The sequence below is a fragment of the Algibacter marinivivus genome (assembly GCF_003143755.1).
GTDB classification, from domain to species: Bacteria; Bacteroidota; Bacteroidia; order Flavobacteriales; family Flavobacteriaceae; genus Algibacter_B; species Algibacter_B marinivivus.
Genome location: NZ_QFRI01000001.1, coordinates 403,700 through 519,042 on the forward strand (window position 1 = coordinate 403,700; position 115,343 = coordinate 519,042).

At 32.4% G+C, this 115,343-nt stretch carries 118 protein-coding genes (2 of these 118 running past the window's edge); 56 read left to right on the forward strand and 62 right to left on the reverse strand.

Annotated elements, in window-relative coordinates:
- The 3 genes from DIS18_RS01935 to gyrB all read right to left on the reverse strand — a co-directional run.
- Positions 1-223, reverse strand: the beginning of a protein-coding gene (locus DIS18_RS01935; RefSeq protein ID WP_109351359.1) for a malate dehydrogenase. 704 nt of this gene lie to the left of the window's left edge; the window shows 223 of its 927 coding nt (coding positions 1-223); it begins with the start codon at positions 221-223; its stop codon lies beyond the left edge, outside the window.
- Between the two features lie 257 nt (positions 224-480).
- On the reverse strand, positions 481-1,497 hold the full coding sequence (locus DIS18_RS01940) for a DUF6588 family protein (RefSeq protein WP_109352554.1): 1,017 nt from the start codon (positions 1,495-1,497) through the stop codon (positions 481-483).
- Between the two features lie 162 nt (positions 1,498-1,659).
- Positions 1,660-3,609 (reverse strand): DNA topoisomerase (ATP-hydrolyzing) subunit B, encoded by a 1,950-nt coding sequence (gene gyrB / locus DIS18_RS01945; RefSeq protein ID WP_109351360.1) that lies wholly within the window; start codon positions 3,607-3,609, stop codon positions 1,660-1,662.
- A gap of 617 nt (positions 3,610-4,226) precedes the next feature.
- Between gyrB and DIS18_RS01950 the strand changes: the two genes are divergently transcribed.
- The 3 genes from DIS18_RS01950 to gatB/aspS are packed head-to-tail and all read left to right on the forward strand — an operon-like array spanning position 4,227 to position 9,234.
- A complete protein-coding gene (locus DIS18_RS01950) occupies positions 4,227-4,493 on the forward strand; it encodes an Asp-tRNA(Asn)/Glu-tRNA(Gln) amidotransferase subunit GatC (RefSeq protein WP_181363973.1) in 267 nt (88 codons plus the stop codon).
- A gap of 2 nt (positions 4,494-4,495) precedes the next feature.
- On the forward strand, positions 4,496-5,896 hold the full coding sequence (locus DIS18_RS01955) for an amidase family protein (RefSeq protein WP_109351361.1): 1,401 nt from the start codon (positions 4,496-4,498) through the stop codon (positions 5,894-5,896).
- Complete coding sequence (gene gatB/aspS, locus DIS18_RS01960) at positions 5,896-9,234, forward strand: bifunctional amidotransferase subunit GatB/aspartate--tRNA ligase AspS (RefSeq protein ID WP_109351362.1); 3,339 nt, start codon at positions 5,896-5,898, stop codon at positions 9,232-9,234. The genes DIS18_RS01955 and gatB/aspS overlap by 1 nt, the downstream gene beginning before the upstream one ends.
- A gap of 38 nt (positions 9,235-9,272) precedes the next feature.
- Here the strand turns inward: gatB/aspS and DIS18_RS01965 are convergent, their stop codons facing one another.
- A complete protein-coding gene (locus DIS18_RS01965; protein WP_109351363.1) occupies positions 9,273-9,902 on the reverse strand; it encodes a 7-carboxy-7-deazaguanine synthase QueE in 630 nt (209 codons plus the stop codon).
- Between the two features lie 220 nt (positions 9,903-10,122).
- On the opposite strand from DIS18_RS01965, the gene DIS18_RS01970 reads away from it, so the two are divergent.
- The 11 genes from DIS18_RS01970 to DIS18_RS02020 all read left to right on the forward strand — a co-directional run bounded on the left by DIS18_RS01970 (position 10,123) and on the right by DIS18_RS02020 (position 18,898).
- A complete protein-coding gene (locus DIS18_RS01970) occupies positions 10,123-10,749 on the forward strand; it encodes a hypothetical protein (protein ID WP_146191782.1) in 627 nt (208 codons plus the stop codon).
- Positions 10,750-10,869: 120 nt separating this feature from the next.
- Positions 10,870-11,619: a hypothetical protein gene (locus DIS18_RS01975; protein ID WP_109351365.1), complete on the forward strand. Its 750-nt coding sequence runs from the start codon at positions 10,870-10,872 to the stop codon at positions 11,617-11,619.
- A gap of 96 nt (positions 11,620-11,715) precedes the next feature.
- Positions 11,716-13,260, forward strand: coding sequence for a helicase HerA-like domain-containing protein (locus tag DIS18_RS01980; RefSeq protein ID WP_109351366.1), 1,545 nt, complete (start codon positions 11,716-11,718; stop codon positions 13,258-13,260).
- A gap of 66 nt (positions 13,261-13,326) precedes the next feature.
- Positions 13,327-13,884, forward strand: coding sequence for a hypothetical protein (locus DIS18_RS01985; protein ID WP_109351367.1), 558 nt, complete (start codon positions 13,327-13,329; stop codon positions 13,882-13,884).
- 12 nt (positions 13,885-13,896) lie between these two features.
- Positions 13,897-14,877 (forward strand): YitT family protein, encoded by a 981-nt coding sequence (locus DIS18_RS01990; RefSeq protein WP_109351368.1) that lies wholly within the window; start codon positions 13,897-13,899, stop codon positions 14,875-14,877.
- A gap of 11 nt (positions 14,878-14,888) precedes the next feature.
- Entirely contained in the window at positions 14,889-15,257 is a 369-nt protein-coding gene (locus tag DIS18_RS01995) for a cupin domain-containing protein (protein ID WP_109351369.1), read from the forward strand.
- Complete coding sequence (locus tag DIS18_RS02000; protein ID WP_109351370.1) at positions 15,258-16,085, forward strand: alpha/beta hydrolase; 828 nt, start codon at positions 15,258-15,260, stop codon at positions 16,083-16,085.
- 20 nt (positions 16,086-16,105) lie between these two features.
- On the forward strand, positions 16,106-16,870 hold the full coding sequence (gene rluF, locus DIS18_RS02005; protein WP_109351371.1) for a 23S rRNA pseudouridine(2604) synthase RluF: 765 nt from the start codon (positions 16,106-16,108) through the stop codon (positions 16,868-16,870).
- A 2-nt stretch (positions 16,871-16,872) separates the two neighbouring features.
- Positions 16,873-17,736, forward strand: coding sequence for a LytR/AlgR family response regulator transcription factor (locus tag DIS18_RS02010; RefSeq protein WP_109351372.1), 864 nt, complete (start codon positions 16,873-16,875; stop codon positions 17,734-17,736).
- A 111-nt stretch (positions 17,737-17,847) separates the two neighbouring features.
- Positions 17,848-18,420 carry a hypothetical protein gene (locus DIS18_RS02015; RefSeq protein WP_109351373.1) on the forward strand — a complete coding sequence of 191 codons (573 nt, stop codon included), beginning with the start codon at positions 17,848-17,850 and terminating at the stop codon, positions 18,418-18,420.
- 46 nt (positions 18,421-18,466) lie between these two features.
- Entirely contained in the window at positions 18,467-18,898 is a 432-nt protein-coding gene (locus DIS18_RS02020) for a VOC family protein (protein WP_109351374.1), read from the forward strand.
- Positions 18,899-18,901: 3 nt separating this feature from the next.
- Here DIS18_RS02020 and DIS18_RS02025 read toward each other — a convergent pair whose 3' ends face one another.
- The 3 genes from DIS18_RS02025 to ffh all read right to left on the reverse strand — a co-directional run bounded on the left by DIS18_RS02025 (position 18,902) and on the right by ffh (position 21,936).
- Positions 18,902-19,630, reverse strand: a complete 729-nt coding sequence (locus DIS18_RS02025) for a YwaF family protein (protein ID WP_109351375.1) — start codon at positions 19,628-19,630, stop codon at positions 18,902-18,904.
- 28 nt (positions 19,631-19,658) lie between these two features.
- Entirely contained in the window at positions 19,659-20,537 is an 879-nt protein-coding gene (gene folD / locus DIS18_RS02030) for a bifunctional methylenetetrahydrofolate dehydrogenase/methenyltetrahydrofolate cyclohydrolase FolD (RefSeq protein ID WP_109351376.1), read from the reverse strand.
- Positions 20,538-20,607: 70 nt separating this feature from the next.
- Complete coding sequence (gene ffh, locus DIS18_RS02035; RefSeq protein WP_109351377.1) at positions 20,608-21,936, reverse strand: signal recognition particle protein; 1,329 nt, start codon at positions 21,934-21,936, stop codon at positions 20,608-20,610.
- A 300-nt stretch (positions 21,937-22,236) separates the two neighbouring features.
- Here ffh and DIS18_RS02040 point away from each other — a divergent pair, with 300 nt between their 5' ends.
- Both DIS18_RS02040 and DIS18_RS02045 read left to right on the forward strand, forming a co-directional pair.
- Positions 22,237-22,617, forward strand: coding sequence for a hypothetical protein (locus DIS18_RS02040; protein WP_109351378.1), 381 nt, complete (start codon positions 22,237-22,239; stop codon positions 22,615-22,617).
- A 3-nt stretch (positions 22,618-22,620) separates the two neighbouring features.
- Positions 22,621-22,875, forward strand: a complete 255-nt coding sequence (locus DIS18_RS02045; RefSeq protein ID WP_109351379.1) for a hypothetical protein — start codon at positions 22,621-22,623, stop codon at positions 22,873-22,875.
- Positions 22,876-23,258: 383 nt separating this feature from the next.
- Here DIS18_RS02045 and DIS18_RS02050 read toward each other — a convergent pair whose 3' ends face one another.
- Complete coding sequence (locus DIS18_RS02050) at positions 23,259-25,007, reverse strand: hypothetical protein (protein WP_146191783.1); 1,749 nt, start codon at positions 25,005-25,007, stop codon at positions 23,259-23,261.
- A 148-nt stretch (positions 25,008-25,155) separates the two neighbouring features.
- On the opposite strand from DIS18_RS02050, the gene DIS18_RS02055 reads away from it, so the two are divergent.
- The 8 genes from DIS18_RS02055 (at position 25,156) to DIS18_RS02090 (ending at position 33,646) form a co-directional block, all read left to right on the forward strand.
- Positions 25,156-25,671: an RNA polymerase sigma factor gene (locus DIS18_RS02055; protein ID WP_181363974.1), complete on the forward strand. Its 516-nt coding sequence runs from the start codon at positions 25,156-25,158 to the stop codon at positions 25,669-25,671.
- Between the two features lies 1 nt (position 25,672).
- Complete coding sequence (locus DIS18_RS02060) at positions 25,673-26,311, forward strand: hypothetical protein (protein WP_109351381.1); 639 nt, start codon at positions 25,673-25,675, stop codon at positions 26,309-26,311.
- 46 nt (positions 26,312-26,357) lie between these two features.
- Positions 26,358-27,257, forward strand: a complete 900-nt coding sequence (locus tag DIS18_RS02065; RefSeq protein ID WP_109351382.1) for a FecR family protein — start codon at positions 26,358-26,360, stop codon at positions 27,255-27,257.
- Between the two features lie 37 nt (positions 27,258-27,294).
- Entirely contained in the window at positions 27,295-29,604 is a 2,310-nt protein-coding gene (locus DIS18_RS02070) for a TonB-dependent receptor plug domain-containing protein (RefSeq protein ID WP_109351383.1), read from the forward strand.
- Positions 29,605-29,706: 102 nt separating this feature from the next.
- Positions 29,707-31,350, forward strand: a complete 1,644-nt coding sequence (locus DIS18_RS02075; protein ID WP_109351384.1) for a DUF1800 family protein — start codon at positions 29,707-29,709, stop codon at positions 31,348-31,350.
- A gap of 8 nt (positions 31,351-31,358) precedes the next feature.
- Complete coding sequence (locus tag DIS18_RS02080) at positions 31,359-32,993, forward strand: T9SS type A sorting domain-containing protein (RefSeq protein ID WP_109351385.1); 1,635 nt, start codon at positions 31,359-31,361, stop codon at positions 32,991-32,993.
- A 1-nt stretch (position 32,994) separates the two neighbouring features.
- A complete protein-coding gene (locus DIS18_RS02085; RefSeq protein ID WP_109351386.1) occupies positions 32,995-33,378 on the forward strand; it encodes a hypothetical protein in 384 nt (127 codons plus the stop codon).
- Positions 33,379-33,466: 88 nt separating this feature from the next.
- A complete protein-coding gene (locus DIS18_RS02090) occupies positions 33,467-33,646 on the forward strand; it encodes a hypothetical protein (RefSeq protein WP_109351387.1) in 180 nt (59 codons plus the stop codon).
- A gap of 100 nt (positions 33,647-33,746) precedes the next feature.
- On the opposite strand, the gene argS is transcribed toward DIS18_RS02090, so the two are convergent.
- The gene (argS, locus tag DIS18_RS02095) at positions 33,747-35,519 is read right to left on the reverse strand and encodes an arginine--tRNA ligase (protein WP_109351388.1); all 1,773 of its coding nucleotides are present in this window, start codon (positions 35,517-35,519) and stop codon (positions 33,747-33,749) included.
- Between the two features lie 420 nt (positions 35,520-35,939).
- Here argS and DIS18_RS02100 point away from each other — a divergent pair, with 420 nt between their 5' ends.
- A complete protein-coding gene (locus DIS18_RS02100) occupies positions 35,940-38,009 on the forward strand; it encodes a tetratricopeptide repeat-containing sensor histidine kinase (RefSeq protein WP_245925559.1) in 2,070 nt (689 codons plus the stop codon).
- A 102-nt stretch (positions 38,010-38,111) separates the two neighbouring features.
- Here DIS18_RS02100 and ctlX read toward each other — a convergent pair whose 3' ends face one another.
- On the reverse strand, positions 38,112-39,047 hold the full coding sequence (gene ctlX, locus DIS18_RS02105) for a citrulline utilization hydrolase CtlX (protein ID WP_109351389.1): 936 nt from the start codon (positions 39,045-39,047) through the stop codon (positions 38,112-38,114).
- Positions 39,048-39,131: 84 nt separating this feature from the next.
- Between ctlX and DIS18_RS02110 the strand changes: the two genes are divergently transcribed.
- A complete protein-coding gene (locus DIS18_RS02110) occupies positions 39,132-40,493 on the forward strand; it encodes a Kelch repeat-containing protein (RefSeq protein ID WP_109351390.1) in 1,362 nt (453 codons plus the stop codon).
- Here DIS18_RS02110 and DIS18_RS02115 read toward each other — a convergent pair.
- The 36 genes from DIS18_RS02115 to rpsL all read right to left on the reverse strand — a co-directional run bounded on the left by DIS18_RS02115 (position 40,479) and on the right by rpsL (position 63,002).
- Complete coding sequence (locus tag DIS18_RS02115) at positions 40,479-41,393, reverse strand: dimethylarginine dimethylaminohydrolase family protein (RefSeq protein WP_109351391.1); 915 nt, start codon at positions 41,391-41,393, stop codon at positions 40,479-40,481. The genes DIS18_RS02110 and DIS18_RS02115 overlap by 15 nt on opposite strands.
- A 149-nt stretch (positions 41,394-41,542) precedes the next feature.
- Positions 41,543-42,832, reverse strand: a complete 1,290-nt coding sequence (locus DIS18_RS02120) for a citrate synthase (RefSeq protein WP_109351392.1) — start codon at positions 42,830-42,832, stop codon at positions 41,543-41,545.
- 173 nt (positions 42,833-43,005) lie between these two features.
- The gene (gene eno / locus DIS18_RS02125) at positions 43,006-44,298 is read right to left on the reverse strand and encodes a phosphopyruvate hydratase (RefSeq protein WP_109351393.1); all 1,293 of its coding nucleotides are present in this window, start codon (positions 44,296-44,298) and stop codon (positions 43,006-43,008) included.
- Between the two features lie 156 nt (positions 44,299-44,454).
- Positions 44,455-45,558, reverse strand: coding sequence for a glutamine-hydrolyzing carbamoyl-phosphate synthase small subunit (gene carA, locus DIS18_RS02130; RefSeq protein ID WP_109351394.1), 1,104 nt, complete (start codon positions 45,556-45,558; stop codon positions 44,455-44,457).
- Positions 45,559-45,669: 111 nt separating this feature from the next.
- Positions 45,670-46,140: a 50S ribosomal protein L17 gene (gene rplQ, locus DIS18_RS02135; RefSeq protein WP_109351395.1), complete on the reverse strand. Its 471-nt coding sequence runs from the start codon at positions 46,138-46,140 to the stop codon at positions 45,670-45,672.
- 59 nt (positions 46,141-46,199) lie between these two features.
- The gene (locus tag DIS18_RS02140) at positions 46,200-47,192 is read right to left on the reverse strand and encodes a DNA-directed RNA polymerase subunit alpha (protein WP_109352558.1); all 993 of its coding nucleotides are present in this window, start codon (positions 47,190-47,192) and stop codon (positions 46,200-46,202) included.
- A gap of 95 nt (positions 47,193-47,287) precedes the next feature.
- On the reverse strand, positions 47,288-47,893 hold the full coding sequence (rpsD, locus tag DIS18_RS02145) for a 30S ribosomal protein S4 (protein ID WP_109351396.1): 606 nt from the start codon (positions 47,891-47,893) through the stop codon (positions 47,288-47,290).
- Between the two features lie 191 nt (positions 47,894-48,084).
- Positions 48,085-48,468 (reverse strand): 30S ribosomal protein S11, encoded by a 384-nt coding sequence (gene rpsK / locus DIS18_RS02150; protein WP_109351397.1) that lies wholly within the window; start codon positions 48,466-48,468, stop codon positions 48,085-48,087.
- Positions 48,469-48,572: 104 nt separating this feature from the next.
- Positions 48,573-48,941, reverse strand: coding sequence for a 30S ribosomal protein S13 (gene rpsM / locus DIS18_RS02155; RefSeq protein WP_109351398.1), 369 nt, complete (start codon positions 48,939-48,941; stop codon positions 48,573-48,575).
- Between the two features lie 3 nt (positions 48,942-48,944).
- Positions 48,945-49,061 (reverse strand): type B 50S ribosomal protein L36, encoded by a 117-nt coding sequence (gene ykgO / locus DIS18_RS02160; protein ID WP_013305171.1) that lies wholly within the window; start codon positions 49,059-49,061, stop codon positions 48,945-48,947.
- A 4-nt stretch (positions 49,062-49,065) separates the two neighbouring features.
- Complete coding sequence (gene infA, locus DIS18_RS02165) at positions 49,066-49,281, reverse strand: translation initiation factor IF-1 (protein WP_007094967.1); 216 nt, start codon at positions 49,279-49,281, stop codon at positions 49,066-49,068.
- 10 nt (positions 49,282-49,291) lie between these two features.
- Positions 49,292-50,647: a preprotein translocase subunit SecY gene (secY, locus tag DIS18_RS02170; protein WP_109351399.1), complete on the reverse strand. Its 1,356-nt coding sequence runs from the start codon at positions 50,645-50,647 to the stop codon at positions 49,292-49,294.
- Between the two features lie 14 nt (positions 50,648-50,661).
- A complete protein-coding gene (rplO, locus tag DIS18_RS02175; RefSeq protein ID WP_109351400.1) occupies positions 50,662-51,114 on the reverse strand; it encodes a 50S ribosomal protein L15 in 453 nt (150 codons plus the stop codon).
- Between the two features lie 14 nt (positions 51,115-51,128).
- Complete coding sequence (gene rpmD, locus DIS18_RS02180; RefSeq protein WP_019386285.1) at positions 51,129-51,308, reverse strand: 50S ribosomal protein L30; 180 nt, start codon at positions 51,306-51,308, stop codon at positions 51,129-51,131.
- A gap of 11 nt (positions 51,309-51,319) precedes the next feature.
- Positions 51,320-51,844: a 30S ribosomal protein S5 gene (gene rpsE, locus DIS18_RS02185; RefSeq protein WP_109351401.1), complete on the reverse strand. Its 525-nt coding sequence runs from the start codon at positions 51,842-51,844 to the stop codon at positions 51,320-51,322.
- A 6-nt stretch (positions 51,845-51,850) separates the two neighbouring features.
- On the reverse strand, positions 51,851-52,207 hold the full coding sequence (rplR, locus tag DIS18_RS02190; RefSeq protein WP_109351402.1) for a 50S ribosomal protein L18: 357 nt from the start codon (positions 52,205-52,207) through the stop codon (positions 51,851-51,853).
- 10 nt (positions 52,208-52,217) lie between these two features.
- A complete protein-coding gene (rplF, locus tag DIS18_RS02195) occupies positions 52,218-52,760 on the reverse strand; it encodes a 50S ribosomal protein L6 (protein WP_109351403.1) in 543 nt (180 codons plus the stop codon).
- A gap of 18 nt (positions 52,761-52,778) precedes the next feature.
- Positions 52,779-53,177, reverse strand: coding sequence for a 30S ribosomal protein S8 (rpsH, locus tag DIS18_RS02200; RefSeq protein ID WP_109351404.1), 399 nt, complete (start codon positions 53,175-53,177; stop codon positions 52,779-52,781).
- 68 nt (positions 53,178-53,245) lie between these two features.
- On the reverse strand, positions 53,246-53,515 hold the full coding sequence (rpsN, locus tag DIS18_RS02205; protein ID WP_092579393.1) for a 30S ribosomal protein S14: 270 nt from the start codon (positions 53,513-53,515) through the stop codon (positions 53,246-53,248).
- Positions 53,516-53,518: 3 nt separating this feature from the next.
- Positions 53,519-54,070: a 50S ribosomal protein L5 gene (rplE, locus tag DIS18_RS02210; RefSeq protein ID WP_109351405.1), complete on the reverse strand. Its 552-nt coding sequence runs from the start codon at positions 54,068-54,070 to the stop codon at positions 53,519-53,521.
- Positions 54,071-54,072: 2 nt separating this feature from the next.
- The gene (gene rplX, locus DIS18_RS02215; protein ID WP_109351406.1) at positions 54,073-54,384 is read right to left on the reverse strand and encodes a 50S ribosomal protein L24; all 312 of its coding nucleotides are present in this window, start codon (positions 54,382-54,384) and stop codon (positions 54,073-54,075) included.
- 13 nt (positions 54,385-54,397) lie between these two features.
- Entirely contained in the window at positions 54,398-54,766 is a 369-nt protein-coding gene (gene rplN, locus DIS18_RS02220; protein WP_069831953.1) for a 50S ribosomal protein L14, read from the reverse strand.
- 2 nt (positions 54,767-54,768) lie between these two features.
- The gene (gene rpsQ / locus DIS18_RS02225; RefSeq protein WP_019386276.1) at positions 54,769-55,026 is read right to left on the reverse strand and encodes a 30S ribosomal protein S17; all 258 of its coding nucleotides are present in this window, start codon (positions 55,024-55,026) and stop codon (positions 54,769-54,771) included.
- Between the two features lie 12 nt (positions 55,027-55,038).
- Positions 55,039-55,230, reverse strand: a complete 192-nt coding sequence (rpmC, locus tag DIS18_RS02230; RefSeq protein WP_034043309.1) for a 50S ribosomal protein L29 — start codon at positions 55,228-55,230, stop codon at positions 55,039-55,041.
- A gap of 12 nt (positions 55,231-55,242) precedes the next feature.
- A complete protein-coding gene (rplP, locus tag DIS18_RS02235) occupies positions 55,243-55,662 on the reverse strand; it encodes a 50S ribosomal protein L16 (protein ID WP_109351407.1) in 420 nt (139 codons plus the stop codon).
- 21 nt (positions 55,663-55,683) lie between these two features.
- Entirely contained in the window at positions 55,684-56,400 is a 717-nt protein-coding gene (gene rpsC / locus DIS18_RS02240; protein ID WP_109351408.1) for a 30S ribosomal protein S3, read from the reverse strand.
- A 7-nt stretch (positions 56,401-56,407) separates the two neighbouring features.
- The gene (gene rplV / locus DIS18_RS02245) at positions 56,408-56,815 is read right to left on the reverse strand and encodes a 50S ribosomal protein L22 (RefSeq protein WP_109351409.1); all 408 of its coding nucleotides are present in this window, start codon (positions 56,813-56,815) and stop codon (positions 56,408-56,410) included.
- A gap of 6 nt (positions 56,816-56,821) precedes the next feature.
- Positions 56,822-57,100, reverse strand: a complete 279-nt coding sequence (rpsS, locus tag DIS18_RS02250) for a 30S ribosomal protein S19 (protein ID WP_027880209.1) — start codon at positions 57,098-57,100, stop codon at positions 56,822-56,824.
- A 3-nt stretch (positions 57,101-57,103) separates the two neighbouring features.
- On the reverse strand, positions 57,104-57,931 hold the full coding sequence (rplB, locus tag DIS18_RS02255) for a 50S ribosomal protein L2 (RefSeq protein ID WP_109351410.1): 828 nt from the start codon (positions 57,929-57,931) through the stop codon (positions 57,104-57,106).
- A 10-nt stretch (positions 57,932-57,941) separates the two neighbouring features.
- On the reverse strand, positions 57,942-58,232 hold the full coding sequence (rplW, locus tag DIS18_RS02260; protein ID WP_109351411.1) for a 50S ribosomal protein L23: 291 nt from the start codon (positions 58,230-58,232) through the stop codon (positions 57,942-57,944).
- A gap of 7 nt (positions 58,233-58,239) precedes the next feature.
- Positions 58,240-58,869: a 50S ribosomal protein L4 gene (gene rplD / locus DIS18_RS02265; RefSeq protein ID WP_109351412.1), complete on the reverse strand. Its 630-nt coding sequence runs from the start codon at positions 58,867-58,869 to the stop codon at positions 58,240-58,242.
- Complete coding sequence (rplC, locus tag DIS18_RS02270; protein WP_109351413.1) at positions 58,869-59,486, reverse strand: 50S ribosomal protein L3; 618 nt, start codon at positions 59,484-59,486, stop codon at positions 58,869-58,871. Before rplC ends, rplD begins: the two co-directional genes overlap by 1 nt.
- Positions 59,487-59,682: 196 nt before the next feature.
- The gene (rpsJ, locus tag DIS18_RS02275) at positions 59,683-59,988 is read right to left on the reverse strand and encodes a 30S ribosomal protein S10 (protein ID WP_007650482.1); all 306 of its coding nucleotides are present in this window, start codon (positions 59,986-59,988) and stop codon (positions 59,683-59,685) included.
- Positions 59,989-59,999: 11 nt separating this feature from the next.
- Complete coding sequence (gene fusA / locus DIS18_RS02280) at positions 60,000-62,126, reverse strand: elongation factor G (RefSeq protein WP_109351414.1); 2,127 nt, start codon at positions 62,124-62,126, stop codon at positions 60,000-60,002.
- A 3-nt stretch (positions 62,127-62,129) separates the two neighbouring features.
- On the reverse strand, positions 62,130-62,606 hold the full coding sequence (rpsG, locus tag DIS18_RS02285; RefSeq protein WP_109351415.1) for a 30S ribosomal protein S7: 477 nt from the start codon (positions 62,604-62,606) through the stop codon (positions 62,130-62,132).
- Between the two features lie 21 nt (positions 62,607-62,627).
- Positions 62,628-63,002, reverse strand: a complete 375-nt coding sequence (rpsL, locus tag DIS18_RS02290; RefSeq protein WP_019386263.1) for a 30S ribosomal protein S12 — start codon at positions 63,000-63,002, stop codon at positions 62,628-62,630.
- 178 nt (positions 63,003-63,180) lie between these two features.
- On the opposite strand from rpsL, the gene DIS18_RS02295 reads away from it, so the two are divergent.
- The 6 genes from DIS18_RS02295 (at position 63,181) to rlmB (ending at position 72,213) form a co-directional block, all read left to right on the forward strand.
- Positions 63,181-64,878, forward strand: a complete 1,698-nt coding sequence (locus tag DIS18_RS02295) for a POTRA domain-containing protein (protein WP_109351416.1) — start codon at positions 63,181-63,183, stop codon at positions 64,876-64,878.
- Between the two features lie 117 nt (positions 64,879-64,995).
- A complete protein-coding gene (locus tag DIS18_RS02300) occupies positions 64,996-68,118 on the forward strand; it encodes a SusC/RagA family TonB-linked outer membrane protein (protein WP_109351417.1) in 3,123 nt (1,040 codons plus the stop codon).
- A 14-nt stretch (positions 68,119-68,132) separates the two neighbouring features.
- The gene (locus tag DIS18_RS02305; RefSeq protein ID WP_109351418.1) at positions 68,133-69,581 is read left to right on the forward strand and encodes a SusD/RagB family nutrient-binding outer membrane lipoprotein; all 1,449 of its coding nucleotides are present in this window, start codon (positions 68,133-68,135) and stop codon (positions 69,579-69,581) included.
- Between the two features lie 11 nt (positions 69,582-69,592).
- The gene (locus tag DIS18_RS02310) at positions 69,593-70,447 is read left to right on the forward strand and encodes a hypothetical protein (RefSeq protein ID WP_109351419.1); all 855 of its coding nucleotides are present in this window, start codon (positions 69,593-69,595) and stop codon (positions 70,445-70,447) included.
- 28 nt (positions 70,448-70,475) lie between these two features.
- Positions 70,476-71,396 carry a hypothetical protein gene (locus DIS18_RS02315; protein WP_109351420.1) on the forward strand — a complete coding sequence of 307 codons (921 nt, stop codon included), beginning with the start codon at positions 70,476-70,478 and terminating at the stop codon, positions 71,394-71,396.
- Positions 71,397-71,472: 76 nt separating this feature from the next.
- Complete coding sequence (gene rlmB, locus DIS18_RS02320) at positions 71,473-72,213, forward strand: 23S rRNA (guanosine(2251)-2'-O)-methyltransferase RlmB (protein WP_109351421.1); 741 nt, start codon at positions 71,473-71,475, stop codon at positions 72,211-72,213.
- Between the two features lie 56 nt (positions 72,214-72,269).
- Here the strand turns inward: rlmB and DIS18_RS02325 are convergent, their stop codons facing one another.
- On the reverse strand, positions 72,270-73,004 hold the full coding sequence (locus DIS18_RS02325; protein ID WP_109351422.1) for a rhomboid family intramembrane serine protease: 735 nt from the start codon (positions 73,002-73,004) through the stop codon (positions 72,270-72,272).
- Positions 73,005-73,290: 286 nt separating this feature from the next.
- Here DIS18_RS02325 and DIS18_RS02330 point away from each other — a divergent pair, with 286 nt between their 5' ends.
- Positions 73,291-74,568 carry a replication-associated recombination protein A gene (locus DIS18_RS02330; protein WP_109352559.1) on the forward strand — a complete coding sequence of 426 codons (1,278 nt, stop codon included), beginning with the start codon at positions 73,291-73,293 and terminating at the stop codon, positions 74,566-74,568.
- Positions 74,569-74,687: 119 nt separating this feature from the next.
- Here the strand turns inward: DIS18_RS02330 and DIS18_RS02335 are convergent, their stop codons facing one another.
- From DIS18_RS02335 to radC, 4 genes are all read right to left on the reverse strand, one after another.
- Positions 74,688-75,560, reverse strand: coding sequence for a hypothetical protein (locus DIS18_RS02335; protein ID WP_109351423.1), 873 nt, complete (start codon positions 75,558-75,560; stop codon positions 74,688-74,690).
- 61 nt (positions 75,561-75,621) lie between these two features.
- Positions 75,622-76,311 carry a YjjG family noncanonical pyrimidine nucleotidase gene (locus DIS18_RS02340; RefSeq protein WP_109351424.1) on the reverse strand — a complete coding sequence of 230 codons (690 nt, stop codon included), beginning with the start codon at positions 76,309-76,311 and terminating at the stop codon, positions 75,622-75,624.
- Positions 76,301-77,602 (reverse strand): polysaccharide deacetylase family protein, encoded by a 1,302-nt coding sequence (locus DIS18_RS02345; protein ID WP_109351425.1) that lies wholly within the window; start codon positions 77,600-77,602, stop codon positions 76,301-76,303. The genes DIS18_RS02340 and DIS18_RS02345 overlap by 11 nt, the downstream gene beginning before the upstream one ends.
- A complete protein-coding gene (gene radC, locus DIS18_RS02350) occupies positions 77,602-78,300 on the reverse strand; it encodes a RadC family protein (RefSeq protein WP_109351426.1) in 699 nt (232 codons plus the stop codon). Before radC ends, DIS18_RS02345 begins: the two co-directional genes overlap by 1 nt.
- A gap of 86 nt (positions 78,301-78,386) precedes the next feature.
- On the opposite strand from radC, the gene DIS18_RS02355 reads away from it, so the two are divergent.
- Both DIS18_RS02355 and DIS18_RS02360 read left to right on the forward strand, forming a co-directional pair.
- A complete protein-coding gene (locus tag DIS18_RS02355) occupies positions 78,387-78,986 on the forward strand; it encodes an FMN-binding negative transcriptional regulator (RefSeq protein ID WP_109351427.1) in 600 nt (199 codons plus the stop codon).
- Positions 78,987-78,999: 13 nt separating this feature from the next.
- Positions 79,000-79,461: a hypothetical protein gene (locus DIS18_RS02360; RefSeq protein ID WP_146191784.1), complete on the forward strand. Its 462-nt coding sequence runs from the start codon at positions 79,000-79,002 to the stop codon at positions 79,459-79,461.
- A gap of 28 nt (positions 79,462-79,489) precedes the next feature.
- On the opposite strand, the gene DIS18_RS02365 is transcribed toward DIS18_RS02360, so the two are convergent.
- Entirely contained in the window at positions 79,490-80,845 is a 1,356-nt protein-coding gene (locus tag DIS18_RS02365) for a UDP-N-acetylmuramate--L-alanine ligase (protein WP_109351429.1), read from the reverse strand.
- 207 nt (positions 80,846-81,052) lie between these two features.
- On the reverse strand, positions 81,053-82,003 hold the full coding sequence (locus DIS18_RS02370; protein ID WP_109351430.1) for a tetratricopeptide repeat protein: 951 nt from the start codon (positions 82,001-82,003) through the stop codon (positions 81,053-81,055).
- A 218-nt stretch (positions 82,004-82,221) separates the two neighbouring features.
- On the opposite strand from DIS18_RS02370, the gene DIS18_RS02375 reads away from it, so the two are divergent.
- The 4 genes from DIS18_RS02375 (at position 82,222) to DIS18_RS02390 (ending at position 91,044) form a co-directional block, all read left to right on the forward strand.
- Positions 82,222-88,602 (forward strand): alpha-2-macroglobulin family protein, encoded by a 6,381-nt coding sequence (locus DIS18_RS02375; RefSeq protein ID WP_245925560.1) that lies wholly within the window; start codon positions 82,222-82,224, stop codon positions 88,600-88,602.
- 98 nt (positions 88,603-88,700) lie between these two features.
- Positions 88,701-89,072 (forward strand): DoxX family membrane protein, encoded by a 372-nt coding sequence (locus DIS18_RS02380; protein WP_109351431.1) that lies wholly within the window; start codon positions 88,701-88,703, stop codon positions 89,070-89,072.
- A 140-nt stretch (positions 89,073-89,212) separates the two neighbouring features.
- Positions 89,213-89,647, forward strand: a complete 435-nt coding sequence (locus DIS18_RS02385) for a hypothetical protein (protein WP_109351432.1) — start codon at positions 89,213-89,215, stop codon at positions 89,645-89,647.
- Between the two features lie 2 nt (positions 89,648-89,649).
- The gene (locus DIS18_RS02390) at positions 89,650-91,044 is read left to right on the forward strand and encodes a T9SS type A sorting domain-containing protein (protein WP_109351433.1); all 1,395 of its coding nucleotides are present in this window, start codon (positions 89,650-89,652) and stop codon (positions 91,042-91,044) included.
- A gap of 2 nt (positions 91,045-91,046) precedes the next feature.
- Here DIS18_RS02390 and DIS18_RS02395 read toward each other — a convergent pair whose 3' ends face one another.
- A complete protein-coding gene (locus DIS18_RS02395; protein ID WP_109351434.1) occupies positions 91,047-91,460 on the reverse strand; it encodes a hypothetical protein in 414 nt (137 codons plus the stop codon).
- A gap of 1 nt (position 91,461) precedes the next feature.
- Positions 91,462-91,983, reverse strand: a complete 522-nt coding sequence (locus tag DIS18_RS02400) for a DUF4136 domain-containing protein (protein ID WP_109351435.1) — start codon at positions 91,981-91,983, stop codon at positions 91,462-91,464.
- A 251-nt stretch (positions 91,984-92,234) separates the two neighbouring features.
- On the opposite strand from DIS18_RS02400, the gene DIS18_RS02405 reads away from it, so the two are divergent.
- Both DIS18_RS02405 and DIS18_RS02410 read left to right on the forward strand, forming a co-directional pair.
- Entirely contained in the window at positions 92,235-92,489 is a 255-nt protein-coding gene (locus DIS18_RS02405) for an autorepressor SdpR family transcription factor (RefSeq protein WP_109351436.1), read from the forward strand.
- 4 nt (positions 92,490-92,493) lie between these two features.
- Positions 92,494-93,135, forward strand: coding sequence for an SdpI family protein (locus tag DIS18_RS02410; protein ID WP_109351437.1), 642 nt, complete (start codon positions 92,494-92,496; stop codon positions 93,133-93,135).
- A gap of 30 nt (positions 93,136-93,165) precedes the next feature.
- Here the strand turns inward: DIS18_RS02410 and obgE are convergent, their stop codons facing one another.
- Both obgE and DIS18_RS02420 read right to left on the reverse strand, forming a co-directional pair.
- A complete protein-coding gene (obgE, locus tag DIS18_RS02415) occupies positions 93,166-94,164 on the reverse strand; it encodes a GTPase ObgE (RefSeq protein WP_109351438.1) in 999 nt (332 codons plus the stop codon).
- 106 nt (positions 94,165-94,270) lie between these two features.
- Positions 94,271-95,380 (reverse strand): adenylate kinase, encoded by a 1,110-nt coding sequence (locus tag DIS18_RS02420; RefSeq protein WP_109351439.1) that lies wholly within the window; start codon positions 95,378-95,380, stop codon positions 94,271-94,273.
- A gap of 137 nt (positions 95,381-95,517) precedes the next feature.
- Between DIS18_RS02420 and DIS18_RS02425 the strand changes: the two genes are divergently transcribed.
- The 9 genes from DIS18_RS02425 (at position 95,518) to DIS18_RS02465 (ending at position 102,663) form a co-directional block, all read left to right on the forward strand.
- Positions 95,518-96,672 (forward strand): 5-(carboxyamino)imidazole ribonucleotide synthase, encoded by a 1,155-nt coding sequence (locus DIS18_RS02425; RefSeq protein WP_109351440.1) that lies wholly within the window; start codon positions 95,518-95,520, stop codon positions 96,670-96,672.
- 2 nt (positions 96,673-96,674) lie between these two features.
- Entirely contained in the window at positions 96,675-97,154 is a 480-nt protein-coding gene (gene purE, locus DIS18_RS02430; RefSeq protein WP_109351441.1) for a 5-(carboxyamino)imidazole ribonucleotide mutase, read from the forward strand.
- Positions 97,155-97,304: 150 nt separating this feature from the next.
- Positions 97,305-99,350 (forward strand): M3 family metallopeptidase, encoded by a 2,046-nt coding sequence (locus DIS18_RS02435; RefSeq protein WP_109351442.1) that lies wholly within the window; start codon positions 97,305-97,307, stop codon positions 99,348-99,350.
- Between the two features lie 95 nt (positions 99,351-99,445).
- Positions 99,446-99,949, forward strand: a complete 504-nt coding sequence (locus tag DIS18_RS02440; protein WP_109351443.1) for a GbsR/MarR family transcriptional regulator — start codon at positions 99,446-99,448, stop codon at positions 99,947-99,949.
- Positions 99,950-99,999: 50 nt separating this feature from the next.
- Positions 100,000-100,350 (forward strand): hypothetical protein, encoded by a 351-nt coding sequence (locus DIS18_RS02445; RefSeq protein ID WP_146191785.1) that lies wholly within the window; start codon positions 100,000-100,002, stop codon positions 100,348-100,350.
- Between the two features lie 3 nt (positions 100,351-100,353).
- A complete protein-coding gene (locus DIS18_RS02450) occupies positions 100,354-100,740 on the forward strand; it encodes a hypothetical protein (protein ID WP_109351445.1) in 387 nt (128 codons plus the stop codon).
- 15 nt (positions 100,741-100,755) lie between these two features.
- Complete coding sequence (locus DIS18_RS02455) at positions 100,756-101,631, forward strand: SAM-dependent methyltransferase (RefSeq protein ID WP_109351446.1); 876 nt, start codon at positions 100,756-100,758, stop codon at positions 101,629-101,631.
- A 223-nt stretch (positions 101,632-101,854) separates the two neighbouring features.
- Positions 101,855-102,406, forward strand: a complete 552-nt coding sequence (locus DIS18_RS02460) for a sigma-70 family RNA polymerase sigma factor (RefSeq protein ID WP_109351447.1) — start codon at positions 101,855-101,857, stop codon at positions 102,404-102,406.
- A gap of 2 nt (positions 102,407-102,408) precedes the next feature.
- Entirely contained in the window at positions 102,409-102,663 is a 255-nt protein-coding gene (locus DIS18_RS02465; protein WP_109351448.1) for a hypothetical protein, read from the forward strand.
- Here the strand turns inward: DIS18_RS02465 and DIS18_RS02470 are convergent.
- Complete coding sequence (locus DIS18_RS02470; RefSeq protein ID WP_245925561.1) at positions 102,656-103,549, reverse strand: UbiA prenyltransferase family protein; 894 nt, start codon at positions 103,547-103,549, stop codon at positions 102,656-102,658. The genes DIS18_RS02465 and DIS18_RS02470 overlap by 8 nt on opposite strands.
- A gap of 44 nt (positions 103,550-103,593) precedes the next feature.
- On the opposite strand from DIS18_RS02470, the gene gcvP reads away from it, so the two are divergent.
- The 4 genes from gcvP to DIS18_RS02490 all read left to right on the forward strand — a co-directional run bounded on the left by gcvP (position 103,594) and on the right by DIS18_RS02490 (position 109,005).
- A complete protein-coding gene (gcvP, locus tag DIS18_RS02475) occupies positions 103,594-106,443 on the forward strand; it encodes an aminomethyl-transferring glycine dehydrogenase (RefSeq protein ID WP_109351449.1) in 2,850 nt (949 codons plus the stop codon).
- Between the two features lie 103 nt (positions 106,444-106,546).
- Positions 106,547-107,605, forward strand: a complete 1,059-nt coding sequence (locus tag DIS18_RS02480; protein WP_109351450.1) for a 3-oxoacyl-ACP synthase III family protein — start codon at positions 106,547-106,549, stop codon at positions 107,603-107,605.
- A gap of 2 nt (positions 107,606-107,607) precedes the next feature.
- Entirely contained in the window at positions 107,608-108,129 is a 522-nt protein-coding gene (locus DIS18_RS02485; protein WP_109351451.1) for a methyltransferase, read from the forward strand.
- Positions 108,130-108,153: 24 nt separating this feature from the next.
- The gene (locus DIS18_RS02490; protein WP_109351452.1) at positions 108,154-109,005 is read left to right on the forward strand and encodes a glycosyltransferase family 2 protein; all 852 of its coding nucleotides are present in this window, start codon (positions 108,154-108,156) and stop codon (positions 109,003-109,005) included.
- Positions 109,006-109,044: 39 nt separating this feature from the next.
- Here the strand turns inward: DIS18_RS02490 and DIS18_RS02495 are convergent, their stop codons facing one another.
- Together DIS18_RS02495 and pafA are read right to left on the reverse strand one after the other, a co-directional pair.
- On the reverse strand, positions 109,045-109,854 hold the full coding sequence (locus tag DIS18_RS02495) for a DNA/RNA non-specific endonuclease (RefSeq protein WP_109351453.1): 810 nt from the start codon (positions 109,852-109,854) through the stop codon (positions 109,045-109,047).
- Positions 109,854-111,476, reverse strand: a complete 1,623-nt coding sequence (gene pafA, locus DIS18_RS02500; protein ID WP_109351454.1) for an alkaline phosphatase PafA — start codon at positions 111,474-111,476, stop codon at positions 109,854-109,856. Before pafA ends, DIS18_RS02495 begins: the two co-directional genes overlap by 1 nt.
- A gap of 111 nt (positions 111,477-111,587) precedes the next feature.
- On the opposite strand from pafA, the gene DIS18_RS02505 reads away from it, so the two are divergent.
- Both DIS18_RS02505 and DIS18_RS02510 read left to right on the forward strand, forming a co-directional pair.
- A complete protein-coding gene (locus tag DIS18_RS02505; RefSeq protein ID WP_109351455.1) occupies positions 111,588-112,325 on the forward strand; it encodes an MlaE family ABC transporter permease in 738 nt (245 codons plus the stop codon).
- Positions 112,325-113,092, forward strand: coding sequence for an ABC transporter ATP-binding protein (locus tag DIS18_RS02510; RefSeq protein ID WP_109351456.1), 768 nt, complete (start codon positions 112,325-112,327; stop codon positions 113,090-113,092). Before DIS18_RS02505 ends, DIS18_RS02510 begins: the two co-directional genes overlap by 1 nt.
- 20 nt (positions 113,093-113,112) lie before the next feature.
- On the opposite strand, the gene DIS18_RS02515 is transcribed toward DIS18_RS02510, so the two are convergent.
- Together DIS18_RS02515 and DIS18_RS02520 are read right to left on the reverse strand one after the other, a co-directional pair.
- Entirely contained in the window at positions 113,113-114,594 is a 1,482-nt protein-coding gene (locus DIS18_RS02515) for a DUF389 domain-containing protein (RefSeq protein ID WP_109351457.1), read from the reverse strand.
- 2 nt (positions 114,595-114,596) lie between these two features.
- Positions 114,597-115,343, reverse strand: partial view of a mannose-1-phosphate guanylyltransferase gene (locus DIS18_RS02520; RefSeq protein ID WP_109351458.1) — the 3' portion only. It continues 333 nt past the right edge of the window; only the last 747 of its 1,080 coding nucleotides appear in the window; the start codon falls outside the window, past its right edge — the gene reads right to left on this strand; the stop codon is at positions 114,597-114,599.

Consider the following 115,343-nt stretch of genomic DNA (forward strand, 5'->3'; position numbering starts at 1 on the left):
CGCAAATATCACTATTTGCTGTTTTGCTATAATCATTTGTTACACCTGTAATTTTAGTGTCAAAACCGTTTAATGATGCACATTGCATTAAATCCATAGCTTTCCCTTCAGCATAACCTTCTTTAATGTCTAACAAGACCACTTCTGAAGCGAAGTTTTTAATAGCAATATACTCTGCACAACTTGCACCAACTGCTCCAGCACCTACAACTGTTACTTTCATTTTTTTATTGTTTTTTTATTAGTATTAAATTTGTTTTAATTTACTATGTAAAATTCATAATAAAACCAAATAGATAATATGATTTTAATCATGAACTTTAATTATTTCATCAAAAAACAAGATGAAATTTAACTCCAGCAAAATTACGAATTAAAATGCTGTAAATGAAAAAAGCACAGGATTTTATCCTGTGCTTTTTAAAACAAAAATTAAATATAACTAACTAAAACTAAACAATTAATTTCTTTATAAATCTATTATCTAAAACCAAAGTTAATCCCTAATGAATAAGCATTAAACTCTGACATATGATATTCTCCGTTAAGTCTGAAAAAACCTAATTTTAATTTAAATCCAACAGTTCCTCTTACTGATGCTACTTCGCTAGATACAGAAAACGGATCCACAATTGGTTGAGAAGTCAAAACTCCATCAGTAATTCTGTAAGTTCCAAGTAAATCAGATTCAGATTTTCCTTTAATATATCCTAAACCACCATAAAAATTAATTACCGGTAATTTAGTTGAAGCTATTAGTTGTAATAACCAAGTATTAGTTGAATTTTCAATACGTTGATTTTCGCCTTGAATCCCAGAAGATTCTGTTAAATCGTACTCACCATCTAAATATGTATAAGCCACTAAACCAGATATAGCAACGGGTAGAACTTTGTCAGCAGGCAACCACTTGGTAAACTCTACTTGTAAGCCAGCACCGTACATACTTAATGAAACATCATCTGTTTCAATTTTAGGTACAAAACGTGCTTTAACTTCTATGCCTTTACTTAACCCTAAAGCACCTTGTATAAATGCTGTAGGTAATAAATTAGCGGTTCCTTCACCTATACCTGTTGGTAACTCTATAGTCTCTGTTTGATTACCGAAAATCGGATCATCATACTCAACTTCTACAAAAATAGCTGGGTCATTTTCTCCTAGAACAGAGGCAACCATTTTTGAAGGTGAATTATCTGGAAAAGATATATTGTTATAATCTGCTACATTTAAATCAAATGCTTTACTATCGTCTTTTATTGAAGCAGCATTAACTATAACTGAAATTTCAAAACCACCAAGAGGTTTAGCTTTTGCTGAATTAAACCAATTGGCATTCATACTATGCATTAAACCATTTGTTCCAGGCGCTAAATAATCATTTGCAAAACGTTCTGCATCTTCAACACCAGCAGCAAGTAATGCATCAATATCACTCTGCGCTTTTGAAATCGTTGTTACTAAACAAAGTAACATAAATAAGGTTAACTTTTTCATTCCTATAAGTAAATTTGGTTTTACAAACATAGGAAAAAAATCACACAAAACAACATTTTATCGAAAAAAAATGCTTTTAAACGATATTAAAGTTGTTTTTAACGATAAAAAAAGCTCAAACAAATACATGTTAGAGCTTTTATAATAGACTTAAATTTTTACCTAAGCATCAATATTTGCATATATAGCATTCTTCTCAATAAAATCTCTACGAGGTGGAACTTCATCTCCCATTAACATAGAAAAAATTCTATCTGCCTCAGTACCATTATCTATTTGCACTAAACGCATGGTTCTAAACTCAGGATTCATTGTAGTATCCCAAAGTTGTTCAGCATTCATTTCACCTAGACCTTTATAACGTTGTATTTTAGATCCATCTCCAAATTCACCAACAATCTCATCACGTTCAGCATCACTCCATGCATAACGCTTTTTAGCACCACGCTTTACTAAGTATAATGGTGGCGTAGCAATGTAAATATGTCCGTTTTCAATCAACTCCTTCATATATCTAAAGAAGAACGTCAAAATTAATGTGGCAATATGGCTACCATCGATATCGGCATCACACATAATTACCACTTTATGATATCTTAGTTTTGAGAGATTTAAAGCTTTACTATCCTCTTCCGTTCCAATTGTAACTCCAAGTGCAGTAAATATATTTTTAATCTCTTCGTTTTCAAAAACTTTATGTGTCATCGCTTTTTCAACGTTCAATATTTTACCTCGTAAAGGCAAAATAGCTTGAAATGCTCTATCTCTCCCCTGTTTAGCAGTTCCACCTGCCGAATCTCCCTCAACAAGGAATACTTCACATTTTGCAGGATCTTGCTCAGAACAATCTGATAATTTCCCTGGTAAACCACCAATACTCATTACTGTTTTACGCTGAACCATTTCACGAGCTTTTTGAGCTGCATGACGTGCTTGTGCAGCTAAAATCACTTTCTGTACAATAGTCTTAGCATCATCTGGGTGTTCTTCTAAATAATCCGTTAACATTTCAGAAACCGCTTGACTTACAGAAGCAGAAACCTCACGGTTACCTAATTTTGTTTTTGTTTGTCCTTCAAATTGTGGTTCTTGAACTTTTACTGAAACAATAGCTGTTAAACCCTCACGAAAATCATCTCCTGAAATATCAAACTTCAATTTATCTAACATTCCAGAATTATCTGCAAACTTTTTAAGCGTATGTGTTAGCCCTCTACGGAAACCAGATAAATGCGTACCACCTTCGTGAGTATTGATATTATTCACATAAGAATGTAAATTCTCAGCATAAGAGGTATTATAAATCATAGCAACCTCAACTGGCACGCCATTTTTTTCACCTTCAAAAGCAATCACATTTTTCATTAAAGGTTCACGCGTTGCATCTAAATATTGAATAAACTCTTTTAAACCTTCCTTTGAGTGAAAAGTTTCACCTTCAAACTCACCATCTTCTTTAACTGCTCTTTTATCAACTAAATGTACCGTAATTCCTTTATTTAAGTAAGCTAACTCACGTAAACGGCTTGCTAATGTATCGTAGCTATACTCTAAAGTTTGTGTAAAAATGGTTGGGTCTGGTTTAAAAGTAACTGTAGTTCCTCTTTTATCAGTAGAACCTGTCTTTTTAACAGGATATAATGCTTTTCCACGCTCATACTCTTGTTCCCAAACTTCACCTTCTCTATAAACAGTCGCTTTTAAACTTTCTGATAACGCATTAACACAACTTACACCAACACCGTGCAATCCACCAGAAACCTTATAAGAATCTTTATCAAACTTACCACCGGCACCAATCTTCGTCATTACTACCTCAAGCGCAGACACTCCTTCTTTTTTATGTAATCCTACTGGAATACCACGACCATCATCTTCAGTAGTAATAGAGTTATCCTCATTTATAATAACAGTAATATTATTACAATGTCCTGCTAAAGCCTCATCAATCGAGTTATCTACAACCTCATAAACTAAGTGATGTAAACCTCTTGTACCTACATCCCCAATATACATTGATGGTCGCATACGCACATGCTCCATACCTTCTAAAGCCTGAATACTATCAGCCGAATAATTATGCTTATTAAATTCTTCTTTTGCTTCGCTCATATTCTATATTTTATCTTAATTTGAGTTTAATTTATATCATAAAAAAAGACGCTTAATAGCATCCTTCTGAATACAAACAAATATACGAAATTCCACTCCTTTTTAAAAGCTTTTTAATGCCTAAAAACAATAATTATCAACAATTGTTAATTACTTAAAAGTTGCTTAAATCGCCTAAAAAGTACTTTAAAATCGATTTCACTGTTTTTTATTCTTTTACAAAAACAAACTAAACACAAACTGTCTTAAATGTCATTTTTTAGCTTCGTTTGTAAAGGATTTTGTTCTTAAAAAGGGCATCTATCTTCATTAAAAACGTCTATTAACTTTAAAACGCATTAAACATAAATAAGCAATACCTATAATTAAGCTAAGAACCTTTCAAATTTACTTTAGCTTTTTTAATAATTTCACAATAGAGTACAGTATATGAGGAAAAATAGTGCTTACTCTATTTATTCTATATATATTTGAACACGTTAAAATAGCAATGACAAACAATAACAATAATAATAATTTCAATAATCCTAATTTTTAGGGTTCGGAAGGTTATTGTTTAAAAATATATAAAGCCTTCCGATATCGGAAGGCTTTTTTTTAATCTAAATTTTAGAAACATGAGTAAAATTATGACAGTCGACGTGTTGTCGAGCATTAAAGGAGCACAGCCATCAGAAGCTGTAAACAAGTTATTTGAGGTCATTAAAAATGCCAACACAACAAATAATAATGCTTTTAATAATCATAATAATGCGTTGTCTTTAAACGATTTAAGAGAGGATTTGGTTGTAGATAGCTCAGAAATAGAAAAGCAAATCATCATCGAAAACTTCCCAAAAGAAAAAAACGGCTATTTAGTTGTTTCTAAAGTTATAGAAGAATAATTATGAGTTCGCAGATACATCACATTCATCAGCAATTGATGAACAAAGAAATCACTTGCACTTCACTGGTTCAAGAGAAATTAGATGGCTTAAAACAAAACACTAACAACACCGTAAACACCTTGTTGGACACTATGGCGCTAGATTTAGCAGCCAAAGTAGATGCTAAAATAGCCAACGGAGAAACTATTGGTTTACTTGAAGGTATTCCTTTTGGAATTAAAGATGTGTACATGCTACAAGGCACATATACTACAGCAAGTTCAGATTTACTTAAAAACTATAAATCGGCATACACCGCAACAGCTATTCAAAAATTATTGGATGCTGGTGCTATTCCATTAGTAAAAGAAAACTGCGATAGTTTTGGTCATGGATCTTCTTCCGAAAACACCATTTTTGGCGCTGTTAAAAACGCCATAAACCCCGATTTAGTTGGTGGCGGTTCTAGTGGAGGTTCTGCGGTTAACGTTGCTAAAGATTATACGGTGTTTTCCATTGGGGGTGATACAGGAGGTTCTGTACGTCAGCCTGCTGGCTACAATAATGTATATGGTTTAAAACCTACTTACGGACGTATTTCGCGTTACGGATTAATGGCTTACGCATCATCAACAGATTGTGTGGGTCCCATTGCAAAATCAATCGAAGATATTCGCATTGTATTGAATGTGATGAGCGGAAAAGATATTAAAGACCAGACGTCTTACGCTTGCGCGGAAATATCTCAAGAAGCTATTTCATCTTCTGAGACTATAAAAACCGTTGGATATTTTAAGAACTTTATTGAAACCGATGCGATTGACACAAAAATCAAATCTGATTTTTTAGAAACAATAGAAAAAATAAAAGCCAAAGGCATTCAAGTAAAAGCTTTAGATTTCTTTGAATCTGAAACATTAGTATCAACATACTATACGCTGGCCATGGCAGAAACCGCCTCTAACCTATCAAGATTAGATGGTACAAACTATGGTAACCGTATTGAATCGGATAATTTAAAAGAAACTTACGCAGTAACACGTTCTGAGAATTTCTCTGAAGAGACAAAACGCAGAATTGTTGGTGGAAACCAAGTGTTATCTCAAGGATTTTCAGATGAAATCTACTTAAAAGGATTAGCTTTAAGAGACAATATTTCTGAAAATTTTGAAAACGATTTTAACGAAGTCGATATCATCATATCGCCTGTTACTCCAAGTACACCACCAAAAATTGGAGATAGTTTAAAAAATCCGCACGCCATGTATTTATCTGATGCGTATACGGTTGGTTTTAGTTTAGGACAACTACCTACACTAACAATTCCTCAAGGGACTACAACAGGTTTACAAATTACGGCTGCAAAACATAATGACGAACTCGTTTTGAAGTTTGCTAACTTCTTAAAAGATACGATATAATGGAACTAGAACAATTAAACGACCTGCTTAAAAAACACGAATTAGAGTTAGTAATCGGTCTGGAAACACACGTTCGATTAAATACAAAAACCAAATTATTTTGCTCTTGTGCAAATCAAGAAATAGAAAAGCCTAATCAAAATATCTGTTCGGTTTGTACAGGACAAATGGGGGTTTTACCAGCTATAAATAAAGAAGCAATTACTAAGGCTATTTATTTTGGAAAAGCAGTAAAATCTACTTTTGAAAACGAAGTGATTTCTTGGGACAGAAAGCATTATGAGTATCCGGATAATCCAAAAAATATTCAGATTACGCAGTTTCACAACCCTGTGATTCCTGATGGTTCAGTATCTTGCTTCCGAAATGATGGATCGCAGTTTACTGTAAACTTAACGCAAGTTCATATTGAAGAAGATGCGGCTAAATTGATGCACGAAAAGAAGGTATCGTTAGTTGATTTTAACAAAGCTGGCGTACCACTTATTGAGATTGTTACCGAACCTTGTATCCGTCATATCGAAGATGCTTCAACCTATGCGCAATACATTCAGCGTATTGTTCAGAATCTTGGAATCTCTGAAGCTAACCTTGAAAAAGGCGAGTTTAAATCGGATGTTTCGGTGTCACTTCGTAAAAAACACGATTATAATTTAAATCCACGTACCGAAATAAAAAACTTAAACTCCTTCAAGTTTATGGTGGAGGCTTTAAAAGAAGAAGTTGAAAAACAACTCAACTATTTCTTAGAAAACAAGGCATTTAGACCAGACCAAACTACAGTGTTATGGGATGCTGAATTGAAGCAAACCAAAACCATGCGTAAAAAGGAATTTGAAGCAGATTACCGTTTTATTTCTGAGCCCGATTTACCTTTTGTAAGCATAAAAGAAGTGGTTGAATCTATTGATGTCGATTTAAGCACACTACCATTTGCAGTAGAACGCATCCTTATTAAAGGTGGTGTTTTACCTCAAGATGCTAAGTTTTTTACAGCTGATTCATTACGTTCTGAAACGTTTGTAGCGATTAACAACGTTATTAAAGACCCTTCATTTGTTGCCAAAACATTAGTGAATAATATTGATGCTGAAGCTTATGGTGATATTCATAGAATCGAACATTTAATCGAAATTTTTCAATTATTTAAAGATGAAAAAATCACTTCGGTTTTAGTTCAAAATGCAATAACATCTTATTTAAAAGATAGAGAATTCAACTATAACCAGTATTTTGAAGATAATACCATTTCAGAATCTCAAATAGAAGATGCTATTGCAAAGGTTATTTCAAACAATGGAGCTATTGCAAACGATATCCGTTCTGGAAACCAAGGAAAAGCAGGTATTCTAGTTGGAAAAGTGATTGGTATTATTGGTAAAGGTGCTTCTGGAAAAGTAATCCGTGAAGGCATTTTGAAAGCGCTGGCTGGGAATAATAACGAAAGACAGAAGACAGAAGACGGAAGTACAACTCAACAACAAACGCCTCAACAACAAACAACAAAAAAGGAAGAAGAAGTACTCCCTGAAATTCCAATTATCATCAAAGATGAATACAGAACCCATGTTATTTCTGATATTTCAGATGAGAGCATTAACGAAAAAGTAACACTTTCTGGATGGGTATCTAGTGTGCGTGACCATGGTGAGTTAATCTTTATCGATTTACGTGATTCAAGTACGCAAGTATTTCAAGTGCGTTTGAGTAGAGAATCGTTTGCGAATTTAGATGAATTAGTAAAATTAAAACCTGAAACTGTTATTACCGTTTCTGGAACGATTCTGCAACGTAAAGAAGATGATTATAACGCTGCATTAAGAACTGGTAAGATTGAACTAGAAGCCAAAGATTTAGAAATCCTAAACCTTTCTAAAACATTACCTTTTGAAATAAAACGCGCGACTAAAACGAACGAAAATGTACGTTTTCAATATAAATATTTAGACCATAGAAATAATGATGTACGCAGAGTAATTGTTAACCGCCACAAGGTTATCAAAATGATGCGTGATATTTTAGACGAGCAAGATTTCCTAGAAATTGAAACGCCTATTTTAAGTGCAGGAACTGATGAAGGCGCACGTGAGTTTATTGTACCAACACGAAAACAAGCAGGTTCGTTTTATACCTTACCACAGGCACCTCAGCAATTCAAGCAAATGTTGATGGTTTCTGGTTACGAGAAGTATTTCCAAATTGCACGTTGTTTTAGAGATGAAGATTCTCGTGGCGATCGTCAACCAGAATTTACACAGTTAGATATTGAAATGGCGTATGCCAGCATGCAACAAATCATTGATTTGAACACAAACATGTTCAATGGTATTGTTGAGAAAATATATGGCAAAAAATGGATCTTACGTCCGTTTGAGGTGTTAACCTATAAACAAGCCATGGACGATTATGGCTGTGATAGACCAGATTTGCGTTTCGGTTTAAAACTGCAAGACATTACCAACATTGTAAAAGACACTACCTTTCAAGTATTTAGTAAACCTATTGACGAAGGCGGTATTGTAAAGTGTATTAAAGTTTCTGCAGAAGAACAGGGCAACAAGCGTTTATCTAAAGGACAAATTGAAAAATTAACCGCATTGGCGCAAAGTCATGGTTTAGGAGGTTTAGCATACATCATCGTAAACGAAAACGATTTGCAATCGCCAATTATTAAATTTTTAGGCGAAGATATTGCTACTGGAATTATAAAAACAACAGATGCTAAAGTGGGTGATATTGTATTCTTTTCTGCTGCAGATTATGCAACTGCTAATAAAGCTTTAGATGCAGTGCGACAAGAATTAGGTAACATGCTACGTTTAATCAATCCTAAGGAATTAAGACCTGCTTGGGTAATTGATTTTCCGATGTTTGAAAAAACAGATGAAGGCCGTTGGACGTTTACCCACAACCCATTCTCAATGCCTGCTATTTATGATATTGACAAACACATGCATGGTAAAGAAGATGAAATTGGAAGCATCATTGCGCAACAATACGATCTTATCTTAAACGGTTACGAAATTGGTGGTGGTTCTGTGCGTGCCCACAAACCAGAAATCTTAGAAGCTACATACAAAAACATGGGCTACAATAAGGACGAGATGATGAAGAGTGTGGGCACTATGTATAAAGCCTTTCATTATGGTGCACCACCACACGGTGGTATTGCCTGGGGTGTAGATAGATTGATGATGATTTTAGAGAAAAAAGCATCCATTAGAGAAGTAATGGCTTTTCCAAAAACAGGAACTAGTGAAGATTTACTTTTTGGAGCGCCTTCTCAGTTATCTGATAAAAAGGTTGAGGAAATGAATGTGAAGGTGATTAGAAAATAGAAACAAAAAAGCGAGACAATTAATTGTCTCGCTTTTCTTTAAGGAATATTTAAATATTTGTGAGTTTGAAGTGATACTTTCCATTTGGGATTAGCCATAACATAGTCTACAATTTCCGGTACTACTTTATCACGCTTGCTCCACTCTGGTTGTAAATACAAAATACAATTATCATTTACCTTAGTGGCTTGCTCTTCAGCAAAACGAAAATCATCTTTATTGTAAACAATTACTTTTAATTCATCAGCTTTTTCATAAACTTCCTGAGTTGGCAGCTTCATTTTTTTAGGAGATAAACATATCCAATCCCAAATACCTGTTAATTTATATGCACCAGAAGTCTCAATATGCACTTGAAGTCCTTCTGCTTTTAATCCCTTAGTTAATGGCGTCATATCCCAGGTTAATGGCTCGCCTCCAGTAACTACAATGGTATCACTATACTTTTTCGCGTTTTCTACAATTTGTGATGTTTTTGTAGGTGGATGTAAATTGGCATTCCAACTTTCTTTTACATCGCACCAATGGCAACCTACATCGCAACCGCCTATGCGCACAAAATAAGCTGCTGTACCTTTATAAAAGCCTTCACCTTGTATGGTATAAAACTCTTCCATTAATGGGAGCATTTCACCTTTATCAACCAATGATTGTATCTCTTTATCCATAAGCCTGCAAAGATATGCATTCACTTTTGATTTTTTTAAGGTTGTTATATCCTTATTATAGATCTATTAAAATTTCTGTTTTCATTTTTTTCAAGACTGTAATTTAATTGCCTACAAATCAATAAAATAAATCGCATTTTATCGTTTTATCTTGGAGTTTCATCGTTCTTTTATTAGATTTGGTAAAAAATTAATAGCAAAAGTCTCTCACACGCTCTCAATGAAAAAGAATATTTTCACTGTTTTATTACTGTGTTTATCTTACTATTACAGCTTTTCTCAGGTTGGAATTGGTACTACAACGCCAACTGCCGAATTAGAAATTCAAACATCAGATGTTGGTGATCCACTCTTGGACATTCCTGCTTTAGAAATAAATCCTCAAACAACAAATGTACCTACTGGTTCTACTACTGGTCAAATTTCTGTAATTGGTGATAAGCTTTATATGTACGATGGCACAAGAAATAAGTGGTTAAGTATAGAAACCACTAAACTTCATTACGGAAGAGGAGGCAACAGGAATAATGAAGTATTAAGATACGTAGGGGATTTTGGAAACCAAAATTCAAGTGCTTTAATGCCATTTGATGGTACCATAGTTCACATAACTGCTAGAGCTAGAGGTGGTCTTGCTAATAAAGATTTTTCAGTTGAAATAAGAAATGGAAATGCAATTGTAGGAACAGCAACCACTTATAGTTTAGCTTCAAGCGAATTTATAGACACTACTACAAATACAAACTTTAGCGCTGGAGATTATATTATTTCAAGAATAGCTAATACACCAACAACAGCTACAGTACAAGATCTTATTGTTACTATTTGGGTAAAATGGAGACAATAATTAGCGCTTCTTATTCCAAACAAAATCAAAAAAAGCAAACAATATTTTGCATTTTATCGGATTTTTATATCTTTACGTCGATAATTTGACCCCTAAGTCGTTTTATTTACCTCTCAATAAATGAAAAAAATAGCCTATTTGCTGTTGGTAATAATTATAAACAGCACTAATTGTTTCGCCCAAGTTGGTATTGGAACTACAACGCCTCATAGCTCAACTATTTTACATATTGAAAGCTCAGACAAAGGTTTTTTACCTCCGCATGTTAGCTTAACAGGTGTAACAGATACTTCTACAATAACATCTCCAGCTGAAGGTTTAATGGTATATAGCCCTTTAAGTAATGACTGTAATCTAGAACCTGGTATTTATGTATTTAATGGCACTCTCTGGAAAAAAATTAGTGGTGGAACATCATATTCCAGATTAATTAGAGACCATATAGGTGTTGGTAACGTCACTTTTACAGCATATAGTTCAACTAATTCTTATGCACCTTACAGTAGCTTATTTGATAATGTTGATAATACAGGAGCTGCAACATTTCATTCTCAACGAAGTGGATCTCCAACTGGAGACTGGGGTTTTGGTATAACACTGCCAAATAAATATACTATTACACAACTTATTCTTGATGGAAGAAACGATTGTTGTACTGCCAGAATAGTAAATTTAGTAGCCAGATTCTATAGTTGTGGTAATTTAGTATACTCTACAAGTGCTATTAGTAGTGCAGTTACTGGAGATAATATAATTTCTATCCCTAACGTTTATGCAGATGAAATCAGACTTGTTGTACCTAATGGAGCCAGTACAGGCTCTGGAGCTGTGATTAATTTTTCCGAATTGGATGTTATTGGTTCAAATTAATTCTCTTTTAGTTTAAAAAGCAACTGACTATAAATAAATTAGTTTCTAAACTTATTTTTCTTCTAATTTCCTGTATTTTTATGCAAAATACTAAGCATGAGTACAAAGGAAACTTTTTTCAATTACATTACAGAAGGTAATAAAACTAAAGGTGATTATATCCCAGTAGGCGCAGCGATGTTAGATGGTGAAACCGTAACAGGAGCACATGTAAAAATTCCATTAAAAACTATGAATCGTCATGGTTTAATTGCTGGAGCTACGGGTACTGGCAAAACAAAATCTTTACAAGTTTTAGCTGAAAATCTTAGTGATAAAGGTATTCCAGTCTTACTCATGGATATTAAAGGTGATTTAAGTGGTTTGGCACAACCAAGTCCTGGGCACCCAAAAATAGATGAGCGTCATGAAAAAATTGGATTACCTTTTGAAGCCAAAGCTTTCCCTGTAGAAGTCTTAACACTTTCTGAACAAGATGGTGTAAGATTAAGAGCAACTGTTAGTGAATTTGGACCCGTTTTATTATCTAGAATTTTAGATTTAACTGAAACGCAATCGGGAATAGTTGCTGTTATTTTTCAATACTGTGATGATAACAAACTACCGCTTCTTGATTTAAAAGATTTTAAAAAGATTTTACAATACGCCACTCAAGAAGGTAAAGCTGAATTCACTGAATCTTATGGAAGAATATCCACTGCATCAACGGGTGCTATTTTAAGAAAGATAGTTGAATTAGAACAACAAGGTGCAGATTTGTTTTTTGGAGAGACTTCTTTTGAAGTTGATGATTTATTACGAGTTGATGAAGATGGACGTGGTTATATTAACATATTAAGATTAACAGATATTCAGGACAGACCAAAATTATTTTCAACCTTTATGCTGAGTTTATTAGCTGAAATCTATTCTACATTTCCTGAGCAAGGTGATAGTGATAGACCCGAACTTATTATGTTTATAGACGAAGCGCATTTAATATTCAATGAAGCTTCAAAGGCTCTTTTAAATCAAATTGAAAGTATAGTAAAGCTTATAAGAAGTAAAGGCGTTGGGTTATATTTTGTAACTCAAAATCCTACTGATGTTCCTGAAGCTGTTTTAGGGCAATTAGGTTTAAAAATTCAACATGCTTTACGTGCTTTTACAGCAAAAGACAGAAAAGCAATAAAACTTACGGCTCAAAATTATCCAGATTCGGAATATTACGAAACTACTGAAGTATTAACATCATTAGGAATTGGAGAAGCTCTTGTATCTGCTTTAGATGAAAAAGGTCGTCCTACGCCACTAGCTGCAACTATGATGCGTGCACCAATGAGTCGAATGGATGTTTTAACAGACCTTGAGCTTAGTAAGCTGCTTTCAAAATCTAAAATGGTTAAAAAATATAATGAAACTGTTGATAGAGAAAGCGCCTATGAATTATTAAACAAAAAAATAGAAAAAGCTGAAGCTGAAGAAGCCAAAGAGAAAGCTAAAAAAGAAAAAGAGGCTCTTAAAAAAGCAGAATCTAAAAGAAAAACCTCAACAAGAACACGTCGTAAAAGCACCCGTGTAAATCCCATTGTTAAAGTGCTAACTAGTGCAACGTTTATTCGCAGTGTATTTGGTATTTTGACTAAAGTGATGAAAAAATAGATTGACTATTAATCTATTTTTTATTCAGATTTAAAAAAATATTTAGCCCTAAAATTAACTCCATTTATGTACAAATCAATCTTTAGTGTCATCATAATAACGTTTCTTTTTACAAGTTGTAACAAGGAACAAAACCCATTTGAAATTAGTAAACATCATATTGGTTTATTAACAGATTCTACGCAAGTTAAAGATCTTAAAGTAATTTATCCAAACGATTCTTTAGTAAAATTTATTAGTGGAGACGAGTTTACTGGAAATATCAACAACATTGAGGTTTTCGAAAAAGGTGGGAAGAAATTATTAACACTTACGCCAAAACAAGCCTTAGATTCCACCTCAACTATTGGAAGTATTCGTATTCTTGACGAACGCTATAAAACAGATAAAAACATTACAATTGTTAGTACTTTTAAGGATATACAAAACAACTATAAAGTATCAAGAATTAGTAATTTAATCAATTCTATTGTAATTGCTGTAGATGAGATAAACGCTAATTTCACTATTGATAAAAAAGAACTTCCTGCGAATCTTAGGTTTGATATGGATTTAAAATTTGAACCCACACACATTCCAGATGGTGCTAAAGTAAAGTACTTTTTCATTAATTGGAGTCATTAATATATAAATTAAATGAATCCATTCTTATCAAAAATTTTAGTTGATGTTGCTCGTAAAAAGCTTGAAAAAAAACAATTAGATAAGCCAGTAACAAAAAAACAAATAGAACCTTTGGTGAGAAAATATGAGGTAGAAGTATCTCATGCTATTCGAGAATATATATTTATAATAATTGGTGTGTTTTCTGCTGGATTTGGACTAAAAGGCTTTCTACTACCTAATAATTTTATTGATGGTGGGGCAACTGGAATTTCTTTACTTTTAGAAAATATTACGTCATTAAACTTAGGAATTCTTCTAATTCTTGTAAACCTTCCTTTTATATTTCTTGCTTCAAAAATAATAAGCAAAAAATTTGCTATTAAAAGTATTATTGGAATTACACTTCTAGCCATTGTAGTGCATTTTGTTAACTACCCTATTATTACTGAAGACAAACTATTAATAGCCGTTTTTGGAGGTTTCTTTTTAGGTTCAGGTATTGGTTTATCTATGAGAGGAGGTAGTGTTATAGATGGTACTGAAGTATTAGCTATTTATTTAAGTAGAAGACTATCTTTAACTATAGGAGACGTATTATTCTTAATTAATATTTTAATTTTTTCTGCTGGTGCTTACGTATTATCTATAGAAACATCCTTATATGCTATGCTTACTTACTTAGCAGCAGCTAGAACTGTAGATTTTGTAGTTGATGGTGTTGAAGAATATGTAGGTGTTACCATTATATCAAATAAACATGAAGAATTACGATTGATGTTGATTCAAAAACTTAGAAGAGCTTGCACTATTTATGCTGGAAAAGGTGGTTATGGTTCAACTGGTGAGAGTTATGATAAAGATATTATTTATACTGTAGTTACAAGATTAGAACTAGCTAGACTCCAAACTGAAATTGATAAAATTGACAAAAAGGCATTCATTATTATGGGTGTTGTAAAAGATTTAAAAGGCGGCATGATAAAGAAAAAACCGCTAAAAGAAGACCATTAGATTTATTATATATGTCTCAAAAAAAATATACTATTCAAGATAATCCGTTTGTTGTTCCAACTACAGATGGAAAAATTATAAAAGAGCACTTTGGAAATACTACGGATGGAAATTCTGAAATAAGTATTGCACACATGAAAGCACCCGCGGGTTGGAGCGAGCCTTTTCAAACTCCTGAATTTGATGAGTTTACTTTTATAATACGTGGTAAAAAACAGTTTATTATTGAAGGGGAAACTGTGGTTTTAGAAGCTGGTCAATCTATAAAAATTGAAAGAAATACCAGAGTTCAGTATTCTAATCCATTTACTGAAGTTTGTGAGTACATTGCTATTTGCACACCCGCTTTTTCTATGGATTTAGTAAATAGAGAAGGCTAAATGAATAACTATATTCCAAAAATTTTAGGTGCTATTATAAATTTTGTTAGCTACTTTTCATCTCGTTTTGCAGCAAAACTTGCTATTGATTTATTTTCTATGCCGAAGAAAGGCAAAATTCAAGCTGAAGAAGGTGAATATCTAAAGTCTGCTATTCAAGAAGATTTATATTATGATAAACTTTCAATAAAAACCTACCATTGGAAAGGCTCTAAGGAAACTATTTTACTTACTCATGGATGGGAAAGTAATTCGTTTAGATGGAAAGATTTAATTCAACTTTTAAAAAAAGAAGACTATAATATTATTTCGATAGATGCTCCAGCTCATGGCGCTTCAGGAGGGAAACTTTTTAACGCCCTACTCTATTCTGAATGCATTAATGTTGTTGTAAAAAGATTTAACGTTCATACTATAATTGGGCATTCTGTAGGCGGAATGGCAACTGTTTTTTTTCAGCATAAATATCAATTAAAGTCAATTGAAAGATTGATTTTGTTAGGAGCTCCTGCCGATTTTATTGGTGTTTTTAGTCGTTATGAATCTATGATGGGTTACAATAAACGCGTTTCTAAAGCCCTTAAGAACTATGTTTTAAAATATTACAACCATTTACCTGAGTATTTCTCGCCTGCAGTTTTCTCTAAAGAAATAACAGCCAAAGGACTTATCATCCATGATAAGAAAGACAGAATTATTCCTTATAAAGACGGATTAAAATTCAAACAGAACTACAGTAATGCTACTTTTATTGCCACTAAAGGCTTTGGACATGGACTTAAATCAGAGCTTGTATATCAACATATTTTAGACTTTTTAAACGAATAAGTTTATTGTATTTTTGCCCCATGGCAGAAGTTACATTAAAGCGTATAAATAAGTTTTTAAGTGAAGTTGGATATTGCTCTAGAAGAGAAGCTGATAAACTTATAGATGCAGGTAGAGTTACCATAAATGGTGTAGTTCCAGAGATGGGAACTAAAATTGCTCCAAATGATGTGGTTGCTGTTGATGGTGAAGAAATTAAAAATACTAAAACTTCGTTTGTTTACTTAGCTTTTAATAAGCCTGTTGGTATTGTTTGTACCACAGACACTTCAGTTGAAAAAGACAATATTATTGACTTTATAAATTACCCAAAACGTATTTTCCCGATTGGAAGACTTGACAAACCAAGTGAAGGCCTAATCCTTTTAACCGATGATGGCGATATTGTAAACAAGATTCTTCGTGCTAGCAACAATCACGAAAAAGAATATATAGTTACGGTTGATAAACCTATTTCTCAAACCTTTGTTGAACGTATGGCTGGTGGTATTTATATAGAAGATTTAGGGAAACGCACAAAAAAATGTAAAGTACAAAAACTAGGAACTTATAAATTCAAAATTATTTTAACACAAGGGTTAAACAGACAAATTAGGCGAATGTCAGAGTATTTAAACTACGAAGTACAAACCTTGAAGCGTGTTAGGATAATGAATATTAAATTAGACATACCTATTGGCGAATATCGCGAACTCACTAAAGAAGAATTTATAGAATTGAATACACTTATTAGCAACTCTACTAAAGAATATATTGTCTCTACTGAAAAAAGGGAAAAGCCATAAATATGATTGCTTTTTTTTCAAAAATATCATCAAAAAAAATTCATATCGCTATCATTATTGGTGTGTTTCTTTTAGCCATTTTATTTGAAACCCTACAACAGCTTTACTATATAAAACGTTTTAACATTGGTCAAAACGTTCAATTTATTGAGCTTTTAAAAACACAATCTTATAAGTGGTTTGTCTGGTTAGTACTTTCCATATTACTTATTCGGTTTGTTAAAAAACAAGCTTCAAAAAAAACAAATTATTTAAAGTATACCTTTTTTATTTTACTTCTCGTATTCTTGTGCGTGATTATTATATCAATAATCCAATTTTTTATCTATAATGATCCTTTTTCATTTTCTACTTTTTTTAATGAGTATGTTACTTTTTTCACCTTTCAAAAGGCTCCTATTTATACTTTAGGCTACATAGCTATTGCCATTATTACTCATTTTTACTTTACAAATGAACAATTGCAAATAGAAGTTGAAGCACTTTCGGAATTAAAAACAACTAATACTAAACTTTATCAAGAACTAAGTAAATATATAGAAGATAAAGCATCGGTGCTTAATATTAAAATAGGTAACAAACGAAAAATAATTCCAGTAAAAGATATTACCTGGATTGAAGCCGATGATTATTGTGTGATTGTGCACACCAAAAAAGACCATGCTTATACCATGCGTAGTACACTAAAAGCTTTAGAAAACAAATTGGCTAACAATTTTTTAAGAGTACATAGAAAAGCTATTGTAAACATGGATTTAGCAAAAGAATTAAATCTTTCCAATACACCTAAATTAGTCCTTGAAAACAACTTTGAGGTCCCTGTTTCAAAAAGCAATCTTAAAACCGTTAAGGATTTTATTGATTGATTTTATAAAATTCTTAACTAAGCTTACTGCAAATAAACATAAGCTCTCTGCATTTTTAGTTTTTCTTATTTTCTTTTTATGTTGATTTGATTAATCAAAAACAATAACATCATGAAAAAACTGAACAGTATCATTTTTATCTTATTTATATCACTAACTGCTTTTGCTCAATATGATTATGACACTTCAGACAAATATCCATTTGGAAGACCTAACCCAGAAGCTCCTGAACAAATTAAAGATTATGAAGCCATGATTGGTGAATGTAATTGTAAATCGAGTACAAGAAAGCAAGATGGCACTTGGAATGAAGAAATTGATTTAATATGGCGATGGAAATACATTTTAAATGGTATGTCAGTACAAGACGAAACTTTAAAAGCAGATGGCGGACACTCAGGAAGCATAAGACAATTTGTTGCTGATAGTAGCAGATGGTATGTGCATTGGTTTTCATCAAAAACACCATCAACTAAATTTCCGGTTTGGGAAGGCAATAAAAAGGATGACAAAATTGTGTTATACAAAGAACAAAAAGCGCCTAATGGAACTGATGGTTTTTTCAGACTTACTTTTTATGATATGTCTGAAACAGGATATAAATGGATTGGTGAATGGGTTGACAAAACTGAAAGTGTTGTATTCCCAACATGGAAAATTAATTGCATTAGACAAAACCAATAAACACTTTAAAGTACTATCTTTATTTTCAAAAAACTCATAAATAAAGATGATAAAAGAAACAATTAGCCCCTTTCATTTAGCTATTCCAGTTCATAATTTAAGTGAATGCAGAACATTCTACAGAGATGTTTTAGGGTGTGATGAAGGTAGAAGTTGTGACCATTGGGTAGATTTTAATTTCTTTGGACATCAATTAGTTATTCACTATAAACCAAAGGAAGAGTCAAGGGATTTACATACTAATCCTGTTGATGGAAAATCTGTTCCTGTTCCTCATTTTGGTGTGGTTTTATCTTGGGATATTTTTCACGCTTTCGCTGAAGATTTAAAGAGCAAACACATTAAATTTATAATTGAACCCTACACAAGATTTGAAGGTTTGGTGGGAGAGCAAGCTACTATGTTTTTTTATGATCCTTCAGGAAATGCTTTAGAGTTTAAAGCATTCAAGGATATAACTCAGCTTTTTGCTAAATAACTATTATTGATTCTTTTCTCTTTTCTTTATCAAGTGAAAAGGTAAATAAATCAATAAAAATAACGGGATAACAATAACTTGAACTACAATAATATACCAAGGCCATTCACCAAAATAATCTAATATTGAGGCAGATTGTGGTTTTTCGTTTATATAAAAATAGTTTGCTTCAAGAAGCTTGTTTACAATAACCATGATAACAATATAAATCTGAAGTGCTAAAAAGGATTTAAATACACTCTTTAATTTTGGCCTCATATTAAACACGAAAGTGGCGTAAAATATGATCACCAGAAGTCCTAAATGCACCACCCAATATCTAAAATAATCAAAACTCGGGAAACCTAATTCTATATCAGGTGTTATAACGGCTTGCAACGTTCCGCCAATAATCCAAAAAACCAAAACCTCATACATCCAAAATTTTCTGTAATACGTAAAAATTGGTATTAACAAACCTAATAAGCTACATAAATACAAAGGTAAATCTGTGGATACATTATAATAGCCTAAACTAATTTTATGAGCGTGAAATACAATAACTATTAAGCTAACGAAACATGCGAAAAGATGTAAGGCATTTTTTTGTTGAATTTTATTTAATTTACGCTTAGCATAGTTTATAAAAACAACGCTAAATAATATTGTAATTATTATTGGAAAGATATGCTGTAAGCTACCAATAGTAACTCTACTAGACAAAAAAATTGCATCACAAATTAAAAAACTCATGATGCAATTTAGTTAATTATAGTTTATTCTATTTGTTGTGTCTTTCTCTTGCTAGCAAAGTATTTTTAAGTAGCATAGCAATAGTCATTGGTCCTACGCCACCAGGAACTGGAGTGATGTAACTTGCTTTTTGGCTTACACTTTCAAAATGCACATCGCCGGCAAGTCTATAACCATTCTTTTTTGTTGCATCTGGTACTCGTGTAATTCCAACATCAATAATAACGACATCTTCTTTTACCATATCACCAGTTAAGAATTCTGAAATACCAATGGCAGCAACTATAATATCAGCTTCTCTAGTAATATCTTCTAAGTTTTTTGAACGACTATGAACAACCGTAACCGTAGCATCACCTGCTTTACGCTTTTGACTCATTAAAATACTCATTGGGCGACCAACAATATGACTTCTTCCTAAAACCACTACGTTTTTACCAGACGTTTCTATTTGATAACGCTCTAATAATTCCATGATACCGTAAGGTGTTGCTGGTAAGAAGGTCGGCAAATCTAAAGCCATTCTCCCCACATTTACTGGGTGGAAACCATCTACATCCTTATCAGGATCTATAGCCATAAGTACCTTTTGCTCATCAATTTGGTCTGGTAATGGCAACTGCACAATAAATCCATCAATAGCATCATTAGTATTTAAATCATTGATTTTCTCAAGCAACTCTTCTTCTGAAGTATATTCAGGTAATTCAATAAGTGTAGAGTTAAAGCCAATACGCTCACATGCTTTTACTTTAGCATTTACATACGTCATACTTGCACCGTCAGACCCCAAAAGAATAGCTGCTAAGTGTGGTACTTTTTCGCCTTTAGAAACCATCGATTTTACGTGGTCGGCGATTTCTTCTTTGATATCGTTACTTACTTTTTTACCGTCTAGGATTGTCATATTTCATTAGATGTTTGCTATTAGCCGTTGGCACAAACTTTTAACTTTTACTTTTTAACTTTTAATTCTATTATTTCATGTTCTTCATCATCTGCATCATCTTTTTACCGCCACCACCTTGCATCATTTTCATCATTTTGCTCATTTGGTTAAATTGCTTTAAAAGTTGATTAACTTCTTGAACTGATGTTCCAGAACCTTTAGCTACACGTTTTTTCCTACTTGCATTTAAAACTGATGGATTTGTGCGTTCTTTTGGTGTCATGGAATGTATTATAGCCTCAATACCTTTAAACGCATCATCATCAATATCAACATCTTTCATCATTTTACCAGCACCAGGGATCATACCCATAAGGTCTTTCATGTTACCCATTTTCTTAATTTGCTGAATCTGTTTTAAGAAATCATCAAACCCAAACTGGTTTTTGGCTATTTTCTTTTGAAGCTTTCTTGCTTCTTCTTCATCAAATTGTTCTTGTGCGCGTTCTACTAAAGAGACAACATCTCCCATCCCAAGGATACGATCTGCCATACGAGACGGATAGAACACATCAATAGCTTCCATCTTTTCTCCTGTACCAATAAACTTAATTGGTTTATTAACTACAGATTTAATTGAAATGGCTGCACCACCACGAGTATCACCATCTAATTTAGTAAGTATAACACCATCAAAATTCAAGACATCATTAAATGCTTTAGCTGTATTTACAGCATCTTGCCCCGTCATAGAATCTACTACAAAAAGTGTTTCTTGTGGCTGAATGGCTTTGTGGATGTTTGATATCTCGGTCATCATCGCCTCATCAACGGCTAAACGACCTGCGGTATCTATAATCACTACATTATGTCCGTTTGCTTTTGCATGTGCTAATGCTGCTTGCGAAATGGCTACGGGATCGTTATTTCCTTTATCACTAAAAACCTCAACACCTATTTGATCTCCAACTACATGCAATTGGTCTATTGCCGCTGGACGATACACATCACAGGCTACTAATAATGGTTTTTTAGTTTTTTTGTTTTTTAAATAATTAGCTAGCTTCCCAGAAAATGTGGTTTTACCAGAACCTTGTAAACCAGACATTAAAATAATGCTTGGTGTTCCTGATAGGTTAAGTCCTTCAGCATCACCACCCATAAGTTCAGTTAACTCGTCTTTTACGATTTTAACCATTAGCTGCCCTGGCTGTAACGTGGTTAATACGTTTTGACCTAGTGCTTTTTCTTTTACTCTATTGGTAAAATCTTTTGCTATTTTAAAGTTAACATCGGCATCTAATAAGGCGCGCCTAACTTCTTTTAGAGTTTCAGCTACGTTTACTTCTGTGATGCTTCCGTGTCCTTTAAGAACGTGGAGTGCTTTATCTAATTTATCGCTTAAATTATTAAACATACTTTTATATTTTCCGAAAGCAGTTTACTGTAATGCTTACTGCTGTTTGTGATTGCTTTTGAAGATGCAAAAATAACTAAATATTTTGTTTTTATGGGGGTTGAATTTGGGTTTTACCAAAAACATATTTTGCTGTTTAAATGGATTGATTTTTAATAATGAAAATTAAAACACAGCTTGACTTTGTAAAATTTTTCGGCTACCTTCGTTTACCGTCGGATATAAAACACCTGTGCTGAATTTGTTTCAGTATTAAAACGATTTCATATCCGCGAAACATTAGGTGTAATTTGACCAAAAATGAACAATCGGACTATAGAAATAACATATCGATTTGAAAAATCTTGGAACGACACGGAAAAGATTTTCGATATGCTGTTGGAAAATGGATTTGAGAGATTAATTCCAGTTCGTGAATTTATTACGGAATTAAAGGAAAAAGGAGAAAATCAACATTTTAGAATAGGAACTTCACTATATCGAGTGATTTTTTCTCGTTCCGTAGAACACGGATTGCGTGACGACCAAAAACAATTGATTATCGACACGCTGGACAAAAACGATTATGAAATAATATTCAGAGACGGATTTAAAAAATATAGAGAATACCGAATAAGTGATTTAAATGACGATAGATTAACAAAGTTGCTCGAAACATTAAAAGGAACATTAGTCGACTGAATTATGGCAACACAAATCTGTCCGAATTGTAAAACTGATAATTTCACTTGGAAAATAGACGAAGATGAATCTCATCTGACTATTTGGGATTGTGGAAATTGCAATTATCGAGCTTTCGAGAATGAATCTGACGAACGGAATTGCTCAAAATGCGGAAAGAAAGCGGAATCAAAGCTAATGGATAACAAAAAAGAATATTGGTGGTGTTCGAATTGTAGCACGACTGAAATAATAAAAACTGCACCTAACAACGTGTAAGCGCAATAACGGCTGAATTTCCTAATCGGAAATTCAACTCGTTTTGCTAAATTAGGTGCGTCAGCGGAAAATACTCGCGCATTTCCCCGTTACTGACGCTTACACAAAAACGATAAACGAACCTCTTCAAAAACAAACCTACTCTCAGTTAAAAAACCAAGCCAGCAAGCTTGCCCGCGTTAGGGATAGTAGTGGAAAGCCCACAGCCCGACGCAGGAGGTGCGAGGACTTGTAACGGATAGCCCGACCCTTGTGGTAACGCCAAAATTATTTGCATAAAAAAAGGCTGCCACTTGGGGGATGACAGCCTTTATAAAGGAAACTTTGTTAATTAACCTAACCAACCGAAAATTGTAGTTTCTCTTTTAACCAAACATGTTAGTTTATCTTTTTTCTAGAACTAAGATGCGCTCTATTTCTCCGTTTGAATTGTAGTCTTTTAACTCAATTCTATTTGGAGTTATTTCTTTGATTTTCCATCTGTGCTTTAATTCGCTAAATGGTTCGTCTTGAGTTCTAAAGTTTAATCCTAAATACAACCCATTGTTTCTGTATGCTAACCAAGAGCCTCTGAAATCGTTTCCGTTACCTTCTGCAAATAACATTCCATCTTCGTTAAAACCTACCACATAACCATTGTAGTTCTCAGTTTCATTTGCATTTTGATCTTCGTAAAGTGCTACTTCCCACTCGCCATTTGTTAATACATCTGCTATGTAATCAATATCTTCATCGTCATCTGGACAGTGTCTCATTAAAATCATTTGGTTATTAGCATTTGCTAGCTTGATTAAATCGTTTTCTAAGAAGGTAATTAACCATTCTAATTTTAATTCTGGTCTTCCGTCTAAGGTAATTTGTAGGATGTAACCAGCGTTTCTAACTCCAATCTCGTAGGTACCTTGTAGTAACTCTCCGTTAACTCTAAGTTTTACAACATTATCTTCGTAGAATTTAAATGGTGTTCCTATATACTCTTTTTCGTTATCTACACCTTCAATGTTTAATCGTGCTATTCTCCATAAACATTCTTGTAAAAAGTTTTCTATACGCTCTTTTGTTATATCTGTAACAATATCACAGTTTTTCTTCAAGATAATTCTGTTACCTCCAGATTGGTATAGTTTAATTTTACCTGGTTCTAAATCGTACACAAACCACTCTAAAGTAAAGTCTACAAGGTTATCAAACTCTAACTTAATTAAAGCACCTCTATCTGTTACACGTGTACTCCAAGTTCCAGTTAATAAATCCCCGCCTCTTGCATGCATTACAACAACATTATCTTCTTTAAAGTTTAATACATACTCTATGTATTGCTCTGTATTGTCTTGATTATCTCTTTTAAATTCATAAACTAACCAAGGGCAAGACATTAAATACTCATCTAAACGTTCTTTTGTAAAATCGTCATCACCATAATCGTTATCATCATCTTCATCACAAACATCTTTAGCTTCTTTAATGGTTCTTGCTAATTCTTCGTTATTGTTTACTTCTACAGTTGTTCCATCTGCATACTCTAAAGTAATTGGGAAATTAAGACTTGCAATAACTTCAGCATTTTTAACACGTTTTAAGAATTTGTATAATTCTCTATCATTTTCAATAGTTATTACATCAATGATTTGAAAATCTGTATTGAATACTGAAAAAGAAATTGGGTATTGAAAATCGATACATTCAATATCATCATCTTCTTCATTCTCTCCTCTACAATCTTCGATTAATGCTTCTAACTCTTCTCTGTTATTGAGTACAATCTCTTCATGATCAGATAAGATAATAGTTATAGGAAATATAATTTCTAACTTATCGTCATCATCTTCAAACTGATTAAAAATAGCTTCAATAACTTTAAAGTCTTCTCTAGAATCAATTATAATTTCTACACCGTTAACTTTAACAGTAATAGGTAATTTTACAGATGTACAGCTGGCATTATCTATAATATTATCAGCAGATCCGTCCATGATAGATGTGGAGAACATCAAGCCTGTAAGCTCAGATTCGGCAGTAAGGGCTTCACTTTCTTCTGTTGGAGTAATTTCGGTTACTTCATCTTGACAAGAAGAAAATAATAAAAGGGCAAAAAAAGGAATTAGTAATAATGTCTTCATATTAGTTTTCATAGTATGTGATTTTGGGTTTAACATAGTATTTTGATTATAAAACAGGATAACTTTAAAAATTCCTACCCTTGTTTTTAAAAAATTTCAAAAAAATTTAAATTTTGAAATTTAAAAAACCTTATTTTAGGTGCACCAACTACTAATATTAATGGGGAAACAACTACATGAAAATATTTGCGAAGAACATTTATTTTCTTCCATATTTAATAAACATGCTAAAGATTTACATAACTTTTTATACTATAAGTTTGGGGATTTACTGAATCCGAAAGATAAAGTACAGGAGGCTTTTATTAAGTTATGGGAGAATTGTGCTAAAGTTTCGCCTGAAAAAGCGAAGAGTTTTGTGTTTACTACTGCCAATAATTTAATGTTGAATGAAGCTGCTCATCAAAAAGTAGTTTTAAAACATCAGCAAACTAAACCGAAAATGTCTACTAATGAAACTCCTGAATTTTTAATGCAGGAAGCTGAGTATAATGATAAATTACAAAAAGCACTCTCAAATTTAACAGATGCACAACGCGAAGCCTTTATGATGAATCGTGTTGAGGGGAAACGTTTTAAAGAAATTGCTGAGACTTTAGGCATTTCGACTAAGGCGGTAGAGAAACGTATTTATGGAGCTTTAACAAAGTTGAGGAAGGATATTAAGGAGTTGTAACATGGATACTAAATTAATTATTTATTCTCTTTTGATTATTTGTTTCTTCTTTTCTTGTAAAAAAGAAATAAAACAGGAAAACAATATTCATCTGAATAATGAAGAAAATATTATTTCAGATCAAAATCTAATTATATCTGTGGAAAAAGAAAACTTTGAATCTTATTTAGGTATTAAAGTAAAAAGACTATCAAAACTCAAGTATAATTATATATTAAAAAGAATTGACACTCTTGAAATTCATAAATCAACCCTGATTAGTGGATTGGAATGGTTATGCAAATCAGAGCAATTAATTCATAATAAAATAGATAATTTAGATATTGAAGACTTCAAATCTGAAATTTATAGATCAAATTTTGCTTTTTTAAAAGGTACCGTAACTATCAATTCTGGAGGAAATACTTATCCAAGGATAAAAGTTGAAGAATATATTTTCAAAAGTAAAAAAAGCGCAACAGAAGCATTTAATTTCTTAAGTAACATAAAGAAAATTGATAATATTTGGTTTAGAGTTAGTAAAGCACCTAATTTACTATTTTTAGAAGAAAATAGGATATATTATATTATTTCAGGAGGATGGTATATGATGGATATTTATCGAGAAATTGGAGAAGAACTAAAAAAAGTTAATAATTAGGGTAGGAAAAAATAAAAGTCAACTGTTATATAGTTGTATAGAAATTATGAAACGAGAAGAACTCATATCGAAATGGTTAGATAAAAACCTAAATGATCAAGAACTTAAGGCTTTTAAAAACCTTGAAGACTATAATGATTTAGTAAAGTTAAACACCAATTTGCAAGCTTTTAAAGCTGATAACTACAATACTTCTGCTGAATTAGAAAACGTATTATCTAAAATTAAAAGTAAAAATGCGCAACCTAAAACACATTGGATAAAACCATTTATGCGTGTTGCAGCTATACTTGCTGTGTGTTTTAGTTTATACTATTACACGACCACTTTAGATACTACCATTTCTACTGAATATGCACAAAAAACAACTATAGAATTACCAGATGCATCAAGTGTTTCCCTCAACGCAAAATCGCATTTAGCTTTTAATAAAAAAGATTGGAAAAATGACCGCGAAGTACAACTTCAAGGAGAAGCCTTTTTTAAAGTTGCTAAAGGATCATCATTTAAGGTAAAAACAACATCAGGAACCGTTACGGTTTATGGTACTCAATTTAATGTAAAACAACGGGACAATTATTTTGAGGTTATTTGCTACGAAGGACTAGTTGGGGTGACTTACAACACTCAAGAAACAAAATTAAAACCTGGAAACAGTTTTTTAATTATCGATGGGAAAGTAATTGCTAAAGAAAAAGAAAACCGCACAATGCCTTCGTGGTTGAATAACGCTAGTACGTTTAGAAGTTTGCCTTACAAAACTGTTATTGCTGAGTTTGAAAGACAATACAATGTTGATGTTACTTTAATAGGCATTGACTCAAATCAACTTTTTACTGGTAGTTTTGCTCATGATAATATTGAGTTGGCTTTAAAATCTATTACCTTACCTTTACATGCAACGTATAGCAAATCAAATAATACGATTACATTAAAAGGTGAATAGAAACTTTATTTTTTCTATTATTTTATCTGTATTTTTTTTGAATGTTGCCTCCCTTAAAGCACAAACCATTCAAAAAGAAAAGCAACCTCTTATTGCTGTTTTAAAAGTACTTTCTGAAACTTATGATATTAGTTTTTCTTATGTAGATGATATCATAAAAAATAAAGAAGCCATATTACCAGAAGAAACTCTTACTTTAAATGAAGCCTTAGAATTCCTTCGTTTAGAAACACAACTTGATTTTGAATTACTTGACAATCGATTTGTAGTTATAAAATTTAAGAAAAAAAAGAAATCAGATTTCAGAGTACAAAATCTTGAGGAAATAATTGTTACTAATTATTTAACTACTGGTATTACAAAACTAAATGATGGCTCTATAACCATTAAACCCAAGACCTTTGGTATTTTACCTGGGCTTATTGAAGCAGATGTTTTACAAACCATTCAAGCTATTCCGGGAGTTTTAAGCACTGATGAAACGGTTTCAAATATAAACGTTCGTGGTGGTACTCATGATCAAAACCTGCTACTTTGGGATGGTATTAAAATGTATCAATCGGGGCACTTTTTCGGTTTAATTTCTGCTTTTAATCCTTACACCACAAAACGCATTAATGTTTACAAAAATGGAACAAGAGCCAAATATGGTGATGGTGTTTCAAGTATTATTGATATGCATTTACCTGATGATATAGACAACGAATTTGATGCAGGTTTAGGTTTCAATTTAATTAATGCAGATGGTTACATTAAAGTCCCATTATCTAGAAATACTGAATTACAATTATCTACAAGACGCTCAATAACAGACTTAATAAACACCTCAACTTACGACCAGTATTTTAAGCGTGTTTTTCAAGATTCTGATTTCTCGAAAGGTAAAGAAAACAGAAATTCAATTTCTCAAAATGAAACGTTTTATTTTTATGATATTGCTGCTAAGTTTCTATATGATATTTCGAAAAAAGACAAAGTAAGATTTCATTTTTTGAATGTGAATAACAACTTAAATTATGACGAACAATCTACAATTAACGATAGAGACGAAGCTTTAAATAGCAAATTGTCTCAACAAAATTTAGCTTTTGGAGTAACGTATATTAGAAACTGGAATAAAAAGCTTTCAACCACAACACAAGCCTATATTTCTAATTATAATTTAGATGCTACCAATTTTGATGTGATTAATGATCAGCGATTAATTCAAAACAATGAAGTATATGATATTTCAGCTAAATTAGATATTAACTACAGGTTTAATAATCTATTCAAAATTAATAGCGGTTATCAGTTTTCAGAAGTTGGCATTAGCAACTTAGAGGATGTTAATAATCCTAATTTTAGAAGTTTTGTAAGGAATGTTATAAGATCGAATGCCATATATGGAGAAACAGAGTTCTTATCAAACAATGCAAAAACTAAATTAACACTTGGAGGTAGATTAAACTATATTGAAAAATTTGATATGCTTTTTGCAGAACCTCGATTAAGTTTTTCTCAACGCTTTTTAAACCATTTTAGATTTGAAATTTTAGGTGAGTTTAAAAGTCAAACTACATCACAAATTATCGATTTACAAAACGATTTTTTGGGTATTGAAAAACGCCGTTGGGTACTTTCAAACAACAATAAGGAGGTTATAAGAAATGATAACCAAATTATATATCCTATTCCTGTTTCAAAGAGTAAGCAGTTTTCAACGGGTATTCATTTCAATAAAAACAAGTTGCTAATTAGTGCTGAAACCTACATTAAAAAAGTAGATGGTATAACCACACGAAGCCAAGGATTTCAAAACCAATATCAATTTAGAAATGAGGTTGGTAGTTATGAAATAAAAGGTGTTGATGTTTTACTTAACAAACAATTTAGTGATGTTATTAGCAGCTGGATTTCTTATTCATATAGTAAAAACCAATACACATTTGATAATTTAAATGATGGTAATCCCTTCCCAAATAATGCTGATATTACTCATGCTATAACATTTGCTGGCACTTACACCAATAACAACATTAAGTTTGCTGCTGGTTTAAATTGGCACTCTGGGTTACCAAATACCGAACCTGATGTTAATGACGACCCTATAGATAATAATATTGATTATCAATCTCCAAATAGCAACCGTTTAGACGAGTATCTTAGAGTCGATTGTTCTGCAACTTATGCGTTCAATATTTCAGATTCTGCAAAGGCAACTTTAGGAGCTTCTATTTGGAATCTTCTTAACAAAAACAACATTATCAATACCTACTATACATTAGACGAAAATAACGAGATAAATACAGTAGAAAACAAATCATTGGGCATAACTCCTAATGTTAGTTTTAGGGTCAATTTTTAAAAAAAATCTTTTCATCTACTTAACTATCTGAATTTCAACGAATAATTCCATTTTTTTGTACAACTAATTAAAATTTTAACTAAATTTTCAAAAAATTAATTAATGGCATCACTTAACCCACTTAGTTCTCCTTTAGATTTACGAAAGGCAAAGCACTTATTAAGGCGTGCTACTTTTAATTTCACTAAAGAACAATTAGATGTTTTTGTTGGGATGTCTGCTGCAGATGCTGTAAATAGTTTAACAACAGCCTCAGCAAATATATTATCAGAACCTTATGATCCGCTTCCAACAACATCGCCAGATGGATTTTGGACGTCATCAACTGAACTCCCTAATTCATTTAATGGGCAAACTAGAAAACGAGCTATAATTGTAGGTTGGTGGTGGCATAATGCCATGAGTCAAATAAGTTTAAAACACAAGCTATCGTTCTTTCTCCATACATGCTTTACAGTTGGAAAAGATTCCGGAGTTGGTTCAGCCACATATTTTTACGACCATATTAGACTTTTAGACTACTATGCCTTAGGAAACATTAAAACTTTAGCCAAAAAAATCACTTTGGATAATGGTATGCTTGACTATTTGGACAATACCCAAAACAATGATAACAACCCAAATGAAAATTATGCCCGTGAATATTTAGAGCTTTTTACAATTTTAAAAGGTGAACAAATTGGTGATGGTAATTACACCAATTATACTGAGCATGATATTCAACAAGCAGCCAAAGTCTTCTCAGGATTTAAAAGACGTGCAGACAGAAGTGATATTGACCCTGATACTGGTATCCCCAGTGGTTATAACAATTATAATAGGCATGATAAAACCAATAAAACTTTTAGTGCTGCCTTTGGAAATCAAGTTATAACAGCTGCTACAAATGCCATTGATATGACCAGGGAACTTCATGATTTTGTAGATATGGTTTTTGCACAACAGGAAACGGCAAAAGCCTATTGTAGAAAGTTATATCGTTACTTTGTAAAGAGTGAATGGAATGCCACTGTTGAAACAGACATTATCACACCATTATCTCAAATTTTAATTGATAACGATTTTGAGATTTTACCAGTAGTAACCACATTACTTTCTTCTGAACATTTCTATGATGCTGATGATAGTGATGCTACTGATAATATCATAGGGGCCATTATAAAAAGTCCGTTTCAGCAATTAACGGAAGTATGCTCTATGTTTGAGTTAGACTATCCTGATCCAACAACAGATACATATAGATATTACATAAACTTCTTTTTAAGGTTTGTACACAACACCTATACAAAAACTGCAGGTATGGAATTGTACAATCCAGACTCTGTAGCAGGTTATCCAGCCTACTACCAAGAACCAAGCTTTGATAGAATTTGGTTTTCTTCTAATACCTTAATTGGAAGATATAAACTTATAGAGAGCCTTATTATTGGACGAAATACAATAACTCCAAATGCAAGGATTTATGCTGAATTAGGCACCATTAATTTTGCAAAAAACAAACTTGCTAACCCTGAAAACCCTATACTTTTAATAACAGAAGTTGCCAACTTACTATATCCTGAAGCTATTGATTCTGATAGAATTAATTATTTCAAAACATTTTTAGTAGATGAAGGCTTCCCAGATTATTACTGGACAGATATTTGGGTACAATATTTAAATGATAATGATGACACATCAGTTAAAACACGATTAAATGCTTTAGTTACTGCCATGGTAAACGCAGCAGAATTTCAATTAATGTAAAGGACAACATGAAAAGAAGAAACTTTATAAAACTTTCAGCTTCTGCTTCTGTTATTGGGTTAACACCTATAGAATTACAAGCAGCCTTAAAAGCATTTATGCCTTATATGGCGTGTCCTGATATTTCAAATAGAAAATTAGTACTAGTAAACTTAGCTGGTGCAAACGATGGATTAAACACCATTATTCCAACAAATCAATATGACACATATAGTAATTTAAGACCCACAATTAAAGTTCCTAATTCTGGAGCTAATCAATATATTACTTTAGATGCAACACTCCCAGATAATCAACAAGTAGGTTTACACCCAACATTAACAGGTTTTAAATCTCTTTATGATAAAGGTTGGTTACGTATTCTACAATCTGTAGGTTATCCATCTCAAAACAAAAGCCATTTTAAGTCTACTGACCTGTATTTAACTGGAAATGACGGAAACAGCCTTCTTAATGGTGCTGACACAGGTTGGATTGGTAGATTTATGGAACTCTATTATGCTGATTTGGTTGTTGAAACTTATCCTTTAGCAGTAGAAATTGGATCGAACAAAACCTCACTCGGTTTTCATGCAGAAGAAGCACACGGATTAGCACTAAATATTACAGGGCAAGATCCTTCTGGTTTTTATTCAATTTTGAATGGATTAGGTGGCACGCCACCAACGAATATTCCTAATTCCGATTATGGGAAGCAATTAGAATTTATTAATAATACAGATTCATTATCAAACACCTATGCTGAATCAATCTCAAGTGCCTTCAACTCTGGGCAAAATGATGTCACGTATCCAGATACCGATTTAGCAGACCAATTAAAAACAGTAGCACGCTTAATTAGCGGAGATTTAGGCTCAAAAGTTTATATGGTTCGTATTTCGGGATTCGATACTCACAACGCGCAAGTTCAAGGTGTTGGTGATATTCTAGGAAGACATCATGTTTTACTGACTGAATTATCAGGAGCAATAGATGCTTTTATGAATGATATTGACAGTCAGAATATAGCTGATGACATCGTTGGTCTTACCTTTTCTGAATTTGGAAGAAAAGCTAGAGAAAATGGAAGTTTTGGATCTGACCACGGAGAAATAGCACCTATGTTTGTTTTTGGAAAACCGGTTTCAGGTGGTGTTTCAGGTACAAACCCAGACTTAACAGAAGCTACAGACAGTAATAACTGGCAAATACAAACTGTTCAGCATGATTATAGACAAACTTTTGCAACCTTATTACAAAATTTTTTAGGTGCAGATAATACTATTATTGATGCTACTTTTTTCAATCACACATTAAATGATAGCTTTTCTAATCTTAAATTAGATGATTTGCTTAAAGCAGAATTTAAACTTGATAGCGAATGTTTTGGTAGTGCACTTTCAAACAATACTTCAGAAGAAGTTAAAAATTGGTTGGTATATCCAAATCCATTTAGAGACACTATAAATATTTCAGGAATAGAAGATATTAGCAATCTTCAATATAGAATTTACAACAGCTCAGGTGTTTTAATTATAAATAACTCGGGAAATATAACAAACGGAAAATTAAGCTTAAATTTATTGCACTTATCTAGTGGTGTATACATCGTTGAAATTGTTGCAGGAGGAAGAAAAGAAATTCACAAAATGATTAAGGTTTAAAATGAAACCCAACATGGTTTTAAAAACTAAAATAAAACATATTACAGCTTTCATTTTACTGATGCTAACTTTAGTGTCTGTTTCTGGTTTTACAAGTGTTTCAACTCATTATGAAAAACAAAAAATTGAGCTTGTATCAACTAAAAAACCAAACAAATCTTCTGTAGCTCAGTATCAAGTAATAACACACACCTCTCAAATAGTTGGATATAGCTATTTTACTATTTTTAATTTCAGTAACCTTCTCAAAAAACATCAATTTGATATTTCTATAGCTTTAAAAGCGCAAAAAAATGTCAAAATTCTATTCTTAGATTATCAGTTTTTAAAGCAAAATCTTATTGCTCAGATTAACTCTAGTAACTATAAAAACAACTTCATATAGTAATTTCTTTTGCTATCCTATAGCAAATTTCACTACATGTTTAATTTCTTAACATCATTTTTATTGATGTTATACATATTACTATATTATGAAGTCAACAAAAAGAATATTAAGGCTTATAGCCTTGGTATTTATGATTGGATTAGCCACCATACTACCAGTACCTATTACATTTTACAGAAAAGACAATATGCCAAAATTTAAGATTGAGCAGATTGATAAAAAACAAGAAGACGAAAACAAAGATGATATTAAGGAGATTTCTTGAAACTTGAATTTATTGAAATCTTCAATTATTTTCGTTTGACTTTGGATATGAAAAATTAAAACGATTTTATATCCGCAAAATGTTAAACGTTCGTCAAAATCTACATCCGCTCAGGAACCTGAATTCCTAACAACCCAAAACTATTTTTAATAGTATTTGCAACAACTTGGGATAATTGCACTCTAAATGCTTTCTCAGAGGCGTTATCAGCGCCTAAAATGGATACGTTTTGATAAAAAGAATTGAATTCCTTAACCAAATCGTAGGTATAATTAGCAATTAGAGCAGGACTATGATTATCAGCAGCATTTTGAACCACTTCTGGGAAAAGTTGTACTTGTTTGATAAGCTCTTTCTCTTTTGGATGTAGCTCCTTAACATTAGAACTTGTATTCAAGTCTGCTTTTCGTAAAATGGACTGAATTCTAGCATACGTATATTGTATAAAAGGCCCTGTATTACCCTGAAAATCTATAGACTCTTTAGGATCAAATAAAATACGTTTTTTAGGGTCAACTTTTAAAATGTAATATTTTAATGCCCCTAAACCAATGGTTTTATAAAGCTCCTTTTTTTCTTCTTTTGAATAACCGTCTAGTTTACCAAGTTCTTCTGAAATTTCTTCGGCAGTTGCAGCCATATCTTCAATTAAATCATCTGCATCCACAACAGTACCTTCTCTACTTTTCATTTTGCCACTAGGTAAGTCTACCATGCCGTAACTTAAATGATATAGATTTTTAGCCCAATCAAAACCTAATTTTTTTAAAATTAAGAAAAGTACTTGAAAGTGATAATCTTGCTCATTACCAACGGTATAAACCATACCTCCTACATCTGGAAAATCTTTTATACGTTGTATTGCAGTACCAATATCTTGAGTCATGTAAACCGCAGTTCCATCGGCACGTTGTACGATTTTTTTATCCAGTCCATCTTCAGTTAAATCACACCAAACTGAACCATCTTCTTCTTTCTGAAACACGCCAGATTTTAAACCTTCAGCAACAAATTCTTTTCCTAATAAATAAGTATTACTTTCATAATATAAAGTATCAAAATCAACACCTAAATTCTTGTAAGTTTCAGCAAATCCATCATAAACCCAACCATTCATTTTTTTCCAAAGTGCTACGGTTTCATCATCTCCTGCTTCCCAATTTAAAAGCATGTTTTGAGCTTCAATTAAAAGTGGTGCATTCTTTTTTGCATCTTCTTCAGAACTTCCTTTTGAAATTAAATCTTGGATTTCTTTTTTATACTCTTGGTCGAATTTCACATAATAATTACCAACCAATTTATCTCCTTTTAAACCCGTAGATTCTGGAGTTTCACCATTACCAAAACGTTCCCAAGCCAACATACTTTTACAAATATGAATTCCTCTGTCATTTATAATTTGAGTTTTATAAACCTTTTTTCCTGAAGCCTTTAAAATTTCAGAAACACTAAACCCTAAAAGGTTATTTCTAACATGCCCTAAATGTAAAGGCTTATTGGTATTTGGCGAAGAATACTCAACCATGATAGATTTATCTTTAGCCTTTTGCGAAACAAAACCAAAATTATTATTATCCTTTATAGAATTAAAGAAATTGATGTAATAACTATCATCAATTTCAATATTTAAAAAACCTTTTACAACATTAAATGCTTTTACTTCAGCTACGTTTTCAACCAAATAATTCCCAATTGTTTCTCCAATTTGTACCGGATTTCCTTTAACAAAACGAAGCATTGGAAAAATAACCACTGTAATATCTCCAGCAAACTCTTTTCTTGTAGCTTGAAATTCAACATTTTCTAACGCAATACTAAAGTTAGTTTTTACAGCTTGTTTTACGTAATTTGATAAGGTTTCTTGAAGACTCATTTAGATGATATTATAGGCTTGCAAATATAGAAAGTTTTTCATGTTATTTCTAGCAATAACTTAAAAGGTAAATAACTCAAATTCTTACACTTAAACAAAACACAATTAGTTTATCAAAATCAAGATGCATTTCATCGACAAAAGTGCTCTTTTTCTATGATTTTTACCGTTTATCTATTCGTCGATTTTTTGGCTTTTTTTTTGGCGTCCTTTCATCTAATTTATTGGTATTAAAACGCAGAAATTAGATTTTAAATAACCTTTTTTCAACTTTTGCGTGGTAATGCTATTAATCCAATTATTTTGGACGAAAAAATAAACCCTAACTAATAGTTACAGCTAAATAAAGTAATCTTATTTTCCCTCAAATTTAAGACCCCTTTACGTTACTTTATTCACAGATGTAATTTAAATGTTATAATGAGGAGAATAATTACTTTATTACTTATGTTGTCTATATCAATTAGTTTCTCGCAAACTGATGACATAGAAAAACTTGCCTTAGAATTAGCATTTCAAGAACAAGACTCCTTAAAAGTAGAAACTTCGCTTAAACTTATTAAAGCACTTTATAACATAAATGATTATGAAAGAGCTTTAGAGTATATTTTAAAAAGTGAAAAACTTTCCAATAATCTTAATTACAAAAGAGGTATTGCAGAAGTTACGTATTACAAATCTCTTATTTATGCGCAAAAAGATGATTATATAAATGCAATTAGTGGTTATAACAAATCTAAAACACTATTCCATTCTTTAAACGATACTTTAAACGTTGCTAAGATTAATAATAGCATTGGTTTAATAGAAATTAAAAGAGGTAATTATAATAAAGGGTTGCAGTTTTCTTTAGCTGCCATAAAAGAGCTTGAAAAAAGAAACCTAGTTAAAGAGTTAAATTTGGCTTACAGTAATTTGGCTAAAGCTTACTACAACATAAATTTATATGAAAAAGCCATAGAATTTTATTTGAAAGCACTAGATGTTCAAATGAAGCTTAATGACACCAAAGGCATTAATGAATCACATAGTAAATTAGCAGAACTTTATTCAAATAAAAAAGAGCACAGAAAAGCTATAGAATATTTTGAAAAAGTCATAGAAAGTAGTGAATCTGATAATGATTCTATTCGAGGACATGTATTCCCAAAATTAGGTGCCGAATATTTAAAATTTAACGATTTCGATAAAGCAACAAGATATTTAATACAAGGCTATAATATTAATACTAGAACAAATAATCAAGCTGGCTTACTGCTAGCTTTAAATAATTTAGGAGATTTAAATCTTAAACAAGGTCGATTAAAAACTGCCGAAAAACAACTACTTGATGCTGGCACCATTGCTAAAAACTTAAATAATAAAACAGAATTACTCAAGCATTACAAACTCATGAAGTCTTTAGACTCTACAAGAAGACGTTTTGATAGAGCTTTTGTATGGCAACGCGAATATTACGAATTAAACAATAGCCTTAAAAAAGCTGAAATTAAGCCTGTTATTAATTCTGAAAAACCAGCTGATGTTGATTTAAATTCAAATGTAATCAATCAACCTATTGATAATAATCCAGTAAATACAATTTCTTCAGTTGATAAAACTGAAATGAATAAAAAACTAGACAAGTACAAACTTCTATTATACGCTTTACTTGCGGCACTTATTGTAGTTTCTGCGCTATTAGTATTAGTTTACTTAAAAAGAAATAGCAATATTAAATACATGCAGGAGCTTGAGGAAAAGAATCTTAAAATTGAGTTACAAAATGATGCATTCTCAGAACAAACCAAACATCTTGAGAATGTAAACAATGTAAAAGATAAGTTATTCTCTATTGTATCTCACGATTTAAAAGATTCGCTTTCATCAATTAATGGCTTTATAGATTTATTAAAAGATGGCTCCTTATCAAGAGAGGAATTTGATAATTTAATTCCGGAATTAAGTGAAAATGCTAATAATGCCTCGTTATTACTTTTCAACTTACTTAACTGGTCTAAATCCCAAATGCAATCTTTAGAGCCAAAACCAAGTCTGTTTGATATTCAAGAGGTTTTTGAAAGTAAAGTAAAACTTATCGAGCAACGTATGGAAAATAAGGGTATCGATTTAATTGACCATTCCTTACGTGATTTTGCTTACGCAGACAGAAGTATGTTTGAAATTGTTGTACAAAACTTACTTGCAAATGCACTAAAGTTTTGTAAAAATGGAGATACTATTACGGTTTCAAACCATATCAGCAACGGAAGTTGTATTATAAGTATTGCAGATACTGGCATTGGTATTTCAAAAGAAAATCTTAGCAAATTATTCAAAAGTAGCTCATTTACAACCATGGGTACCGATAACGAAAAAGGTACAGGTTTAGGGCTTTCTATTTGTAAAGAATTAGTAGAATTAAATAATGGTAAAATTTGGGTAGAAAGCACCCAAGGTATTGGTAGCACATTCTATGTGCAATTGCCGAAATCTAGACCTACTTCTTAAAATTTTAATATTTTGTTAGGCGTTACCATAAGGGTCGGGCTTTATTCGTTGATTTTTATTTTTAAATTAATGAGTAATCCCTAACGCAACATATTTGCCAAATTAGTTTTTAGGCAAAAACACCTCAGCCATCATGCAACGTGCACTACCACCTCCGCAAGTTTCAATAGTATCTAAAGAGCTTGACAATATTTTAGTGTGCTTTTCAAGTATTTCTATTTGAGACTTTGTTAAAGAATCAAAAGCAGCTTGACTCATAATTAAATAACGTTCATCATTAGCGCCTTTAACTTGCAGCATATTTCCAGCAAAATTATTCACTTGTTTTTCTGTGATATCAATAATGTCTTTACCATCCGCTTTTAGATGTTTAATTACATTTTTACGTTCTTTTTTATCATCAATACTACTCAAACAAATTATAGCAAAGGTTTCTCCAATACACATCATAACGTTGGTATGATAAATGGCTTTTCGTTCACCATCAACGGTTTGATTTGAAGTAAAAATTACTGGAGTATATTCAAAATCTTCACAAAACTCTATAAATAAATCTTCATCAGCTCTAGGAGACAACGCACAATATGCTTTTCTATTTACACGATCTAATATAACACTACCAGTCCCTTCCAAAAACACATGTTCTTCTTCTGCGCTGGTATAATCAACAATATTATTAATTTTAAAACCCTTTTCTTCTAAAGTCTCAAGAATATCTTCTCGCCTTTCTAATCGCCTATTTTCAGCAAACATCGGATAAAGCCCAACATCTCCATTTGAATGAAACGACACCCAATTATTAGGGAAAATAGAATCAGGTGTGTCAAATTCTTTTCTATCACTAACAACAATTACGTCAACGCCTATACTCCTTAGTTTATCAACGTAAGCATCAAACTCTTTTTGAGCTTTTGCATTAATAGTCTCAGGCAAAACACCATCAATAGGTTCTTGATAGTAATTATTAACAGCTGTTTGCTCGTTCATCCTAAAATTTACAGGACGAACCATTAAAATAGTATTTGTGGTTTGTTGCATTATTAACTAATTTATAATACAAAGCTACTTCTTTTTAAAATGAAATATCTTAACTTTAAATAAAATAATTGGATCATTTTAAGCATGAGATATTTTTTAATTCTTCTTTTATTACCATATTTATTGTTAGGGCAAAATATAAAGGGCAAAGTTATAGATTCAGAAACTAAAATTCCTGTTGAAAATGTATCTGTTTACTTTAAAAACTTATCAAAAGGCGCAACAACTAATAGAAAAGGGAATTTTAGTTTAAAAACAGATTCCAATAATAAAATTTCTAACTCCATAGTATTCTCAAGAATTGGTTATTTTTCAAAAAGCTTAACACTTCCAGAACTTAAAAAAAACAACTTCATTATTAACCTTTCTAAAAAAACTGAGCAACTTAAAAAAGTAACTATTCATTCAAACAAAAAATTAAAAAAAGAAATTTCATTCCGAAAACTGTCTCGCTTAAAAAAAGGTATCCACTCTTTTGGCTCTGTTTTAGTAGATGATAAAATATATGTGATTGGTGGAGATGCATCTTATATTGAAGACACTGGAAAAAAGGCTATGGTGCAAATTAGAGATTTACCAGATGCATCCTTTTCTGATTTAATGAGAAGAATTACAATAAATCCAACTTGGATAGGCTATAAAGATGATTTACAAGTATACAACATAACTAATGATGAATGGACTAAACCTAGTTTAAATTTCAGAAAACGTGCTTATCATAATATAAATAACATTGATGATAATTTGTATGTTTTAGGAGGCAAAAGAGTAGCTTTAAATAATAAGAAAGAATATTTAGATGAAACACTTGAAGTATACAACTTGAAAACAGATAGTATTTTTATAGACAAAACCAATCCGCATCAAGCTGTAAACTTTGCTTCTTTTAATTTCAACAACAACATTATTGTAATGGGTGGTTCTATATCTCAAAAGAAAAACGGAAGTAAAACCTTTACTAATAAGTCTCATATTTATAACATAGATTCTGGTTATTGGTATGAGCTAAAGAATATGACACAGCCTAAAGAAGTAAACGGCGTTTTAATAGACAATACCATCTATCTTGTTGGCGGTTATAACGGTAAAGCTTTAAAAGAAATAGAAGCTTATAATATAACAACTGGAACTTGGAAGAAAGAAACTGACTTATTTGAAGCAATAGCCAAACCTTCTTTAACACATTCTGGAAATGTAATTTATATTTTTGGGGATTCAAAAATCATGACTTACAATACAAAAACAAAAGTATTAAATGTTTATAATATCAAATTAAAATTAGAAGCTCCTAAAATTCATTTTTATAATGATAAACTATATATAATAGGTGGTTATATCGAAGACGAATTTTCAAAAACACCATCAGCAGATGTATTTATAATAGATTTATTTGAATTAGAAATTACTCAGATAATTCAGTCTAAAACAGAATTAGTCTCTAATTAAAGGCATAGTTGTGCACCTTAATAAGCCTTCTTGCTTACCAATTTCAGCATAAGGAACCTCTTCAACAATAAAACCTTGATCTCTTAACCAGTTATTTAACCTGGTGAAATTTTGCTCAGAAATAATGACATCTTCAGAAATAGAAAACACATTGCTACACATTTGATACATTTCTTCTTTTGTGATTTCAAAAACGTTTTCTTTTCCAAAGAAATTGACTAACCATTCATATTCTTTTTCAATTAAAAAGCCATTTTTATGAATAATAGCTTTCCCTTTACCTATAGGGTTAAAACAGCAATCTAAATGCAATGCGTTCTCTTTTGCATTTGTATTAGACTTTCTAAGTTCAAAAGATTTTACAGTCTTATTTGGGAATAATTCCTGAATCGCTAAAACAGCTTCTTTATTAGTTCTAGCCGTAATCAAATCTGGGTAATCATCTCCTGTATAGGTTCCCATGAAAATATAATCATTCCATGGCATAACATCTCCGCCTTCAACGTGGCATGCTTCTGGCAAAACAACACGCTTATTTTCAGCAACCTGATTCCATATATAATCTATTGCCTGAACCTCTTTTTCTCTATGAGGAAGAATATTAGCTTCTATTATAATATCATCAATTACAAAAGCAATATCTCTAGCAAATATTTGATTACAGTCCTTTATTACTTCTGGCCTGTAAACTTTTACATTATATTTTTCGAAAACCTTAGCAACAGCATCTAATTCTCTAACCATATCCTCTTCTGTTGGATATGTTCCTGCTACTATATGCTCTACACTTTTTGGATCGTAGCTATCTTCAACTTTAGGAATTGACCCATTATCTTCAGCGGTTCCTAATACAACAGCCCTTAATCGGGAAGTTTCATTTTGCACATTTAATTTTATCATCTTTCTAATTAAATAATATCTTAAAATTTACATTTCAAAACTAAGGATAATTAGAGACATTTTACATTATTCTCAAAAATAAAGCACAAAAAAAAGAAAAGCTTCATGAAAAAATCATGAAGCTTATTAATATTATAATAAATATTTAACTATCTTTTTTCTATAGACTTGAAAGATCTCTCATTCTCTCCTATATATAATTGTCTTGGACGACCTATAGGCTCTTTATTTAAACGCATTTCACGCCATTGTGCAATCCAACCTGGTAAACGCCCCAAAGCAAACATTACAGTAAACATTTCCGTTGGAATTCCCATTGCTCTATAAATAATTCCTGAATAGAAATCTACATTAGGATATAATTTACGATCAACAAAATATTGATCTTCTAAAGCTTCTTTTTCTAAACCTTTTGCTATATCTAATATTGGGTCCTCAACACCTAAATCTCCTAAAACTTCGTCGGCAGCTACTTTTATAATTTTAGCACGAGGGTCAAAGTTTTTGTAAACTCTATGACCAAATCCCATCAAACGGAAAGGATCGCTTTTATCTTTGGCCTTTGCCATATACTTTTTCGTGTCTCCTCCATCTTCTTTTATAGCTTCAAGCATTTCAAGTACTGCTTGGTTTGCACCACCATGCAATGGCCCCCATAAAGCTGAAATTCCAGCAGCTATAGACACAAATAATCCTGCGTGAGAAGAACCTGTAATTCTTACTGTTGATGTTGAACAGTTTTGCTCATGGTCTGCATGCAAAATCAATAATTTATCTAAAGCATCTACTAAAATAGGATTCTGTTCATAAACTTCCTCATTTGGTTGTTTAAACATCATTTTCAAAAGATTCTCTACATATCCCAATGAAGAATCTCCATAATGTAATGGTAGTCCTTTTTTCTTACGCATAGACCACGCCACCAAAATAGGTAGTTTACCCATTAAACGCACAATAGCATTATACATATCTTCTTCAGAATCAACATTTACTGATTCTGGATTAAATGCGGTAAGTGCACTTGTTAGAGAAGACAACACTCCCATTGGGTGTGCAGACTTTGGGAAAGCGTCTATAATCTTCTTGACATCATCATCAACAACTGAATGTTTTTTTATATCTGAATGAAATTTATCTAATTCCTCTTTATTAGGTAGATCTCCAAAAATTAATAAATAGGCAACTTCTAAAAAATCTGCTTTTTCAGCCAACTCCTCAATAGTATAACCTCTATATCTTAAAATTCCTTTCTCACCATCTAAAAATGTAATAGCACTTTTACAAGACCCTGTGTTTTTATAGCCAGAATCTAACGTAATAACTCCTTTAGTTGTGCCTCTTAATGTTTTTATATCTATTGCAACTTCATTTTCTGTTCCCTTCATTATTGGGAACTCATGTTTTTCACCGTTTATTTCTAGAATAGCTTTATCTGACATATTTTTTTGTAAATATTTTTATTTGTGAGGATTGCTAAATTACGAAATATCTCTTTATTTTTTATGATAATCTATAACGTTTTCGTTATATTAAGAAATATTAAAATTGACGACAAAAAAAAAGCGATTATTCAAAATAATAATCGCTTTTTTAAATAATATAAAATATATCCTTACTTTATTTTGAAGGCATTTTCTTGAGGAAAATAAGCAACTTCACCTAGTTCTTCTTCAATACGAAGTAATTGATTGTATTTAGCCATACGATCACTACGCGAAGCAGAACCTGTTTTTATTTGACCTGTATTTAATGCTACAGCCAAATCAGCAATAGTGTTATCTTCGGTTTCACCAGAACGGTGAGACATTACTGAAGTATAACCTGCATTATGCGCCATATTTACTGCTGCAATTGTTTCAGTTAAAGTTCCAATTTGGTTTACTTTAATTAAGATAGAATTTGCAATACCTTCATTTATTCCTCTAGATAAGCGCTCGACGTTAGTTACAAATAAATCATCACCAACTAATTGCACTTTTTCTCCAACTAACTCCGTTAGATATTTCCAACCTTCCCAATCGTTTTCATCCATACCATCTTCAATTGAGATAATTGGATATTTTGATGCCAATTCAGCTAAATACTCAGCTTGCTCTTTTGATGTTCTTACAACACCTGAATCGCCTTCAAATTTCTTATAATCATATTTACCATCAACAAAAAACTCAGCAGAGGCACAATCCAAAGCAATTTTAACTTCATCACCAAATTTATATCCTGCATTACTAACAGCTTTTGCAATTGTATCTAAAGCATCTTCTGTACCGCCTTCTAGGTTTGGAGCAAAACCTCCCTCATCTCCTACAGCTGTACTTAAATTTCTATCGTGTAATACTTTTTTAAGGTTATGAAAAATCTCAGTTCCCATTTGCATTGCATGAGTAAAGTTTTTTGCTTTTACAGGCATAATCATAAACTCTTGAAATGCAATTGGCGCATCACTATGAGAACCTCCATTGATAATATTCATCATTGGTAATGGTAGTGTGTTTGCAGAAACACCTCCTACATAGCGATATAATGGCATATTCAACTCATTTGCTGCAGCTTTTGCAACTGCTAAAGACACTCCTAAAATAGCATTAGCTCCTAATTTTGATTTATTTGGTGTACCATCTAAATCAATCATTATTTTATCAATAAGGTTTTGTTCAAAAACTGAAACTCCTAATAGTTCTTCTGCAATTATTGAGTTTACATTTTCTACAGCTTTTAAAACACCTTTACCCATATAAGTATTTCCACCATCACGTAACTCAACTGCTTCATGTTCTCCTGTTGATGCTCCAGATGGAACAGCAGCTCTTCCTAAAATATTGTTTTCAGTTACTACATCTACTTCAACAGTTGGATTACCTCTCGAATCTAGAATTTGTCTTGCATGTATATTAATTATTATACTCATAATTGGTTTGTTTTTAATCTATTAATTACTTCAAATTTACGGTTAAATCTTATTTGTTTTTAGATGTTTTTGAAGAAATTCACGAAAACACATCTATAACGTTTTAGTAAAAATAAACCTCAAAATAGATATCTATTATTGAGGTTTATATAAATTTTATTTCTTTAAATTTTCAATAAATTGATCGAAAAGATATATAGAATCGTTAGGCCCTGGACTAGCTTCAGGGTGATATTGAACAGAAAATACATTCTTATTTTTCATTGCTAAACCTGCAACTGTGTTATCATTTAGATGTACATGTGTAATCTCTAAATCTGGATTAGATTCAGCTTCTTCTCTATTGACAGCAAAACCATGATTTTGAGATGTAATTTCACCTTTACCTGTAATCAAGTTTTTCACAGGATGATTTATACCTCTATGCCCATTGTGCATCTTATAAGTTGAAACACCATTGGCTTGAGCAATTACTTGATGTCCTAAACAAATACCAAACAATGGTAAATCTCTTTTTATAATTTCTTTTGCAACTTCTTGTGCTTCTACTAAAGGTTCTGGGTCTCCAGGTCCGTTAGACAAAAAGTAACCATCTGGTTTAAAAGCTTCTAAATCTTCAAATTTAGAGTTATATGGAAACACTTTAATATAAGCATCTCTGCTAGCAATATTTCTTAATATATTTTTTTTAATTCCGATATCTAAAGCCGCCACTTTGTAAGTAGCATTTTCATCACCAAAATAATAAGGCTCTTTAGTAGATACTTTTGAAGCTAACTCCAAACCTTCCATATTAGGTACTTCTGCTAATTGCTTTTTCAAGCCTTCAATATTACCAACCTCAGTTGAAATAACAGCATTCATCGCTCCATGATCTCTAATATAACTTACTAAAGCTCTTGTATCAACATCTGATATGGCTAATAAGTTATTCTTATCAAGAAAATCTTCTAAAGATCCATCAGCTGCATCTCTTGAATATTCATAACTGAAGTTTTTTACAATTAAACCTGCTATTTTAATAGAATCAGATTCAACTTCATCATTATTAACACCATAATTACCAATATGTGCATTGGTAGCCACCATAAGTTGCCCATAATAAGAAGGGTCTGTAAAAATTTCTTGATAACCAGTCATACCTGTATTAAAGCATACTTCACCAAATGAAGTTCCTTGTTTACCACCAACCGCTTTACCGTAAAAAATAGTACCATCAGCTAGAAGAATGATGGCTTTTTGTCTTTTTTGATATTTCATTCTAAGTTTTATGAGATTCCTGCCTTTACAGGAAAAAGTTTTACAAAATTGCACAAAAAAAAGGATAAACTAAAATAGTTTATCCTTAATATATTAAATGATTATTAACATTTATTCTTCTTCGTTTAATGCTTTAGTTTCAACTGGAGGAGTAACAGGTTTAGATCCGCCTCTTCTACTTCTTCTTGTTGTTTTCTTCTTAGCTTTATCAGCATTATAGATTTCGTTGTAATCAACAAGTTCTATCATTGCCATATCAGCGTTATCACCTAAACGATTTCCTAATTTAATAATCCTAGTATAACCACCAGGTCTGTCAGCTACTTTAGCAGCAACATCTCTAAACAATTCAATAACAGCATCTTTTTGTCTAAGTTTAGCCATTACTAAACGTCTGTTATGTGTTGTATCAGCCTTAGATTTTGTAATCATTGGTTCTACAAATTGTTTTAAAGCTTTTGCTTTTGCAACTGTAGTATTAATACGCTTGTGTTCAATTAAAGAACAAGCCATATTAGCCAACATTGCCTTTCTGTGTGCTGTTTGTCTACCTAAATGGTTTACTTTTTTTCCGTGTCTCATGACGTTTGTTTTATCATCTTGCTACCAAACTCGTTATTCGAGGAGCAAAATATGATTAATTAATCTTTATCTAATTTATATTTACTTAAATCCATTCCGAAATTTAATCCCTTAACATTTACAAGCTCTTCAAGCTCAGTTAAAGACTTCTTACCGAAGTTTCTGAATTTCATTAAATCATTTTTATTGAACGATACTAAGTCTCCTAAAGTATCTACTTCTGCAGCTTTTAAACAATTAAGTGCACGAACAGATAAATCCATGTCTATTAACTTCGTTTTAAGCAACTGACGCATATGAAGAGATTCTTCATCATAAGTTTCAGTTTGTGCAATTTCATCTGCTTCTAAAGTTATACGCTCATCAGAGAATAACATAAAGTGATGAATTAATGTTTTAGCACCTTCAGTTAAAGCATCTTGTGGTGTAATTGATCCATCTGTTATGATTTCAAAAACTAATTTTTCATAATCCGTTTTTTGCTCAACACGATAGTTTTCAATACTATACTTAACGTTTTTTATAGGTGTATATACGGAATCAGTAAAAATAGTTCCTATTGGTGCTGAAGCCTTTTTGTTTTCTTCAGCAGGAACGTATCCTCTACCTTTTTCAATAGTGATTTCCATATTGATGTTCACTTTAGGGTCTAAATTACAGATTACTAATTCTGTATTTAAAACTTGAAATCCTGAAATGAATTTTTGAAAGTCTCCAGCTGTAATTCTATCTTGTCCTGAAATTGAAATTGAAATTGATTCGTTATCAATATCTTCAATTTGTCTTTTAAAACGAACTTGTTTTAAGTTTAAGATAATTTCTGTTACATCTTCTACAACACCAGCTATAGATGAAAACTCATGATCTACACCCTCAATTCTAACTGAAGTAATTGCAAATCCTTCTAAAGAAGATAATAAAACTCTTCTTAAAGCATTTCCTACTGTTAGTCCGTAACCTGGTTCTAGTGGTCTGAATTCGAATTTACCTTCGAAATCAGTAGAATCAATCATGATTACTTTGTCGGGTTTCTGAAAATTAAATACTGCCATTTTTTTCTTCGTTTTAATTGTTACTTGGTTGCGCGATTTTAAAGCTTGAAGAAGGCTAATAAATCCTTTGGCCAAATACCAATATGATTAATATATTATTTAGAGTATAATTCTACGATGAATTGTTCGTTTATGTTTTCTGGGATTTGAATTCTAGCAGGAACAGAAACATAAGTTCCTTGTTTCGTATCAGAATTCCATGTAATCCACTCATAAACGTTACTTGAATTTGAAAGTGATCTTTCAATTGCTTCAAGTGATTTAGATTTTTCTCTTACAGCTACAACATCTCCTGCTTTTAAAGAGTAAGAAGGAATATTTACTAATTCCCCATTAACAGTAATATGTCTGTGAGAGACTAATTGTCTTGCGCCACTTCTTGTTGGGGCAATTCCCATTCTGAATACTACATTATCTAATCTAGATTCACATAATTGTAACAAAACCTCACCAGTAATTCCTTGTGCAGCTCTTGCTTTTTTAAATAACCCTCTAAATTGACGCTCCAATATACCGTAAGTATACTTCGCTTTTTGCTTTTCCATTAACTGGATAGCATATTCAGATTTTTTACCACGTCTTCTGTTATTTCCATGTTGACCTGGAGGGTAATTTCTTTTTTCGAATGATTTATCTTCACCGAATATAGCTTCGCCAAATTTACGAGCTATTTTAGTTTTAGGACCAGTATATCTTGCCATTTTAAATTTGTTTTGAGAGTGATTATGAATTAAGGTCTTAATCTTATCCTTCGATAATCGTTGATCTCTCGTTAATACTTGTTAATTATTTTTCAGTTTGCAAATTTATACAAAAAATTAACACCATCTGATATTCAGATGGTATTAATTTTCACTTTGCTTTATTCTAATTCGCGTTAGTAAAAACGTGATTAAACTCTTCTTCTTTTTGGAGGACGACATCCATTATGTGGTAATGGTGTAACATCTATAATTTCTGTTACTTCAATACCTGCATTGTGGATTGAACGAATAGCAGATTCTCTACCATTTCCAGGACCTTTCACATATACTTTTACTTTTTTTAATCCTGCTTCTGATGCAACACCTGCAGCATCTTCAGCGGCTAATTGAGCAGCATAAGGTGTGTTTTTCTTTGATCCTCTAAATCCCATCTTACCAGCAGAAGACCATGAAATTACGTCTCCTTTTTTGTTGGTAAGTGAAATAATGATGTTGTTAAAAGAAGCTGTTATATGAGCTTCTCCTACAGCATCAATGATTACTTTACGTTTTTTTGTGCTTGTTTTTGCCATCTTTTCTAGTGCTTAGTTTTAGTGATAGTCGCTAGAATCCTAAACCGTATAATTTCAAACAGATTCCTTCCAACGTCTAAATACTAAAGACTATTTTTTAATTATTATGCTTTCTTCTTGTTAGCAACAGTTTTTCTTCTACCTTTTCTGGTTCTAGAATTGTTTTTTGTACGTTGTCCTCTTAATGGAAGACCAGCTCTATGACGAATACCTCTGTAACATCCAATATCCATTAATCGCTTAATGTTTAATTGTGTTTCAGAACGTAATTCACCTTCAATAGTGAATGTACCAACAGATTCACGAATACCAGCAATTTGGTCATCCGTCCAATCTTGAACTTTAATACTTTCATCTACTTTAGCTGCTGCTAAAATTTCTTTTGCTCTACTTCTACCTATTCCATAGATATAAGTTAAAGAGATAACTCCTCTCTTATTTTTTGGTATGTCTACACCTGCAATTCTTGCCATAGCTTATCCTTGTCTTTGTTTGAATCTAGGATTCTTTTTGTTAATGACGTAAAGTCTTCCTTTTCTACGCACAATCTTACAATCTGCGCTTCTTTTTTTAACTGATGCTCTTACTTTCATCTTGTTAGTATCTATAAGTTATACGAGCCTTAGTTAAATCATAAGGACTCATTTCTAATTTTACTTTATCTCCTGGTAATAATTTAATGTAATGCATACGCATTTTACCAGAAATATGTGCTGTCACAATGTGACCATTCTCTAATTCAACACGAAACATAGCATTTGATAATGCTTCTATAATTGTTCCGTCTTGCTCTATTGCTGCTTGTTTTGCCATAGTATAATAATTAAGCTACTGCTTTTCTATTTTTACCTGTCTTCATCAAACCATCATAATGTCTATTTAACAAATAAGAATTTATTTGTTGCATAGTATCAATTGCAACTCCAACCATAATTAATAATGAGGTTCCTCCAAAAAATAAAGCCCATCCTTGTTGTACACCCATTAGTTTAACAATAACCGCTGGGAACACAGCAATAAGTGCTAAAAAGATTGAACCTGGTAATGTTATTTGAGACATTATCTTATCTAAGTATTCCGATGTTTCAGAACCTGGACGAATACCAGGAATAAAACCACCACTACGCTTTAAGTCGTCTGCCATTTTATTGGTAGGTACTGTAATTGCTGTATAGAAGTATGTGAATACTATAATTAATAATGCAAATGTAATATTATAAACTAATCCAAAAATATCTGAATAGTTAGTTTGTAACCATGCTCCAAATGCCGTTTCTTTTAAAAAAGAAGACCCCCCAATCAAACTAGGAACAAACATAATTGCTTGTGCAAATATGATTGGCATTACTCCAGAAGCATTAAGCTTTAATGGAATATATTGTCTTGATCCAGCCATAGCGCTTTTCTCATAACCACCAGAAGCAGTTCTTCTTGCGTATTGTACAGCAATCCTTCTAACTCCCATGACTAACATGATAGATGCTAATATGATAACAAACCAGATAACTAGTTCTATTAAAATCATCATTAAACCACCATTACCACCACCTGTCAATCTAGTATCAGCATTTTGGATGAATGATTGTGGCAAAGTTGCTATAATACCTACCATAATTAATAATGAAATACCGTTACCAATACCTTTGTCTGTAATTTTTTCTCCTAACCACATCGCAAATATACAGCCTGTTACTAATATTGTAACTGATGAGAAATAAAACAATGGACCTGTTCCCAACAAAAATGCTGTTGATGGAATTCCTAATGCAGGTAAACTTGCTAAATATCCTGGGGCTTGTAATAAACAAATAGCTATGGTTAACCAACGCGTAATTTGTGTAATTTTCTTTTGCCCACTAGCACCTTCTTTCTGAAGCTTTTGTAGGTAAGGAATAGCAATACCCATTAACTGTACAACAATAGAAGCAGAAATGTAAGGCATAATACCCAAAGCAAAAACCGAAGCGTTTGCAAAAGCTCCACCAGTAAAAGCATTAAGTAAACCTAATAACCCACCATCAGCACTATCTGCTAAACCACCTAACTGAGATGCATCAATACCTGGTAAAACTACTTGGGCACCAAAACGATAAACTAATAACAGACTCAAAGTAACAATGATTCTGTTTCTTAGTTCTTCAATTTTCCAAACATTCTTTATTGATTCTATAAATTTCATACTTGTAATACGTCTTATATAGTTACAGCTTCTCCACCAGCAGCTTCAATAGCAGCTTTTGCTGAAGCAGTAAATTTATGTGCAGATACTTTTAACTTTGCTTTTAACTCACCTCTACCTAAAATCTTAACTAGATCATTTTTTCCAGCTAAACGGTTAGAAAATAACGTTTCAAAATCTACTGTATCTTTAATTTTCTTATCATCAACCAATTGTTGTAAAGTATCTAAGTTGATTCCTTGATACTCAACACGGTTAATATTAGTAAAACCAAACTTTGGAACACGTCTTTGTAATGGCATTTGACCACCTTCAAATCCTAGTTTCTTAGAATAACCTGAACGAGATTTAGCTCCTTTGTGACCACGAGTTGCCGTACCACCTTTACCAGAACCTTGTCCTCTACCTATTCTTTTCCCTTGGTTTTTATTTGAACCTTCTGCAGGTTTTAAATTACTTAAATCCATTTTCAGTTTATATTTTAAGCTTCTTCAACAGAAACTAAATGTGAAACTTTAGCAACCATACCAAGTATATTTGGTGTAGCTTCGTGCTCTTTTACTTGACCAATCTTTTTAAGACCAAGAGCTTCTAAAGTTCTTTTTTGTCTTTGCGTACGATTGATTGCGCTTTTAACTTTTTTTACTTTAATCTTTGCCATCTCTGTCTGTATTAAGCGTTAAAAACTTGTTCAAGTGAAATACCTCTATCTCTAGCAATAGCATTCGCATCTCTTAATTGTAATAAAGCATCAAAAGTTGCTTTTACTACATTATGAGGGTTTGAAGATCCTTGAGATTTTGATAATACATCATGTACACCAACTGCCTCAAGCACTGTTCTTACAGCACCACCAGCAATTACACCTGTACCAGGAGCAGCAGGAATAATATTTACTCTAGCGCCACCGTATTTACCTTTTTGCTCATGTGGTAATGTTCCTTTTATAATAGGAATACGTACAAGATTTTTCTTAGCATCTTCAACAGCTTTTGCAATTGCACTAGCAACGTCTTTAGATTTTCCTAAACCTTGTCCTACAACACCAGCCTCATCACCAACTACAACAATTGCTGAAAAACCAAATGCTCTACCACCTTTAGTTACTTTTGTAACTCTTTGTACTCCAACTAAACGATCTTTAAGATCTAATCCACCTGGTTTTACTAATTCTGCACTTTTATATTTTTTAAACATAATTTCTTAGAATTTTAGTCCTGCTTCTCTAGCTCCTTCAGCTAATTGTTTAACTCTTCCGTGATACAAATAACCACCTCTATCAAAAGCAATAGTTTCTACACCTGCTTTTAAAGCTTTTTCAGCAAGTGCTTTACCTACTAATTTAGCTACTTCTGATTTAGTCGCTTTCGCAGAACTAATATCTTTATCTCTTGAAGATGCTGCACTGATTGTGTTACCAGTAACATCATCTACTATTTGAGCATAAATTTCTTTATTACTTCTATAAACAGCTAACCTTGGTCTTGCTTCTGTACCAGAAACAACCTTACGGATTCTGTTTTTTATTCTTAGTCTTCTTTCGTTCTTTGTCAATGCCATAACTTAATTATTAAGCTGATTTACCTGCTTTTCTTCTTATTTCTTCACCAACAAACTTGACTCCTTTTCCTTTGTAAGGTTCAGGTTTTCTAAATCCGCGGATTTTCGCAGCTACTTGACCAACAAGTTGTTTATCGAATGATGTTAGTTTCACTATTGGATTTTTTCCTTTTTCTGATATTGTTTCAACTTTTACTTCTGGAGCAATGTTTAAAACAATATTATGAGAAAATCCTAAGGCCAAATCTAATTTTTGTCCTTGGTTTGATGCTCTATAACCTACACCTACCAATTCTAATTCTTTAGTCCATCCTTTAGATACACCTTCTATCATATTATGCATTAATGATCTATATAAACCATGTTTTGCTTTCTGATCTTTAGTATCAGAAGAACGTGTTACCATAACATTTCCTTCTTCTACTTTAATTTCAATAGAGTCGTAATTTTGTGTTAACTCTCCTAATTTTCCTTTTACAGTTACTACGTTATCTTTAACATCAACTGTTACACCTTCTGGAATGGCTACTGGATTATTTCCTATTCTTGACATTTCTTTCTGGCTTTAAAATTAGTAAACGTAACATAAAACTTCACCTCCAACATTATCTCTTTTGGCTTGTTTACCTGTCATAACTCCGTGAGAAGTTGAAACAATAGCAATACCTAAACCGTTTAAGATACGTGGTAGCTCATTAGCACCAGCATACTTACGTAAACCTGGTGTACTAATACGTTGAAGTTTTTTGATTACTGGTTCTTTTGTTTCTTTGTTGTACTTAAGAGCTATTTTAATAGTTCCTTGTACAGAAGAATCATCAAACTTGTAACTTAAAATATATCCTTGTTCGAATAATATTTTAGTAATGTCTTTTTTAAGATTAGAAGCAGGAATCTCTACCACTCTGTGGTTAGCACGCACTGCGTTTCTAATTCTTGTCAAAAAATCCGCAATTGGATCTGAGTACATAATGAATTGATTTTGCGGTCTTGGTTTTCGAACTATTTCGAACCTTAAACCTGATTATTTAAATAATATTACCAACTAGCTTTTTTAACTCCAGGGATAAGACCTTGATTAGCCATTTCTCTGAAAGTTACACGAGAAATTCCAAAAGTTCTCATGTATCCTTTTGGTCTTCCTGTTAATTTACATCTATTATGCTGACGAATAGGAGATGCATTTTTTGGTAACTTTTGTAATGCTTCATAATCTCCAGCTTCTTTTAAAGCTTTACGTTTTTCAGCATACTTAGCTACTGTTTTTGCTCTTTTTACCTCACGGGCTTTCATTGATTCTTTAGCCATATCTTAGTTCTTTTGAAAAGGTAATCCTAATTCGTTTAATAATGATTTTGCTTCTTTATCAGTATCTGCAGTAGTTACAAATGTAATATCCATACCAGAAATTTTATTCACTTTATCAATGTTTATTTCTGGGAAGATAATTTGCTCAGTAATTCCTAAATTGTAATTACCTCTACCGTCAAATCCTGTAGCTTTTATGCCGTTAAAATCTCTAACACGTGGAAGTGCTGAAGTTACTAAACGATCTAAAAATTCATACATTCTTTCTCCACGTAAAGTTACTTTTGCCCCAATTGGCATTCCTTTACGTAATTTGAATGATGCAACATCCTTTTTTGATAATGTAGATATCGCTTTTTGTCCAGATATAGTAGTTAACTCTTCTACTGCGTAGTCAATTAACTTTTTGTCTGCAACTGCTGCTCCAACACCTTTAGATATTACTATCTTAGTAAGTTTAGGAACTTGCATTACATTTTTATATCCAAATTCATCTGTAAGAGCTGCAATTACTTTGCTTTTATACTCTTCTTTAAGTCTTGGTGAATATGCCATAACTATATTACTTCATTAGATTTTGTTGAAAATCTTACTTTTTTATCGCCTTCCATTCTATATCCAACTCTAGTTGTTTCTCCTTTTGAAGTTAACAATGATAAATTAGAAATATGAATAGCGGCTTCTTTCTCTACGATTCCACCTTGAGGATTTTGTGCACTTGGTTTAGTATGTTTCTTAACCATGTTTACGCCCTCTACAATCGCTTTGTTCTTATCTATTAATACCTTTTGTACTTTACCTTCAGATCCTTTATGATCTCCAGCAATTACTTTTACAGTATCTCCAGTTTTTATTTTAAGCTTTGTCATCTTATATAATGTATTAAAGCACCTCTGGTGCTAATGATACAATCTTCATGAATTGCTTATCACGAAGTTCTCTAGCAACAGGACCAAATACACGTGTACCTCTCATCTCACCCGTTGGGTTTAATAAAACACAAGCATTATCATCAAATCTTATATAAGATCCGTCTGGTCTTCTTACTTCTTTCTTTGTACGAACAACAACTGCTGTAGAAACTGCTTTTTTCTTAATGTTTCCATTAGGAGTTGCATCTTTAACAGAAACAACTATCTTATCTCCTACAGAAGCGTATCTTCTTTTAGTACCTCCTAAAACACGGATTACTAAAACCTCTTTTGCTCCAGTATTGTCTGCTACCTTTATTCTTGATTCTTGCTGTAACATAATTATTTAGCTCTTTCTAGGATTTCTACTAATCTCCAACATTTAGATTTACTTAAAGGTCTTGTTTCCATGATCTTTACAGTATCACCAATATTGCAATCGTTCGTTTCATCGTGTGCAACGTATTTTTTCGTTTTTAACACGAACTTACCATACATAGGGTGTTTTACTTTTTTAACCTCTGCAACAACTATTGATTTTTGCATTTTGTTACTAGTAACAACTCCTATACGTTCTTTTCTTAAATTTCTTGTTTCCATCTTTCAGCAGAATTATTGTAATTCTCTTTTAGTTAATTCAGTCGCAATTCTAGCTACGGTTCTTCTTATAGAACGTAATTGAATTGGATTTTCTAAAGGAGATATTGCATGAGCCAATTTTAGGTCTGAATAACTCTTTTTTGTTTCACCAAGTTTTTCTTGTAACTCAGCTACAGATAATTCTTTAATTTCTGATTGTTTCATCATCTTAAATTATTATGCTTCGTAATCTCGAGCGATTATAAACTTAGTTTTTACTGGTAATTTTTGTGCTGCTAAACGTAATGCTTCTCTTGCAACGTCTAATGGCACACCACCAATTTCAAATAAAACACGACCTGGTCTACATACAGCTACCCATAATTCAACGGCACCTTTACCTTTACCCATACGTACTTCAAGAGGCTTTTTTGTAATAGGCTTGTCTGGAAATATTTTAATCCAAAGTTGACCTTCTCTTTTCATGTAACGTGTAGCGGCAATACGAGCTGCTTCAATTTGACGTGCAGTAATAAACGTAGCGTCTAATGCTTTTATTCCAAAAGTTCCGTTAGAAAGTTGATGCCCTCTTCCTGAGAGACCTTTCATACGTCCTTTTTGTTGTTTACGAAATTTTGTTCTTTTAGGCTGTAACATTTTTCTTTACTTTATAAAAAATTACTTTCTACGACGAGGTCCTTTATTGCCTCCTCTTGCTCCACCTTTTCCTTGCTTCTTAGATAATCCAACAAGCGGAGAAAGCTCTCTTTTACCATATACTTCACCTTTCATGATCCATACTTTAACACCCAGTCTACCATAAGTAGTGTGTGCCTCAACTAAAGCATAATCAATATCGGCTCTAAAAGTTGATAAAGGAATACGTCCTTCTTTGTAGTGTTCAGAACGTGCCATTTCAGCTCCATTTAAACGACCACTAATTTGGATTTTAATTCCTTCAGCGTTCATACGCATTGTAGCAGCAATAGCCATCTTAATTGCACGTCTGTATGAAATTCTGTTTTCAATTTGACGAGCGATGCTTGATCCTACCAAAAATGCATCAAGTTCAGGTCTTTTAATCTCAAAGATGTTAATCTGAACTTCTTTTCCAGTAATTTTCTTAAGCTCTTCTTTTAACTTGTCTACCTCTTGACCGCCTTTACCAATAATGATACCTGGACGAGCCGTAGTGATAGTAACGGTTACAAGTTTTAAAGTTCTTTCGATAATTACTCTACTAACACTAGCTTTAGATAAACGCGCGTGAACGTATTTTCTAATCTTATCGTCTTCGGCAAGTTTATCACCATAATCGTTTCCTCCGTACCAGTTAGATTCCCATCCTCTGATAATTCCTAAGCGATTTCCGATTGGATTTGTCTTTTGTCCCATACTCTTATTAAGCTTGTGTGTTATTGTTAGCTCCAACCACTAATGTTACATGGTTTGAACGTTTTCTAATTCTGTGTGCACGACCTTGAGGTGCTGGACGTAATCTCTTTAACATAGATCCGCTATCCACTTTAATCTCTTTTACAAATAATTCTGCAGTTTCAACATCAGCATCTTCATTCTTTGCTTGCCAGTTAGCGATAGCTGATAATAACAACTTCTCTAAACGACCAGATGCTTCCTTTTGATTAAACTTCAAAATATTCAGTGCATTCTCTACCTTTTCGCCTCTTACTAAATCAGCTACTAAGCGCATTTTTCTTGGTGATGTAGGACAATTATTAAGTTTTGCAAAAGCAACTTGCTTTTTAGCTTCCTTAATAGCGTCTGCCATTTGTTTTTTACGACTTCCCATAGCTTACTACTTTTTACCTTTATTTTTAGCACCTGCATGTCCACGGAATGAACGTGTTGGTGAAAATTCTCCTAACTTATGACCTACCATGTTTTCAGTTACATAAACTGGTACAAATTGACGGCCATTGTGTACTGCTATAGTTTGCCCAACAAAATCCGGAGTAATCATACTGGCTCTTGACCAAGTTTTGATTACCGTTTTTTTGTTAGCTTCCACATTTGCAGCAACTTTCTTCTCTAATTTATAATGAACGTAAGGTCCTTTTTTTAATGATCTTGCCATGTCTTATTTCTTTCTACGTTCTACAATATATTTATTACTTGCTTTAGTCTTAGAACGGGTTCTGTAACCTTTAGCTGGAATACCGTTTCTAGAACGAGGATGCCCACCTGAAGACTTACCTTCACCACCACCCATTGGGTGATCAACTGGATTCATAACTACTGGTCTAGTACGTGGTCTTCTTCCTAACCATCTTGTTCTACCTGCTTTACCTCCAACCATTAATTGATGATCTGAGTTAGACACAACACCTATAGTAGCCATACAGTTAGCAAGAATTAATCTTGTTTCTCCTGAAGGTAATTTTATAGTAGCAAACTTACCATCTCTTGCCATTAATTGAGCAAATGCACCAGCACTACGGGCCATAACAGCTCCTTGTCCTGGACGTAACTCTACGCAAGAAATAATTGTTCCTAATGGAATTTCACTTAATGGCATTGAATTTCCAATTTCTGGAGCAATACCCTCTTTACCAGATACTACATTTTGCCCAACCTGAAGTCCATTTTGTGCAATAATGTACCTTTTCTCTCCATCTTGATAGTTCAATAATGCGATAAAAGCTGTTCTGTTTGGATCGTACTCAATAGATTTAACTTCACCAGGAATCCCAGCTTTGTCTCTTTTAAAATCGATAATACGATACTTTTTCTTATGACCTCCACCAATATAGCGCATGGTCATTTTTCCTCGATTGTTTCTACCACCAGACCTTTTGTTCGGAACGAGTAAACTCTTTTCCGGCTTATCAGTAGTAATGGCATCGTAACCGTTTACTACTCTAAATCGCTGTCCTGGTGTGATTGGTTTTAATTTTCTTACTGACATTAGTCTTTAATTACATGTTACTGTATAAATCAATCATTTCACCTTCCGCCAGTTGTACAATTGCTTTTTTAACAGCATTTGTTTTACCATGTTGAATACCAGTTTTTGTAAACTTAGTACTTCTATCTGGACGGACATTTATAGTACGAACTTTTTCAACAGAAACTCCGTAAGTGGCTTCCACCGCTTTCTTGATTTCTACCTTGTTCGCCTTTGTATTCACCGCGAAAGTATAGCAGTTTCTCAACTCGCTATCTGCAGTCGCTTTTTCTGTGATTATAGGTTTAATTAAGATACTCATCTGTTTCTTATTTACTTAAGTTTGTTTCAATTCCTTCTAAAGCTCCTTCTAAAAGCACTACTTGATTTGCATTTAAAATCTTGTAAGTACTTAATTCTGAAGATGTTATAACTTCTGAGCTTTTCAAATTGCGCGATGACAAATATACGTTATTATTTGACCCACCCAACACAAAGAGTGTTTTTTTGTTTTCTAGTTCTAAAGCCTTTAAAACTGCAGTAAAATTCTTAGTCTTTACAGTATCAAAACTAAAGTCTTCTAAAACTGTAATTGACTTCTCTCCTGCTTTGATACTTAAGGCAGATTTACGTGCTAAACGCTTTAAGTTTTTATTAAGTTTGAAGCTGTAATTTCTTGGTCTTGGACCGAACATACGACCACCACCTTTAAATACACCAGACTTAATACTACCTGCTCTTGCCGTACCAGTTCCTTTTTGCTTTTTAATCTTACGTGTACTACCAGCAATCTCAGCCCTTTCTTTCGATTTGTGAGTTCCCTGACGTTGGTTTGCTAAATATTGTTTAACATCCAAGTATACTGCGTGATTATTAGGCTCAATAGCAAACACATCTTTAGAAAGGTCTGCCTTTCTACCTGTGTCTTTTCCGTTTATATCTAAAACTGCTACTTTCATTATTTTCTAATAATTACATAAGCGTTTTTGTGACCAGGAACACATCCTTTAACCACAAGTAAGTTCTTTTCAGCAACTACTTTTAAAACTCTTAAATTTTGAACTTTAACTGTGTCTCCACCCATTCTTCCTGCCATTTTCATTCCTTTGAAAACTCTTGCAGGGTAAGATGCAGCTCCAATAGATCCTGGTGCTCTTAAACGGTTATGTTGACCGTGAGTAGCTTGACCTACACCACCGAAACCATGACGTTTTACAACACCTTGAAATCCTTTACCTTTAGATGTTCCTGCTACATCAACAAATTCACCTTCAGTGAAATGTTCAACAGTGATTGCATCTCCTAATTTGTACTCCTCATCAAAACCTTTGAATTCAACAACTTTGCGTTTTACAGAAGTACCCGCTTTTTTAGCATGACCTAAGTCTGCTTTAGTAGCGCTTTTTTCTGTCGCGTCATCGAAACCAAGTTGAACAGCTGAATAGCCGTCAACATCTTCAGTTCTGACTTGGGTAACGATACATGGTCCAGCTTCGATTACTGTACAAGGAATATTCTTCCCATTTTCATCAAAGATGCTGGTCATACCGATTTTTTTTCCAATTAACCCAGACATATTTATTATTTATTAATTATTACTATTTAGTTGAAACCTAATCCAACATATATTATTAAAAAAATTCAGGGACAAAATACGTTTCGTCCCTGAAATGTATTTATCCGTTTTTCCCGCGACCGCATCGGTGGGACATTTTAATTTCTCTTAACGAGATCCCGAAACAATTTCGGGATGTAAATCAAAGTTTATGTACTTAAACTTTAATTTCCACTTCTACACCACTTGGTAATTCAAGTTTCATTAACGCATCAATTGTTTTTGATGACGAAGAGTATATATCTAATAATCTTTTATAAGAAGATAATTGAAATTGCTCTCTTGATTTCTTGTTTACGTGAGGAGAACGTAATACAGTGAAAATTTTCTTGTGCGTTGGTAATGGAATTGGTCCAGTTACAACAGCACCAGTACTTTTTACTGTTTTTACAATCTTATCAGCAGACTTATCTACTAAGTTATGATCGTAAGATTTTAATTTTATTCTGATTTTTTGACTCATTTTCTTAGATTTTAAGCTTCAACACCTTTTGCTGCTTTAATAACCTCTTCAGAAATATTTGAAGGTGTTTCAGCATAATGTGAAAATTCCATTGTTGACGTTGCACGACCCGATGACAATGTTCTTAATGTAGTTACATATCCGAACATTTCTGATAATGGCACAGTAGCTTTTACAGTTTTTGCACCAGCTCTATCACCCATATCGCTTACTTGCCCTCTTCTTCTATTTAAATCTCCAACAATGTCACCCATGTTCTCTTCAGGTGTAATTACCTCAAGTTTCATGATTGGTTCCATGATTACCGCTTTTGCAGCTTTTGCAGAATTTTTAAATCCAAGTTTTGCAGCTAATTCAAATGATAATTGATCCGAATCCACATCGTGATATGAACCGTCAGTTAATGTTACTTTCATAGCATCAACTTCGTATCCTGCCAATGGTCCATTAACCATTGCCATTTTAAATCCTTTTTCAATTGAAGGGATAAATTCTTTAGGAACATTACCTCCTTTAATTTCAGAAACAAACTCTAATCCTACTTTTCCTTCTTCAGCAGGCTCTAATGTAAACACTATGTCTGCGAATTTACCACGTCCACCAGATTGTTTCTTATAAACCTCTCTATGTTGTGCACGTTGTGTAATTGCTTCTTTGTACTCTACTTGTGGTTGTCCTTGGTTTACTTCAACCTTAAACTCACGTTTTAAACGGTCAACAATAATATCTAAGTGAAGTTCTCCCATTCCAGAAATAATAGTCTGACCTGAAGCTTCATCAGTTCTTGCTGTAAATGTTGGATCTTCCTCTGCTAATTTAGCTAAAGACATACCTAATTTATCAACATCAGCTTTAGTTTTAGGTTCAACCGCAATACCAATTACTGGGTCTGGGAAGTCCATAGATTCTAGAACAATAGGATGTTTTTCATCAGACATAGTATCACCAGTCTTGATATCTTTAAATCCTACTGCTGCTCCAATATCACCGGCTTCAATATAATCGATAGCATTTTGTTTATTAGAGTGCATTTGGTAAATTCGAGAGATACGCTCTTTCTTACCTGAACGATTGTTCAAGATATAAGAACCTGCATCTAATCGACCAGAATAGGCGCGGAAAAATGCTAAACGACCTACAAAAGGGTCAGTAGCAATTTTAAATGCTAATGCAGCAAACGGATCTTTTGCATCCGGCTTACGGATAGCTTCTGCTCCTGTATCTGGATTTGTACCTACTATATTATCTCTATCTAACGGAGAAGGTAAGTAACGACAAACAGCATCTAATAAGAATTGTACACCTTTATTTTTAAAAGCAGAACCACAAATCATTGGAATGATAGCCATATCCATAACAGCAGCTCTAAGTGCAGCATGCACTTCATCTTCCGTTATAGAATCCTCATCTTCCATGAATTTCTCTAAAAGATTTTCATCATAAGTAGCTACTTCTTCAATTAAAAGTGCACGATACTTACGAGCTTCTTCTTTCATCTCTTCTGGAATATCAATCACATCAAAAGTTGCCCCTTGCGTTTCATCATGCCATACAATAGCTCTATTTTTTACTAAATCTATAATACCTTTAAAATCCATTTCGTCACCAATGTTTAAAACAATTGGTACCGCATTAGACTTTAACATATCTTTTACTTGTTGACAAACACCTAAAAAGTTTGATCCTTGGCGGTCCATTTTATTAACGAAACCAATTCTAGGAACTTTATAGTTATCTGCTAATCTCCAGTTAGTTTCAGATTGAGGCTCAACACCATCAACTGCACTAAATAAAAATACTAAACCATCAAGTACACGTAAAGAACGATTTACCTCTACAGTAAAATCAACGTGACCTGGAGTATCTATAATATTAAAATGATATCCTTTTGTATCTGGTGTTGGTTGCCCGTTTTCAATTGGAAACTTCCACTCACAAGTTGTAGCAGCAGAAGTAATCGTAATACCCCTTTCTTGCTCTTGCTCCATCCAGTCCATTGTAGCAGCACCATCATGCACTTCTCCAATTTTATGCGAAACACCTGTGTAATAAAGAATACGCTCTGTGGTAGTAGTTTTTCCTGCATCAATATGTGCAGCAATACCTATATTTCTAGTGAATTTTAAATCTCTTGCCATGTCTTAAAATCTAAAGTGAGAGAATGCTTTATTAGCTTCTGCCATTTTGTGAGTATCTACTCTTTTCTTAACAGCCGCTCCTTCTTCTTTAGCTGCTGCTAAAATTTCAGATGCTAAACGTAATGCCATAGATTTTTCGTTACGCTTTCTTGCATAACCAATCAACCATTTCATTGCTGTTGATACTTTACGGTCTGGACGAATTTGCATTGGAATTTGGAATGTTGCACCACCAACACGACGACTACGTACTTCTACGTGAGGCATCACATTTGATAAAGCATCTTTCCAGATTTCTAATGCTGTTTTTTCATCGTCAGTTTTTTTTGAGTCTACAATATCAATTGCATCGTAGAATACTTTAAAAGCGACAGACTTTTTTCCATCCCACATCATCATGTTAACGAAACGCGTTACTAACTGATCGTTAAACTTTGGGTCTGGTAAAAGCGGTCTCTTTTTTGCTGCTCTTTTTCTCATGTCTTCTTCTTAAAGTTTTAATTACTTTTTAGGGCGTTTAGCACCATACTTAGATCTACGTTGCGTTCTACCTGAAACACCTGCTGTGTCTAAAGCACCACGTACAATGTGATATCTAACTCCTGGCAAATCTTTTACCCTTCCACCTCTAACCAATACTATCGAATGCTCTTGTAGATTATGTCCTTCACCACCGATGTATGCATTAACCTCGTTACCGTTTGTTAAACGAACCCTTGCTACCTTACGCATTGCTGAGTTAGGTTTTTTAGGAGTTGTTGTGTAAACACGAGTACACACACCACGTCTTTGCGGACAAGAATCTAAAGCAGCCGATTTACTCTTCTTGGTTATTTTGGCTCTTCCTTTTCTTACTAATTGCGAAATTGTTGGCATATATATTATATATAAATTTTATTATCCTCTTTTTAAGAGGGGTGCAAATGTAGAAATTAAAATTCAAAATTCAAATCCTAATCGGTTAATTTTTAAGAGTTTTCAAAAATAATAACATTAGCTATATTATAAGCTTAGATTTTCCGTTAGATTTACAGAAAAATTAGCAAGCAAAAACGTGCAAAAAACTTCTTATTTACTCCTTATTATATATGTGCTTTTTTCTTCGAATGGATTTTGCCAACAATTAACATTAGATATTGAAGCAGAAAACGATGTAAAAACTAAAATTATAGACTCATTAGGGTATTTAAAAATTCATAAAGACTATGCTTCAATCAAAACAGAAATTAACATTGTTCAAAATAAACTGTTTCGTTTAGGTTATGTTGAAAATGAAGTTAAGCGAATTAAAAAAAAGAGTGACACTTCTTTTTATTCAAAAATTCATTTAAAAACTAAATTAGACTCCTTATATACATATTACAATAAAAATAGTATTGATAAATCTATTTTAAAATTAGTATCAAAGAATGTTTTTGATGATTATTTTATTTTGAATTTTTCAGAAGTTGAAAATGCTCTAAAAATTATAAATTCTGAAATTTCTAAAAAAGGTCTTCCTTTTAATAAAGTACAACTATCAGAAATAAAAATTAAAGACAATTCTAATTTGCAAGCTTATTTAACAATTGATTTTTCTGAAAGACAAAGAAATATAGATAATATTGTAATTAAAGGCTATGAAAAATTCCCTCGTTCTTTTTTAAAGCATTTTTTAAAAATAAAGAAAGAACAACTTTTCGATTTAAAAAAAATTAAATCAAAAACCGAACAGTTGAACAATTTGAATTTTGCGAATGAAATCAAACCTCCTGAAGTTTTGTTTTCAAAAGATTCAACTTCCTTATATATATACCTTGAAAAAGCAAATAGCAATACTTTTGATGGCTTTTTAGGATTTGGAACAAATGAAGAAACCAACAAATTAGACTTTGATGGGTATTTAAATCTCAAGCTAATTAATAATTTAAATTATGGAGAGTCGTTTAGACTATTCTATAAGAGTGATGAGAACGACCAACAAACATTTGAGACAGACATTTCTCTTCCTTATATATTCAATACACCTATAGGTATTGATCTACTTTTAAGAATTTTCAAAAAAGATTCATCATTTACAACAGTCAACCAATCTGCACGATTACATTATCAAATTAATTCAAAACACAAAATTTATGGAGGTATTGTTTCTACAGAATCAAATAATCTACTTTCAGATAACAACACCAACGCATCCATTTTAGATTACAAAACTCAATATTACACATTAGCCTATCAGTTTTTACAACCGCAGTATAACAATTTACTATTCCCTTTAAAATCAAAATTGTATATAGAAACAGGTTTTGGAAATAGAAAAACTGATTTAAACAAACAAAGCCAATCACAATTCAGCATCGATGCATTAAAAATTTTTCAACTAAATATAAAAAACAGTGTTTTTATGAGAATTAATGGTTCTAATTTAATCTCTGATACATTTTTTGAAAATGAATTACTAAGATTTGGTGGCATAAACTCAATTAGAGGATTTGAAGAGAATAGTTTGTTTGCTTCTTTATTTGGAATCATCAATACAGAATACAGGTTTCAACTAAACAACAATATTTATATTCATTCCATATTTGATGCAGGTTATTTTGAAAACAAAACATTAAACACTAAAGAGAAACTATATGGCTATGGGTTTGGATTTGGAATTCTTACCAAATCAGGATTATTACGATTTAACTATGCAAATGGAAAAAATGAGAATACTTCATTTAAACTGTCTAATTCTAAAATACACCTCAGTTTGACGGCAAATTTCTAGTTTCAAATTATCGATTTCTTAAAAAAATATCCTTTTTATCAAATTTTAACCATTATTTATTGTTTTATTAAGATAATTTTATGATTTTTGGCATTGACTAATTCAAATAATTATAAAATGAAAACAAAGTTTAGTGGAATTCTAACGCTATTACTAGCGTTTGTTGTGCAACTAACGTTCGCACAAGAAAAGACAATTTCAGGTACAGTATCAGATGGTTCTGGTCTACCTTTACCTGGAGCAACTGTCTTAGTTAAAGGTACTTCTTCTGGTACATCTTCAGATTTTGACGGTAAGTATTCAATAAAAGCGAATCAAGGAAGTACTCTTGTATTTAGTTTTGTTGGTTACACTACCAAAGAAGTTTCAGTAGGAGCCTCAAACACAATCAATGTTACATTACAAGAAGATGCAGAATCTTTAGAAGAGGTAGTTGTAACAGCCTTCGGTATTAAAAGAGAGAAACGAGAGATTACTTATCAAACCGAGAAAGTAGACGAACAATTACTAAACCAAGCACAATCTACCAGAGCAGCAAGTGCTTTAGCTGGTAAAGTTGCAGGTTTACAGATTAATGTTCAAAATAATGGTGTAAATCCTTCATCTCAAATTCTTTTACGTGGTGTTAGATCTATTGGACAAAACAACCAAGCTTTAATAGTAATTGATGGTGCTATCTCAAGTACTGGAGCTTTTGATGATTTGAACCCTAATGATATAGAAAGTTTAAACGTACTTAAAGGTGCTACTGCTGCTGCATTGTATGGAGCTCAAGCGAGTAATGGTGTTCTTATTGTTACAACAAAAAAAGGTTCAAGAGGAGAAAATATTACAATAGGAGTTAATACTGCTGTTACATTTGAGGATGTAGCTTACATGCCAGATTTCCAAAGTGAATATGGTACTGGATGGCAAGGTGCTTATGACCCTATTGAAAATACTAACTGGGGACCTCGTTTTGATGGAACAGTCAGACAAGTAGGACCAACTTTTGCGGATGGTACTTTTCAAACTTTACCTTATGCTCCTGTAAAAGACAACGCTAGAAATTTCTTTGAAACTGGTAATACAGTACAAAACACTTTTTATCTAAGTGGTGGTAATGATACTGGAAGCATGTATCTTTCTGTTGGTAATCAAAGAACTGATGGGATTACACCTAACGACACTTATAGAAGAACAACTGTTAGAGCTAATGCATCAAAAAAACTTGGTGATGTAACTATTTCTTTAAACTCTTCATTTTTTAGAGACAACACAAATGATATAGGTAACACATTAGGTGCTCAAGACAGAGGTTTATATTGGTTTGTTTTAAATCAATCAGCTAATATTCCAATTGAAAATTATAAAGATTGGAGAAATGATTTATTTTCTTCTCCTGATGGGTATTATAATGGGTATTATCAAAACCCTTATCATATGGTAGATACTAGTAGAGATACTGACAAAACAAATCGTTTAACAGGAAACGTTAGTGCTTCTTGGGAAGCAACAGATTGGTTAAATGTTACTGCCAGATTAGGTGGAAACTTCTTTACGGGTCAAGGAAAAGAATGGAGAGATGCTCAAGTTTTTACTAACGCATACACTAGACCTACAGGAAATACATCTTTTCTGAGAGATTCTAATTTCCAACGTACAGATTACACAGTTGATTTATTAGCAACTGCTAATTTTAACTTAACTGAAGATATTACCTTAAAAACTATACTTGGTGCCAACAGTTTAACAAATCAATTCTCTTCTAGATCTGTAAGAGGTGATAACTTAGCTGTTCCAGGTTTATATGACTTAAGTAATGCAGGTAGTGTACAAACTCCTGTTAGTAATGATTTTGAGAGAAGAATATATGGTGTTTTTGGAGATGTAACTTTTGGATATAAAAACTTTTTATTCTTAAATGCATCTGGTAGATACGATTCAACATCTACTCTTAACCCAGATGATAATAGTTATTTCTACCCTGCAATCGGTTTATCTGCTGTATTAACAGATGCCATTCCTGACATGAAAAGTGATGTTCTAAACTACGCTAAAATTACTGCAAGTAATTCTACCGTATATAATGATTTAGGAGCTGAACAAATTATAGAATCTTTTACTGCTCCTCTTGGTTTCCCATTCCCTGGAGCTTCAGGTTTTGAACAACAAGATAGTTTTATAGATGCTGGTATCAAGAAAGAAAAAGTGAACACAACTGAGTTTGGTTTAAATCTTGGACTTTTTAATAATAGAGTTACTATTGACGGTTCTTACTTTAAAACATTCATCACTGATAATATTGTAACAAGAACTGCTCCAACATCTTCTGGTGGTAATGGTTTATTAACAAATATTGGTGAAATTGAAAGTACTGGTTTTGAACTAAGTATTGGTGCTACAGTTTTAAAAACTGAAGATTTTTCATGGGATGTAAATATCAATTATACTACCAACGAAGCCATCGTTAATGAAATTGGAGACGCTTCAGTTAGTGGTGAAGAAATTGCTCTTGCAACAACTGGAGAATTTGGTGTTTTTGCAATTGAAGGACAACAATGGCCAGCTCTAAAAGCATCAGCTTATTATAGAGATCCAAGTGGTAATGTAGTTATTGACCCAGCTAATGGTAACCCAATTAGTACAACTCAATTAAGTGGAGATAACCCACAGTCTGGATTAAAGAATTTAGGTTCTACGGTTCCAGATTATATCATAGGTTTAAACTCGTCTATAAATTATAAAGACTTTAGATTATCAGCAACTTTTGATTATAGAACAGGTCATGTGTATTATGCACAAGGTTCTGACAGAATGGAATTTACAGGAAGATCTCAAGAGAGTGTATCTGCTAACAGACAAGATTTTGTTTGGCCAAATTCAGTTGTTGAAACTAGTCCTGGTGTTTTTGCTGAAAATACTAATATTCCAATTACAGATGGTTTACAAGATTTCTGGACGAATACTTACAATGAAATTAAAGAAAACTATGTAAGAGATGCTACAGCTGTAAAACTTAGAGAAATTTCTTTAAGCTACAATTTACCTCAAAAATTCTTAGATAAAATTGCTGTAAGAAAATTAACTGTGGGTATAATAGGACGTAATTTATTTACGTGGTTACCTAAAGAAAATAGATTCTCTGATCCTGAGTTTAGTAATAACAATGGACCAGCTGGTAATGGTATTGGTATTGGTGGTTATTTCCAAGGACCTCCAACACAGTCTTATGGTTTCAACATTAATATAGAATTTTAAAAAATAAAAGAAAAATGAAAAAAAGTTTAAAGTATATAGGTATACTGTTTGCTACAATATTTATAGTATCATGTAGTGAAAGTTACCTAGACGTTAATACGGATAAAAACAGTCCAACTGGTGATGTTTTAGGTCCAGAACTTGTATTACCAATAGCACAATATTGGAGTGGAGAAATAGTTCAAAGAAACAGATATACCAACAATTTAGGTAATATGATGGTGTATAACTGGAGTCAATCTGATGGTTTCTCTTGGTATAATGACGAATTTTTATACAACGTTACTTCATCATTTTACCAAATAATTTGGACTAGATCTTATAGAGATGCTCTAAAACAATATAGAGTATTACAGAGCTATGGAGATCAATACGACAATTATAAAGCTATTGGTAAAATTATGGAATCTTATCATTTCCAAATTTTAGTAGATTTATATGGTGATATTCCTTATTCTGAAGCACTTCAAAGAGGTGGTAATCCAACTCCTGCTTATGATGATGCTGAAGCAGTTTACCAAGGAATTGTTAGTGAATTAGATATGGCCATGGCGTTAATAGATGGCGCTGATGGAAGTGATTTAGTACCTGGTAGTGATGACATTATGTTTGGTGGTGATATGGCTACATGGAAAAAATTTGCCAACACCGTTAAATTAAGAGTATTAGTTAGACAAGGAAGTGGGGATTTTACTGGAATGGCTTCAGTTGGTTTTATAGATCAAGAAGTAACAGTGCAACCAGGTTATGCTGTGGTTGAAAATCAACAAAACCCTTTTTGGAATGCTTTTGGTGCTGATTCTGGTGGAACCATAACAAATAACAATAATGCTACTTGTGCTACTCAATTTGTTTTAGATTATTTAGATGGTACTAGTGACTCAAGAATTAGTTACATATACGAAGAGCCAGCTACAGGTCATTTAGGTGTTGTTCAAGGTTTACAAGACTACGATGTTCCTATTGTTGATCAATTTGATCCTCAGTTTGTTTCTAACATAGGCCCTGGTATCTTAAAAGGCGCTACAATGCCTGCTGTAATATTCACATTAGCTGATGCTTACTTCTTACAGGCTGAAGCTATCTTAAATGGAGATTTAACTGGAGATGCTAAAGCTGCTTATGAAAGTGGTATTCAATCTTCTTTCTCTTACTTAGGTGACCCAGGTTTTTCAGATTACATCAGTCAACCAAGAGCTTTAGTTGCTTGGGATTCTTCGCCAAATAAATTGGAAGCAATTATTACACAAAAATGGATTGCTACTAATGGAATCGACGCGGTTCAATCATGGTTTGATTACACAAGAACTGGTTATCCTTCAGGTTTACCAATATCTTTATTAGCAACTACACCAGAAAGACCAGTGCGTTTATTCTATCCTGCTAGTGAATTAACAGCTAACGCAGCCAATGTTCCTCCACAGCCTAATGCATTTAATGATAAAATATTTTGGGCAAATTAAAAAAAAAGATTATGAAAAATTATATTAAACACATTACAATTTTACTTGTTTCGTTGATGTTTACTTCTTGTTTAGTAGATGATTCAGCGCCAAGTGATAACAACGACCAAGGACCAAACTTTGTTGGGTTCTCAACGGGATCATTTAATGCTACCGCTACTGCAGATGGTAGTACTTATGATTTTGTACTACCAATTGAAGTAAATGGACCAACATTTGAAGATGTAACAGGTGAATTTACAGCATCAATTTCTATTGATCCTTCATCAACAGCTGTTGAAGGTGTTCATTACCAATTACCAAACAAAACCGTAACAGTTTCTTCTGCAAATAACCTAATAAGCAATTTAGGGTTTACAGTTTTAACAGATGGTATAGAACCTCCTTTAGCTGAAACTCCTGTGTTAACTTTGAATATTAGTGAAGTTTCAAGTGGTCAAGTTGTTCCAAATGGTAGAACTGGCTCTATTGATATCAATTTATTATATTTATGTTCTTCTGAATTAGAGGGAGCGTATAGTGTATCTGTAAGATATGTAAGATCTTCATCAGGTATAGATCAAACTTACACTGGTTCAGACATTATCGACAAAACTGGTGATGGACAATATAGAACACGTGCTGCTGGTCACTGGGAAATCACTGGTGGACCTGGTGCAATTGGAGGAACTCCTGGTTTTGATTTTGTAGATGTTTGTGATCAAATTACTATACCAGCACAAAACTTAGTTAACCTTTACTCAAATATAGTTGAAGGTGTAAGTGGGTCAAGTAGTGTCAATCCTGATACTGGAGTAATAACATTTACTTACACGGTTTGTGCAAGTGATTGTAGAGAATATTTCGCTACATACACTCCACTATAATATTTTGTAAAACTATAAACGATTAAAGATGAAAAAAATTAAATATATATTAAACCTAGCTATTGTAGCACTTCTGATTGTTGGTTGTGATGCGGAAAAAGCTAGTGTAGATCCAGCTGATATAGGTAGTACAAGTAGATATCCTACTCCTACCTTTACTCTTACTGGTGGTAATACTACAGTAAACGAAAACAATCAAACCGTTTTTACTTATAACATTGTTTTGGATAAGCCAATCTCTGAAGCAATAGATTTTTCTATTGTTCAAACTGGTGGAAACGCTACGTTACATGAGGATTTTGAAGTAGAAAACGGTACTATTGCAGCTTATACAACTTCAACTCAAGTAATGGTAATGATACTTGATGATGAAGAGATTGAAGGTACTGAGACTGCTGAATTGACTATTGAAAGTGGACCATCTTTGGCAAATAAGTTTTTAGTTAACCCTAACACTTCTTTTCCATCAACAACTTTTACTATTCAAAATTCAGAAACTGATGATTTCAAAGTTCAATTAGATTGGGATGCTATTTATTTAGATTCAGATGGGGATGAGCATCATCTTTGTGATATGGATTTAGACTTAGAAATCTACACTGCAGATTTCTCAGGAATAGTAGCAACTAGTTACAGTAGCTGTCCAGAAGGAATTAGAATTCCTGCAGGAGCTTTAGCAGATGGTAATTACTGGTTAGTACCAAGTTTTTGGTCTACTGCTGGTGCTGTACCACCTGCAACAAATATAGATATCCCTGCTATGATTACATTTGCACAAGTTGGAGTTACAGATTCAACTGATGATTTAACTGGTGTTTGGGATACAGATACAGGAGGAGATCGTCAAGGTAATGCAGATGCATATTTAGTAAGATATGTATTAAATATTTCAGGTACTAGTTACACAGTTACTAATGTTGACTCTGGAGCTGTAGTTTTCCAAAACTAAGTTATCACAAATAAATATATTTAAATGATAAAAAAACCACTCTTTTTAAGAGTGGTTTTTTTATACCTTTACCCCAATGGAAAACCAAACACAAATATTCGGTATTAGAGCTATTATAGAAGCTATTAATGCTGGTGAAACTATAGATAAAGTATTTCTACAAAAAGGTGAAAGAGGTGAATTATTTAGCGAGTTAGAATCTCTTTTAAACAAGAAATCTATCAACAAATCTTATGTACCTATTGAGAAGTTAAATAGATTAACCAAGAAAAACCATCAAGGTGCTGTTGCTCAGATTTCTCCTATTGAGTTCCATGATATGGAAACCCTAGTTATGAATGTTATGGAATCTGGTAAAACACCACTTTTTCTTCTGTTAGATCAATTAAGTGATGTTAGAAATTTTGGAGCTATAATTAGAACTGCAGAATGTACTGGTGTAGATGGGATTATAATCCAAAAAAAAGGTGGCGCCCCTGTAAATGGTGATACCATTAAAACAAGTGCTGGTGCGGTGTTTAAAATTCCGATTTGTAAAGTAGACCATATTAAAGATGCCGTATTTTACATGCAGGCTTCTGGTGTAAAAGTTATTGCTGCTACTGAAAAAACAAATGATACACTTTATGATGTATCGTTTACTGATCCTTGTGCCATTATTATGGGGTCTGAAGGTAGGGGTATTAATCCGTCAACATTAAAAGTAGTAGATGCTAAAGCTAAACTCCCTTTGCTTGGTGATATTGAATCTTTAAATGTTTCTGTAGCTTGTGGTGCTTTTTTATATGAAGTGGTAAGACAGCGAAGAATTAAGTAAACAGTCGCAGTCATTCTCATCTAAATTTCAACAAAGTATCTTAAATATATTTTATACTAATCTTTTTCAGGATTTTCTTTTGTGAAATGATAATTGATATTGAGTTGCTCCTCCTCTATTTCAGGTTCAACAGTTTCTATAAAATTTCCGTTTTCGTCAAAATGTTTTAAAAAGGGATCATCGTCTTCATTATAATTTTCTTGTTCCCAAACATATTTTTTTGGTTTTGCAATTTCTTTCCTGAATAATAACGCGAATAATAAACCTGTAACTAATCCTGCCAGATGTCCTTCCCAAGAAATCCCTTTTTCAATAGGCAAAGTATACCAAATCATACTTCCGTATAGAAATATTACCATTAAAGATAAGGCTATAAGCCTGTAATGTTTAGCAAAAACACCTTTAAAAAATGTGAAGCTTACAAGGACATAGATAAGTCCGCTTACACCAATATGATAAGATGGCCTACCAATACACCAAGTAAGAAACCCTGATAGTAGTATACCGTAGATAATTACTTTCCAAGCAATATGCCTGTAGAAATAAAACAACGCCGTAGAAAGGACAAATAACGGTACTGTATTATGGTAAATGTGTTTGATATCACCATGAATAAAAGGGCTCAGTAAAACACCTCTTAATCCTTTAAGTGTTTGTGGATAAACTCCATATTTGCTAAAGTTGTAACCAAAGCGTACTTCGAACCAGAATACTAACCAAATAGTTAGCACAAAAAATATAGGATAAGCAACTACGCCAGTTGAGAATTGAAAATGTTCTCTGTTTTTCATAAAAATAAAGTTAGCAAATAGTTATCCAAGTTTGGATAATGTGCTAAATTGTCAGATGCGCCCGCGTGAGGGATTGCAGTGGAAAGCCCACAGCGAGGTACGAGCGAGGACTTGTAACAAAAAGCCCGACCCCCGATTTTTATTCGGGGGACACGCCAAAAACTTAAATAATTTTAAGTATTTATTTCTATTATTTTTCAAAGGACACACGTAGCATCCATTTAATTATTCTATTAGTTACTAACTTGTTCGTTATGGAAGTTTCATGTAATTTTGTTTTATGAATGTGAATGCCCCATTAGCGGAACGATTGCGGCCAAAAACCTTGAAAGACTACGTAAGTCAAGCACATTTGGTAGGAGAAGGTGGTGCACTATCACAGCATATAAAGCAGGGATTGATACCTTCGATGATTTTTTGGGGACCTCCAGGAACAGGGAAAACCACCCTTGCAAACATTATTGCCACAGAATCTGGCAGACCGTTTTATACTTTAAGCGCCATAAATTCTGGTGTAAAAGATATCAGAGAGGTTATTGATAAGGCGAAACAAAGTGGTGGATTGTTTACCACAAAAAACCCGATTTTGTTTATTGATGAGATTCATAGGTTTAGTAAATCTCAGCAAGACTCCCTTTTACAAGCCGTTGAAAAAGGCTGGATAACACTTATTGGAGCCACTACTGAGAACCCTAGTTTTGAGGTTATTTCTGCTCTTTTATCCCGTTGCCAAGTCTATATTTTAAATGCTTTTGATAAAGTTGATTTAGAAACCCTTTTAAAACGTGCCATTGAAACCGACGAGTATATTTCTAAAAAGAACATTACACTAAAAGAAACCAATGCTTTGTTAAGACTATCTGGTGGAGATGCTAGAAAACTGCTTAATATTTTTGAGCTTTTGGTAAACTCATACAACACAGATACTATAGAAATTACAGACGAAGCCGTTTTAGAAAAAATTCAAAATAACACCGTACGCTATGATAAAACAGGCGAACAACATTATGATATAATTTCGGCGTTTATAAAATCTATAAGAGGCAGCGACCCTAATGGCGCTGTTTATTGGTTGGCTCGTATGATTGAAGGAGGCGAAGACGTTAAGTTTATCGCGCGTCGTTTACTTATTTCCGCAAGCGAAGATATCGGAAATGCCAACCCCACGGCACTCGTAATTGCCAACAATACATTTCAGGCGGTAACCACCATTGGTTACCCAGAATCACGCATTGTTTTAAGCCAGTGCGCCACGTATTTAGCCTGTTCCCCCAAGAGTAACGCAGCATATATGGCTATTGGCAAAGCACAACAATTGGTAAAACAAACTGGTGATTTAAGTGTGCCTTTGGCTATCAGAAACGCCCCTACAAAACTCATGAAGGAGCTTGGTTATGGCGATAATTACAAGTACGCACACAACTACGAAAATAATTTTGCTAAAGAAGAGTTTTTACCAGAAGAAATTAAAAACGAAACCTTTTACGAACCTGGAAACAACACTCGCGAAAATGCACAACGCGAATTTTTAAAACAACGTTGGAAAGATAAGTACAACTACTAATTTTATTTATTGAGCGTTACCACAAGGGTCGGGCTTTTCAATACAATCTTTTTCTCGTGCCTCTAAAAAGGATTTCCATTACAATCCCTAACGCAAAGTTACGTTTTCAAAACAAACTTCTAGAACTTAATATTTAAAGTTTCCTGCTCCAAAGTGTTACCAGAATAATATTCAATAACCCAATCGTTCCCTTTCTTATAAATTACAGCACTATTTCCTTCAACAAGAAAAACATCCTTTAAATTAGTATGTTTGATTCTGTAAATCACCTTTGGAGAGCTATCTACCAACTGAAAACCGTTACCTATAGCCTGTGCATACAATACATTAGATACTCCTTGAATTACAGGAGTTTCACTTACCTTACTTTGTACTACAGTTTTAGCCTTCGGTTTTGCTACTTTTGGAGTACCCACTTTAGGTTTAGTAACTTCATTAACAACCTCTTTTTCTTTCTTTAAATTTTGTATTTCTTTTTTTAACTGCTTTATTTCTTCAGAAACCTCAGCATTAGCTTGAGACTTACTTGTTGTATTAAGAGATGTTATATTTTCATTGGGCTCATACTTATAATTCAAAGCTTCAATAGATCTAAATGCATCACGAATGGCTAAATTATAAGCAACTTTAAATTCCTTTTCTCTACTCTCACCAATTTTAGAAGTAAAAACAATTTTATCATTACAATCCCTAAGTTCAATTTTTAATTTCGTTTTAAACACACCAGATTCTTTGGTAACATCAGAGTTTAATGCTAGACATCTATTACCAATCAAATCTTCAGGATAATCAGAACCTTGTATCACAGCTTCAAATCCATATTTATTAAATAAAAATTGGGTCAAAGAATTAATCTGATATTGATCTTTCTCCTTTAAAAAATCAAATCTCTCAGGAACAATAATATATTTATAACTATTAATACTGCTTTGAGAAAATACAGAAGAAATTACAAAGCATGTGAGAATAATGGAAAAAAACTTAGTCTTCATATTATAAATTATTTATTCTATTTGTAAATATAGAGTTTGCTTTTAAGCTTAATAATAAAACTTAAAGATATTTTTTTAATTGTATTAAATTATTTATTTGTCTAATATTACTATCAATAGTTGTATTGTAGATATCAAAATAAACAACATCCATACCAATGTTTATTGCTCCTAAAACATCAGCCTCATAACTATCGCCAATCATAACACTGCTACTTGCATTAGTATTTGCAAGATCCAAAGCATAATTAAATATTACAGGGTTTGGTTTTTTTACGCCTGCATTTTCAGAGTTAGTAATCGTATCAAAATAATGTTCAATTTTTGAATGACTCATTTTTTTATACTGTACCTCATCAAACCCATTGGTTATAATATGTAATTTATAATTTTCACTTAAATAATCTAAAATTTCAAATGTGTTTTCAAAAAGATGGTTAAATGTGCTTAAATATGTAATATAATCTTCTGATAATTTATATACTAAATCATCATTTGCTTCAAAATTAATAACCTTAAAAGTTTCATTTAATCTCGTAAAACGTAAATCTTCCTTTGCAATTTTATCTTCTCTATAAAGCCTCCAATATTTTAAATTAATTGGTACATACTGAGTTAAAAAATCATCAATATTGACATCTACACGATTAATTTTGAATATTTTCTCAAATGTTAATGCAGAGTTTTTATCAAAATCCCAAAGCGTGTGGTCTAAATCAAAAAACACATCTGTAATACCTTTAAACTTCATTAGGAGATTCTAATATTAGGTTAAACAATTCTTTAAAGCCTTTCCATTGCTTTTCATCACCAAACGTATAATTATGAAAAACAGGAACAAACTCACCATCAACCTCTTTAATTTCGGATATCATTTCGTTTAAAACCTTTTTCTTGTCAAGTAAAGATTTATGCTTTAATAAAGCATGGTCCATAAAATGGTATGGAGTTATTTTTAACGGTGTTTGAACCTCATAATCTAAATCGTAAAATAAGAAAGATGTACAAGAACCTGCTCTAAATCCAATATGATTTACATAACCCATAGTGTAATCCTCTTTTATTTCTAATGCAATTAAATTTCTGTAAGTCTCAGGTAAATTTAATTTAGAAAAAGATTGTCTGGAAGCTTCTAAATTGGTATTTAAAATTTCTTCTATTCTTTTCTTCTCTTTTTTAAGAAGCGTATCATTATCAAGAGCAAAATAAGATATTTTCAAACCTATTTTACAATAGTCACCTACGTGTTTAATAAGTGATACAAACTTCTTTTTATTCGGGTTAATTCCTTTATCATACGTAGAATAATCACCAATTAAAAAAAAGAATAGAAATTTAAACTGAGAGGTTTTTTGTCTATTAATCAAATATTTAAACGTATCAAAAGGATCATGTCTAAAACCAAGAAGCACGGTAAATCTGGTATATAAGCTTTTAAGTCTTAATCTTGAAAAATCCTTTAAAGCACCTCCAAATGTTCGCATAATACCTTTCAACTTATAGTTATAAGCACTTGGTACATCTATTACTGGTTTTATTTTATAAGTCCGTTTTGGGAATTTAAATTCTGGAAACTGCTTTTGTAATGCGTCTCTAAATTTATATGCCCAAATATCTACAACGGGTTGTTTCAAAAAGCCTTCTTTAAAAGCTAAACTTTCTTTAGCTGTAAAACGTCCATACTCGTCTTTTACGTGCGGTAAATATTCTTCATATCTGGATAGCAAATAAAATGATGCAGAAAAAATATCAAAAGGGATAGCGCTCTTCTCTCCAAGTGAAAAAAAACATTTAGTGTTTTCCCATTGATGGATATTAATATCAATATCACTTAAACCTTGCTCAAATAAAATCTCATGACTTTTAATAAAAAACTCATTACCCAATTGTTGTTTTGTGTAAGACATTTTTAAACTATCATGAGCAATAAAGGCTTCTATTTTAGTAGTAAACCCAACTTTAACACCTAAAATTCTGGTACAAATATGTTTGAATACATAATTTAATCTGGGCGATATTTTATGAGTATAAACTAAAAGCATTAAAGTAGAGTTTCATCAGCAAAACTAAAGTATGCTTTTTCTGTTATAATCAAGTGGTCTAAAACTTTTATATCTAAACTTTGTGCCGCAGTTTTTAATTTTTGGGTAATTTGCTTATCTGCTTCACTAGGTTTTAATGTTCCAGATGGATGATTATGAGCTAGAACAAGTCCCGTAGCTCCAACTTCCAAAGCATTTTTAAGCACTAATCTTACATCTACTAAAGTACCAGTAATGCCTCCTTTACTTAATTGGTTTTTATGAATCACTTTATTGGAGTTATTTAGGTAAATAATCCAAAACTCTTCGTGTTCTAATTCACCAATAATAGGTTGCATCAATTCAAAAACCGATGCACTAGATGCAATCTTCTTTTTCTCTAGAGCTTCTTCTCCCCTACGTCGTCTCCCTAATTCTAGTGCTGCAATAATACTTATGGCTTTAGCTTCACCAATACCTTTAAACTCCATAAGTTGTTTAATAGAAAGCTTTCCTAGTTCGCTTAAATTATTATTGGTACTTGACAAAATACGTTTGCATAAATCTACAGCGCTTTCTTCACGGTTTCCAGAACCTATTAAGATGGCAACAAGTTCCGCATCACTTAAAGCGGATTTACCTTTGTAAAGTAATTTTTCACGTGGTTGATCGTCTTGACTCCAGTTTTTTATTGAAAATGACGATGGTTTTTCTTGCATTGGTTAAAGATAAATATTGTAAATTTCAGAAGCAATAGAATTATTAACTAAAATAAATTCACGCTTTCGCTGAAAGAACAAACACTTTGAAATATCCACCAAAACATCATCAAGACAACGATATTAATCACATGATTGAAGTGATTAAAACCTATCCTTTAGCAACAATTATTTCAGTTAAGGATAATAAACCACTAATAACACACTTACCGTTAATTTACAATGAAGCTGGCAAACTCATTGGGCATATTGATATTTACAATCCGCAGGCAGAACTCATGAAAGACGATAATGATCTCACAATCATTTTTTCTGGCCCGCAATGTTATATTTCCCCAAGTGTTTATGCTTCAAAACAATTACCAACATGGAATTATATTAAAGTACATCTAAAAGGAAAAGTAAAAGCCATTGAAAGTAAAGAGGCGCTAAAACAATCTTTAATTACCATGACTGAGTTTTTGGAAGCTCCAGACCATAAATACGTTTTAGAGCCTGATAATCGAGCCATGAAAGGCTATCTAGATTATATAAAGATGTTTGAAATTACAATTGAGTCTTGGGAAGGAAAATTTAAACTCTCTCAGGATAAAAAACCACAAGATGTTGAAAATGCTAGAACAGAATTAGTGAGGGCTAACCAAGAGAGTGTTGAGGCTTTTTTGGAGAAGTGTTTTAAGATTTAATTTTTTTTAAATGATGAATAAAAGAAAAATAATATTGATCCATTTATCATTATTTATAGCACTTACTATTGGATTATTGTTGTCATCTGAGGTTATTCTAAACTATTTTGCAGCAGGAATTCACAATGTCAACATGTGGATTGATTTAATGACTTTTGGAACATTAGGAATTCTATTTTTTACAGTAGTGTCATGTTTAATTTTTTTAAAAAAAATTAAACTAATTGGAGTTATAATTGCTTTGATAAATTTATTTTGGATTTGGTTTAGCTTAAGACTACTATATAAATATCATTTCACTAAATTTTACCCAACATATTATATTCCAAATTGGATTCTAATGATGAATTCGATTTTTTCAATAATTGGGATTATAATTGGAGTGAAAGTTATAAGTAAAAAAATAAGTTTAAAAAAAGCTTTACTAAGCTCTGCTTTTTTAATAATAGCAGGAGTGATAACTCAATTAGCTTAGAAGTTATAACAAATTGAAGATAATAAACCTAACCTATTAAGTTTTTAACCTCATCAAAATCCAAACCACCATAATTACCAGAACTCATCAATAACAAGGCTTTATCATCAAATTTTTGTGAGAAGAGAAAATCTTTAAAATCGTTTGGGTTAGTGTAGATAATTAAATCGTCTCGCTGAAACGCATTAGCAATTTGCTCGTGAGTAACTTCTTCAAGTTTTTTAATTTCTACGGCATGTGGCGAATAAAAAACCACAGCAACATCTGCAGCATCAAGTGCGCCTTTATATTCTTTTAAAAACTCTGCATTTAAACTACTGTAGGTATGTAATTCTAAACAAGCTACTAGAGTTCTGTTTTCATACTGCTCTTTTACAGCGTTTGTGGTAGCCTCTACTTTACTGGGCGAGTGTGCAAAATCTTTGTAGGCTACACTGGTTTTACTTTCGGCTATTTTTTCTAAACGTTTACTAGCACCTTTGAAGGTTGAAATGGCTTCGTAGAAATCGTCTTCATCAACTCCCATATGTTGGCAGATCCATTTGGCGCCTGCTAAATTGTTTAAGTTGTGTTTCCCGAAAACCTCGATTGGCAATTCGCCTTCTGGAGTTTCAAGAAGTGTTTGTCCGTTTTCAACACTGTATTCTGGTGTTTTGTATGCTATTTTACGAATAGTGTTCTCGCTTGCTTCTACTAGACGTTTTACTTCTGGATCTTCTTCGTTGTAATTAATGCTTCCTCCTTTTACAATTGAGTCTACGAAAATGCTAAACTGATCTACATAATTTTCGTAGGTTGGAAAAACGTTAATATGATCCCATGCTATACCACTCAATAGCGCAATGTTGGGTTTATATAAATGAAATTTTGGACGTCTGTCAATTGGAGAGCTTAAATACTCATCACCTTCTAGAACAATAAAATCGTTAGTTTCGGTAAGTTTTACCATCACATCAAAACCTTCAAGTTGCGCACCAACCATATAATCTACTTCTCTATCATGATAATGCATAACATGCAAAATCATAGAGGTTATGGTTGTTTTTCCATGGCTTCCACCAATAACTACACGAGTTTTATGTTTAGATTGCTCGTACAAAAATTCTGGGTAGCTGTATATTTTAAGTCCGAGTTCTTGAGCTTTTAATAATTCTGGATTATCTTCTTTGGCATGCATTCCTAAAACAATAGCATCAAGATTTGATGTTATTTTCTCTGAGTACCAACCAAATGTTTCTGGCAATAAACCTTTTGCATCTAATCTGGATTTTGAGGGCTCAAAAATAGTATCGTCACTCCCAGTTACTTTGTATCCTTTGTTATGTAATGCTAATGCTAGATTGTGCATTGCTGCTCCACCGATGGCTATAAAATGTACGTTCATGATTTGGTTTTGAATTCAAAAAATATCATTTCAAATAATTCCGATAGATTGAAACTAAATGATGAAGTAAATATATGAATTGAAGTTGGAAGGATAAAGACGGAAGACGGAAGTTTTTTGCGTTAGGGATTGTAATGGAAATCCTTTTTTGATGCACGAGAAAAAGATTGTATTGGAAAGCCCGACCCTTGTGGTAACGCCCAAATTTTAAAGATTCAAAATTTTTTGCTTTTGCGTTTTAAATGGCTTGATTTTGGGTAGCTGTGCGATTGCCAAATTGATATGTTTTAATGCTTGAGTTTTGTTGTTTTTAAGCGTGTGAATTTGTGCTAAACGGTAATGCGCCCAGGCCTTAGGAACGCCATCTGCAGCTGAATAATTTTTGAGGTAGGTTTGTAGACATTGCTCCCCTTTACTGAGTTGAATATTGTACTCTGCCGCCACCTTACCAATTTGATAGTGCAACGCATTGCGCTGATGCTTTTTTTGAGCTTGCTCTATGGTAGAAATGGCTTTTTCTGGTTGTTTTTTGTTTTCGTAAAAGGTTGCAAGCTTATTAAAACACGTGAGCGACCCCCCTTCTTCAATAGCCATTTTATAATACTTCTCCGCTAATTCTGGTTCGTTATCATATTCGTAGACGTAACCTTTTGCTAAATAACCATCTACTTTTGAGAGCGCCTCTAACTCATTAGCATATTTTAACGATTTATTTTTACTACCGCCAAAAATACCCGGAAGTTGCATGTATAATTCTACCAACGCCCAACGTGCATCAATGTGGTTTTCATCTAACTCTGCAGCTTTAGTAAACGCATTTTTTATATCTCCAATTATACCCAGAGCTTTGAGTTTATTTTGGAGTGCTTTCATACCCAAAACGCCACCATATTTATAGTGATAATTGGCTATATTAGGATTAGTTTTAACCAATTTCTTGTACTCTACAATAGCATCATCCCATTTTTTTTGATGCCCATAAGCATCGCCTAAAAGCTCTGTAGCCTTTAAATGATTTGGGTGTTCTTTTAAAAAATTTGTAATTTGAGTTTCTGCCTTTTTAAATTGCTTTTGTTGAAAGAGCATCTCTACCCCATCAAGAGTTACTTGAGAGAATCCCATAAGCGGAAATAATAGAAGGAGCACTATTTTTTTCATATCAACTTAAGTCGAAAACACAAAAATAAACTTTCTTAGGCAGTTTATTTTCTGATTAAGATAATCTTAAGAATTTACCATTTTAGTCATATAGATAAAGTCTATTTTACCATGAAAATGATTAACTTCACTCACCCAACGTCTCCATTTACTAATTTATTGTTTTTTTGGAATGGCTTTTGAAGATACATTAGAGACAAAATTAAACATATACTGAAATGAATTCAGCACAAGTGAAGCAATCACTATTTTTATTTATGATTATACTATTTTCAACGATTTCTCAAGCCCAAAATCCTAACTATCAAGATTTATGGACTAATGTTGATAAATTTGAAGTTGACGGTTTACCAAAGTCTGCACTAAAACTTGTTAATGATATTGAGAAACAAGCTTTTAAAGATGATAACCATCCGCAACTTATAAAAACCATGCTTTTTAAAAGTAAGTATGCGTTGGTTTTAGAAGAAGATGCGCAACTTAGTATTATAAATGATTTTAAGGCTAAAATTGCTAAAAGCGAATTTCCAACTAAAAATATTCTAGAAAACTTATTGGCTAATTTATACTGGCAGTATTTTAACCAACATAGATGGCAGTTTTATAACCGTACCAAAACATCTGAGAAAGTAGATACTGAAGATTTTAGAACTTGGGATTTACAAACGCTTTTTAGTGAAATTCATGTGCATTACCAAAATTCGTTAGAGAATGGTTTAATGCTACAACAGGAGTCTTTAAAAACCTATAATGTTTTGTTAAATGAACAGAAAGGGTCTAAAATATATCGCCCTTCCCTTTTTGATTTTTTAAGCCATAACGCCTTAGCGTTTTATAAGACGAACGAAACACAAATTACCAAACCTGCTTATAAATTTGAGATTGATAATCCTGGTTTTTTAGCTGATGCTGAAACGTTTTCTACTTTAAACATAGAATCAAAAGACTCGACCTCGTTACAACTAAACACTTTAAAAATTTACAAAGAACTGATTCGTTTTCATCTGAAAGATGAATCGCCTTTTGCATTAGCTGATGTTAATATTGAACGTTTAAAATTTGTTAACCAACATGCAACATTTTCTGATAAACAAGATATTCTTTTAAAAGCATTGACTGCTGAAAGCAAAAAGAATAAAGCACATGAAATTTCTAGTTTGTATGATTTTGAAATAGCTTCTATTTACTATCAGCAGAGTCAATCTTATCAGCCAAAAACTAATGAAGAACAGCGATGGAAAGCAAAAGAAGCTTTAGACATATGTAATCAAGTTATTTCTAAATTTCCAAAAAGTAAAGGTGCTGAAAAATGCACCATATTAAAGTCGCAAATTGAACAACTAACGCTTCAAATTACTACCGAAGACTTTTTACCTATTCAGCATCATGCTAAATTATTATTGAGGTACAAGAATTTAGACGACTTAAAATTCAATATTTATAAAATCTCTGAAAATCAATATAAAAAGTTTATAAAGACATACAGAAAAGATGAGCAACTGCAGTTTATTAAAAATTTAGATGCCCATGTAACTTGGAATTCTAAATTAAAAAATGAAAAAGACTACCAAATGCATTCCACTGAAGTTTTATTACCAAAGCTTAATAATGGCAGGTATTTAGCAGTCGCATTTGTAGATAATAAACAAGACACTTTTGCTTTTTCAAACCTACAAGTTACAAACATGGCTTTGGTTGAAACCAATACTCCTAACCATAAAATTTTTCAAATTATAGATAGAAATAATGGAACTCCTATTACTAATGCAAAAATTGAAGTTTCTTATGATTCTAGAAATGTAAAAAAGAGATCTTCAAAAAGTTATTCCACAAATCAATTAGGTGAAATTAAAATTGAAAAAGACAAGAATTGGTATAACGACATTAACCTTAAAGTAGAATACAATAATGACATCGCCTATTTTGGCAACTTCTACATCAATCAAAAACGCAATCAACCTGAAGAAAGTATTAGTTACAAATCCTTTTTATTTACTGACAGAAGTATTTACAGGCCAGGACAAACTGTTTATTTTAAAGCGATTGCTATGAAAACTCTTGATGGAAAATCAGAAGTTTTAGTAAACGAAAATGTATATGCTGTTTTATATAATGTGAATGGTGAAGAGGTAAAAGAATTAAATTTTAAAACTAACGATTTTGGTTCTATTTCGGGAGAATTTATTTTACCAAATAATGGATTGAATGGGCAATATCATATTGAATTTGATACTGAATCTGGTTTTAATATGGATAGCTATACCTATTTCTCAGTAGAAGAATACAAACGTCCAAAATTTGAAACCAAGTTTAAACCTATTACTGAAACTTTTAAAATTAACGACTCGGTTACTGTTAAAGGAAACGCATTAGCTTATGCAGGTAGTAATATTACAGACGCTAAAGTAGTATATCGTGTAAAAAGAAACGTGCAATATCCACGTTGGTATTTTTGGTATAGACCTTGGGTAAATAGTGAACCTCAAGAAATCTCTCATGGTGAAACTACAACCAATAATAAAGGCGAATTTGAAATTACGTTTAAAGCCATTCCTGACCAAAGTGTAGACAAAAGTAGCTTGCCTATTTTTAATTACGAAGTGACAGCAGATGTTACCGATTTAAATGGTGAAACCAGAAGCGCTACAACTATTGTAAATGTGGGTTATCATGCATTAATAGCTAATATGAGTATTGATAGTGCTTTGGATAAAACCAAAAAGAATCATAATATTTCTATTGACACTAAAAATCTTAATGGCGAATTTGTTCCAGCAAAAGGAACGGTGAAAATATACAAACTTAAAGCGCCAAATACTGTTTTAAGACCACGACCATGGGCAGCTCCAGATTATAAAGGGTTTTCTGAAGAAGATTTCAAAAAACTATTTCCGCATGAAGCTTATGATAACGAACAGCATTCTAATAATTGGGAAAAGGGTAAACTCGTTTTTGTTTCCTCTTTTAACACAGGAAATGAAACAACACTTAATCTTGGTAAAATAAAGAAATGGCAATCTGGTGAATACGTTATTATTCTAGAAAGCAAGGACAAATTTGGGCAATTAGTAAAAGATGAAATTAAAACGATGCTTTATAGTGAAGATGATAAAACGCCTGCGGATAGCCAATTGTTTACAATTTCGAATGATAAATCGTCTTATAATATTGGAGATACCGCAAACATATCCATAGGTTCTGCGGCTAATAATGTATCGGTTACGGTTACTATTGAAAAGGATAAAAACATCATCAAAACAGAGATTATTAAGCTAAATGCTAATAAAAAAACAATCTCTATTCCTGTTAATGAAAATGATTTAGGTGGTTTTGTGGTACATTATAGTTTTGCTGTTTTTAATAGTTTTAAATCTGGTTCACTAGCTATTTCAGTGCCATATCCTAAAACTAACTTAGAAATTGAAACGCTTACCTTTAGAGACAAATTACAACCAGGAACTGACGAAACTTGGCAATTTAAAATTAAAGGCCCTTATGGCGACAAAGTAAGTGCAGAATTGTTAGCAAGTATGTATGATGCTTCTTTAGATCAGTTTAAACCACACGCTTGGAATTTTAACCCTATCAATAATCCTGTTTATTATTCTAGAAGCAGCAGAAACGCTAATCGTAGTTTTGGAACACAAAGTTTTAGAGTGTATAATAATAAGTCGCGAATAAGTTACCCACAACAATATTATGACCAGTTGAATTGGTTTGGGTTTAGTTTTAATAATAATCGCTGGGTTTACAATAACTATATAAATCAACTTAAAAGAAAGTATGAAGTCAAAAACATACTCAGTTATGACGATTCATTAAAAAAAGGAATAGTTACAGGGATTGTTTATGACTATACGGGCTCTCCAATGCCGGCTGCTAATGTTATAATTAAAGGAACATCAATTGGAGTAACAGCAGATTTCGATGGAGAATTTTCAATAAACGCTAAAGAAAATGACATATTAGAAATAAGCTATGTCGGATACATAAATAATGAAATCAAATTAGACAAAAATAACCGCTTATTGATTTATATGATTGAAGATACTCAAGGACTCGATGAAGTTGTTATTTCCGCTATGGGTGTTAAAAGAGAAAGCAAAAGTGTCGGATACGCTGTTAATGCTGCCAAAGTTGAATCTTATAATGAAGCAGAAAATGATGTTTCACTAGATTTAATTGGTAAGATACCCGGAGTACAAATTAATAGTGACTCCTTATCTAATGAGAAAACCAACAAGCAACAAACCTTCGACAACATCAAAATCCGTAAAAACCTTCAAGAAACCGCCTTTTTCTTTCCACAGTTAAAAACAGATGAAGCAGGAAATATAAGTTTCAGTTTTACAACACCTGAAGCTTTAACCCAATGGAAATTACGATTATTAGCAAACACTAAAACTTTGGAAAGTGCTACTAAAACATTAACCACAGTCACTCAAAAAGAGTTGATGGTAATTCCAAATGCACCACGTTTTTTACGTGAAGGTGATGACATTACAATAAGTACCAAAATTGCTAATCTTACAGAAAAAACACTTTCAGGCGAAGCTAAATTAATTTTAACAGATGCTATTTCAGGGAAAGATATCACTTCAAAGCTTGTCAGGTCAAGCGCAGTCGAGACCTTTTCAGTAGAAAAGGAAAATAACACTCAAGTTTCATGGATGCTAAGCATTCCTGATAACGTGCAAGCAGTACAATACAAAATTGTTGCTAAATCTGAAGATTTTAGCGATGGGGAGCAAAATGCATTACCAGTACTTTCTAACAGAATATTGGTTACCGAAACATTACCTATGTGGGTAAGAAGTAACCAAAGCAAAACATTCTCTTTAGATAAATTAAAGACAAACACGTCTTTAACTTTAAAGCATCATAAATTGACTTTGGAGATGACCTCTAACCCTGCGTGGTATGCAGTTCAAGCACTTCCTTATTTAATGGAATACCCTTATGATTGTAATGAGCAAACATTTTCGAGATATTATGCTAATGCGTTAGCAAGTCATATTGCAAACTCTAATCCTAGAATTCAAGAGGTATTCAACCAATGGAGAAATACCGATGCACTACTTTCAAATCTAGAAAAAAATGAAGAGCTCAAATCTATTTTAATTCAAGAAACGCCTTGGTTACGTGATGCACAAAGTGAAACTGAGCAGAAAAAACGTATTGCGTTATTATTCGATTTGAATAAAATGAATAATGAATTACAATCTGCTTTAAATAAACTGAAAGCAAATCAAAAGCCATCTGGAGCTTGGGCTTGGTTTAAAGGTGGTAGAGAAAATCGATACATTACGCAACATATTATTACTGGTTTTGGTCATCTTAATAAACTAAATGTCACCCTGAGCGCAGTCGAAGGGTCTCAAATGCTTCAAAAAGCCATCAATTATTTGGATAATGAATTTGTAAAAGAGTATAAAGACATTAGAAAATACGACTCAAAAATCGATTTAAGTAAAGACCACTTAAGTTATACACAACTACATTATTTATATATGCGAAGCTTCTTCCCAGATATTAAAAAATCAAAAGAAGTTGAAAATATATCCGAGTATTACCAAACGCAAATTCAAAAGTATTGGCTATCCCGTTCGTTATACTCTAAAGGGTTAATGGCTTTAGTGTCTCATAGAAATAAAGATTCGAAAACAACTTCGAAAATTTTAAAATCTTTAAAAGAAACGAGTATTACATCTGAAGAATTAGGCATGTATTGGAAAGCAAATACTAATTCGTGGTATTGGTATCAAGCGCCTATTGAAACGCAAGCCTTACTTATTGAAGCTTTTAGTGAGATTGAAAATGATACCGAAACTATTGATAATCTAAAAATATGGTTGCTTAAAAACAAGCAAACCAATCGATGGAAAACAACAAAAGCAACTACAGATGTTGTTTATGCTTTATTGCTTCAAGGTAGTGATTGGCTATCTGTTACTGAAATGGTTGACGTGGTTATTGGCGGACAACAAATTGAACCTTCAAAACTTGAAGCCGTAAAAATTGAAGCTGGAACAGGCTATTACAAAACATCTTGGAATACTTCTGAAGTTAAACCAGAAATGGCAGATGTAACCATATCTAAAAAAGGAAAAGGTGTTGCTTGGGGCGGTTTACATTGGCAATATTTTGAAGATTTAGACAAAATAACCTCAGCAGAAACACCGCTTAAGCTAAAGAAAAAGTTATTCTTAAAAACCAATACTGATACTAGTGAAGAAATCTCAGAAATCGCTTCCGAAACTGATTTAAATGTTGGTGATTTAGTTAGAGTGAGGATTGAATTACGAAGTGACAGAAATATGGAATTTGTTCACATGAAAGATATGCGCGCTTCTGGATTAGAACCTGTAAATGTATTAAGCCAATATAAATGGCAAGATGGTTTAGGGTATTATGAAAGTACAAAAGATGCCTCAACAAATTTCTTTTTTGATTATTTACCAAAAGGCGTATATGTATTTGAATATGATTTAAGAGTGAATAACGCTGGAATTATGAGCAATGGCTTTACTACAATTCAAAGTATGTATGCCCCTGAATTTAGCAGTCATAGTGAAGGCACACGAATTCAGATTAAATAAGAGTTTTGTTGGTTTAAACACTTTGTTTCGACAAAGTTTGAGATGGTTTTGTTTACAATTTACTATCTTTCAGATTACTAACTAATATATATAGCATTATGAATTCAAAAGTTTTTATGGTTCTAAGAATACTTCTGGGACTATTTGTTTTAGTTTTCGGACTAAACAAATTTCTACATTTTATTCCAATGGGAGAGATGTCTGCTGATGCAGGTGCCTATTTTGGTGCATTGGTAAACACTAAAACATTAACACTAGTTGCTATTGTTGAAATTGTTGCAGGTTTAGCCTTAATTTTCAATAAATTTGGAGCTTTATTGGCTTTAATTTTAATGAGTATATCGGTAAACGCAGTATTATTTCATGCAACTTTAGCACCAGGAGATATAGCTGGGGCTCTAGTTTTACTTATTTTAAATGTTGTTGTACTTTACGGTTATAAAGACAAGTATAAAGATTTACTCAGTTAATATAATTTGATAAAAAAAGAGGCTTTTACAGCCTCTTTTTTTATGCTTAACTTTATACATATTAATCCCAAATTATTACGTTTATTGGTTTGAATTATTATTATCTACATAGAATAACACTACTAATCCTACTATCGCTTTTGTTTTGTTGTAAAAGCACAAAAAACAACTCTAGTAATCCTTCACAAATTGAAAATGAACCTAAAATTCTATTTTTAAATTATTCCATAAAGAAGACAAGCACTGGTAAAAGAGAAATTACATTTATCAATAAAAAAATAGCAACAGGAAAAGTTAAGCAAAACCCTTTTGAAACTATTGAAAATGGAATACCAAATGATTTAGTTTTTACTGAACTAAACAAGAAACAAAAGATCATAAACCAGCTATTAATTAAAAACCCTTTGGTTAAAAAAGTGGAATATGTAGATGAATCAAAACGTTTTAAAACTAAAATTATTGATTTCGATGAAATGCAGTTCTCTATAAGGTTACAGCTTAAAAATGAGACTAAATATATAACAATTAGTAACTTTGCTGAAAATGAACCCCTCATTAAAACCCAAATCTGGTAACTATGAAACCTGTTTTATGCTTTCTCATATTCTTTTTTAATATCTCAATTTTAGTTGGACAAACCTTTGATGTGGAGGCTATAAAAGTTTCAGGAGATAATGATAAACGTATTAACCTTGTTTTTATGGGAGATGGTTACACCTTATTTGAATTAGATAAGTTTGTGACTGATGCTACCAATTTTTCTAATAGTTTATTTAGCCAAAGCCCATTTTCCGAATACGCAGATTATTTTAATGTTTACGCCATAAAAGTACCATCTAATGATAGTGGAACAGACCATCCAGGAACTGCTACAGACGTCACAGAACCTCACAACATCCCAATAAGTAACGTAGACACTTATTTTAACACCTCATTTGATACAGCCAATATTCACAGGTTACTTTACACATATAGCTCATCTATAGTTTATGATGTTTTGGCTGATAATTTTCCGCAATATGACCAACCCATTATTATTGTTAACACTTCAGAATATGGAGGTGCTGGTGGCCCCTACGCTACTTCCTCTACAGGTAACAATGCCAATGAAATTGTTATACATGAAATAGGGCATTCGCTCTTTGATTTAAAGGATGAATATTATCCTGGAGATGGACTTGCTTCTGAAGCTATAAATATGACTCAAGAAACAGACCCTACTGTAGTAAGTTGGAAAAATTGGGTAGGCACAGATGGAGTTGGTATTTATCAACATAGTGGATCTGGTAATGCTACGAGTTGGTATAGGCCACATCAAAATTGTAAAATGCGATATTTAGGTGTTCCATTTTGCTCTGTTTGTAAAGAAGGTATTATTGAAAAAATACATAGTTTAATTTCTCCTATTGATAATTATACACCAAATAACAACACAGTTGACAACCCAACATTTCCACTTGATTTTCAACTTGATTTGATTAAGCCAAATCCGAATACGTTGGAAAGTGATTGGACTCTGAATAGCTCAAACTTTGCAACAAACGTTGAAGATGTTTCCATAGAAGCAACTAATTTAATAGATGGTGCAAATACATTAACAGTTGTAGTGCATGATGGCACATCGTTTTTAAGAGTAGATAATCATGATAGTTTTCACGTCTATACAGTCACTTGGACAATAAATTATTCTTCGCTGAGTGTAGATGATATTGAAAGTGAAGTTAATAGTTATAATATTTCAATGTTTCCAAATCCAACTACTAATGTTTTGAATTTAAAGTTTGAAAGCAATACTGTTTCTGACTTAAATGTTGAAATAATGAGTATTGACGGAAAAACTATTAATACTTCTAAGCTTTCTAATTATGAAAGCCAACAAGTTGACATTAGTAATTTAAGCCAAGGGGTGTATATTACTAATTTCTATTCTGGGAATGTTTTAATTGCAAGTAAGAGATTGGTTAAGAATTAATTTTATTCTAACTTTTCAAATGACAGAACCATTTTTCGACTATTTATATCTAATATTTTGAATTTTTTAAAACCCATTATAATTGGAATTGAAGTTTTCAAAATTTTATTTTCTGAATCTAAACTCCATTTACATTTTGATATTGATTTTCGATAATCATTTCCGCATTTCCGCTGCATGTTTGTATGCTTTAAATTAATGACACCATTATTAGATATCTCCATTTTAAAACTATTCCTGTCTTTTTGATTACCTATTTCCCTCTTAAAAACTAAATATCCATCAACGTTTCTAGATTCTTGTATCCAAGTTCCAACCAAATAATATCTGTACTTTTTTGAAAAATCATTCGGTTGAGAATAGCCATTCATAAAAAATAAAAAAAGCAATGGTATTATTACTAGTTTTAACTTCATTCTATTTTTCTGGAGGATATTTAGACAACACTTTTTCAACTATAGCATTTAATCGTTCTTCTCTTTTTTCTGGAGTAGCTTTTGGGTTAAAACTAGATTCACTTATGGCTTGCCAAAAGAGTTGATTTTTATTTTCGTCAACAAAATCAATGGTTATTTGTCGGTTTGTATTGGCTTGACCAATGGGTAACCCTATGGATATTCCTCCGCCAACATTTCTACCGCCTCCACCTACTCCAACACCAACCGTTTGCCTTTGTTGGCCTTGATATTCTGCACTTTTAATATCAATAAAAAAATCTGGGTTTTCTGAGATATTATACCCTCTTGATTCCATTTTTGCATCTATAGCATTTAGTAAACGTTTAGTATCTAATTCGCTTAAACCTGTTTCCATATTAGCATAATACTGGTAGGTTTTATAGCTATCAAAATTTGTGGTTTTATCATAATCATAATTTACATGAATTGGAGCACAGGATACTATAATTAAGGCTAGAATACTAATTTTTAGAAATCGCATAGGTTTAATTTTATCTAAATTTAATCAAAAATTATTCCAATGTTTCTTTTTAGTTCAGAAGTTGCGTTAGGGATAGCAGTGGAAAGCCCACAGCCTGATCCCGACCCCGATAGCTATCGGGGTTGGGATCAGTGCGAGGACTTGTAACGGATAGCCCGACCCTTGTGGTAACGCCCAAAGAGCAAATCATTTTAACCTAAATATTTGCTAAATTAAAATAATATTTAGATATTTGTCTAAATACCTAATTAATGAATTACTTATTTAAGGCATTAAATGATGAAACGAGGCGCGAAATTCTGGAATTGCTTAAGGATAAGGACATGACTGCGGGTGATATTGCTGATGCATTTAATATTTCGAAACCTAGTATCTCACATCATTTGGATATTTTGAAGCGTGCTGATTTGGTGACGAGTGAAAAGAGCGGACAGTTTATTACATACTCAATAAACACAACAATTCTGGAAGATGTATTGCAATGGATTTTAACCTTAAAAAAATAAAATAATGAATTTTAAAAGAGAAATACCATTGATAATTATTGTTTTAATTCCGTTTATTTATTTGGCCTATATCTGGAGTTCGCTACCAGAAACGGTGCCAACACACTGGAATTACAAAGGTGAAATTGATGATTGGGGTAGTAAAAATTCGCTGATACTTATTACTTTTTTACTATCGGCAGTTACTTATATTTTATTTACAATTATTCCATTAATAGACCCGAAAAAACGCATACAAACCATGGGCAATAAATACCATAACTTAAAGTTTTTGATGGTGTTATTTATGTCTGCTTTAGCTATATTTATAATTTACAGTGTAAAAGAACAATCTATAACCAACCCATCACTTGTAATTTTTGCTATTGGTATTTTATTTATGCTTTTAGGGAATTACATGAAAACCATAAAGGCGAATTATTTTATTGGGATAAGAACACCTTGGACTTTAGAAAACGAAAGTGTTTGGAAGCGTACTCATAAACTAGCTGGCAAATTGTGGTTTGTTGGTGGATTAGCTATTGCAATATCTAGCCTTACAGCTAGTAAGAAGTTTAATAGTATATTCTTTATTAGTGTTACACTATTAATTACTTTAATACCTTTTGTGTATTCGTATTTAGAGTATAAAAAAATTAGGAAGTAATTATTTTGTTTAAAACAGATAAGATATATCTTAATTGTTTAGCATCTTCCAGAGCATATCTTTTAACTCAGTAATACCTTTTTGAGCAACAGATGAGATGAATATATATGGAATTGGTAGCTCATTATCTAGTTCAGTTTTTAATTCTGCTTGAAGTTCATCATCCAGCATATCGCTTTTTGAAATGGCAATGATACGCTCTTTATCAAGCATTTCTGGGTTATATCGCCTAAGTTCATCAAGTAAAATATCATACTGTTTTTTAATATCTTGAGCATCGGCTGGAATTAGAAATAACAATATGGAGTTACGCTCAATATGTCGTAAAAAATAATGACCTAAACCTTTACCCTCTGCAGCACCCTCTATAATTCCAGGGATATCTGCCATAACAAAAGTTTGAAAATCTCGATATTTTACAATACCTAAATTAGGTTTAAGCGTGGTAAACTCGTAATCTGCAATTTTTGGTTTTGCAGATGTTACAACCGATAATAAAGTTGATTTCCCTGCATTAGGAAAGCCCACCAAACCAACATCTGCTAGCACTTTAAGTTCCATGGTTACATACTTTTCTTCCATAGGAATACCAGGTTGCGCGTAACGTGGTGTTTGGTTTGTAGAACTCTTGAAATGCCAGTTTCCAAGACCGCCTTTACCCCCTTCAGCTAAGATTTGCTCTTCACCATCTTCGGTAATTTCAAAAAGGACATTATTAGTTTCGGTATCTCGGATAACAGTTCCTAAAGGCACATCTATGTATACATCTTCTCCATCTGCACCAAAACTTCTTCCACTACTACCATGCTCTCCATGGCCAGCTCTCGAATGCTTTTTGAATTTTAAGTGCAATAAGGTCCAAAGATTTGCTTTTCCTCTAACTATAACATGACCTCCACGACCACCATCTCCGCCATCTGGACCACCTTTTGTGATATATTTTTCGCGATGTAAATGAACAGAGCCTTTTCCTCCATTTCCGGAAGACACAAACATTTTTACGTAGTCTACAAAATTACCTTCAGTCATTTTAATGTTTATTTGTTAATCCGTGGATTCGTTTATTCGATTCTAAATCATTAACCTTTTAACTTTTTTATTAAAAGATAGACGAATAAACAAATAAACGTCTCTATTATAATTTATCAATAACTGCGTTTAAACGTTGTGTAATATCTTCGATACTTCCAACGCCATCCACTCCAAAATATTTATCTTGAGCCGTATAAAAGTCTTTTAGTATAGCCGTTTCGTCGTAGTAAACTTTAATTCTGTTTCTAATTACATCCTCATTAGCATCATCTTTTCTTCCGCTTGTTTTCCCTCTTTCAAGCAAACGTTTTACTAAAACCTCATCATCAACTTCTAGAGCTATCATAGCATTAATTTGAGAGTCTTTACTATCCATTAATTTATCTAAAGCTTCGGCTTGTGCGTTAGTACGTGGAAAACCATCAAAAATAAATCCGTTGGCATCAGCATTTTTATCAACTTCTGCATTAAGCATATCTATAGTAACTTGATCTGGTACCAAAGCACCTTTCTCAATGTATGACTTAGCCAACATTCCTAAAGCAGTATCATTTTTTATGTTGTATCTAAAAACATCGCCTGTTGAAATATGTACTAAATTATACTTCTCTTTTAAGAATTCCGCTTGCGTTCCTTTGCCTGCTCCTGGAGGGCCAAATAGCACTAAATTTGTCATGTGTTGTGTGTCTTTTATTTGATATACTTCTGGTAAATGTCGTCCTAATCCATCATAATCTAAGCCATAGCCTACTATAAATTTGTTAGGAATTTCAATACCTACATAATGTAATTTAAAATCTTTCTTGTATGCTTCGGGTTTATAAAAAAGTGTAGCAATTTTTAATGCTTTTACGTTTTCATTTTTAAATATTCTGTGAACTTCATGCAATGTATTTCCAGTATCAATGATATCTTCTAAAATAATTACTGTTCTATTTGTTAAATCTTGAGTTAAACCAATAAGTCTTTGAATATCTTCGGTAGATTTAACACCTTCATAAGATGCTAATTTGATAAAAGTTACCTCACATGTATTGGGGTATTTTTTAACAAAATCGCTAGTTAGCATGAACGACCCATTTAAAATACCAACAAATACAGGAATTTCATCACCTACATCTTCAGCAATTTCATCAACTAGACGCTGTAATGCATCATCGATTTCTTTAGCAGAAATAAAGGGTTTGAAATATTTGTCGTGTAGCTTTATCACGGGTTATAAATTTTAAAGATGCAAAGATAATCAATAGATTAGGTATTACCCATTTTTTGATTTATGATTTATGGAGTATTTTAAGATTTAAGTGTATTTTTGCCTATCGATATTCTGTTTTAGCTAAAAGCATTTAAATGAATTACTTTTCTTCAAATTTTAAACTTGGTATTCTTGGTGGTGGTCAATTGGGTAAAATGTTGCTTTACAACACTAGAAAATTTGATATTCATACTTCTGTCTTAGAAGCCAGTAATGAAGCGCCTTGTAAAATAGCTTGTGATGAATTCCATTTAGGGGATTTATTGGATTATGATGCAGTTTATAATTTTGGAAAACAAGTAGATGTTTTAACTATTGAGATAGAAAACGTAAATATTGATGCCCTTGAAACTCTTGAAAAAGAAGGTGTAAAAGTATATCCTGCTTCAAAAACATTGAGAAGTATTCAAAATAAAGCAAAACAAAAATTATTTTATAGAGATAACGAGATACCAACTTCTGATTTTTCACGATTTGCATACTTATCTGAAATTGAAGACGCTATTGAAAACGGTGGTTTAGAATTTCCATTTGTATGGAAAGCGGCACAATTTGGTTATGATGGTAATGGCGTTAAAGTGGTTAGAAAGCTTTCAGACTTAGAAGGTTTACCTGCTGGTGAATGTATTGCTGAAGATTTAATACCTTTTAAAAATGAATTGGCGGTTATAGTGGCAAGAAACCCTTCCGGTGAAACAAAAACCTATCCTGTTGTGGAAATGGAATTTCACCCTGAAGCTAACCAAGTAGAGTATGTAATATGTCCTGCTAGAATTTCAAACGAAATAGCTACAAAAGCTGAAGCAGTTGCTTTAAAAACATCCAAAGCATTTAATCATGTTGGATTATTGGCTGTTGAAATGTTTCAAACTAAGGACGATGAAATATTAGTTAACGAAGTTGCTCCAAGACCCCACAATTCAGGTCATCAAACTATTGAAGCAAGTTATACTTCTCAGTTTGAGCAACATATTAGAGCTATTTTAGATTTACCTTTAGGACGAACCGACAATAAAGTTGGAGGTGTTATGGTTAATCTTGTTGGTGCTGAAGGTTATACTGGTAATGTAGTTTATGAAAATATTGAAACCATTATGAAAATGGATGGTGTTACACCACATATTTATGGTAAAAAGCAAACAAGACCGTTTAGAAAAATGGGACATGTAACCATTGTGAATGAAGATTTAAATGAAGCAAGACGGATTGCTGAAGAAGTAAAGAAAAGTATTAAAGTTATAAGCGAATAGATATGAACAAAGTAGGCGTTATTATGGGAAGTAAAAGTGATCTTCCTGTTATGCAAGATGCAATAGACATCTTAAAAGGTTTTGATATTGAAGTTGAAGTTGATATTGTTTCTGCGCATCGTACACCTGAAAAATTATTTGATTATGGTAAAAATGCGCATACAAGAGGTTTTGCTGTAGTAATTGCAGGTGCTGGTGGTGCTGCACATTTACCAGGAATGATAGCTTCTTTATCTCCGCTTCCTGTTATTGGTGTTCCTGTAAAAAGTAGCAACTCTATTGATGGTTGGGATTCTGTGCTCTCCATTTTACAAATGCCAGGTGGTGTTCCAGTAGCAACAGTTGCTCTTAATGGTGCAAAAAACGCTGGAATTTTAGCAGCTCAAATTATTGGATCTAGTGATAAGTGTGTTCTAGATAAAATTGTTGCTTATAAAGAAGGCTTGAAAATAAAAGTAAACGAATCAGCTAAAAATTTATAATAAAAAAAGCCCCGAAGTTATTCAGGGCTTTCAGCTATTAACAAATAATTCTCATGAGTTAGTCACTCTTCGCATTATTGACGGCAAAAATATAAAAAAATATACTATGCATACATAGTATATTTTATTTTTAACACATTCTTTAAAGAAATGATAAAAAAAACATTAATTACTCCATTTAATACTAAATATAACACCGCTCCTTTTAGAATAATTCAAAATGAAGATTTTTTACCAACAATTAAGGAATCCATAAAATTGGCTAAGAAGGAGATTGATGAGATAGTAAATAACCCAAAAAAGCCTTCTTTTGAAAACACTATAGAGGCTCTTGATTTTTCTGGAGAACAACTAGATAGAATTTCTAGTATTTTCTTTAATCTGAATTCTGCTGAAACTAATGAAGATATTCAGAAAATAGCTCAAGAAGTTTCACCACTACTTTCAGAGTTTAGCAATGATGTTACTTTAAACGAGGACTTATTTAAACGTGTTAAAGCTGTCTATGATTCTAAATCTGAGCTAGATTTAAATACAGAGCAAACCACATTGTTAGATAAAAAATATAAAAGTTTTTCTAGAAATGGAGCTAATTTATCTGAAGATGAGAAAACTCAGCTTAGAGAAATTGATAAAAAATTAAGTCAGTTAAAGTTAAAGTTTGGTGAAAATGTTTTAGCAGAAACTAACAAGTTTGAGATGTTAATTACTGATGAAACAGATTTATCTGGATTACCTGATGGTACAAAAGAGGCTGCAAAACAATTAGCTGAATCAAAAAAGAAAGAAGGGTGGTTATTTACTTTAGATTATCCAAGTTATATTCCTTTTATGACATATGCTGATAATCGTGAGTTAAGAAAAAAACTTTCTCTTGCTGCTGGAGCAAAAGCTTTTAAAGGTGATGATTTAGACAACCAAAATAATGTGCTTCAAATTGTTAAACTAAGGCATGAACGTGCAAATATATTAGGCTATAAAACGCATGCACATTTTGTTTTGGAAGAGCGTATGGCCGAAACACCTGAAACTGTTCTAAAGTTTTCAAATGAATTATTAGAAAAAGCAAAACCAGCTGCTGAACGTGAATTTAAAAATCTTGAAAATTTTGCAAAGGATTTAGACAATATTGATAGGTTAGAAAAATGGGATGGCGCGTATTATTCTGAAAAATTAAAACAAAAACTCTTTAGTTTAGATGATGAAAAGTTGAAACCATATTTTAAACTTGAAAACGTTATTGATGGTGCCTTTACTATTGCAAATAAATTATTCGATTTAAATTTTGAAGAAATTAATACCATTGATAAATATCATGACGATGTTTTAACTTATAAAGTTACTGACAACAAAGGCAACTTTGTTTCTGTTTTTTATGCTGATTTTTTTCCTAGATCTGGAAAACGTAATGGCGCGTGGATGACATCATACAAACCACAATACATTAAAGATGGTGAAAATAGCAGACCCCATATTTCTATAGTTTGCAACTTTACGAAACCTACCAACACAAAGCCATCATTATTAACTTTTAATGAAGTGACTACGCTATTCCATGAATTTGGACATGCATTACATGGTATGCTAGCAAATACGACCTACCCTAGTTTGTCTGGAACAAGTGTATTCTGGGATTTTGTTGAATTACCAAGTCAGGTCATGGAAAATTGGTGTTTTGAAAAAGAAGCCTTAGAGTTATTTGCTACACATTATGAAACTGGAGAAGTCATTCCGATGGATTTAGTCGAAAAAATAAAAGAATCGGCTACCTTTCATGAAGGTATGCAAACACTCAGGCAATTAAGCTTTGGTTTACTAGATATGAATTGGCATGCTGGTGAGTCGCCAGAGACTATACAAGATGTAAAGGCTTTTGAAAGTGAAGCGTTTAAAAACACAGCGTTATACCCTGAAACAAAAGAAACATGTATGAGTACATCTTTTTCTCATATTTTTCAAGGTGGTTATTCTTCTGGCTATTATAGTTATAAATGGGCAGAAGTTTTAGATGCTGACGCTTTTGAATATTTTAAAGAAGAAGGCATTTTCAATAAAACGGTAGCTAATAAATTTAAAGATAACGTGTTAAGTAAAGGTGGAACTGAAAACCCAATGACGCTTTACAAGCGTTTTAGAGGACAAGAACCAAAGCCTGAGGCACTACTTAAACGAGCAGGTTTAATAGAATCAAACTAATACTCAAAAGGTTGAATTATATGGTTCAACCTTTTAATAAAAAATAAACTTTCAATAATTATTGAAAGTTTAGAAATTATTTATATCTTTGCTGTATGGAATACCAAGAAGCAAAAGATAAGTTTATTAGCACATGGGGAAGTTTAGGCACATTATGGGGCATAAATAAAGCTATGGCACAAATACAATCTTTACTTTTTATTTCAACAAAACCACTTTCTATGGAAGACATCATGGAAGAACTAAAAATTTCTCGTGGTAATACCAGTATGAATTTAAGACAGCTCATGGATTGGGGTATAGTTACTAAAGAATTAATTCCTGGAGAGCGTAAAGAGTTTTTTACGACTGAGAAAGATGTTCAAGAATTAGCAAGACATATTGCTAAAGAACGTAGTAGAAGAGAAATTAAACCTGTTATTAAGATTTTAAAAGATGTAAGCTCTATTAAAGATGATGGGACAGCCAAAACAAAAGAGCTTATTAAACAAACCAAAGCATTACACGATTTAGCTGAAACAGCAGATACTATGATGAACAAAATTGTAAATCAAGAACAAAACTGGATTACTAAATCTTTATTGAAATTGATCAAATAAAAAATTTAAAATATACTTTCAATAATTTCTGAAAGTTTAAAAATAATAAAATGAATTATAATATTATCTCATATATCATTTACATTCCAATCATATTTTTTATTATGATTTATGTTGGATGGTTATTTTATAAACATGGCGAATTATTTTTATTGAATCTATTTCAGGATGAAGCAATAGTAAAGAGTATTAATAACATTCTACTAATTGGTTACTATTTAGTAAACCTAGGTTATGCAATAATTACAATTGCCTATTGGGAAGTTATAAATTCTATTCCGGAGATGCTAAATACTTTAAGTCATCACTTAGGAATCATAATAATTGGTCTTGCCGTATTGCATTACAACAACGTACTATGTCTTACCTATCTCGTAAAATCAAAATCATTAAAACAATAAATTATGGAAAATTCAAAAATCATTATCGGTTATTTAATCTATTTACCAATAGTTATAGCACTTACTATTTATGTATCTAAAATGCTTTTTAAAAATGGAAGGTTATTTATGATAGATATTTTTAAAGGAAAAGAAGATATAGCTATTGCCACCAATAAATTATTTGAAATAGGTTTTTACCTTATAAATATTGGGTGGGCAATGTTGATTCTTAAAATCTCTTACTATAGTATTAACGGTATGAGTTATCAAACGCTTATTGAAATATTGAGTAAGAAAATTGGCGGATTTTCAATCTATTTAGGTGTCATGCTATTCATTAATTTATTCTTCTTTTTTAGAGGAAGACGAATTTCTAGACAGTCATTAAAAATACAAACTGAAGTTTAATAGAAATATTTAATCATGAAATCAATAACAATAAGCCATATAAAAGACAGAGAAACCAATCGTATAGAAATGATTGACTTCTATAATGAAGCGACTGAAGATTATGAATTCTGGAGCAACGATTTCAATATGCATTTTGGATATTTCATCCCTTTTAGAACCAATATTTTAAAGAGAGATACGATGCTTAATCAAATGAATAATCAGGTTATTAAACGTTTAGGAATTACTGAAGGCAAAAAAACTTTAGCCGATTTAGGCTGTGGTATGGGAGGCACTATGCGATATGCTTTAAAAAAGAATAAAAAACTTTCTGCATTTGGTGTTACATTATCAGAATTTCAAACTAAAAAAGGAAATGCTTTATTAAAAGGTTTTAATGGTACTATTTTAAAAGAAAATTATAATAATACTTCATTTTCTTCAAACAGTTTTGATACAGCATTGGCCATTGAAAGCTTTTGCCATTCAGGACATAGTAGTAATTCATTAAAAGAAGCATATCGAATTCTTAAGCCAAATGGAAAATTGGTAATTGCTGATGCTTTTTTGAAAAAAGAACCTGCTAAACTTTGCCATGGGAGTTCTTATGCCTACCAAAAAATTTGTAACCATTGGAGTTTGGAAAAACTAGAAACAATTGATAATATGACTACCAAATTGAAGCAGCAAGGGTTTTCTGAAGTTAAAATTGAAGACGCTTCGTTTAAAGTTGCGCCATCTGTATTACATGTGCCATTTGCGATTATTGGATTTGCGCTTAAAAAACTTTTGAAAACTAAAACTTTAAAACGAGAGAGTTTACACAACTTAAAAGGGTCTTTTTACGCGTTAATTTCTGGGTTGCACATGAGAAGTTTTGGGTATTATATAATTACTTGTACTAAATAACAAAATACATTAAGCAATATTATAGTTTGCAGGTATGCGCGTTAAGGATAGAAGTGGATAGCCCACAGCTTTTGCGCCTTAGCGCAGAAGCGAGGACTTGTAACGGATAGCCTAACCCTTTTCGGGTAACGCCCAAAAAAAATTTACCCGGTAGTAAAATAACATTTATATAAATTCATTTTTTTAGCTTATTTTTGGAATTCAAAAAAAATTTGCTTCGCTAATGCCAAACCATCTAATTGATCCGAATAAATGGATTGACTTATATTCTGATTACCTCTTCAACTACACCATTACTAGGGTTAGTGATAGAGAGATTGCTCAAGATTTGGTTTCTGAGACTTTTTTGGCTGGTTTAAAATCTATGAAAAACTTTAAAGGTGAGGCCAGCGAGCGCACCTGGTTAATTTCTATTTTAAAAAGAAAAATAATAGACCATTACAGAAAAATTAACTCTAACAAAGGGAAAGCTGAGGTTAGAATTAATTATAATGATGCTGAAAGTGAAGGTGATTGGTTAGAGGAACGTGTTGCAGACCCTTATGATAAAACTGCTGAAGACACGCTACAAAACAACGAGTTAGGAGATGCTATACATAATTGCTTAGGAAAACTACCTAAAAAACAAGCTGATGTTTTTAAAATGAAAACCATTTTAAATTATGAAACTGAAGTTATTTGTAATGAATTAAATATTACGGCGTCTAACCTCTGGGTAATCATTCATAGAGCTAGAACAGCTATGGCAGATTGCTTAAAACAAAATTGGTTTTAATTATGAGTAAGATGATTATTCCTTGTGAAGAAGCAAATCATGTATGTGATAAAACACAGTACAAAGAGGCTACATTATGGGAAAAAATAAAACTAAACATCCATTTGATTTATTGTAGAGCTTGCAGAAAGTACACTGCAAATAATAGCAAGCTTACAAAAGTGATAAAGAAATCTGATGTAGAGTGTTTAGACAAGACTTATAAAGATGCTATGAAAAAAGACTTTGAAAAGGCTTTAAAAGAAGTTTCTAATTAAAGTATAGCAATAAAATTAGCCATAATATTGGCAAACTTTCTACCCAAAAAGAACTGTAATATTTTTGTTGTTCAATTTTACTAAAGAATACAAAAAACCCAGTGATTATCAATACTATTAGTAATACAACTATATAACCTTCATTAGTTGTATTCTTAAAAAATTCTAATAAAAAAACTATTACTAAAAATAGTACTCCAAGGCCTTTTGTCTTTTTCAAACCTAATTTTTGTGGTATGGTTGATAATTTCAAATTATCATACTTTAAGTCTCTTATTTCAAAAGGAAGCATTAACACTAATACATATAAAAAACGTTGTGCTCCTAGAATAACAACATCTGAATCTATGCTATAATTCGAATTAATTAGTGGTATAAAAACTGTTACTCCTGTCCAAACTAATGCAATAATATATACTTTTAAACCTCCTATATTTCTCAAGGTGTTATTCTTTTTTGAAAAAACTGGGATGGCATATAAAACAGTTAATAATGCAAAACAGAATATAAAGATGTGTGTATTTAATTTAAGTTTAATAGCATAATAACACATTAAAATGAAACAAATAAAAGATAGTATTTGAATTAATTTTAGCCAATTTGCTAAGCGTCTATGACGAAATTTTGCAACTCCAAAATATTTAACAAAATTGTACCCAGTTATAGAAGCATAAAACACAAAGTATAAAACCGATTCTGAGTAGCTCAAATCGAGACTTAAAAGTGTAATCCATGTTAAAGAAAACACAGATAAAGCTACATGTATACTACTGTTTATATAAAAATTTAAAAGCTGTCTTAAAAACGTCATATAGCAAAAATAACCAAAGTGTTGATAACGTTTATGAATAGTTAAAAACTTTCCTTTTTCTTCAATAAAACACATCAAATATTGCGTATTTTTGCGAATTATATAAATAAATCCTGATAATGAATACAAATGCTTTCGCTTTGCGTCATATTGGTCCAAGAGAAAACGACCAAAAACTCATGTTAGAATCTTTAGGTTTAAAAACATTAGATCAATTAATTTTTGAGACTATCCCTGATGATATTCGTTTAAAAAATGGATTAAATTTAGACGAACCTATGACAGAACATGAGTATTTATTACATATTCATGATTTATCTAAAAAAAATAAAGCTCGCAAAACATATATTGGTTTAGGGTATCACCCAACTGTATTACCAGCTGTCATTCAGAGAAATATTCTAGAAAACCCAGGTTGGTACACTGCTTACACACCTTATCAAGCTGAAATTGCTCAAGGAAGATTAGAAGCTCTTTTGAATTTTCAAACTATGGTTATAGACCTTACAGGAATGGAAATTGCAAATGCTTCTTTACTTGACGAAAGTACAGCCGTAGCAGAAGCTATGAGTTTACTTTTTTCTGTAAGAGAGCGCGATCAGAAAAAAGCGGGTGTCAATAAATTTTTTGTTTCTGAAAATATATTACCTCAAACATTGTCTTTACTTAACACAAGGGCTAATCCAATAGGTATTGAGCTTATTATTGGTAAAGAAGAAGCCTTTGATTTTTCTGAAGACTTCTTTGGAGCTATTCTACAATATCCTGGAAAAGACGGTCAAATTACCGACATAAAATCATTTATATCAAAAGCTAATGATGCTAGAATTAAAGTTGCTGTTGCAGCAGATATTCTAAGTTTAGTCAAATTAGAGGCTCCGGGGAAATTTGGAGCTGATGTTGTTGTTGGTACTACACAACGCTTTGGAATTCCAATGGGTTATGGCGGTCCGCACGCGGCATATTTTGCTACTAAAGAAGCTTATAAACGAGATTTACCAGGTCGTATAATTGGTGTTACTAAAGATGCAAATGGCAATCGTGCATTACGTATGGCATTACAGACTAGAGAGCAACATATTAAACGAGATAAAGCAACTTCCAATATTTGTACAGCCCAAGTTTTACTTGCTGTTATGGCAAGCATGTATGGGGTTTATCATGGTCCACAAGGGTTGAAGTTTATAGCTAACAAGGTTCATAACAAAGCAGCTTCTTTAGAAAACGCACTTCAAAAATTAGGATATAGTCAAGTAAATACCTCATATTTTGATACACTTCAAATAAAGACTAAAGCAAAAGCTATAAAGAAAATAGCTATTGAAAAGAAAGTAAACCTATATTATCCAGATAAAAATACAGTTACTATCTCAATAAATGAAACTACATCAATAAGGGATATTAACTATTTGATTTCAATTTTTGCTGAAGCTGCACAAAAAGAGACCATAGTAATTTCATCTGTTGAACAAGCAAATAATATTTCTGAATCTATTCAAAGACAATCAGATTTTTTAACTGAACCTGTTTTCAATACCTATCATTCTGAAACAGAATTAATGCGTTACATCAAGTCTTTAGAACGTAAAGATTTAGCATTAAATCATTCTATGATTTCATTAGGATCTTGTACCATGAAGTTGAATGCAGCATCAGAGATGTTACCTCTTAGTTGGTTTAAATGGGGAAACATTCATCCATTTGCGCCTCTAAAGCAAGCTAAAGGGTATTTAACTGTATTAAAAGAATTAGAAGATCAGCTTACAGAAATTACAGGTTTCGCAGCTACATCATTACAACCAAACTCTGGAGCTCAAGGCGAGTTTGCTGGATTAATGGTTATCAAAGCATATCATGAATCTCGTAGTGACCATCATAGAAACATTTGCTTAATTCCTTCTTCTGCTCATGGTACAAATCCAGCCAGTGCTGTAATGGCAGGTATGAAAGTTGTGGTAACAAAATCAACCGAAGAAGGTAATATTGACGTAGAAGATTTACGAGAAAAAGCAGAACTTCATAAAGAAAACCTATCGGCTTTAATGGTAACATATCCATCAACGCATGGTGTTTATGAATCTGCTATTAAAGAAATCACCCAAATTATTCATGATAATGGCGGGCAAGTATATATGGATGGAGCCAATATGAATGCTCAAGTTGGATTAACAAATCCAGGTAATATTGGCGCAGACGTTTGTCATCTTAACTTGCATAAAACATTTGCTATTCCACATGGCGGTGGAGGCCCAGGAGTAGGCCCAATTTGTGTAGCTAAACAACTCGTACCGTTTTTACCTGGAAATCCTTTGGTTAAAACTGGTGGAGACAAAGCAATTACAGCTATTTCAGCTGCACCTTTTGGATCTGCTTTAGCTTGCTTGATTTCTTATGGCTATATAAAAATGCTTGGAAATAAAGGTTTAACAGAGTCAACAAAAATTGCCATTCTTAACGCCAACTATATAAAACATAGATTAGAGGGCTATTACGAAACTTTATATTCTGGTGAAAGAGGTCGTGCAGCACATGAAATGATTATAGATTGTCGTCCTTTTAAAACTCATGGTATTGAAGTTACAGATATTGCTAAACGTTTAATGGACTATGGTTTCCATGCACCAACAGTATCTTTCCCAGTAGCTGGAACTATGATGATTGAGCCTACAGAAAGTGAAAGTAAGGCTGAAATGGATCGTTTTTGTGATGCTATGATTTCAATAAAAAAAGAAATAGATAACGTAACTAAAGAAGAAGATAATAATGTCTTAAAAAATGCACCCCACACTTTAGATATGATTACCGCTAACGAATGGTACTTCCCTTACAGTCGTGAAGAAGCTGCATTTCCTTTAGATTATATAAGGGATAACAAGTTTTGGCCAAGTGTAAGACGTGTTGATGATGCATATGGCGATAGAAATTTAATTTGTTCGTGTGTGCCAATTGAAGCTTATGCTGAAGCCTAAAAATGAAGTTTGAACATCGTAAAAAATTAATAAAGGAAATTATTTTTTATTAGAAAGATTTTATATTGCTTCTGTTGAATAAATTAAAGGCTATCTCTCTTATATGAATATTAAAATTACTGGCACAGGAAGCTATATCCCAGCGAATATTGAAAAGAATGAAGATTTTCATAAAAATGAGTTCTTAAACAGTGATGGTTCAGCAATTAATGCTCCTAGCGAAGTTATTGTGAAAAAGTTTAAAGCCATAACTGGGATAGATGAACGCCGTTATGCTAAAAGCCATTTAAACACCTCTGATATTGCTTCTTTTGCAGCTGAAAAAGCCATAGAAAATGCTAAAATAAATCGTGAAGATTTAGATTATATCATTGTTGCTCATAATTATGGAGATGTAAGACACGATAGCCAACAAAGTGATACGGTACCAAGTATTGCTTCTAGAGTTAAACACTTACTAAGAATTAAAAGCCCAAAATGTGTAGGATATGATTTGCTTTTTGGTTGCCCTGGATGGGTTGAAGGTGTAATACAAGCCAATGCTTTTATAAAATCTGGAATTGCAAAAAAATGCCTCGTAATTGGTGCAGAAACCTTATCACGAGTTATAGATCCTTATGATAGAGACTCTATGATTTATAGCGATGGCGCTGGTGCTGTTGTTATTGAATCTACAGATAATGAAGGAGGAATTATTGCTCATGAGTCTGCTACTTTTTCTTTAGACGAAGCGCATTTTATATATTTTGGAGAAACTAATAATCAAGATTCTGATGATGCTCGTCGTTACATAAAAATGTACGGTCGTAAAATTTACGAATTTGCATTAACCAATGTGCCTTTAGCCATGAAATCTTGTTTAGATAAAAGTGGTGTTAATATTTCGGAGGTGAAAAAGATTTTAATTCACCAAGCTAATGAAAAGATGGATGAAGCTATTGTAAAACGCTTTTATGAACTTCATAATTTAGAAATGCCGGAAGGCATTATGCCAATGAGTATTGGAAAATTAGGAAATTCCAGTGTAGCCACTGTACCAACGCTATACAATATGATTTTAAATGGTGAACTTGATAATCAAGAAATAAATAAAGGTGACGTTATTATTTTTGCTAGTGTAGGTGCAGGCATGAATATTAATGCTATTGTTTACAAACAGTAATCATGTACGAGAAAACCTTTCCGAATAAGCGTTTTAAACACACTATTGAATTTTTAGAAAAACATGTTTCAGGCACTGAATCAATCTTAGATTTAGGTGTTGAAAATCCGTTCAGTTCGATTATGAAAGAACATGGATATTCTGTTGAAAACACAAAAGGTGAAGATTTAGATATTGATACGTCTACCATTGAAAATTCTAAAGCAAGTGTTATTACAGCTTTCGAAATTTTCGAACACTTACTCTCCCCGTTTACTGTTTTAAAATCTATAAAAGCGGATAAATTAGTGGCTAGCATCCCACTTAAATTGTGGTTTTCTTCTGCTTACAGAAGTAAAACAGATATGTTAGACAGACACTATCATGAGTTTGAAGACTGGCAATTTGATTGGTTATTAGAAAAGTCTGGATGGAAAATTATTGATAGTCAAAAATGGACTAACCCTACTAAAAAGATTGGCATTCGTCCAATTTTAAGACATTTCACTCCAAGATATTATATTGTTTATGCTGAAAGAGTTTAACTTTACGTTTTAAACTTTAAAACTTTGGATTTTTACATCATTATTCCAGCACACAACGAAGAACGCTTCATTGGACTCACTTTAAATTCTTTAGCAACTCAAACGCATTTACCAAAACGTCTTATTGTTGTGAATGACAATTCCACTGATAAAACTCAAGATATTGTTGAGGCTTATGCTGAAAAACACCCTTGGATAACGTGTATAAATTCAAAATCATCCAATAAACATTTACCTGGTTCAAAAATCATAAATGCATTCTATAAAGGCTTTGAAGTTTTAGATAATTCATACGATGTGATTTGCAAGTTTGATGCAGATTTAATTTTCCCAAACAACTATTTAAAACAATTATCAAATCATTTTATCAAAAATGAAAAATTAGGAATGGCTTCAGGGTTTTGTTATATCGAAAAAGACGCACATTGGGTTTTAGAAAATTTAACTAGAAAAGATCATATTCGTGGCGCTCTAAAGGCTTATAAGAAAGATTGCTTTTTACAAATAGGCAAATTGAAAACGTCTATGGGTTGGGATACTGTTGATGAATTACTTGCCAAATATTACGGTTGGGAAATTTTAACCGATGAGAATCTACATGTAAAACACTTAAAACCAACTGGTATTAGCTACAATAAAGCTTCTAAGCATTTACAAGGAGAGGCTATGTACAAAATGCGCTATGGTTTTATTATTACATTAATTTCAGCATTAAAACTAGCTTACAAAAAGAGTAAATTAAGTTTATTCAAAGATTATATGGCTGGTTATTTTAAAGCTAAAAAAGAAAACATTGATTTCTTAGTTTCTGAAGAAGAAGGTAAGTTTATTAGAGATTTACGTTGGAAAGGAATGTTTAATAAGTTTAAACTTTAGATGCTTAGAACACATTCAGCATGACATGAATGCTATTTATTAATTAAAACTCCAATCTTTATAACTGCTTGAAGCTTCCAACTTATTTTCTAATGAATCTTCCAATTCAGGAAAAAAATCTATCCCAGTTAATTTTTCAATTTCATCAACTGAAACAACAAAATCATATAAAGGTTTTCTAGAATCTTTATGAGGCATCAAAAAAGCAATCATTTTAGTTTTTCCTGTATTGTTATCAATTAAAACTTTATAAAATTGATTAGGAACTGAAACTTCTTCTGTTCCAATAGTTTTCATATGCCCTTTTAAAACACCACCTGTTACTACAAAAACACCATCGTATTTTCTAGCCCAATAACGTACCTTTTGTTCCAAAGTATTCCAAATACCAGAATTGAATTGATGTTCCTGCGGACTAATATTACTGGTTAAAAATGTTTCGTCATGAGCATCTTTACTAAATCTTCTATCTCCTGCAGGACACAAATGTCCTCTATCATAACCAGAGTTCTTGTAATTTCTCCAGCTAGCAGCTCCAGTTTTTATTGCTTTATCAATTTCAAAATAAGGACGTTTATGATTCACACTTGAAAGATGTGCTTTTTTTAACTCATATGCTACCCATTCAGCTTGTTCGTGCTTTTCATTATATGATAATGAATACCCTTCGTGGTGCACAATTTGGTTTGTTGTACTAGTTGGCAAAAAATATTCATTGGTATCAGATTTAGTTGCTTTTCCCTCTTCAACAACTTCACTTTTTTCTTCTTCAGATAAAAACCGTTCATAACCATAAACTCCAAGAACTATTAATATAGCAACAACATAATATAAAGTTCTTTTATTCATTATTCTAAAACAAATTCTAGAGGTTCTCCTGTAGCTCCATTTGGAAAACTAATACCTAACAAAGCAGACATTGTTGGTGCTATATCTGGAATAACTGTTTTAATATATGTTTCACCTTTTTTAATGCCCTTACCAAAAAACAGCAAAGGAACATGAGTATCGTATTTTAGACCACTTCCATGAGTTGTTCCTGTTTTACTATATGAAATATAAGCCGGATCATTAACTAAAATAATGTCACCAGAGCGCTTTTGATTAAAACCATTTTGTAACGAAGCTTCTATACCATCGGTATAATTAACAGAATTCATTGTACTTGCAGTATAAGCCTTAGCGATATTTAAATAGGTAATTTGCTCATTTAAAATAGACTTTTGAACATCATCTAATTCTAAATTGAGCTCTTTTATTTTTTCTTTATTCAAAAAAATCTGATTATTACTAATGTTTTCAACAACATCAATAGTACCATAAGTATCTATCAAAAAGGTATTAAACTTTTCTTTTCGTTCTTCATTGTTTAAATACCCTGCTGGAATTTTTACAGATTGTAAATATGCGGGAACATAAACTGCACCATGATCTGCTGTTAAAAATACAGTATACTCACCAACGCCCACCTTATTATCTAAAACCTTAAAAAGCCTCTCTAAATCTTTGTCTAAACGAATATATGTATCTTCCGTTTCTTTAGAATTTACACCAAAATTATGTCCTACATAATCAGTACTTGAAAAGCTTACTGTTAAAACATCAGTTATATCATCTTCTCCTAATCGCTCAGCTTGTATTGCTTCAATAGCAAAATCTGCAACAATGCTATTTCCAAAAGGTGTACTTTTTAAAATCCCTAGTCCGCCATTATCATTACTCAATAACTCCAAATTATATGGAAATGATGCAGTTTCTTTTCCTTTGAAACCTCCTTCAAATACATTTATATCATCTCCACTTTCGGTATAAGTTTTAATATCATATAATGTATTCCAAACTTTTAAATAAGATTCAACAGTATTTGATTTATTAAAATCTACAACCCATTTAGGTAACTCATTCATGTAAAACGAACTTGAAATAAAATCCCCATTTTTCCCTCCATCAAACCAATATGCTGCATTTGCTGTATGTCCTGCAGGTAAAATAGCACCTCTGTCTTTAATGGAAATTCCAATAGTCTTTCCTCGCATTTGGGTAAACAACCTATTCTCGTCTGTAAATGTTGTTGTTTTCATTCTATGCGGAGACATTTGACCTGAACTTGCCATGGTTCCAGTAGATTTCATAGTATCATCACTAGTACAATACACCATTTCTTTAGTTTCTTTATCATACCAATGATTAGCTATAACACCATGATATTTAGGCGTAGTACCTGTATAAATTGAAGCATGACCTGGGCCTGTATAAGTTGGTATATAATTAAAATGATTGTTCTTACAATTAAAACCTTCTCTAATCATACGCTTGAATCCTCCTTCACCATACTTAGATTCAAAACGAGTTAAATAATCATAACGCATTTGGTCTACCACGATGCCAACAACTAATTTTGGCCTTTCGTTCTGAGCCAATACAGATAGCGTTATAAAAAAAACAAAAAATACTGATAGAAAATACCTCATTTTAATATATAATTTATTGTATTCAAAAATACGCTTTTTAAGATATCATAATTTAAATTTAAGGTTAAATTGGTATAACTTTTTTTTACTTTAGCAATTACAAATTTATACATGACGTACCTGCACAACATAGGCGCTTATTTTTTAATGATTATTGAGATGTTTCGGAAACCCACAAAATGGGCAGTTATGAAACAATTAATTCTTAAAGACATAGACGATTTAATTATTGGTTCATTAGGCATTGTAGCCTTTATATCATTTTTTGTTGGTGGTGTAGTTACTATACAAACAGCATTAAATATTGATAATCCATTAATTCCTAAATATCTAGTTGGTTTTGCAACAAGACAATCTATAATTCTTGAGTTTGCTCCAACATTTATGTCTATTATTATGGCTGGAAAAGTAGGGTCGTTTATTACATCAAGCATAGGTACTATGCGTGTAACAGAGCAAATTGATGCTTTAGAAGTTATGGGTATTAACTCTTTAAACTATTTAGTTTTCCCAAAGTTTATCTCCATGATGCTCTATCCTTTTGTTATCTCAATAGCCATGTTTCTAGGTATTTTAGGAGGAATGGCAGCTTGCGTTTATGGCGGTTTTAGTACGTTAGAAGATTATATTGTTGGTATTCAAAACGATTTTGAAACTTTCCATGTTGTATATGCTTTTATTAAAACTTTTGTTTTTGCATTTGTGTTAGCAACAATCCCATCCTTTCATGGTTTTTATATGAAAGGTGGCGCTTTAGAAGTTGGTAAAGCAAGTACAACATCGTTTGTTTGGACTAGTGTGGTTATCATTATTTTAAATTATTTCTTAACTCAAATGTTATTAAGCTAATGATTGAAGTTAATAATTTACATAAATCGTTTGGAGATGTTGAAGTTTTAAAAGGCATAAGCACCTCTTTTGATAAAGGAAAAACCAATCTTATAATAGGACAAAGTGGTTCTGGTAAAACAGTATTTTTAAAATGTTTATTAGGACTTTTTGAATATGAGGAAGGGACTATCTCTTATGATGGTAAAATATTTTCGCAACTTACCGAAGATGAAAAACGTAATATTAGAGCAGAAATTGGTATGGTATTCCAAGGAAGTGCTCTATTTGATTCTATGACGATTGCTGAAAATGTGATGTTCCCGCTTCAAATGTTTACCAAACAAAGTAAAAGCGAAATGGAAGATCGTGTAGATTTTGTTTTGAAACGTGTAAATTTACCTGAAGCACACAATAAAATGCCTAGTGAAGCGTCAGGAGGAATGCAGAAACGTGTAGCAATTGCACGGGCTATTGTAAATAATCCTAAATATTTATTTTGCGATGAACCAAACTCTGGTTTAGACCCTAAAACGGCTATTGTTATTGATAACTTAATTCAAGAAATAACTGACGAATACCAAATTACTACTGTTATAAATTCTCATGACATGAACTCAGTCATGGAAATTGGAGAAAAAATTGTTTTTCTGCGACATGGGTTAAAAGCCTGGGAAGGCTCTAACAAAACCATATTCAAAACCGATAACGAAGTAGTTACTGATTTTGTTTACTCTTCAAATTTATTTAAAAAAGTACGTAAAATGTACATTGAGGAAAATGAGTAATCTTAATATTAAAACTTAAATTAATTGATTCGTTTTACAACCAAGGTATCTAAATCAAGTTTAAGTTTTAGCCACTTTTCAAGTTTCTCCTTATCTTTCTTACGTAATTCTTCCTTAGCTAAAGAATCTACCCATTTTACAGAAAACACAGATAATGTATCCGTTTTTTTAAAGTTTGAATTGATAACATTAGCGTATGAAAACTGCTCTATAGTTTCGTAATTTATCTTCACCTCTTGGGTCAATTCATCAAAAGCAATATAATTTTTTTCAAGTTTTGAAAGTTGCAACACTTTACTTTCTAAATATGCTATTTTTTGAGTTTGTGTTAATAAATCTAGGGAATCTCTTGTTCTAAGTTCTTCCATGTATTTAAAATTGTCAAGGTTTTTAGATCTATTCTGATTAACAACTAACTTACTACTTTCTAAAGCTCCATAGTCTCTCATTCTACTCTTTAACAAAGCAATTGTAGATTCAGGTATTTCATCTAAGCCAAATGTATTCAGTTCAATTTTACTATTCCCATCATCTCCATATTTAAAAATAGCATTGTTTTTAATATACTCTGCATGCGGTAAAGCACTCAACTCTTTATCCACAAATAAACCAGCATCACGTTTAAAATTACTTTCTTTATAAACTTTTACAAAAGTAAATCCCGCAGGCACCATAACTACAATAGCTAGTAAAGTTGCCATTCTAGATATAAACAATCGTTTTTTAGAATTGGCATATTTAAGCATTGGAAATCTTAACAATTTAAGCACTAAAAACGTTGCCAAAGCAATGAAAATAGTATTGATTGTAAAAAGGTACATAGCTCCTCCAAAATACACAAAGTTGCCTTTGGCTAATCCATAACCTGCTGTACAAAGTGGCGGCATTAAAGCGGTGGCGATTGCAACTCCAAAAATTACCGAAGCAATTGTTCCCTTTTTAGTTCGCGCGATAATTAAAGCTAAACCTCCAAAAAACGCAATAAGAACATCACGTATATCGGGTTTGACACGTCCCAAAAGCTCATTAGTATCTTCACTTAAAGGAAAAAATTTAAAGAATAAAAAAGCCGTTAATAAACTCAATACAATCATTGTTGCTAAGTTTATTAAAGAGCGTTTAAGCGTATCAATATCATTAATGGCAATAGACAATCCTACACCTAAAATAGGGCCCATAAGTGGAGAAATTAACATGGCACCAATAACAACAGCTGTAGAATTAGCGTTTAATCCGACTGAAGCCACAAAGATGGAACACACCAAAATCCATGCTGTAGCACCTTTAAATGGTATATCACTTTTTATAGCCTGTACAGTAGCATCTCTATCTGTATCATCTCTAAAATCTAAAAGCTCTTTTAAAAATTTCTTTGTACTTGCAAGAAGTCCTTGAGCACCTTTTCGAACCTCTTCTTTTGATTGCTCAACAGTCTGTTCTTTTTTTAGAATCTCAGCTTTAGATTCTTCTTCAGAGAAATTAAACTTACTTTCTTCACTCATAATTAGCCATATTGTTCTCCAAACTTATCTTTAACGTGTTGGAGTGTTTTCTTTATATCTTGTTCCTTCGACTTAGGAAAGATAAGCAAAACTTCGTCTTTATCAACAATAATATAATCACTCAAACCATCAACTACTACAATTTTATCATCTTTAGTTCTTATCATATTACCAGATGCATCTTCTGCTAAAGTTCTAGCATGCACCACTGCATTATTAGATTCATCTTTATCCAACTTATCATATAAACTCCCCCAAGTTCCTAAATCGTTCCAATCAAATTCAGCAGCAATAACATATACATTAGTTGATTTTTCCATGATGGCATAATCCACCGAAATGTTTTCTGCCTTTGGATAATTATCTCGAATAAAATCATCTTCAAAATCTGTATTATAAACAGATATCCCGTTTTCAAATAAGGCATATAATTCAGGTTGATTATTCTGAAACGCTTCAATTACGCTTTTAACACTCCACATAAAAATCCCAGCATTCCATAAAAAATTTCCTTGTTCAATAAATTCTTTTGCAGTTCCGTAATCTGGTTTTTCTCTAAATTGATTTACAGATTTTATCGCTTCCGCGGATGACTTATCAAATTCGATATAACCATAACCTGTGTTTGGAAAAGTAGGTTGAATACCTAAAGTCATTAGAGCATCATTTTCTGAACAAAAATCGAAAGCTTGCTGCACATTTTTTGAAAACATTTTTTCATCTTCAATCCAATGATCACTTGGTGCTAC

What these genes read in the sequence shown, in the direction of transcription:
- DIS18_RS01940 (WP_109352554.1), bottom strand. Translation starts at nt 1,497, where the DNA reads ATGAAAAAGTTAACCTTATTTATGTTACTTTGTTTAGTAACAACGATT.
- gyrB (WP_109351360.1), bottom strand. Translation starts at nt 3,609, where the DNA reads ATGAGCGAAGCAAAAGAAGAATTTAATAAGCATAATTATTCGGCTGAT.
- DIS18_RS01950 (WP_181363973.1), top strand. Translation starts at nt 4,227, where the DNA reads ATGAGTAAAATTATGACAGTCGACGTGTTGTCGAGCATTAAAGGAGCA.
- DIS18_RS01955 (WP_109351361.1), top strand. Translation starts at nt 4,496, where the DNA reads ATGAGTTCGCAGATACATCACATTCATCAGCAATTGATGAACAAAGAA.
- gatB/aspS (WP_109351362.1), top strand. Translation starts at nt 5,896, where the DNA reads ATGGAACTAGAACAATTAAACGACCTGCTTAAAAAACACGAATTAGAG.
- DIS18_RS01965 (WP_109351363.1), bottom strand. Translation starts at nt 9,902, where the DNA reads ATGGATAAAGAGATACAATCATTGGTTGATAAAGGTGAAATGCTCCCA.
- DIS18_RS01970 (WP_146191782.1), top strand. Translation starts at nt 10,123, where the DNA reads ATGAAAAAGAATATTTTCACTGTTTTATTACTGTGTTTATCTTACTAT.
- DIS18_RS01975 (WP_109351365.1), top strand. Translation starts at nt 10,870, where the DNA reads ATGAAAAAAATAGCCTATTTGCTGTTGGTAATAATTATAAACAGCACT.
- DIS18_RS01980 (WP_109351366.1), top strand. Translation starts at nt 11,716, where the DNA reads ATGAGTACAAAGGAAACTTTTTTCAATTACATTACAGAAGGTAATAAA.
- DIS18_RS01985 (WP_109351367.1), top strand. Translation starts at nt 13,327, where the DNA reads ATGTACAAATCAATCTTTAGTGTCATCATAATAACGTTTCTTTTTACA.
- DIS18_RS01990 (WP_109351368.1), top strand. Translation starts at nt 13,897, where the DNA reads ATGAATCCATTCTTATCAAAAATTTTAGTTGATGTTGCTCGTAAAAAG.
- DIS18_RS01995 (WP_109351369.1), top strand. Translation starts at nt 14,889, where the DNA reads ATGTCTCAAAAAAAATATACTATTCAAGATAATCCGTTTGTTGTTCCA.
- DIS18_RS02000 (WP_109351370.1), top strand. Translation starts at nt 15,258, where the DNA reads ATGAATAACTATATTCCAAAAATTTTAGGTGCTATTATAAATTTTGTT.
- rluF (WP_109351371.1), top strand. Translation starts at nt 16,106, where the DNA reads ATGGCAGAAGTTACATTAAAGCGTATAAATAAGTTTTTAAGTGAAGTT.
- DIS18_RS02010 (WP_109351372.1), top strand. Translation starts at nt 16,873, where the DNA reads ATGATTGCTTTTTTTTCAAAAATATCATCAAAAAAAATTCATATCGCT.
- DIS18_RS02015 (WP_109351373.1), top strand. Translation starts at nt 17,848, where the DNA reads ATGAAAAAACTGAACAGTATCATTTTTATCTTATTTATATCACTAACT.
- DIS18_RS02020 (WP_109351374.1), top strand. Translation starts at nt 18,467, where the DNA reads ATGATAAAAGAAACAATTAGCCCCTTTCATTTAGCTATTCCAGTTCAT.
- DIS18_RS02025 (WP_109351375.1), bottom strand. Translation starts at nt 19,630, where the DNA reads ATGAGTTTTTTAATTTGTGATGCAATTTTTTTGTCTAGTAGAGTTACT.
- folD (WP_109351376.1), bottom strand. Translation starts at nt 20,537, where the DNA reads ATGACAATCCTAGACGGTAAAAAAGTAAGTAACGATATCAAAGAAGAA.
- ffh (WP_109351377.1), bottom strand. Translation starts at nt 21,936, where the DNA reads ATGTTTAATAATTTAAGCGATAAATTAGATAAAGCACTCCACGTTCTT.
- DIS18_RS02040 (WP_109351378.1), top strand. Translation starts at nt 22,237, where the DNA reads ATGAACAATCGGACTATAGAAATAACATATCGATTTGAAAAATCTTGG.
- DIS18_RS02045 (WP_109351379.1), top strand. Translation starts at nt 22,621, where the DNA reads ATGGCAACACAAATCTGTCCGAATTGTAAAACTGATAATTTCACTTGG.
- DIS18_RS02050 (WP_146191783.1), bottom strand. Translation starts at nt 25,007, where the DNA reads ATGAAAACTAATATGAAGACATTATTACTAATTCCTTTTTTTGCCCTT.
- DIS18_RS02055 (WP_181363974.1), top strand. Translation starts at nt 25,156, where the DNA reads ATGGGGAAACAACTACATGAAAATATTTGCGAAGAACATTTATTTTCT.
- DIS18_RS02060 (WP_109351381.1), top strand. Translation starts at nt 25,673, where the DNA reads ATGGATACTAAATTAATTATTTATTCTCTTTTGATTATTTGTTTCTTC.
- DIS18_RS02065 (WP_109351382.1), top strand. Translation starts at nt 26,358, where the DNA reads ATGAAACGAGAAGAACTCATATCGAAATGGTTAGATAAAAACCTAAAT.
- DIS18_RS02075 (WP_109351384.1), top strand. Translation starts at nt 29,707, where the DNA reads ATGGCATCACTTAACCCACTTAGTTCTCCTTTAGATTTACGAAAGGCA.
- DIS18_RS02080 (WP_109351385.1), top strand. Translation starts at nt 31,359, where the DNA reads ATGAAAAGAAGAAACTTTATAAAACTTTCAGCTTCTGCTTCTGTTATT.
- DIS18_RS02085 (WP_109351386.1), top strand. Translation starts at nt 32,995, where the DNA reads ATGAAACCCAACATGGTTTTAAAAACTAAAATAAAACATATTACAGCT.
- DIS18_RS02090 (WP_109351387.1), top strand. Translation starts at nt 33,467, where the DNA reads ATGAAGTCAACAAAAAGAATATTAAGGCTTATAGCCTTGGTATTTATG.
- argS (WP_109351388.1), bottom strand. Translation starts at nt 35,519, where the DNA reads ATGAGTCTTCAAGAAACCTTATCAAATTACGTAAAACAAGCTGTAAAA.
- DIS18_RS02100 (WP_245925559.1), top strand. Translation starts at nt 35,940, where the DNA reads ATGAGGAGAATAATTACTTTATTACTTATGTTGTCTATATCAATTAGT.
- ctlX (WP_109351389.1), bottom strand. Translation starts at nt 39,047, where the DNA reads ATGCAACAAACCACAAATACTATTTTAATGGTTCGTCCTGTAAATTTT.
- DIS18_RS02110 (WP_109351390.1), top strand. Translation starts at nt 39,132, where the DNA reads ATGAGATATTTTTTAATTCTTCTTTTATTACCATATTTATTGTTAGGG.
- DIS18_RS02115 (WP_109351391.1), bottom strand. Translation starts at nt 41,393, where the DNA reads ATGATAAAATTAAATGTGCAAAATGAAACTTCCCGATTAAGGGCTGTT.
- DIS18_RS02120 (WP_109351392.1), bottom strand. Translation starts at nt 42,832, where the DNA reads ATGTCAGATAAAGCTATTCTAGAAATAAACGGTGAAAAACATGAGTTC.
- eno (WP_109351393.1), bottom strand. Translation starts at nt 44,298, where the DNA reads ATGAGTATAATAATTAATATACATGCAAGACAAATTCTAGATTCGAGA.
- carA (WP_109351394.1), bottom strand. Translation starts at nt 45,558, where the DNA reads ATGAAATATCAAAAAAGACAAAAAGCCATCATTCTTCTAGCTGATGGT.
- rplQ (WP_109351395.1), bottom strand. Translation starts at nt 46,140, where the DNA reads ATGAGACACGGAAAAAAAGTAAACCATTTAGGTAGACAAACAGCACAC.
- DIS18_RS02140 (WP_109352558.1), bottom strand. Translation starts at nt 47,192, where the DNA reads ATGGCAGTATTTAATTTTCAGAAACCCGACAAAGTAATCATGATTGAT.
- rpsD (WP_109351396.1), bottom strand. Translation starts at nt 47,893, where the DNA reads ATGGCAAGATATACTGGTCCTAAAACTAAAATAGCTCGTAAATTTGGC.
- rpsK (WP_109351397.1), bottom strand. Translation starts at nt 48,468, where the DNA reads ATGGCAAAAACAAGCACAAAAAAACGTAAAGTAATCATTGATGCTGTA.
- rpsM (WP_109351398.1), bottom strand. Translation starts at nt 48,941, where the DNA reads ATGGCAAGAATTGCAGGTGTAGACATACCAAAAAATAAGAGAGGAGTT.
- ykgO (WP_013305171.1), bottom strand. Translation starts at nt 49,061, where the DNA reads ATGAAAGTAAGAGCATCAGTTAAAAAAAGAAGCGCAGATTGTAAGATT.
- infA (WP_007094967.1), bottom strand. Translation starts at nt 49,281, where the DNA reads ATGGCAAAACAAGCAGCAATAGAGCAAGACGGAACAATTATAGAAGCA.
- secY (WP_109351399.1), bottom strand. Translation starts at nt 50,647, where the DNA reads ATGAAATTTATAGAATCAATAAAGAATGTTTGGAAAATTGAAGAACTA.
- rplO (WP_109351400.1), bottom strand. Translation starts at nt 51,114, where the DNA reads ATGGATTTAAGTAATTTAAAACCTGCAGAAGGTTCAAATAAAAACCAA.
- rpmD (WP_019386285.1), bottom strand. Translation starts at nt 51,308, where the DNA reads ATGGCAAAGATTAAAGTAAAAAAAGTTAAAAGCGCAATCAATCGTACG.
- rpsE (WP_109351401.1), bottom strand. Translation starts at nt 51,844, where the DNA reads ATGTTTAAAAAATATAAAAGTGCAGAATTAGTAAAACCAGGTGGATTA.
- rplR (WP_109351402.1), bottom strand. Translation starts at nt 52,207, where the DNA reads ATGGCATTGACAAAGAACGAAAGAAGACTAAGAATAAAAAACAGAATC.
- rplF (WP_109351403.1), bottom strand. Translation starts at nt 52,760, where the DNA reads ATGTCAAGAATAGGAAATAATCCAGTAGCCATTCCAGAAGGTGTAACA.
- rpsH (WP_109351404.1), bottom strand. Translation starts at nt 53,177, where the DNA reads ATGTACTCAGATCCAATTGCGGATTTTTTGACAAGAATTAGAAACGCA.
- rpsN (WP_092579393.1), bottom strand. Translation starts at nt 53,515, where the DNA reads ATGGCTAAAGAATCAATGAAAGCCCGTGAGGTAAAAAGAGCAAAAACA.
- rplE (WP_109351405.1), bottom strand. Translation starts at nt 54,070, where the DNA reads ATGGCATATTCACCAAGACTTAAAGAAGAGTATAAAAGCAAAGTAATT.
- rplX (WP_109351406.1), bottom strand. Translation starts at nt 54,384, where the DNA reads ATGACAAAGCTTAAAATAAAAACTGGAGATACTGTAAAAGTAATTGCT.
- rplN (WP_069831953.1), bottom strand. Translation starts at nt 54,766, where the DNA reads ATGTTACAGCAAGAATCAAGAATAAAGGTAGCAGACAATACTGGAGCA.
- rpsQ (WP_019386276.1), bottom strand. Translation starts at nt 55,026, where the DNA reads ATGGAAACAAGAAATTTAAGAAAAGAACGTATAGGAGTTGTTACTAGT.
- rpmC (WP_034043309.1), bottom strand. Translation starts at nt 55,230, where the DNA reads ATGAAACAATCAGAAATTAAAGAATTATCTGTAGCTGAGTTACAAGAA.
- rplP (WP_109351407.1), bottom strand. Translation starts at nt 55,662, where the DNA reads ATGTTACAGCCTAAAAGAACAAAATTTCGTAAACAACAAAAAGGACGT.
- rpsC (WP_109351408.1), bottom strand. Translation starts at nt 56,400, where the DNA reads ATGGGACAAAAGACAAATCCAATCGGAAATCGCTTAGGAATTATCAGA.
- rplV (WP_109351409.1), bottom strand. Translation starts at nt 56,815, where the DNA reads ATGGGAAGTCGTAAAAAACAAATGGCAGACGCTATTAAGGAAGCTAAA.
- rpsS (WP_027880209.1), bottom strand. Translation starts at nt 57,100, where the DNA reads ATGGCAAGATCATTAAAAAAAGGACCTTACGTTCATTATAAATTAGAG.
- rplB (WP_109351410.1), bottom strand. Translation starts at nt 57,931, where the DNA reads ATGTCAGTAAGAAAATTAAAACCAATCACACCAGGACAGCGATTTAGA.
- rplW (WP_109351411.1), bottom strand. Translation starts at nt 58,232, where the DNA reads ATGAGTATCTTAATTAAACCTATAATCACAGAAAAAGCGACTGCAGAT.
- rplD (WP_109351412.1), bottom strand. Translation starts at nt 58,869, where the DNA reads ATGAAAGTAGCAGTTTTAGATATAAACGGAAAAGACACAGGTAGAAAG.
- rplC (WP_109351413.1), bottom strand. Translation starts at nt 59,486, where the DNA reads ATGTCTGGGTTAATTGGAAAAAAAATCGGTATGACCAGCATCTTTGAT.
- rpsJ (WP_007650482.1), bottom strand. Translation starts at nt 59,988, where the DNA reads ATGAGTCAAAAAATCAGAATAAAATTAAAATCTTACGATCATAACTTA.
- fusA (WP_109351414.1), bottom strand. Translation starts at nt 62,126, where the DNA reads ATGGCAAGAGATTTAAAATTCACTAGAAATATAGGTATTGCTGCACAT.
- rpsG (WP_109351415.1), bottom strand. Translation starts at nt 62,606, where the DNA reads ATGAGAAAAAGAGCAGCAAAAAAGAGACCGCTTTTACCAGACCCAAAG.
- rpsL (WP_019386263.1), bottom strand. Translation starts at nt 63,002, where the DNA reads ATGCCAACAATTTCGCAATTAGTAAGAAAAGGAAGAGCCAAAATAACC.
- DIS18_RS02300 (WP_109351417.1), top strand. Translation starts at nt 64,996, where the DNA reads ATGAAAACAAAGTTTAGTGGAATTCTAACGCTATTACTAGCGTTTGTT.
- DIS18_RS02305 (WP_109351418.1), top strand. Translation starts at nt 68,133, where the DNA reads ATGAAAAAAAGTTTAAAGTATATAGGTATACTGTTTGCTACAATATTT.
- DIS18_RS02310 (WP_109351419.1), top strand. Translation starts at nt 69,593, where the DNA reads ATGAAAAATTATATTAAACACATTACAATTTTACTTGTTTCGTTGATG.
- DIS18_RS02315 (WP_109351420.1), top strand. Translation starts at nt 70,476, where the DNA reads ATGAAAAAAATTAAATATATATTAAACCTAGCTATTGTAGCACTTCTG.
- rlmB (WP_109351421.1), top strand. Translation starts at nt 71,473, where the DNA reads ATGGAAAACCAAACACAAATATTCGGTATTAGAGCTATTATAGAAGCT.
- DIS18_RS02325 (WP_109351422.1), bottom strand. Translation starts at nt 73,004, where the DNA reads ATGAAAAACAGAGAACATTTTCAATTCTCAACTGGCGTAGTTGCTTAT.
- DIS18_RS02335 (WP_109351423.1), bottom strand. Translation starts at nt 75,560, where the DNA reads ATGAAGACTAAGTTTTTTTCCATTATTCTCACATGCTTTGTAATTTCT.
- DIS18_RS02340 (WP_109351424.1), bottom strand. Translation starts at nt 76,311, where the DNA reads ATGAAGTTTAAAGGTATTACAGATGTGTTTTTTGATTTAGACCACACG.
- DIS18_RS02345 (WP_109351425.1), bottom strand. Translation starts at nt 77,602, where the DNA reads ATGCTTTTAGTTTATACTCATAAAATATCGCCCAGATTAAATTATGTA.
- radC (WP_109351426.1), bottom strand. Translation starts at nt 78,300, where the DNA reads ATGCAAGAAAAACCATCGTCATTTTCAATAAAAAACTGGAGTCAAGAC.
- DIS18_RS02360 (WP_146191784.1), top strand. Translation starts at nt 79,000, where the DNA reads ATGAATAAAAGAAAAATAATATTGATCCATTTATCATTATTTATAGCA.
- DIS18_RS02365 (WP_109351429.1), bottom strand. Translation starts at nt 80,845, where the DNA reads ATGAACGTACATTTTATAGCCATCGGTGGAGCAGCAATGCACAATCTA.
- DIS18_RS02370 (WP_109351430.1), bottom strand. Translation starts at nt 82,003, where the DNA reads ATGAAAAAAATAGTGCTCCTTCTATTATTTCCGCTTATGGGATTCTCT.
- DIS18_RS02375 (WP_245925560.1), top strand. Translation starts at nt 82,222, where the DNA reads ATGAATTCAGCACAAGTGAAGCAATCACTATTTTTATTTATGATTATA.
- DIS18_RS02380 (WP_109351431.1), top strand. Translation starts at nt 88,701, where the DNA reads ATGAATTCAAAAGTTTTTATGGTTCTAAGAATACTTCTGGGACTATTT.
- DIS18_RS02390 (WP_109351433.1), top strand. Translation starts at nt 89,650, where the DNA reads ATGAAACCTGTTTTATGCTTTCTCATATTCTTTTTTAATATCTCAATT.
- DIS18_RS02395 (WP_109351434.1), bottom strand. Translation starts at nt 91,460, where the DNA reads ATGAAGTTAAAACTAGTAATAATACCATTGCTTTTTTTATTTTTTATG.
- DIS18_RS02400 (WP_109351435.1), bottom strand. Translation starts at nt 91,983, where the DNA reads ATGCGATTTCTAAAAATTAGTATTCTAGCCTTAATTATAGTATCCTGT.
- DIS18_RS02405 (WP_109351436.1), top strand. Translation starts at nt 92,235, where the DNA reads ATGAATTACTTATTTAAGGCATTAAATGATGAAACGAGGCGCGAAATT.
- DIS18_RS02410 (WP_109351437.1), top strand. Translation starts at nt 92,494, where the DNA reads ATGAATTTTAAAAGAGAAATACCATTGATAATTATTGTTTTAATTCCG.
- obgE (WP_109351438.1), bottom strand. Translation starts at nt 94,164, where the DNA reads ATGACTGAAGGTAATTTTGTAGACTACGTAAAAATGTTTGTGTCTTCC.
- DIS18_RS02425 (WP_109351440.1), top strand. Translation starts at nt 95,518, where the DNA reads ATGAATTACTTTTCTTCAAATTTTAAACTTGGTATTCTTGGTGGTGGT.
- purE (WP_109351441.1), top strand. Translation starts at nt 96,675, where the DNA reads ATGAACAAAGTAGGCGTTATTATGGGAAGTAAAAGTGATCTTCCTGTT.
- DIS18_RS02435 (WP_109351442.1), top strand. Translation starts at nt 97,305, where the DNA reads ATGATAAAAAAAACATTAATTACTCCATTTAATACTAAATATAACACC.
- DIS18_RS02440 (WP_109351443.1), top strand. Translation starts at nt 99,446, where the DNA reads ATGGAATACCAAGAAGCAAAAGATAAGTTTATTAGCACATGGGGAAGT.
- DIS18_RS02445 (WP_146191785.1), top strand. Translation starts at nt 100,000, where the DNA reads ATGAATTATAATATTATCTCATATATCATTTACATTCCAATCATATTT.
- DIS18_RS02450 (WP_109351445.1), top strand. Translation starts at nt 100,354, where the DNA reads ATGGAAAATTCAAAAATCATTATCGGTTATTTAATCTATTTACCAATA.
- DIS18_RS02455 (WP_109351446.1), top strand. Translation starts at nt 100,756, where the DNA reads ATGAAATCAATAACAATAAGCCATATAAAAGACAGAGAAACCAATCGT.
- DIS18_RS02460 (WP_109351447.1), top strand. Translation starts at nt 101,855, where the DNA reads ATGCCAAACCATCTAATTGATCCGAATAAATGGATTGACTTATATTCT.
- DIS18_RS02465 (WP_109351448.1), top strand. Translation starts at nt 102,409, where the DNA reads ATGAGTAAGATGATTATTCCTTGTGAAGAAGCAAATCATGTATGTGAT.
- DIS18_RS02470 (WP_245925561.1), bottom strand. Translation starts at nt 103,549, where the DNA reads ATGTGTTTTATTGAAGAAAAAGGAAAGTTTTTAACTATTCATAAACGT.
- gcvP (WP_109351449.1), top strand. Translation starts at nt 103,594, where the DNA reads ATGAATACAAATGCTTTCGCTTTGCGTCATATTGGTCCAAGAGAAAAC.
- DIS18_RS02480 (WP_109351450.1), top strand. Translation starts at nt 106,547, where the DNA reads ATGAATATTAAAATTACTGGCACAGGAAGCTATATCCCAGCGAATATT.
- DIS18_RS02485 (WP_109351451.1), top strand. Translation starts at nt 107,608, where the DNA reads ATGTACGAGAAAACCTTTCCGAATAAGCGTTTTAAACACACTATTGAA.
- DIS18_RS02495 (WP_109351453.1), bottom strand. Translation starts at nt 109,854, where the DNA reads ATGAATAAAAGAACTTTATATTATGTTGTTGCTATATTAATAGTTCTT.
- pafA (WP_109351454.1), bottom strand. Translation starts at nt 111,476, where the DNA reads ATGAGGTATTTTCTATCAGTATTTTTTGTTTTTTTTATAACGCTATCT.
- DIS18_RS02505 (WP_109351455.1), top strand. Translation starts at nt 111,588, where the DNA reads ATGACGTACCTGCACAACATAGGCGCTTATTTTTTAATGATTATTGAG.
- DIS18_RS02510 (WP_109351456.1), top strand. Translation starts at nt 112,325, where the DNA reads ATGATTGAAGTTAATAATTTACATAAATCGTTTGGAGATGTTGAAGTT.
- DIS18_RS02515 (WP_109351457.1), bottom strand. Translation starts at nt 114,594, where the DNA reads ATGAGTGAAGAAAGTAAGTTTAATTTCTCTGAAGAAGAATCTAAAGCT.